94 protein-coding genes and 1 riboswitch (1 of these 95 running past the window's edge) are annotated in these 115,343 nt (G+C 71.9%); of the genes, 64 read left to right on the forward strand and 30 right to left on the reverse strand.

The annotated features are described in order from the left end of the window. The 4 genes from ACFVQG_RS30310 to glgB form a co-directional block, all read left to right on the forward strand. On the forward strand, nucleotides 1–690 hold a 690-nt coding region (locus ACFVQG_RS30310; RefSeq protein ID WP_383389445.1), incomplete at its 5' end, for a DUF3459 domain-containing protein. Next, the gene (gene treS / locus ACFVQG_RS30315; RefSeq protein WP_383389447.1) at nucleotides 687–2,387 is read left to right on the forward strand and encodes a maltose alpha-D-glucosyltransferase; all 1,701 of its coding nucleotides are present in this window, start codon (nucleotides 687–689) and stop codon (nucleotides 2,385–2,387) included. The genes ACFVQG_RS30310 and treS, both read left to right, overlap by 4 nt. An 86-nt stretch (nucleotides 2,388–2,473) precedes the next feature. Beyond that, nucleotides 2,474–3,871, forward strand: coding sequence for a phosphotransferase (locus ACFVQG_RS30320; RefSeq protein ID WP_383389449.1), 1,398 nt, complete (start codon nucleotides 2,474–2,476; stop codon nucleotides 3,869–3,871). 21 nt (nucleotides 3,872–3,892) lie between these two features. Then, nucleotides 3,893–6,613, forward strand: coding sequence for a 1,4-alpha-glucan branching enzyme (glgB, locus tag ACFVQG_RS30325; RefSeq protein WP_383389451.1), 2,721 nt, complete (start codon nucleotides 3,893–3,895; stop codon nucleotides 6,611–6,613). 6 nt (nucleotides 6,614–6,619) lie between these two features. Here glgB and ACFVQG_RS30330 read toward each other — a convergent pair whose 3' ends face one another. From ACFVQG_RS30330 to glgX, 7 genes are all read right to left on the reverse strand, one after another. After that, a complete protein-coding gene (locus ACFVQG_RS30330) occupies nucleotides 6,620–7,147 on the reverse strand; it encodes a DUF1990 domain-containing protein (protein WP_383389453.1) in 528 nt (175 codons plus the stop codon). Nucleotides 7,148–7,222: 75 nt separating this feature from the next. Further along, a complete protein-coding gene (locus ACFVQG_RS30335) occupies nucleotides 7,223–9,271 on the reverse strand; it encodes a M4 family metallopeptidase (RefSeq protein ID WP_383389455.1) in 2,049 nt (682 codons plus the stop codon). Nucleotides 9,272–9,529: 258 nt separating this feature from the next. Then, on the reverse strand, nucleotides 9,530–11,287 hold the full coding sequence (locus ACFVQG_RS30340) for an ABC transporter ATP-binding protein (RefSeq protein ID WP_383389457.1): 1,758 nt from the start codon (nucleotides 11,285–11,287) through the stop codon (nucleotides 9,530–9,532). 81 nt (nucleotides 11,288–11,368) lie between these two features. Next, entirely contained in the window at nucleotides 11,369–13,105 is a 1,737-nt protein-coding gene (locus tag ACFVQG_RS30345) for an ABC transporter transmembrane domain-containing protein (protein ID WP_383389459.1), read from the reverse strand. After that, nucleotides 13,102–14,964, reverse strand: coding sequence for an ABC transporter ATP-binding protein (locus ACFVQG_RS30350; RefSeq protein ID WP_383389461.1), 1,863 nt, complete (start codon nucleotides 14,962–14,964; stop codon nucleotides 13,102–13,104). The genes ACFVQG_RS30345 and ACFVQG_RS30350 overlap by 4 nt, the downstream gene beginning before the upstream one ends. Further along, nucleotides 14,961–16,742 (reverse strand): ABC transporter ATP-binding protein, encoded by a 1,782-nt coding sequence (locus ACFVQG_RS30355; RefSeq protein WP_383389463.1) that lies wholly within the window; start codon nucleotides 16,740–16,742, stop codon nucleotides 14,961–14,963. Before ACFVQG_RS30355 ends, ACFVQG_RS30350 begins: the two co-directional genes overlap by 4 nt. Before the next feature lie 60 nt (nucleotides 16,743–16,802). After that, nucleotides 16,803–19,064: a glycogen debranching protein GlgX gene (gene glgX / locus ACFVQG_RS30360; RefSeq protein ID WP_383389465.1), complete on the reverse strand. Its 2,262-nt coding sequence runs from the start codon at nucleotides 19,062–19,064 to the stop codon at nucleotides 16,803–16,805. Nucleotides 19,065–19,250: 186 nt separating this feature from the next. Here glgX and ACFVQG_RS30365 point away from each other — a divergent pair, with 186 nt between their 5' ends. The 5 genes from ACFVQG_RS30365 (at nucleotide 19,251) to ACFVQG_RS30385 (ending at nucleotide 24,959) form a co-directional block, all read left to right on the forward strand. After that, a complete protein-coding gene (locus tag ACFVQG_RS30365; RefSeq protein ID WP_383389467.1) occupies nucleotides 19,251–20,492 on the forward strand; it encodes an Ig-like domain-containing protein in 1,242 nt (413 codons plus the stop codon). A gap of 202 nt (nucleotides 20,493–20,694) precedes the next feature. Next, entirely contained in the window at nucleotides 20,695–21,960 is a 1,266-nt protein-coding gene (locus tag ACFVQG_RS30370; protein ID WP_383389469.1) for an Ig-like domain-containing protein, read from the forward strand. A 90-nt stretch (nucleotides 21,961–22,050) separates the two neighbouring features. Further along, entirely contained in the window at nucleotides 22,051–22,818 is a 768-nt protein-coding gene (locus ACFVQG_RS30375; RefSeq protein ID WP_383389470.1) for an enoyl-CoA hydratase/isomerase family protein, read from the forward strand. 287 nt (nucleotides 22,819–23,105) lie between these two features. Continuing rightward, nucleotides 23,106–23,609 carry an ATP-binding protein gene (locus ACFVQG_RS30380; protein WP_383389472.1) on the forward strand — a complete coding sequence of 168 codons (504 nt, stop codon included), beginning with the start codon at nucleotides 23,106–23,108 and terminating at the stop codon, nucleotides 23,607–23,609. 171 nt (nucleotides 23,610–23,780) lie between these two features. After that, on the forward strand, nucleotides 23,781–24,959 hold the full coding sequence (locus ACFVQG_RS30385; RefSeq protein WP_383389474.1) for a hypothetical protein: 1,179 nt from the start codon (nucleotides 23,781–23,783) through the stop codon (nucleotides 24,957–24,959). 13 nt (nucleotides 24,960–24,972) lie between these two features. Here the strand turns inward: ACFVQG_RS30385 and ACFVQG_RS30390 are convergent, their stop codons facing one another. Continuing rightward, the gene (locus ACFVQG_RS30390; RefSeq protein WP_383389943.1) at nucleotides 24,973–25,608 is read right to left on the reverse strand and encodes a GNAT family N-acetyltransferase; all 636 of its coding nucleotides are present in this window, start codon (nucleotides 25,606–25,608) and stop codon (nucleotides 24,973–24,975) included. Nucleotides 25,609–25,664: 56 nt separating this feature from the next. Here ACFVQG_RS30390 and ACFVQG_RS30395 point away from each other — a divergent pair, with 56 nt between their 5' ends. From ACFVQG_RS30395 to ACFVQG_RS30405, 3 genes are all read left to right on the forward strand, one after another. Then, on the forward strand, nucleotides 25,665–26,585 hold the full coding sequence (locus ACFVQG_RS30395; protein WP_383389476.1) for a MerR family transcriptional regulator: 921 nt from the start codon (nucleotides 25,665–25,667) through the stop codon (nucleotides 26,583–26,585). A gap of 69 nt (nucleotides 26,586–26,654) precedes the next feature. Beyond that, nucleotides 26,655–26,867 carry an EF-hand domain-containing protein gene (locus ACFVQG_RS30400; protein WP_383389477.1) on the forward strand — a complete coding sequence of 71 codons (213 nt, stop codon included), beginning with the start codon at nucleotides 26,655–26,657 and terminating at the stop codon, nucleotides 26,865–26,867. Nucleotides 26,868–26,912: 45 nt separating this feature from the next. Beyond that, on the forward strand, nucleotides 26,913–27,779 hold the full coding sequence (locus ACFVQG_RS30405) for an NADPH-dependent F420 reductase (protein ID WP_383389479.1): 867 nt from the start codon (nucleotides 26,913–26,915) through the stop codon (nucleotides 27,777–27,779). A gap of 43 nt (nucleotides 27,780–27,822) precedes the next feature. Here the strand turns inward: ACFVQG_RS30405 and ACFVQG_RS30410 are convergent, their stop codons facing one another. Further along, a complete protein-coding gene (locus ACFVQG_RS30410) occupies nucleotides 27,823–28,227 on the reverse strand; it encodes a CATRA system-associated protein (protein ID WP_383389481.1) in 405 nt (134 codons plus the stop codon). Between the two features lie 129 nt (nucleotides 28,228–28,356). On the opposite strand from ACFVQG_RS30410, the gene ACFVQG_RS30415 reads away from it, so the two are divergent. The 4 genes from ACFVQG_RS30415 (at nucleotide 28,357) to ACFVQG_RS30430 (ending at nucleotide 34,474) form a co-directional block, all read left to right on the forward strand. Beyond that, nucleotides 28,357–29,796: a macro domain-containing protein gene (locus ACFVQG_RS30415; protein WP_383389483.1), complete on the forward strand. Its 1,440-nt coding sequence runs from the start codon at nucleotides 28,357–28,359 to the stop codon at nucleotides 29,794–29,796. Further along, complete coding sequence (locus ACFVQG_RS30420) at nucleotides 29,793–31,520, forward strand: CATRA conflict system CASPASE/TPR repeat-associated protein (protein ID WP_383389485.1); 1,728 nt, start codon at nucleotides 29,793–29,795, stop codon at nucleotides 31,518–31,520. Before ACFVQG_RS30415 ends, ACFVQG_RS30420 begins: the two co-directional genes overlap by 4 nt. A 96-nt stretch (nucleotides 31,521–31,616) precedes the next feature. Continuing rightward, a complete protein-coding gene (locus tag ACFVQG_RS30425; protein ID WP_383389487.1) occupies nucleotides 31,617–31,940 on the forward strand; it encodes a YkvA family protein in 324 nt (107 codons plus the stop codon). Nucleotides 31,941–31,948: 8 nt separating this feature from the next. Beyond that, nucleotides 31,949–34,474 carry a CHAT domain-containing protein gene (locus ACFVQG_RS30430; protein ID WP_383389490.1) on the forward strand — a complete coding sequence of 842 codons (2,526 nt, stop codon included), beginning with the start codon at nucleotides 31,949–31,951 and terminating at the stop codon, nucleotides 34,472–34,474. A gap of 15 nt (nucleotides 34,475–34,489) precedes the next feature. Here the strand turns inward: ACFVQG_RS30430 and ACFVQG_RS30435 are convergent, their stop codons facing one another. From ACFVQG_RS30435 to gcvT, 6 genes are all read right to left on the reverse strand, one after another. Beyond that, nucleotides 34,490–35,119 (reverse strand): hypothetical protein, encoded by a 630-nt coding sequence (locus tag ACFVQG_RS30435; RefSeq protein ID WP_383389492.1) that lies wholly within the window; start codon nucleotides 35,117–35,119, stop codon nucleotides 34,490–34,492. After that, nucleotides 35,116–35,451: a hypothetical protein gene (locus tag ACFVQG_RS30440; protein ID WP_383389494.1), complete on the reverse strand. Its 336-nt coding sequence runs from the start codon at nucleotides 35,449–35,451 to the stop codon at nucleotides 35,116–35,118. Before ACFVQG_RS30440 ends, ACFVQG_RS30435 begins: the two co-directional genes overlap by 4 nt. 236 nt (nucleotides 35,452–35,687) lie before the next feature. Continuing rightward, nucleotides 35,688–37,055: an L-serine ammonia-lyase gene (locus ACFVQG_RS30445; protein ID WP_383389496.1), complete on the reverse strand. Its 1,368-nt coding sequence runs from the start codon at nucleotides 37,053–37,055 to the stop codon at nucleotides 35,688–35,690. A 70-nt stretch (nucleotides 37,056–37,125) separates the two neighbouring features. Beyond that, nucleotides 37,126–38,403, reverse strand: a complete 1,278-nt coding sequence (glyA, locus tag ACFVQG_RS30450) for a serine hydroxymethyltransferase (protein ID WP_383389500.1) — start codon at nucleotides 38,401–38,403, stop codon at nucleotides 37,126–37,128. Between the two features lie 14 nt (nucleotides 38,404–38,417). Next, complete coding sequence (gene gcvH / locus ACFVQG_RS30455; RefSeq protein ID WP_383389506.1) at nucleotides 38,418–38,795, reverse strand: glycine cleavage system protein GcvH; 378 nt, start codon at nucleotides 38,793–38,795, stop codon at nucleotides 38,418–38,420. Nucleotides 38,796–38,918: 123 nt separating this feature from the next. After that, on the reverse strand, nucleotides 38,919–40,037 hold the full coding sequence (gene gcvT, locus ACFVQG_RS30460; RefSeq protein ID WP_383389508.1) for a glycine cleavage system aminomethyltransferase GcvT: 1,119 nt from the start codon (nucleotides 40,035–40,037) through the stop codon (nucleotides 38,919–38,921). A gap of 148 nt (nucleotides 40,038–40,185) precedes the next feature. After that, nucleotides 40,186–40,281, reverse strand: a riboswitch (glycine riboswitch). A 192-nt stretch (nucleotides 40,282–40,473) separates the two neighbouring features. Here gcvT and ACFVQG_RS30465 point away from each other — a divergent pair. From ACFVQG_RS30465 to ACFVQG_RS30510, 10 genes are all read left to right on the forward strand, one after another. Next, the gene (locus tag ACFVQG_RS30465; RefSeq protein ID WP_383389510.1) at nucleotides 40,474–41,145 is read left to right on the forward strand and encodes an AAA family ATPase; all 672 of its coding nucleotides are present in this window, start codon (nucleotides 40,474–40,476) and stop codon (nucleotides 41,143–41,145) included. A 79-nt stretch (nucleotides 41,146–41,224) separates the two neighbouring features. Then, entirely contained in the window at nucleotides 41,225–41,992 is a 768-nt protein-coding gene (locus ACFVQG_RS30470) for an enhanced serine sensitivity protein SseB (protein ID WP_383389511.1), read from the forward strand. A 203-nt stretch (nucleotides 41,993–42,195) separates the two neighbouring features. Then, nucleotides 42,196–43,005: an enhanced serine sensitivity protein SseB C-terminal domain-containing protein gene (locus ACFVQG_RS30475; protein WP_383389513.1), complete on the forward strand. Its 810-nt coding sequence runs from the start codon at nucleotides 42,196–42,198 to the stop codon at nucleotides 43,003–43,005. A 248-nt stretch (nucleotides 43,006–43,253) separates the two neighbouring features. Next, the gene (locus tag ACFVQG_RS30480; RefSeq protein ID WP_383389515.1) at nucleotides 43,254–44,924 is read left to right on the forward strand and encodes an ABC transporter substrate-binding protein; all 1,671 of its coding nucleotides are present in this window, start codon (nucleotides 43,254–43,256) and stop codon (nucleotides 44,922–44,924) included. Nucleotides 44,925–45,026: 102 nt separating this feature from the next. Further along, complete coding sequence (locus tag ACFVQG_RS30485) at nucleotides 45,027–46,031, forward strand: ABC transporter permease (protein WP_383389517.1); 1,005 nt, start codon at nucleotides 45,027–45,029, stop codon at nucleotides 46,029–46,031. A 1-nt stretch (nucleotide 46,032) separates the two neighbouring features. Beyond that, complete coding sequence (locus ACFVQG_RS30490; RefSeq protein WP_383389519.1) at nucleotides 46,033–46,989, forward strand: ABC transporter permease; 957 nt, start codon at nucleotides 46,033–46,035, stop codon at nucleotides 46,987–46,989. 6 nt (nucleotides 46,990–46,995) lie between these two features. After that, complete coding sequence (locus ACFVQG_RS30495; RefSeq protein ID WP_383389521.1) at nucleotides 46,996–48,000, forward strand: ABC transporter ATP-binding protein; 1,005 nt, start codon at nucleotides 46,996–46,998, stop codon at nucleotides 47,998–48,000. Further along, nucleotides 47,997–49,370 carry an oligopeptide/dipeptide ABC transporter ATP-binding protein gene (locus ACFVQG_RS30500; protein ID WP_383389523.1) on the forward strand — a complete coding sequence of 458 codons (1,374 nt, stop codon included), beginning with the start codon at nucleotides 47,997–47,999 and terminating at the stop codon, nucleotides 49,368–49,370. Before ACFVQG_RS30495 ends, ACFVQG_RS30500 begins: the two co-directional genes overlap by 4 nt. A gap of 68 nt (nucleotides 49,371–49,438) precedes the next feature. Further along, nucleotides 49,439–50,131 (forward strand): trimeric intracellular cation channel family protein, encoded by a 693-nt coding sequence (locus tag ACFVQG_RS30505; RefSeq protein WP_383389524.1) that lies wholly within the window; start codon nucleotides 49,439–49,441, stop codon nucleotides 50,129–50,131. Between the two features lie 25 nt (nucleotides 50,132–50,156). Continuing rightward, nucleotides 50,157–51,002: a thioesterase family protein gene (locus tag ACFVQG_RS30510; RefSeq protein WP_383389525.1), complete on the forward strand. Its 846-nt coding sequence runs from the start codon at nucleotides 50,157–50,159 to the stop codon at nucleotides 51,000–51,002. An 18-nt stretch (nucleotides 51,003–51,020) separates the two neighbouring features. On the opposite strand, the gene ACFVQG_RS30515 is transcribed toward ACFVQG_RS30510, so the two are convergent. Then, complete coding sequence (locus ACFVQG_RS30515; RefSeq protein ID WP_383389527.1) at nucleotides 51,021–51,647, reverse strand: TetR family transcriptional regulator; 627 nt, start codon at nucleotides 51,645–51,647, stop codon at nucleotides 51,021–51,023. Nucleotides 51,648–51,768: 121 nt separating this feature from the next. Here ACFVQG_RS30515 and ACFVQG_RS30520 point away from each other — a divergent pair, with 121 nt between their 5' ends. The 3 genes from ACFVQG_RS30520 (at nucleotide 51,769) to ACFVQG_RS30530 (ending at nucleotide 53,508) form a co-directional block, all read left to right on the forward strand. Then, nucleotides 51,769–51,942, forward strand: coding sequence for a hypothetical protein (locus ACFVQG_RS30520; RefSeq protein WP_383389529.1), 174 nt, complete (start codon nucleotides 51,769–51,771; stop codon nucleotides 51,940–51,942). A 5-nt stretch (nucleotides 51,943–51,947) separates the two neighbouring features. After that, entirely contained in the window at nucleotides 51,948–52,214 is a 267-nt protein-coding gene (locus ACFVQG_RS30525) for a DUF4190 domain-containing protein (RefSeq protein WP_383389531.1), read from the forward strand. A 124-nt stretch (nucleotides 52,215–52,338) separates the two neighbouring features. After that, nucleotides 52,339–53,508, forward strand: a complete 1,170-nt coding sequence (locus tag ACFVQG_RS30530) for a cysteine desulfurase family protein (protein WP_383389532.1) — start codon at nucleotides 52,339–52,341, stop codon at nucleotides 53,506–53,508. Nucleotides 53,509–53,529: 21 nt separating this feature from the next. Here ACFVQG_RS30530 and ACFVQG_RS30535 read toward each other — a convergent pair whose 3' ends face one another. Beyond that, nucleotides 53,530–54,219, reverse strand: a complete 690-nt coding sequence (locus ACFVQG_RS30535; RefSeq protein ID WP_383389534.1) for an N-acetylmuramoyl-L-alanine amidase — start codon at nucleotides 54,217–54,219, stop codon at nucleotides 53,530–53,532. Between the two features lie 60 nt (nucleotides 54,220–54,279). Between ACFVQG_RS30535 and mnmA the strand changes: the two genes are divergently transcribed. Beyond that, nucleotides 54,280–55,410, forward strand: coding sequence for a tRNA 2-thiouridine(34) synthase MnmA (gene mnmA, locus ACFVQG_RS30540; RefSeq protein ID WP_383389536.1), 1,131 nt, complete (start codon nucleotides 54,280–54,282; stop codon nucleotides 55,408–55,410). Nucleotides 55,411–55,433: 23 nt separating this feature from the next. Here mnmA and ACFVQG_RS30545 read toward each other — a convergent pair whose 3' ends face one another. Continuing rightward, nucleotides 55,434–56,213: an alpha/beta fold hydrolase gene (locus ACFVQG_RS30545; RefSeq protein ID WP_383389538.1), complete on the reverse strand. Its 780-nt coding sequence runs from the start codon at nucleotides 56,211–56,213 to the stop codon at nucleotides 55,434–55,436. 37 nt (nucleotides 56,214–56,250) lie between these two features. After that, the gene (locus tag ACFVQG_RS30550) at nucleotides 56,251–56,574 is read right to left on the reverse strand and encodes a DUF427 domain-containing protein (protein ID WP_383389539.1); all 324 of its coding nucleotides are present in this window, start codon (nucleotides 56,572–56,574) and stop codon (nucleotides 56,251–56,253) included. 50 nt (nucleotides 56,575–56,624) lie between these two features. Between ACFVQG_RS30550 and ACFVQG_RS30555 the strand changes: the two genes are divergently transcribed. From ACFVQG_RS30555 to gatB, 9 genes are all read left to right on the forward strand, one after another. Then, nucleotides 56,625–57,164, forward strand: a complete 540-nt coding sequence (locus ACFVQG_RS30555) for a TIGR00730 family Rossman fold protein (RefSeq protein ID WP_383389541.1) — start codon at nucleotides 56,625–56,627, stop codon at nucleotides 57,162–57,164. Nucleotides 57,165–57,182: 18 nt separating this feature from the next. Continuing rightward, nucleotides 57,183–57,881 carry an SDR family oxidoreductase gene (locus ACFVQG_RS30560; protein ID WP_383389543.1) on the forward strand — a complete coding sequence of 233 codons (699 nt, stop codon included), beginning with the start codon at nucleotides 57,183–57,185 and terminating at the stop codon, nucleotides 57,879–57,881. 316 nt (nucleotides 57,882–58,197) lie between these two features. After that, entirely contained in the window at nucleotides 58,198–59,205 is a 1,008-nt protein-coding gene (locus tag ACFVQG_RS30565; protein WP_383389545.1) for a methionine synthase, read from the forward strand. Between the two features lie 15 nt (nucleotides 59,206–59,220). Further along, nucleotides 59,221–61,413, forward strand: a complete 2,193-nt coding sequence (ligA, locus tag ACFVQG_RS30570) for an NAD-dependent DNA ligase LigA (protein ID WP_383389547.1) — start codon at nucleotides 59,221–59,223, stop codon at nucleotides 61,411–61,413. Nucleotides 61,414–61,683: 270 nt separating this feature from the next. After that, nucleotides 61,684–64,044, forward strand: coding sequence for a putative bifunctional diguanylate cyclase/phosphodiesterase (locus tag ACFVQG_RS30575; RefSeq protein WP_383389549.1), 2,361 nt, complete (start codon nucleotides 61,684–61,686; stop codon nucleotides 64,042–64,044). A gap of 328 nt (nucleotides 64,045–64,372) precedes the next feature. Further along, on the forward strand, nucleotides 64,373–64,669 hold the full coding sequence (gene gatC / locus ACFVQG_RS30580) for an Asp-tRNA(Asn)/Glu-tRNA(Gln) amidotransferase subunit GatC (RefSeq protein WP_004925108.1): 297 nt from the start codon (nucleotides 64,373–64,375) through the stop codon (nucleotides 64,667–64,669). Nucleotides 64,670–64,675: 6 nt separating this feature from the next. After that, nucleotides 64,676–66,175: an Asp-tRNA(Asn)/Glu-tRNA(Gln) amidotransferase subunit GatA gene (gene gatA / locus ACFVQG_RS30585; RefSeq protein ID WP_383389551.1), complete on the forward strand. Its 1,500-nt coding sequence runs from the start codon at nucleotides 64,676–64,678 to the stop codon at nucleotides 66,173–66,175. Next, nucleotides 66,172–66,411 (forward strand): hypothetical protein, encoded by a 240-nt coding sequence (locus ACFVQG_RS30590; RefSeq protein ID WP_383389553.1) that lies wholly within the window; start codon nucleotides 66,172–66,174, stop codon nucleotides 66,409–66,411. Before gatA ends, ACFVQG_RS30590 begins: the two co-directional genes overlap by 4 nt. Nucleotides 66,412–66,426: 15 nt before the next feature. Continuing rightward, nucleotides 66,427–67,941 carry an Asp-tRNA(Asn)/Glu-tRNA(Gln) amidotransferase subunit GatB gene (gene gatB / locus ACFVQG_RS30595; protein WP_383389555.1) on the forward strand — a complete coding sequence of 505 codons (1,515 nt, stop codon included), beginning with the start codon at nucleotides 66,427–66,429 and terminating at the stop codon, nucleotides 67,939–67,941. 84 nt (nucleotides 67,942–68,025) lie between these two features. Here the strand turns inward: gatB and ACFVQG_RS30600 are convergent, their stop codons facing one another. After that, complete coding sequence (locus ACFVQG_RS30600) at nucleotides 68,026–68,805, reverse strand: SAM-dependent methyltransferase (RefSeq protein ID WP_383389557.1); 780 nt, start codon at nucleotides 68,803–68,805, stop codon at nucleotides 68,026–68,028. Between the two features lie 285 nt (nucleotides 68,806–69,090). Here ACFVQG_RS30600 and ACFVQG_RS30605 point away from each other — a divergent pair, with 285 nt between their 5' ends. From ACFVQG_RS30605 to ACFVQG_RS30625, 5 genes are all read left to right on the forward strand, one after another. Beyond that, entirely contained in the window at nucleotides 69,091–71,331 is a 2,241-nt protein-coding gene (locus tag ACFVQG_RS30605) for an MMPL family transporter (RefSeq protein ID WP_383389559.1), read from the forward strand. Next, nucleotides 71,306–71,881, forward strand: coding sequence for a GNAT family N-acetyltransferase (locus ACFVQG_RS30610; protein WP_383389561.1), 576 nt, complete (start codon nucleotides 71,306–71,308; stop codon nucleotides 71,879–71,881). Before ACFVQG_RS30605 ends, ACFVQG_RS30610 begins: the two co-directional genes overlap by 26 nt. A gap of 35 nt (nucleotides 71,882–71,916) precedes the next feature. Next, nucleotides 71,917–72,522, forward strand: a complete 606-nt coding sequence (locus ACFVQG_RS30615) for a hypothetical protein (RefSeq protein ID WP_383389564.1) — start codon at nucleotides 71,917–71,919, stop codon at nucleotides 72,520–72,522. 179 nt (nucleotides 72,523–72,701) lie between these two features. Next, nucleotides 72,702–72,887, forward strand: coding sequence for a hypothetical protein (locus ACFVQG_RS30620; RefSeq protein ID WP_383389567.1), 186 nt, complete (start codon nucleotides 72,702–72,704; stop codon nucleotides 72,885–72,887). Between the two features lie 62 nt (nucleotides 72,888–72,949). Next, a complete protein-coding gene (locus tag ACFVQG_RS30625) occupies nucleotides 72,950–76,000 on the forward strand; it encodes an AAA family ATPase (protein ID WP_383389569.1) in 3,051 nt (1,016 codons plus the stop codon). A 295-nt stretch (nucleotides 76,001–76,295) separates the two neighbouring features. Here ACFVQG_RS30625 and ACFVQG_RS30630 read toward each other — a convergent pair whose 3' ends face one another. Together ACFVQG_RS30630 and ACFVQG_RS30635 are read right to left on the reverse strand one after the other, a co-directional pair. Next, a complete protein-coding gene (locus ACFVQG_RS30630; protein ID WP_383389946.1) occupies nucleotides 76,296–77,471 on the reverse strand; it encodes a PQQ-dependent sugar dehydrogenase in 1,176 nt (391 codons plus the stop codon). A 206-nt stretch (nucleotides 77,472–77,677) separates the two neighbouring features. Continuing rightward, entirely contained in the window at nucleotides 77,678–78,676 is a 999-nt protein-coding gene (locus ACFVQG_RS30635) for an aldo/keto reductase (protein ID WP_383389571.1), read from the reverse strand. 76 nt (nucleotides 78,677–78,752) lie between these two features. Here ACFVQG_RS30635 and ACFVQG_RS30640 point away from each other — a divergent pair, with 76 nt between their 5' ends. The 6 genes from ACFVQG_RS30640 to serA all read left to right on the forward strand — a co-directional run bounded on the left by ACFVQG_RS30640 (nucleotide 78,753) and on the right by serA (nucleotide 88,983). Continuing rightward, complete coding sequence (locus ACFVQG_RS30640) at nucleotides 78,753–79,703, forward strand: 2-hydroxyacid dehydrogenase (RefSeq protein WP_383389573.1); 951 nt, start codon at nucleotides 78,753–78,755, stop codon at nucleotides 79,701–79,703. Nucleotides 79,704–80,171: 468 nt separating this feature from the next. Then, nucleotides 80,172–83,369 carry a putative bifunctional diguanylate cyclase/phosphodiesterase gene (locus ACFVQG_RS30645; RefSeq protein WP_383389574.1) on the forward strand — a complete coding sequence of 1,066 codons (3,198 nt, stop codon included), beginning with the start codon at nucleotides 80,172–80,174 and terminating at the stop codon, nucleotides 83,367–83,369. Nucleotides 83,370–83,612: 243 nt separating this feature from the next. Next, nucleotides 83,613–85,460 carry an acetolactate synthase large subunit gene (locus ACFVQG_RS30650; RefSeq protein ID WP_383389576.1) on the forward strand — a complete coding sequence of 616 codons (1,848 nt, stop codon included), beginning with the start codon at nucleotides 83,613–83,615 and terminating at the stop codon, nucleotides 85,458–85,460. A 21-nt stretch (nucleotides 85,461–85,481) separates the two neighbouring features. Beyond that, entirely contained in the window at nucleotides 85,482–86,006 is a 525-nt protein-coding gene (gene ilvN, locus ACFVQG_RS30655) for an acetolactate synthase small subunit (protein WP_362758534.1), read from the forward strand. Between the two features lie 118 nt (nucleotides 86,007–86,124). Continuing rightward, nucleotides 86,125–87,123: a ketol-acid reductoisomerase gene (ilvC, locus tag ACFVQG_RS30660; RefSeq protein WP_383389578.1), complete on the forward strand. Its 999-nt coding sequence runs from the start codon at nucleotides 86,125–86,127 to the stop codon at nucleotides 87,121–87,123. A gap of 270 nt (nucleotides 87,124–87,393) precedes the next feature. Further along, entirely contained in the window at nucleotides 87,394–88,983 is a 1,590-nt protein-coding gene (gene serA, locus ACFVQG_RS30665) for a phosphoglycerate dehydrogenase (protein ID WP_383389580.1), read from the forward strand. Nucleotides 88,984–88,992: 9 nt separating this feature from the next. Here serA and ACFVQG_RS30670 read toward each other — a convergent pair whose 3' ends face one another. Further along, nucleotides 88,993–90,525, reverse strand: coding sequence for an MFS transporter (locus ACFVQG_RS30670; protein ID WP_383389581.1), 1,533 nt, complete (start codon nucleotides 90,523–90,525; stop codon nucleotides 88,993–88,995). A 96-nt stretch (nucleotides 90,526–90,621) separates the two neighbouring features. Between ACFVQG_RS30670 and ACFVQG_RS30675 the strand changes: the two genes are divergently transcribed. Beyond that, on the forward strand, nucleotides 90,622–91,200 hold the full coding sequence (locus tag ACFVQG_RS30675) for a TetR/AcrR family transcriptional regulator (protein WP_383389582.1): 579 nt from the start codon (nucleotides 90,622–90,624) through the stop codon (nucleotides 91,198–91,200). Here the strand turns inward: ACFVQG_RS30675 and ACFVQG_RS30680 are convergent. Further along, the gene (locus ACFVQG_RS30680) at nucleotides 91,197–92,300 is read right to left on the reverse strand and encodes a LuxR C-terminal-related transcriptional regulator (protein ID WP_383389584.1); all 1,104 of its coding nucleotides are present in this window, start codon (nucleotides 92,298–92,300) and stop codon (nucleotides 91,197–91,199) included. The two genes, ACFVQG_RS30675 and ACFVQG_RS30680, sit on opposite strands and share 4 nt — an antisense overlap. A 159-nt stretch (nucleotides 92,301–92,459) precedes the next feature. On the opposite strand from ACFVQG_RS30680, the gene ACFVQG_RS30685 reads away from it, so the two are divergent. Continuing rightward, on the forward strand, nucleotides 92,460–93,860 hold the full coding sequence (locus ACFVQG_RS30685; protein ID WP_383389586.1) for an FAD/NAD(P)-binding protein: 1,401 nt from the start codon (nucleotides 92,460–92,462) through the stop codon (nucleotides 93,858–93,860). A 3-nt stretch (nucleotides 93,861–93,863) separates the two neighbouring features. Here the strand turns inward: ACFVQG_RS30685 and ACFVQG_RS30690 are convergent, their stop codons facing one another. Beyond that, nucleotides 93,864–95,069, reverse strand: coding sequence for a PucR family transcriptional regulator (locus ACFVQG_RS30690; protein WP_383389587.1), 1,206 nt, complete (start codon nucleotides 95,067–95,069; stop codon nucleotides 93,864–93,866). A 165-nt stretch (nucleotides 95,070–95,234) separates the two neighbouring features. On the opposite strand from ACFVQG_RS30690, the gene ACFVQG_RS30695 reads away from it, so the two are divergent. The 3 genes from ACFVQG_RS30695 (at nucleotide 95,235) to ACFVQG_RS30705 (ending at nucleotide 98,228) form a co-directional block, all read left to right on the forward strand. Beyond that, nucleotides 95,235–96,161: a proline dehydrogenase family protein gene (locus tag ACFVQG_RS30695; protein WP_383389589.1), complete on the forward strand. Its 927-nt coding sequence runs from the start codon at nucleotides 95,235–95,237 to the stop codon at nucleotides 96,159–96,161. A 40-nt stretch (nucleotides 96,162–96,201) separates the two neighbouring features. Continuing rightward, nucleotides 96,202–97,833 carry an L-glutamate gamma-semialdehyde dehydrogenase gene (pruA, locus tag ACFVQG_RS30700; RefSeq protein WP_383389591.1) on the forward strand — a complete coding sequence of 544 codons (1,632 nt, stop codon included), beginning with the start codon at nucleotides 96,202–96,204 and terminating at the stop codon, nucleotides 97,831–97,833. Nucleotides 97,834–98,096: 263 nt separating this feature from the next. Next, on the forward strand, nucleotides 98,097–98,228 hold the full coding sequence (locus ACFVQG_RS30705) for a hypothetical protein (protein ID WP_007444772.1): 132 nt from the start codon (nucleotides 98,097–98,099) through the stop codon (nucleotides 98,226–98,228). A gap of 13 nt (nucleotides 98,229–98,241) precedes the next feature. Here the strand turns inward: ACFVQG_RS30705 and ACFVQG_RS30710 are convergent, their stop codons facing one another. Then, a complete protein-coding gene (locus ACFVQG_RS30710) occupies nucleotides 98,242–99,801 on the reverse strand; it encodes a purple acid phosphatase family protein (protein ID WP_383389593.1) in 1,560 nt (519 codons plus the stop codon). A 145-nt stretch (nucleotides 99,802–99,946) separates the two neighbouring features. Between ACFVQG_RS30710 and ACFVQG_RS30715 the strand changes: the two genes are divergently transcribed. The 6 genes from ACFVQG_RS30715 (at nucleotide 99,947) to ACFVQG_RS30740 (ending at nucleotide 106,476) form a co-directional block, all read left to right on the forward strand. Further along, complete coding sequence (locus tag ACFVQG_RS30715; RefSeq protein WP_383389595.1) at nucleotides 99,947–100,990, forward strand: 3-isopropylmalate dehydrogenase; 1,044 nt, start codon at nucleotides 99,947–99,949, stop codon at nucleotides 100,988–100,990. A 254-nt stretch (nucleotides 100,991–101,244) separates the two neighbouring features. Next, nucleotides 101,245–102,333: a branched-chain amino acid aminotransferase gene (locus ACFVQG_RS30720; protein WP_383389597.1), complete on the forward strand. Its 1,089-nt coding sequence runs from the start codon at nucleotides 101,245–101,247 to the stop codon at nucleotides 102,331–102,333. 129 nt (nucleotides 102,334–102,462) lie between these two features. Continuing rightward, nucleotides 102,463–103,137 carry an urease subunit gamma gene (gene ureA, locus ACFVQG_RS30725; protein WP_383389599.1) on the forward strand — a complete coding sequence of 225 codons (675 nt, stop codon included), beginning with the start codon at nucleotides 102,463–102,465 and terminating at the stop codon, nucleotides 103,135–103,137. 1 nt (nucleotide 103,138) lies between these two features. Then, the gene (locus ACFVQG_RS30730; RefSeq protein WP_383389601.1) at nucleotides 103,139–104,809 is read left to right on the forward strand and encodes an urease subunit alpha; all 1,671 of its coding nucleotides are present in this window, start codon (nucleotides 103,139–103,141) and stop codon (nucleotides 104,807–104,809) included. Nucleotides 104,810–104,834: 25 nt separating this feature from the next. Then, on the forward strand, nucleotides 104,835–105,875 hold the full coding sequence (locus ACFVQG_RS30735; protein WP_383389603.1) for an agmatine/peptidylarginine deiminase: 1,041 nt from the start codon (nucleotides 104,835–104,837) through the stop codon (nucleotides 105,873–105,875). A 10-nt stretch (nucleotides 105,876–105,885) separates the two neighbouring features. Next, nucleotides 105,886–106,476, forward strand: a complete 591-nt coding sequence (locus tag ACFVQG_RS30740) for a TetR/AcrR family transcriptional regulator (RefSeq protein WP_383389605.1) — start codon at nucleotides 105,886–105,888, stop codon at nucleotides 106,474–106,476. Between the two features lie 9 nt (nucleotides 106,477–106,485). Here ACFVQG_RS30740 and ACFVQG_RS30745 read toward each other — a convergent pair whose 3' ends face one another. Beyond that, nucleotides 106,486–107,715, reverse strand: coding sequence for a CehA/McbA family metallohydrolase (locus ACFVQG_RS30745; protein ID WP_383389606.1), 1,230 nt, complete (start codon nucleotides 107,713–107,715; stop codon nucleotides 106,486–106,488). A 399-nt stretch (nucleotides 107,716–108,114) separates the two neighbouring features. Here ACFVQG_RS30745 and cimA point away from each other — a divergent pair, with 399 nt between their 5' ends. Continuing rightward, a complete protein-coding gene (cimA, locus tag ACFVQG_RS30750) occupies nucleotides 108,115–109,728 on the forward strand; it encodes a citramalate synthase (RefSeq protein ID WP_383389608.1) in 1,614 nt (537 codons plus the stop codon). A 285-nt stretch (nucleotides 109,729–110,013) separates the two neighbouring features. Further along, nucleotides 110,014–111,372, forward strand: a complete 1,359-nt coding sequence (locus ACFVQG_RS30755) for a hypothetical protein (RefSeq protein WP_383389610.1) — start codon at nucleotides 110,014–110,016, stop codon at nucleotides 111,370–111,372. A gap of 62 nt (nucleotides 111,373–111,434) precedes the next feature. Here ACFVQG_RS30755 and ACFVQG_RS30760 read toward each other — a convergent pair whose 3' ends face one another. Beyond that, entirely contained in the window at nucleotides 111,435–111,989 is a 555-nt protein-coding gene (locus ACFVQG_RS30760) for a YceI family protein (protein WP_383389611.1), read from the reverse strand. Between the two features lie 131 nt (nucleotides 111,990–112,120). Here ACFVQG_RS30760 and ACFVQG_RS30765 point away from each other — a divergent pair, with 131 nt between their 5' ends. Further along, nucleotides 112,121–113,401, forward strand: a complete 1,281-nt coding sequence (locus ACFVQG_RS30765) for a glycosyltransferase (RefSeq protein WP_383389613.1) — start codon at nucleotides 112,121–112,123, stop codon at nucleotides 113,399–113,401. A gap of 150 nt (nucleotides 113,402–113,551) precedes the next feature. On the opposite strand, the gene ACFVQG_RS30770 is transcribed toward ACFVQG_RS30765, so the two are convergent. After that, entirely contained in the window at nucleotides 113,552–114,478 is a 927-nt protein-coding gene (locus ACFVQG_RS30770; RefSeq protein WP_383389615.1) for a DMT family transporter, read from the reverse strand. Between the two features lie 27 nt (nucleotides 114,479–114,505). Further along, nucleotides 114,506–115,343: the 3' portion of a hopanoid C-3 methylase HpnR gene (hpnR, locus tag ACFVQG_RS30775; protein WP_383389951.1), read on the reverse strand. Its footprint extends 662 nt past the window's final position; only the last 838 of its 1,500 coding nucleotides appear in the window; the start codon falls outside the window, past its right edge; the stop codon is at nucleotides 114,506–114,508.

Here is a 115,343-nt window from a genome sequence, read left to right on the forward strand (position 1 = left end):
ACCTGGCGCAACGACAAGCGGGAGCTGACGGAGTACCTGACGGAGCTGGCGGGGGAGACGGCGGCGTACATGCGGCCGAACCTCTTCGTCAACACGCCTGACATCCTGCACGCGTACCTTCAGCAGGGCGGGCGTCCGGCGTTCGAGGTCCGCGCGGTGCTCGCGGCCACCCTGTCACCGACCTGGGGGGTGTACTCCGGCTACGAGCTGTGTGAGAACAAGCCCCTGAAGGACGGCAGCGAGGAATACCTCGACTCGGAGAAGTACCAGCTCAAACCCCGCGATTGGGCTGCCGCCGAACGCGACGGCCGTACCATCACCCCCCTGATCACCCGCCTCAACGCCATCCGCAGGCAGAACCCGGCCCTGCGGCAGCTGCGTGACATCCACTTCCACCACGCGGACCAGGAAGCGGTGATCGTCTACAGCAAGCGAGCCGGGTCGAACACGGTTCTCGTGGTCGCCAACCTCGACCCTCACCACACCCAGGAGGCCACGGTCTCGTTGGACATGCCGCAACTCGGCCTCGACTGGCACGAGTCGGTGCCGGTGCGCGACCAGCTCACCGGCGAGACCTATCACTGGGGCAGGGCCAACTATGTGCGCCTGGAGCCGGGCCAACGGCCCGCGCATGTCTTCACCGTCCTGCGACCGTCCAACCCGCAGATCGGAGGGTCACCCACAACATGATCGTCAACGAGCCCGTTCAGGACACCTTCGAGGACACTCCCGCCAAGGACCGGGACCCGGATTGGTTCAAACGCGCCGTCTTCTACGAGGTACTCGTCCGCTCCTTCCAGGACAGCAACGGCGACGGCATCGGCGACCTGAAGGGCATCACCGCCAAGCTGGACTACATCCAGTGGCTCGGCGTGGACTGCCTGTGGCTGCCGCCGTTCTTCAAGTCACCCCTGCGGGACGGCGGGTACGACGTCTCCGACTACACGGCGGTGCTGCCGGACTTCGGTGACCTCGCCGACTTCGTCGAGTTCGTCGACGCCGCCCACCAGCGCGGTATGCGGGTGATCATCGACTTCGTGATGAACCACACCAGCGACCAGCACCCGTGGTTCCAGGAGTCCAGGAGGGACCCCGACGGCCCCTACGGGGACTACTACATGTGGGCGGACGACGACAAGCAGTACCAGGACGCCCGGATCATCTTCGTCGACACCGAGGCCTCGAACTGGACCTTCGACCCGGTGCGCAAGCAGTACTTCTTCCACCGGTTCTTCTCCCACCAGCCGGACCTCAACTACGAGAACCCGGCCGTCCAGGAGGAGATCATCTCGGCGCTGCGGTTCTGGCTCGACCTGGGCATCGACGGCTTCCGCCTCGACGCGGTGCCCTACCTGTACGCGCAGGAGGGAACCAACTGCGAAAACCTTCCGGCTACCCATGAGTTCCTGAGACGGGTGCGCAAGGAGATCGACGCCCACTACCCGGACACGGTGCTGCTGGCGGAGGCCAACCAGTGGCCGGAGGACGTGGTCGACTACTTCGGCGACTACTCCTCCGGCGGCGACGAGTGCCACATGGCGTTCCACTTCCCCGTCATGCCGCGCATCTTCATGGCGGTACGCAGGGAGAGCCGGTACCCGGTCTCGGAGATCCTGGCCAAGACCCCGGCCATCCCGTCCGGCTGCCAGTGGGGCATCTTCCTGCGCAACCACGACGAGCTGACGCTCGAGATGGTCACCGACGAAGAACGCGACTACATGTACGCGGAGTACGCCAAGGACCCACGGATGCGCGCCAACATCGGCATCCGCCGCAGGCTCGCCCCGCTGCTGGACAACGACCGCAACCAGATCGAACTCTTCACGGCCCTGCTGCTGTCCCTGCCGGGCTCGCCGATCCTGTACTACGGCGACGAGATCGGCATGGGCGACAACATCTGGCTCGGCGACCGCGACGCCGTCCGCACCCCCATGCAGTGGACGCCGGACCGCAACGCGGGCTTCTCCTCCTGCGACCCGGGACGGCTCTACCTCCCGACGATCATGGACCCGGTCTACGGCTACCAGGTCACCAATGTCGAGGCGTCGATGGCGTCGCCCTCGTCGCTGCTGCACTGGACCCGCCGGATGATCGAGATCCGCAAGCAGAACCCCGCCTTCGGACTGGGCTCGTACACCGAACTCCAGTCCTCCAACCCGGCCGTGCTGGCGTTCCTGCGCGAGCACGGCGACGACCTGGTGCTCTGCGTGAACAACTTCTCCCGCTTCGCCCAGCCCACCGAGCTGGACCTGCGGGAGTTCGCCGGACGCCACCCGGTCGAGCTGATCGGCGGGGTGCGGTTCCCCGCGATCGGTGAACTGCCGTACCTGCTGACCCTGGCCGGTCACGGCTTCTACTGGTTCCGGCTCCGCAAGGAAGCCCCCTGAGACCCAGTCGCGGGGCGGTTTCCACCGTCCCGCCCTGGGCACGCATCAGTAACCCCGACCTCGCCCCCGGGGAAAGGACGCTCGCCATGTCGGACGCCGTCACCCGCCCCGTCACGACACCCAGCCCCGGCCTCCTCGCGTCGCTCGACCCCCTGCTGCGGGACTGGCTGCCACGGCAACGCTGGTTCGCGGGCAAGGGGCGCCCGGTCGCCGGATTCTCGCTGGTGGCGGCCACCGAACTCCTGCCCGCCGGGGGCAAGCTCGGCCTGTACCACCTGCTCGTCCAGGTCCATCAGCCGCTCACCCCGGCGCAGGGCGCCGCGCCCGCCCCCGGCGACTGCTACCAACTGCTGATAGGGGCGCGCGAGGCGCTGCCGCCCAGGCTCGCGCCCGCGCTGATCGGCCATGTGACCGGCGGCCCGCTCGCCGGACGCACGGTGTACGAGGCCCTGTACGACCCCCGGCCCGCCGAAGTGCTCCTGGAGGCCCTGCGCACCCGGGCCCGCATCGGCGGGCTGCGCTTCGACCGGGACGGCGGGCAGGAGATCAGGACCGGCCTGGTGCCCCGCCTGGGCACCGCCGAACAGTCCAACTCCTCGGTCGTCTACGGAGATACGTTCATCCTGAAGCTGCTTCGCCGGATCGTGCCCGGCGTCAACCCCGACCTGGAGCTGCCGCTCGCCCTGGCCCGCGAGGGCTGCCCCCGGGTGCCGCCGCCGACGGCGTGGATGTCGGCGGAGCTGGGCGGGCAGTCTTACGTCCTCGGTGTGCTCCAGCCGTACCTCCAGGGCGCGGCGGACGGCTGGGAGCTGGCGCTGCGTGAGCTGGCCAAGGGCCAGGACTTCGGCGCGGAGGCGCGGGCGCTGGGCCGGGCCACGGCCGAGGTGCACACGGCGCTGGCCCACGCGCTGCCCACCGCCACCCTGGGGGCGCCCCAGCTTGACGTGCTCATCGGGGGCATGGCCGAGCGGCTCGACGCCGCCGCGCAGGCCGTGCCCGCGCTGCGCCCGTACGCCCCCGGCCTGCGCACCGCCTTCACCGCGCTCGCCGATCTGGCCGCCGAGGGCACCACCTGGACCGCCCAGCGCATCCACGGCGACCTGCACCTGGGGCAGTGTCTGCGCTCCCCCTCCGGGCAGTGGTGGCTGATCGACTTCGAGGGCGAGCCCGCCAAGCCGCTCGCCGAGCGCCGGATGCCGCAGCCGGTGGTCCGGGACATCGCCGGAATGCTGCGCTCCTTCGACTACGCGGCCCACTCGGTCCAGCCCGGGGTGTCCGGCTGGGCGCAGACCTGCCGGGCCGCCTACTGCTCCGGGTACGCCGAGATAACCGGCCGCGACCCGCGCACCGACCCGGTGCTGCTGCGCGCCTACGAGACCGACAAGGCGGTGTACGAAGTGGTCTACGAGGCCCGGCACCGCCCGGACTGGCTCCCGGTCCCGCTGGCGGCGGTACGCCGCCTGGCCGCACCGCAACTGACCTGACCCAACTAGGAGGCTCCGTCCGTGACCCCCCGCCCCCCGTCCAGCGGTTCGAGCCCGAACACCCCGGCCGAAGAGAAGGCCGTGCAGAAGCCGACCGTGCCCGCGCAGGGCTCGGCCTCGTCTTCGGCGAAGAAGGCCGCCGCCAAGAAGGCGGCGACGAAGAAGGCCACCACGAAGAAGGCGGCGACGAAGAAGACGATCGCGAAACAGGCGACGGGGGAGAAGGCGCCCGCGAAGAAAACGGCGGGGAAGAAGGAGACCCCGGCGAAGAAGACGGCCCCGGCGAAGAAGGCACCGGCCAAGACGACGGCCGCGAAGAAGACGGCCGTGGCCAAGAAGACGGCCGTGGCCGAGAAGACGGCCGTGGCCAAGAAGACGGCCGTGGCCAAGAAGACGACCGTGGCCGAGAAGACGACCGTGGCCAAGAAGACAGCCGTGGCCAAGAAAACGACGGCCAAGCAGGCGACGGCCAAGCAGGCGACGGCCAAGCAGGCGACGGCCAAAAAGGCGGTCGCCAAGAAGGCCCCCGCGAAAGCCGCCGCCCGGACCCCCGAGGTCTCCCCCGCGATCCCCGCCGCCGACCGCGACCGTCTCCTCTCCGGCACGCACCACGACCCGCACGCGGTACTCGGTGCGCACCCCGTGCCCGGCGGGGTGGCCTTCCGGGCCTTCCGCCCGTACGCGCTGTCGGTCACGGTCCTCGCCGGGGAGCTGCGGGCAGAGCTGCACGACGACGGGGAGGGCTTCTTCTCCGGGCTGCTGCCCCTGCGGGAGGTCCCGGAGTACCGGCTGCTGGTGACGTACGAGGAAACGGTCCAGGAGACGGAGGACGCCTACCGCCTCCTGCCCGCGATCGGTGAACTGGACCTCTACCTGATCGGTGAGGGACGCCACGAGCAGCTGTGGCGGGCGCTGGGCGCGGAGCCGATGACGCACCAGGGGGTGACGGGCACCCGCTTCACGGTGTGGGCGCCTAACGCGCGCGGCGTCCGACTGGCGGGCACCTTCAACTTCTGGGACGGCACCGGCTTCCCGATGCGGTCGCTCGGCTCGTCCGGGGTGTGGGAGCTGTTCGTGCCCGCGGTCGGCGAGGGCGAGCTGTACAAGTTCGAGATCACCCGACCGGACGGCTCGAGGACCCTGCGCGCCGACCCGCTGGCCCGCCGTACCGAGAACCCGCCCGCGACCTCGTCGATCGTGTGCGCCGCGCACCACGAGTGGCGGGACGAGGAGTGGATGGCGGCACGCGCCGGGCGCCCCGCGCACGAGGCGCCGCTGTCGGTGTACGAGGTGCACCTGCCGTCCTGGCGTCCGGGCCTGACGTACCGGCAACTCGCCGAGCAGCTCCCCGCCTACGTCAAGGACCTCGGCTTCACCCATGTGGAGCTGATGCCGGTCGCCGAGCACCCCTTCGGCGGCTCCTGGGGCTACCAGGTCACCGGCTTCTACGCGCCGACGGCCCGGCTGGGCACCCCGGACGACTTCCGCTACCTGGTGGACGCGCTGCACCGCGCGGGCGTCGGGGTGCTGATGGACTGGGTGCCCGCGCACTTCCCGCGCGACGACTGGGCGCTGGCGGAGTTCGACGGCCGTCCGCTGTACGAGCACGAGGACCCGCTGCGGGCGGCGCACCCGGACTGGGGAACGCTGGAGTTCGACTACGGCCGCCGGGAGGTACGCAACTTCCTGGTCGCGAACGCGGTGTACTGGTGCGAGGAGTTCCACATCGACGGCCTGCGCGTGGACGCGGTGGCGTCGATGCTGTATCTGGACTACTCGCGCGAGCCGGGCCAGTGGGTGCCGAACGAGCACGGGGGCCGGGAGAACCTGGACGCGGTGGCGTTCCTCCAGGAGATGAACGCGACGGTGTACCGCAGGGCACCTGGTGTGGTGACGATCGCCGAGGAGTCCACGGCCTGGGACGGTGTCACCCGCGCCACCCACCACAAGGGCCCGAGCGGCTTCGGCGGCCTGGGCTTCGGCCTGAAGTGGAACATGGGCTGGATGCACGACTCACTGGAGTACGTGTCCCACGAGCCGGTGCACCGCAGGTACCACCACCACGAGATGACGTTCTCGATGGTGTACGCGTACAGCGAGAACTACGTGCTGCCCATCTCCCACGACGAGGTGGTGCACGGCAAGCGCTCCCTGGTGTCGAAGATGCCGGGCGACTGGTGGCAGCAGCGCGCCAACCACCGCGCCTACCTGGGCTTCATGTGGTCCCACCCGGGCAAGCAGCTCCTCTTCATGGGCCAGGAGTTCGCCCAGGGCGCCGAGTGGTCCGAGGCGCACGGCCCCGACTGGTGGCTCCTCGACCCGGCGTACGGCGCGGAGTCCGACCACCGGGGCGTGCGCGACCTGGTCCGCGACCTGAACTCCGGGTACCGGGAGACCCCCGCCCTCTGGGAGCGGGACACCCACCCGGACGGCTTCCAGTGGGTGGTCGGGGACGCCGCCGACGACAACGTCTTCGCCTTCCTCCGCTACGACGCCGAGGGCACCCCCCTCCTGGCGGTCTCCCACTTCTCGCCGGTCGTCCGCCACGACTACCGCCTCGGCGTCCCCGACGACGTCCCCGCCTGGCACGAGACCCTCAACACCGACGCCGCCCGCTACGGCGGCACCGACCTCACCCATCCGGACCCGCTCAAACCGGAGCCGGTGCCGTGGCACGGCCGCCCGGCGAGCATCCGGCTGACCCTGCCACCACTGGCCACGGTGTGGCTGCGTCCGGCGTAGCCCGGGTCAGGTCTCCTCGTGCGGCGCGCACAACCGCCGCAGCACCTTGCCGCAGCGGTGCGCGTACGCGTGCTGGAACCCGCGGTTGGCGGGGCCGGTCGCGCGGGTGTACCACTTGGCCGGGCGGCTGAAGGCCCGTACGGTCAGCCAGACCGTGCCGTCGCCGGTGCGGTCGACGACGAAGGCCTCCTCGCCGCACTCGGGGTGGCCGGACAGGGTGCCGTAGGCCCAGCCCGAGCGGCGGGCCTCGTCGAGGGTCCACACCACCCGGCAGGGTGCCCTCACCACCCCGGCGAGGCGGACGGTGACGTCGACGCCGGGGGCCGCGCGGTCGGCGGCGGTGTCCATGCCCACACCCATGGACCGGTGCAGCTCCCAGGTGCCCAGCGCCTCCGCCGCCCGCCGGAACACCGCCTCGCCCTCGCCGATGCGGGTGCGTACGTGCAGCCGGTGGAACCCGGGCGGACAGAAGTCCGGCTCACGGGTCGCGCCGACGTCGTCGTAGGTGAACTCCGACCCATCCGTCCCAGACATGGGACACAAGGGTACGGCGACGACCGGGGCCACGGGGACCCCGGTCGCCGCCGGTGGCGCGCGCCGGTGGGGGGTTTACGGGAACGTCAGCTTCCAGCTGTTGATGTAGCCCGTGTCGTAGCGCGCCTGGTCCTGTACCCGCAGCTGCCAGGTGCCGTTGGCGGTCTCGGAGGAGGCGTCGACGGTGTAGGTCTCCTGGACGTTGTCGGCCGAGTCGGAGGAGGAGAAGTTCTTCAGGCGGTAGGCCGTGCCGTCGGGGGCCAGCAGGTCGATCACCAGGTCACCGCGCCAGGTGTGCGCGATGTCGACGGTGACGCGGAGGGCCGAGGGCGCGTTGCCCGCGCGGCCGGTGACGGCTATCGCGGAGGTCACCGCGGCGCCGTTGTCCGGGATGGACACGTCGGCGGTGTTCTCGAAGGACGTGCCGGTCTCGCCGCCGCCACCGGAGCGGGTGCCGACGTTCACGCCCGCCCAGGCGTCCTGCACCGCCTTGTACTCGGCGCTCGTGGTGCCGTACAGCTCACCGGCGACCGCGAGGGTGCCGGTGCGGGCTCCGGCGTAGTTGGTGGTGGAGGTGAACTTGGTGGTGAGCGCCTTGAACCAGATCTGCTCCGCCTTGGCGCGGCCGATGCCGGTCACCGGCAGGCCGTCCGAGGTGGGGGAGTTGTAGGTGACACCGTTGATGGTCTTGGTGCCGCTGCCCTCGCTGAGCAGGTAGAAGAAGTGGTTCGCGGGGCCCGAGGAGTAGTGCACGTCGATCGAGCCGATCCCGGAGTACCAGCTGTCCTTGGACGAGCCGTCCTGGCTGGGCCGGTCCATGTAGCGCAGCGGGGTGCCGTTGCCGCGGATGTTGATCTCCTCGCCGATGAGGTAGTCACCGACGTCGGAGGAGTTGGCCGCGTAGAACTCGACGGCGGTGCCGAGGATGTCCGAGGTGGCCTCGTTCAGGCCGCCGGACTCGCCGCTGTAGACCAGGCCCGCGGTGTTGGAGGTCAGGCCGTGGGTCATCTCGTGCCCGGCGACGTCGATCGAGGTCAGCGGGTTGGAGTTGCTCGCGCCGTCGCCGTAGGTCATGCAGAAGCAGCTGTCGGACCAGAAGGCGTTGACGTAGTTGTTGCCGTAGTGGACCCGGGAGTAGGCGCCCACGCCGTCGCCGCGGATGCCGTTGCGGGCGTGCACGTTCTTGTAGTAGTCCCAGGTCAGCGCGGCGCCGTAGTGGGCGTCGGCGGCGGCGGACTCGGCGTTGGCGGGGGTGCCGTCGCCCCAGACGTCGTCCGAGCCGGAGAACAGGGTGCCGGTGCCGGAGGTGCCGCGGTTGAGGTTGTACGTGCGGTGGTTGCCGCGGGCGCCGTCGGTGAGGTTGTACGAGGAGCCGGACTGGGTGGTCGTCAGCGGGACGGTGCCGCTGTAGACGGTGTGGCCGGTGCCGGTCTCGATGGCCTCCCACTCGTACAGCTTCTCGCCGGTGCTCGCGTCGGTGACGACGTGCAGCTCCTGCGGGGTGCCGTCGTGCTGGAAGCCGCCGACGACGGTCTCGTAGGCGAGGACCGGCTTGCCGTCCGCCGCCCAGACCACCTTGCGGGGCTCGCGGTTGACGTCGGGGCTCTTGGCGTCCTCGGCCTTCGCCGCGTTCAGCGCCTGCCGTTCGGCGTGCGCGGTGTCGACCTCGGCCGTCAGGCTCGGCACCTTGACGGCGGCCCGGGTGGCGCGGGCGACGCGCTCGACCGCGCCGGACGCGGAGGTCTCCACGATCAGGTCACCGCCGAGCACGGGCAGACCGGCGTAGGTGCGCTCGTAGCGGGTGTGCAGGGTGCCGTCGCGGTCCTTGAGGACGTCCTTGACGACGAGCTTCTCCTTGGCACCGAGACCCAGTTCCCCGGCGGTGTCCGCGCTGCCCGTCTGCGCCTCGCGGATCAGCGCGGCGCGCTGGGCGGGGGTGAGCTTGACGGGGAGGGCGCCCGGATCGGCCTTGCCCGCCGCGGACGGTGCCTGTCCGGGGGCGGCGGTGGCGGCGCCCGACTGGACGGCGGTGGCGATCAGGGCGGCGACACCGGCCAGCGCCACGGCCGCGGCGCGGCGGCGCAGGGCGCGGGTGGGGGTGGGTCTGTGGGGGTGGCTGCTCACACTGGCTCCTTCTGCTTGGCCACGGGTCACGCGGCCATGGGGAGACCGGACGGCAGGTGGGCCGTCCGGGCAGAGCGGTGGTGCGTGGGGTGCGGGGCCGTGGGAAGCGTGGCAGGAGAGCGCGGTTTCTGTCAGGAGCGCGTCAAGAGATTGGCTGGATATCGTTCGTTGTCCGGGAGTTCACGTTCGATAAACGGAAAAGGCCCGCTGGGGCGCACGGAACGGCCCGCCGGGGCGCACGGAACGGCCCGGCGGGGCTCAGGCCGTCTCCCCGTGCCACGTCCGCCACAGCCGCGCGTACGCCCCGTCCGCCGCCACCAGCGCCTCGTGCGTGCCTAGTTCGGTCAGGCGCCCGTCCTCCATCACCGCCACCCGGTCCGCGTCGTGCGCGGTGTGCAGCCGGTGCGCGATCGCGATGACGGTACGGCCCTCCAGTACGGCGGCGAGGGCGCGCTCGGTGTGCCGGGCCGTCGTCGGGTCGAGCAGCGCCGTGGCCTCGTCGAGGATCAGCGTGTGCGGGTCGGCCAGCACCACCCGGGCCAGGGCGAGCTGTTGCGCCTGCGAACCGTCGGTGCCGTGCCCGGACGCGCCCAGCTCGGCTTCCAGGCCGCCGGGCAGCTCGCGCACCCAGGTGTCCGCGCCGACGGCGGTGAGCGCGGCCCACAACCGCTCGTCCGTGGCCGTCGGTTCGGCGATCAGGAGGTTGTCGCGGACGGTGCCGAGGAAGACGTGGTGCTCCTGGGTGACCAGCACCACCTGGCGGCGCAACTGCTCCGGGCCGAGCGCCGCCACCGGCACCCCGCCCACCGTCACCGTCCCCGCCGTCGGCGCGTCCACCCCCGCCAGCAGCCTGCTCAGCGTCGTCTTGCCCGCGCCGGACGGGCCGACCACCGCGAGCCGCTCCCCGGGCCGCACCGTGAGATCGACCCCGCGCAGCACCTCACCGCCCCGGTCGTAGGCGAACCGCGCGCCGGTCACGTCGATCAGGTCGTCCGAGGGCACGGGGGAGTCCCGGTCCACGGCCGTCCGGGGCACCGCCGCGAGCCCCTCCACGCGCGCGAAGGACGCGGAGCTGGCCTGCAACTGCTCGATGCGGATAAGGAGTTGGTCGAGCGGCTCCGTCAACTGCCGCAGATACAGCGCCGCCGCCACCACCGCGCCCAGGCTCAGCTCCCCTTCCAGGTACCGCCAGCCGCCGCACAGCAGCACCCCGGCGACCGGAAGGACGTAACTGAAGTCCACCGCGGGGAAGAACACACTGCGCAGCCACAGCGTGTGCAGCCGGGTCCGGCGCGCGGTCTCCAGCGCCTCCCGGCTCGCCACCGTCCGCTCCCGCTGGAGCCCGAACGCCTCGACCGTGCGGGCGCCCGCCGCGCTGGCCGCGAGGATCTCCGCGACATCGGAGGTGGCCGCGCCCTCGGCGAGATAGGCGGCGCGCGCCCGGCGCAGATACCAGCGCACCGCGAACCAGACGGGGGCGAGGGTGAGGACGGCGATGGCGCCCAGCAGCGGATCCAGCGCCACGACCGCGCCGAGCAGGAACAGCGCCTGTACGGAGGAGACGAGCAGTTCGGGCCCGGCGTCCCGCAGCGTGGTGCCGACCGCGGCCACGTCGGCGGTGCCCCGCGCCGTCAGGTCCCCGGTCCCGGCCCGCTCCACCACCGACGAGGGAAGCTTCAGCGCCCGCCCGACGAACCCCTCCCGGATCCGGGCCAGCGTCCGCTCCCCGAACCGGTGGCCCGCGTACCGCGCCCAGCGCGCCAACAGCAACTGCGCCAGCGCGCACCCGACGATGCCCACCGCCAGCCGGTCCACCACGGCCACCCCGGCCCCGGACCGCACCTCGTCGATGATCCGCCCCAGCAGCCAGGGCCCGGCGAGCCCGGCCCCGGCCGCCGCCGCGTTCAGCGCCAGCACACCGGCGAACGCCCGCCCGTCCGCCCGGATCAGCCGCCCGGCCGCCCGCCGCACCTCGACCCGCCCGGCGACGGGCAGTCGCCCGCGGTCCTCGGTCATGACGGGACCCCCGTACGGCCTCGCCCGCTGTCCCCGGTCATGAGGGGACCCCCGTACGGCCTCGCCCGCTGTCCCCGGTCGTCATGAAACGGCCTCCTCGGCGTCCGTGTCCCGCGCCACCAGCGCCCGGTAACCGGGATCGTCCGCCAGCAGCCGCTGATGCGTGCCGCTCGCGGACACCTTGCCGTCGACCAGGTGGTAGACCACGTCCGCCTGGTCGAGGACCAGCGGCGAGGTGGTGGTGACCACGGTCGTACGGCCCTCCCGCGCGGCCCGCAGCCGCTGGGCGACCGCCGCCTCGGTGTGGGCGTCCAGCGCGGACGTCGGCTCCACGGCGAGCAGCACCTCAGGCTCCGCGAGCAGCGCCCGCACCAGCCGCACCCGCTGCCGCTGACCGCCGGAGAGGTTGCGGCCCTGGGCGTCGACACGGGAGTCCAGGCCGTCCGGCAGGCCCTGCACGATGTCGTCGGCGACGGCGGCGTGGACCGCCCGCGCGAGCGCCGCCGCGCTGGGCCGCCGTCTGCCGCCGACCACCTCGCGCAGCGTGCCCGCGAACAGGTCGGCCTCGTGGTCCGCGACCAGGATCCGGTCCCGCAGCCGCGGCAGCGGGATCTCGTCGAGGCGCACCTCGCCCCAGACGGCGTCCGACGGGACGTACCGCCCGAGCCGGTCCACGACCTCCGACGCGTCCACGGGCCGCGCACACGCCAGCGCGGTCAGCCGTCCGGGCAGCACCCGCACGCCCGACGCCGGGTCGTACAGCGCCGCCGGTTCTGCCGGGGCGTCCCGCGCGCCGGTGTCCGCCATCGGCTCGAGGCGCAGGAACCGTACGACCCGGCGCGCCGCCACCAGACCCCGGCTGACCTGGTTGCCGAACTCCAGGAAGTACGCCACCGGCACCACGAGGACCGCCACGTACCCGTACACCGACACCAGCTCGCCCACCGTGATGTCGCCGCGCACCACCAGCCGCGCCGCCAGCCAGGTCACCACCGCCAGGAACACCGTCGGCAGCCCGAGCCCCAGCGCCTGGATCCAGCTGGTGACCGCGCCGACGCGGTAGCCCTCGGCGCGCAGCCGCCGCGAGTCCCGGCCGAACGCGTCGGCGATCAGCCGCTTGCCGCCCAGCCCGTTCAGCACCCGCAGCCCGCCCGCGAGATCGCCGATCCGCGCGGTCAGCACGCTCTGCCGCTCCCGGTACGCCGTCTCCACGCCCTGCAACCGCCCCATCAGCGGCCCGACCAGCACCCCGGTCACCGGCACCCCGAGCAGCACCACCGCCGCCAGCAGCGGCGACACGGCGAGCAGCAGCACCGCCACCACCACGTACGCGGCGACCGCGCCCACCCCCGGGCCGACCACCGTCAGCGCGGTGGCGATGGTCTGGACGTCACCGACGCCGATCGTGACGACCTCACCGGCCGCGACCTGCCGCCGCAGCGAGGCCCCCAGCCGCACCGCCTGCGCCAGCACCACCTTCACCGTGCGGAAGTTGGCGTCCATCCGCACCCGGGTCATCGTGCGGTGCCGCGTGATGTCCAGCCAGGAGATCACCATCCCCGCCACCACCAGCACGGCCACCCAGCCCGCCAGCGCCCCGGGCGAGCCCGCCTCCAGCCCGTCGTCGATCGCCCGCGCCATCAGGTACGGCACCAGCGCCGCCGCGGCCAGCGACACCGTCCCCTGCACCGCCGCGGCCACCGACCGTCCGCTCTGCGCCCGCACCAGCCACCACAGGTACCGCCCGCCGCTCCGGCAGTCCGGCGTCCCCGGGTCGCCGTGGGCGTCGACGCCCGGTGCCCATCGCTTCGCGCTCACGCCAGACTGTCCCGCCACGCCCGGTGCAGATCCGCGAACCGTCCCGTGCCGTCGATCAGTTCGGCCGGGGTGCCGTCCTCGACGACCCGGCCGTGCTCCATGACCAGCACCCGGTCGGCGATCTCGACGGTGGACAGCCGGTGGGCGATGACGACCGCCGTACGCCCCTTCAGCACCGTCGCCATCGCCCGCTGCACCGCCCGCTCCCCGGGCACGTCCAGCGAACTGGTCGCCTCGTCCAGGATCAGCACCGCCGGGTCCGCGAGCAGTGCCCGCGCGAACGCCACGAGCTGCCGCTGACCGGCCGAGATACGGCCGCCCCGCTTGCGTACGTCGGTGTCGTAGCCGTCGGGCAGGGCGGTGATGAAGTCATGCGCGCCGATGGCCTTCGCGGCCTGCTCGATCTCCTCGCGGGACGCCTCCGGGCGGCCGATGGCGATGTTCTCGGCGACCGTGCCGGAGAACAGGAACGCCTCCTGCGTCACCATCACCACCCCGCGCCGCAGCTCCGGCACCGGCAGGTCGCGCAGGTCCACGCCGTCCAGCAGGACCCGGCCCTCGGTGGGGTCGTAGAACCGGGCGACCAGCTTGGCCAGCGTCGACTTGCCCGCGCCGGTGGAGCCGACCACCGCGACCGTCTGCCCGGCCGGGAGGGTGAGGTCGAAGCGGGGCAGCACCTCGCCGCCGGTGCGGTAGGCGAACCGCACGCCGTCGAAGACGACCTCCCGCCCCGGCTGGGCCGACCTGCGCTCGGGCAGCTCGCGCGGCGTCGACGGCTCCGGCACCGACGGCGTCTGCGCCAGCAGCCCCGCGATCTTCTCCAGGGAGGCGCCCGCCGACTGGGCGGAGTTCAGGAACATGCCGAGCCGGTCGATCGGGTCGTACAGCCGCCGCAGATACAGCACCGCCGCCGCCAGCACACCGAGCGCCAGCGTGCCGTCCGCCACCCGGTAGGCGCCCCACAGCACGATCCCCGCGACGGCCGTGTTGGCGATCAGCCGGGAGCCCACCACATAGCGGGCCATCTCCAGCAGCGCGTCGCCGTTGGTGCGTTCGTGCCGCCGGTTCAGCACCCGGAAGTCGGCGTCGTTGGCGGCCTCCCGGCGGAAGGCGCGCACCGGGCGGATGCCGTTCATCGTCTCCACGAACTTCACGATCACCGCGGCGATCGCCGTCGACCGCGCCCGGTACACCCGCCGCGCCCGCCGCTGGTACAGCCGCACCATCCCGTACAGCGGCACGAACGACGCCACCGCGACCGCGCCCAGGCCCAGGTCCAGCCAGAGCAGCAGCGCCGCGATGTAGACGAAGGACAGGATGACGCTGATCAGTTCCTGGAGGCCCTCGTCCAGCAGTTCGCGCAGTGACTCGACGTCGGCGGTGGAGCGGGAGATGAGCCGTCCCGAGGTGTAGCGCTCGTGGAAGTCGATGCTCAGCGCCTGGGCGTGCCGGAAGATCCGGCCGCGCAGGTCGAGCAGTACGTCCTGGTTGACCCGCGCGGCGGACACGATGAACCCGTACTGCAGCCCGCCGGACGCCAGCGCGCACAGCAGATAGCCGACGCCGACCGCCACCAGCGGCCCCTGGTCGTGGTCGCGGAACGCCGGTACGGCGTGGTCGATGGCGTACGCCACCAGCAGCGGGCCCGCCTGCACGGCCGCCTGCTGGAGCAGCAGCAGGACCGTCGTGAACGCCACCCGTGCCCTCATCGGCGTGAGCAGGGAGCGCAGGAGCGTTCCCGTGGCGCCGGGCGGGGTGGGCAGGACGTCGCGGTCGAAGGGGTCGCCGGTGGCGTCGCCGGGCAGTTGGTCCTCGTCCACCTGCTCCTTGTCGGGGGCGGATGTCGTAGGGGCCGTCATCGGTCGTCGTCCTCCCCGGACATCAGATGGGCGTACTCGGCGTTGCTGTGCAGCAGTTCGTGGTGCGTGCCCACGGCGGTGATCCGGCCGCCGGACAGCAGCGCCACCCGGTCGGCGAGCAGGACCGTCGACGGGCGGTGCGCCACGATCAGGGCGGTGGTGTCCGCGAGCACCTGCCGCAGCGCGGCCTCCACGGCGGCCTCCGTGTGCACGTCCAGCGCGGACAGCGGGTCGTCCAGGACCAGGAACTCCGGCTGTCCGACGACCGCCCGCGCGAGCGCGAGGCGCTGGCGCTGGCCGCCGGAGAGGCTGAGGCCCTGCTCGCCGACCTGGGTGTCCGTCCCCCGCGGGAGCGCGTGCGCGAACTCGGCCTGCGCGACGGAGAGCGCGCGGTTCAGCTCGGCCGGGCCCGCCGCGCCGTCGGCCCCCATGAGGACGTTCTCACCGACGCTGGCCGAGAAGAGGGTGGGCTCCTCGAAGGCGACGGCGACCTTCTCGCGGAGTTCCTCGCGGGACATGTCCCTGATGTCGACGCCGTCGAGGGTGATGCTGCCCGAGGTCACCTCGTGCAGCCGGGGGAGCAGCGCGGTGAGGGTCGTCTTCCCGCTGCCGGTGGCCCCGACCAGGGCCATGGACTCGCCGGGGCGGATGTGCAGGTCGATGTGGTGCAGGAGGGGCGGGGAGCCGGGCGGGGCGTCGGGGTAGCGGAAGCTGACGTCGTGGAAGCGGAGCCCGGAATCGGGCGCGGGCCCGGACGGCGCGGCACCGGGACCCCTGGCCTCCTCCTCGACCTTCTCGTCCATCACCTCGAAGTACCGCTCGGTGGCCGTCGCCGCCTCCTGGCTCATCGCCAGCAGGAACCCGATGGAGTCCACCGGCCACCGCAGGGCCAGCGCCGTCGACAGGACGGCGACCAGCGTGCCCGCGGACAGCCCGCCGTCGGCCACCATCACCACGCCCACCACCAGCGCCGCCCCGATGGCCAGCTCCGGCAGCGTGATGATGACCCCCCAGATCGCCGCCAGCAGCCGCGCCTTGCGCAGCTCGGTCCCCCGCAGCGTCCGGGACAGCTCACGAAACGCCCGCGCCTGGCTGCGGTGGCGTCCGAAGCCCTTGATGATCCGGATGCCGAGGACGCTCTCCTCGACGACGGTCGTGAGGTCCCCGACCTGGTCCTGCGCCCGCCGCGCCACGACGGCGTACCGCTTCTCGAAGAGCGCGCAGGTGATCATCACCGGCACCGCGGGCACGAGGACGACCAGCCCGAGCACCCAGTCCTGCGCCAGCATGATGATCACGCCGACGAGGATGGTGACGCCGTTGACCAGCAGGAAGGTCAGCGGAAAGGCGAGGAACATCCGCAGCAGCATCAGATCGGTGGTCCCCCGGGACAGCAACTGCCCCGACGCCCACCGGTCGTGGAAGGCGACCGGCAGCCGCTGCAGCCGCCGGTACAGATCCGCCCGCATCTCCGCCTCGACCCCGGCCAGCGGCCGGGCCACCAGCCACCGCCGCAGCCCGAACAGCAGCGCCTCCGCGAAGCCGAGCAGCAGCAGGTACAGCGCCCCGAGCCACACCCCCGCGGGGTCCCGGTCGGCGACCGGACCGTCCACGATCCACTTCAGCACGAGCGGGATCACCAGCCCCGTGCAGGACGCGACGATCGCGACGAACGCGGCGGTGAACAGCCGGGCCCGCACCGGCCGGACATACGGCCACAGGCGCAGGAGGGTGCGTACGGCGTGACGGTCGCTGGGGGTGGTGGGTGTCCTGGTCATCAGGGGCGAGCCTACGGTTTGCCACTGACACTGCCCACCGAGTTTCCGGGCGCCCCCAGGTCACCCGGCCACCCTCAGCAGCAGCACGGCCCGCGCCGGTACGGACACCTCCGCCCCCGCCGCGAACTCCACGCCCGGCGCCGCCCCCTGCTCCTCCCGCGAGGTGTCCACGACCACCTCGTACCGCTCCGCCCACGGCGGCCCCGGCAGGAGGAACCGCACCGGCTGCTCCCCGGCGTGCAGCACGGCGAGGAAGCTGTCGTCGCAGACCGGCGCCCCGCGCTCGTCCCGCCCCGGGATGTCCCGCCCGGACAGGTACATCCCGAGCGTGGCCGCGGGCGCGTACCAGTCGCCCTCCGTCATCTCCGTGCCCCGCGCCGTGAACCAGGCCAGGTCCCGCAGCCCGTCCGCCGAGTGCGCCCGCCCGGAGAAGAACGCCCTGCGCCGCAGCACGGGGTGGCGGTGGCGCAGGGCGATCAGCCGGGCGGTGAGGTCGGTCAGCGCCCGCCAGCCGGGGTCGTCCAGCAGCGTCCAGTCCAGCCAGCTGATGTCGTTGTCCTGGCAGTAGGCGTTGTTGTTGCCCCGCTGGGTGCGGCCCATCTCGTCACCGGCGACCAGCATCGGCACCCCGGTCGACAGCAGCAGGGTGGTCAGCAGGTTCCGCAGTTGCCGACGCCGTAGCGCCCGTATCCGCTCGTCGTCGCTCTCGCCCTCCACGCCGCAGTTCCAGGCGCGGTTGTCGGCGGAGCCGTCCCGGTTCCCCTCGCCGTTGGCCTCGTTGTGCTTGCGCTCGTACGACACCAGGTCGCGCAGGGTGAAGCCGTCGTGCGCGGTGACGAAGTTGACGGACGCGTACGGCCGCCGCCCGCCCCAGGCGTACAGGTCGCTGGAGCCGGACAGCCGGTAGCCCATCTCCCGTACGTCGGGCAGCGCGTGCCGCCAGAAGTCGCGCACGGCGTCGCGGTAGCGGTCGTTCCACTCCGTCCACAGCGGCGGGAACGCGCCCACCTGGTAGCCGCCCGAGCCCACGTCCCAGGGCTCGGCGATCAGCTTCACCCGGCGCAGCACCGGGTCCTGGGCGATGACCGCGAGGAACGGGGAGAGCATGTCGACGTCGTGCATGGAGCGCGCCAGCGCCGCCGCGAGGTCGAAGCGGAAGCCGTCCACGCCCATCTCCGTCACCCAGTACCGCAGGGAGTCCGTGATGAGGCGCAGGACGTGCGGCTGGACGACGTGCAGGGTGTTGCCGCAGCCGGTGTAGTCGGCGTAGCGGCGGGCGTCCGGCTGGAGGCGGTAGTAGCCGCGGTTGTCGATGCCCTTCAGGGACAGCGTCGGGCCCAGCTCGCCCGCCTCCGCCGTGTGGTTGTAGACCACGTCGAGGATGACCTCGATCCCGGCCGCGTGCAGCGCGCGCACCATCCGCTTGAACTCGCCGACCTGCTGGCCCGCCGTACCGGTGGCGGCGTAGGCGGCGTGCGGGGCGAAGTAGCCGATGGAGTTGTAGCCCCAGTAGTTGCGCAGGCCGCGGCGCAGCAGGTGGTCCTCGTGGGCGAACTGGTGCACCGGCAGCAGCTCGACGGCCGTGACGCCCAGCCGCGTCAGGTGCTCTATGGCCGCCGGGTGCGCGAGCCCCGCGTAGGTGCCGCGCAGCTCCTCGGGGATGCCGGGGTGGAGCTTGGTGAAGCCGCGCACGTGCGCCTCGTAGATCACCGAGTCGGCCCACGGCGTCTTCGGGCGGCGGTCGTCGGCCCAGTCGTCGTCATCGTGGACGACGACGCCCTTGGGGACGTACGGCGCCGAGTCGCGGTCGTCGCGCACGGTGTCGGCGACGTGCTGCTGCGGCCAGTCCCGGACGTGCCCGTACACCTCCGGGGGCAGCCCGAGGGAGCCGTAGTCGCCGTCCACCGCGCGCGCGTACGGGTCGAGCAGCAGCTTCGCCGGGTTCCAGCGACCGCCGGTCCACGGGTCCCAGCGGCCGTGCACCCGGTAGCCGTAGCGCTGCCCAGGCAGCACGCCCGGCACGAAGCCGTGCCAGATCTCGTGCGTCAGCTCGGTCAGCGGCAGCCGCCGCTCGGTGCCGTCGGCGTCGAACAGGCACAGCTCGACCGCCTCCGCCCCGCCCGCCCACAGCGCGAAGTTGGTGCCCGCCACCCCGTCCGGGCCCACCCGGAAGCGGGAGCCCAGGGGCGTCGGCGCACCGGGCCACACGGGCCCGGCGGCGGACGGCGCGGTGCGCGGTGCGCCGTTCACCACGGCGGCCGGATGCCCGCCCTCCGGGGCGCGCTGTCCGGTCGCCGTCTCCTGCTCGGCTGCGCTCGACACCTGTCGGCCTCCCGCGGCTCGTGGCACGACACCGTAAGGGGCCGTCGGCGTCCCGTCCGTGGGGCACCGTCAGGGGGCTCGGCGTCCCTTCCGCGGCTCCCCGTCGCGTCGTCCTCCCACTGTTCTGCCCAGAGCGTGGCTCGCACTCACGTTTCCCCAGGGCGGGGCCCGTCGTTGGGATCGTTTGTGAGGCACGAACATGGGCGCGCGCGGCGCGCGAGGGCCGCACTGGCCGCCGTAGTGACATGGGCAGGACTGCTGGCCGGGACCGCATGCACCGCCGACGGCGGACCGCCCGGCGGCGGCGCGCTCGGTGCGCCCCCCGCCGCCGAGGACGTCATCCGCGTCACCCCCGGCGACGGTGCCAAGGACGTCGGCCCCGACGAGAAGCTGCTGGTCCGGGTCCCCAGCGGGCGCCTGGAGTCGGTGCGGGTGGTCCGCGCCCAGGACGCCCGGCGGACCCCGGTGCCGGGCCGGATCTCCGACGACGGGCTGCGCTGGGAGCCCGCCGCGGAACGGCTGTCGCTGGCCGCCGAGTACACCGTCGACGTGGTCGCCCTCGACGGTCACGGCCGCCGCTCGGCCCGCCACACCACCTTCACCACCCAGGTGCCGGACGAACGCTTCATCGGCTACGTCACCCCGGAGAACCGCGCCACCGTCGGCACCGGAATGATCGTCTCCCTGAGGTTCAACCAGAGGATCGAGAACCGCGCGGCCGTGGTACGCGCCGTCCGCGTGAGCGCGAAACCCGCCGTCGAGATCCGCCCCCACTGGTTCGGCGAGGACCGCCTCGACTTCCGCCCCAGGGACTACTGGAAACCCGGCACGCGCGTGACGGTCGACCTCCGCCTCCGGGACGTCGAGGGCGCCCCCGGCGTCTACGGCCTCCAGCAGCGGACGTTCGCCTTCACCGTCGGCCGCGACCAGGTGTCGGTCGTCGACGCGGCCAAGCACACCATGGAGGTCCGCCGCGAGGGCGAACTGCTCGGCACCGTGCCCATCACGGCGGGCGCCCCGAAGACCACCACCTACAACGGCAAGATGGTGGTCACCGAGATGCTGGAGATGACCCGGATGAACGGGGCCACGGTCGGCTTCAAGAAGAAGGACGGCAAGGGCGAGTACGACATCCCCGACGTCCCGCACGCCATGCGCCTCACCGACTCCGGCACCTTCCTGCACGGCAACTACTGGGCGCCCGAGGACGTGTTCGGCGAGTCCAACGTCAGCCACGGCTGCATCGGCCTGCGGGACGACAAGGGCGGCGGCTCGGACACTCCGGCCGGCTGGTTCTTCGACCGCAGTCTGATCGGCGACGTCGTCGAGGTCGTCGGCAGCGAGGACACCGAGGTGTCGCCCGACAACGGGCTCGGTGGCTGGAACATGGGCTGGAGGGAGTGGGTGGCGGGCAGCGCGGTGCGGTGACCGCGGCAGACGACGGGTTCCGATACTTGAACTCGGTACGGAACAGTGACAAACACGCGACGTCGACCCCTCCGACCATGTGGTTAATATGCGCAAACGCGCGACACGCGCGAGACGCGCCGCCTCAGACGGCGCTGGGGAGGAACGGGCCCGACACGGCCCGCGAGGGCCCGGACCGAGGGCCCGCGGAGGGGAGAACAACGTGAACGTGCGACCGATATCGGGGGCGTCGGTTGACGCGCGCGGGGAGCGTGGCCGGGGGAACCGCAAGGGGCCGCTGGCGCTGCTGCTCGGCACGCTGCTGCTGGCCGTCACCGCCTGCGGCGGCGGAGGGTCCGACACGGGCGGGTCGGGTGACGGTGGCGGCAAGGGCAGGAACGGGGACTCGGCCAACGCGCGGAGCGCACAGTCCGAGGCCGTCGTCTCCATAGCCCCCGAGAACGGCGCCAAGTCCGTCGACACCAGCGGCGACCTCAAGGTCACCGCGGCCAAGGGCAAGCTGACCGAGGTCGTCGTCGAGGACGCCAAGGGCAAGGAGATAGCCGGGGAGATATCCAAGGACGGCGCCACCTGGTCGCCGTCCACCCACCTGGCCGCGTCGACCGAGTACCGGGTGCACGCGGTCGCCAAGGACTCCGCGGGCCGTGAGGCCGCCGAGGACTCCTCCTTCACCACCCTGACCCCGCAGAACACCTTCATCGGCCACTTCACTCCCGAGGACGGCTCGAAGGTCGGCGTCGGCGCCACCTTCTCCCTGAACTTCACCCGGGGCATCACCAACCCCGAGGACGTCGAGAAGGCCGTCGAGATCAAGACCGAGCCCGCCGTCGACGTCGAGGGCCACTGGTTCGGCAACGACCGCCTCGACTTCCGTCCCGAGAACTACTGGAAGGCCGGGACCAAGGTCACCGTCAACCTCAACCTCGACGGCGTCGAGGGCCGCGACGGCGTCTACGGCCAGCAGTCCAAGACCATCTCCTTCACCATCGGCCGCAGCCAGGTCTCCGTCGTCGACGTCAAGAAGCTGACGATGAAGGTGATGCGCGACGGCAAGACCATCAAGACCATCCCGGTCACCACCGGCAAGGCCGGGATGGAGACCTGGAACGGCAAGATGGTCATCACCGAGCGGCTCCCCGTGACCCGGATGAACGGCGAGACGGTCGGCTACGGCGGCGAGTACGACATCAAGGACGTGCCGCACGCCATGCGCCTGACCACCTCCGGCACCTTCATCCACGGCAACTACTGGGGTGGCGGCGCCTTCGGCAACTACAACGCCAGCCACGGCTGCATCGGCCTGCGCGACGTCCGCGGCGGCTGGGACAAGAAGGCCCCGGCCGCCTGGTTCTTCGACAACTCGCTGGTCGGCGACGTGGTCGAGGTCAAGAACTCCAACGACGCCGTGGTGGCCCCCGACAACGGGCTCAACGGCTGGAACATGTCGTGGGAGAAGTGGACGGCGTAGCCCTCCGGCACCGTACGGCCCCGGCGCCCGTCCCTCGCTGTGAGGTACGGCACCGGGGCCGATGTCGTTAGTGGCCGTTAACCTGCTGGCATGACCGTACATCTCGAAGTCGCCGAAGGCGTCGGCACGATCCGCCTCGACCGCCCGCCCATGAACGCGCTGGACGTCGCCACCCAGGACCGGCTGAAGGAACTCGCCGAGGAGGCCACGCGCCGCGACGACGTGCGCGCCGTGGTGCTCTACGGCGGCGAGAAGGTGTTCGCGGCCGGTGCGGACATCAAGGAGATGCAGGCCATGGACCACACGGCGATGGTCCTGCGCGCCCGTGGCCTCCAGGACTCCTTCACCGCCGTGGCCCGGATCCCCAAGCCGGTGGTCGCGGCCGTCACGGGCTACGCCCTGGGCGGCGGCTGCGAACTGGCGCTCTGCGCGGACTACCGCATCGCCGCGGACAACGCCAAGCTGGGCCAGCCGGAGATCCTGCTCGGCCTCATCCCCGGCGCGGGCGGCACCCAGCGCCTGGCCCGGCTGATCGGCCCCTCCAGGGCCAAGGACCTGATCTTCACGGGCCGTATGGTCAGGTCCGACGAGGCGCTGACGCTGGGCCTGGTCGACCAGGTGGTCCCGGCGGCGGAGGTCTACCCGACGGCGCACGCCTGGGCGGCCCGGCTGGCCCAGGGCCCGGCGATCGCGCTGCGCGCCGCCAAGGAGGCCATCGACACCGGTCTGGAGACCGACATCGACACCGGCCTCGCGGTGGAACGCAACTGGTTCGCGGGCCTGTTCGCCACGGAGGACCGCGAGCGCGGCATGCGGAGCTTCGTCGAGGAGGGTCCCGGCAAGGCGAAGTTCCTCTGAACCCCGCCCGTTTTCCACGCTGATACCCCTTGCAATTGACGCGGTGTCTGATCCGGGGTCCCTCGAAGGGGCGGTTTATGGAAGCCTTAAGGCAGCCTTAAGCTCGCTGCGTCGAGGGAGCCTGTCCATTGCCGCCAACTGACCGTTCTCCGCAGGTCAATCGGGTTGTTTCGCCCTCCGAACTGCCGTTGGCATATGCCGAGAGGATCCCCCGGAATGTCAGCTTCCGGGGGACGTATTCGCCCGGAACGGCCACGGAGACCTCGCGCGGCGGCCATGATGGGGGCATGGCGGGGCTGGAGGGCATCGAACAGCCACGGGGACACAGCCGTGCGGCCGCCGCGCGCTGGTCGCCCGCGGCCGAGGACGAACGAGCACTCAGGGCGCTGGAGTTGTACGGCAACCCCGCCGACGCCGAGGTCCCCCTGCCGTCCCGCCCCGAATCCGCCGCCACGGCACGACGGCTGGCCCAGGTCGTGGTCCTCCGTCAGTGGGGACTCACCCCCAAGATGACCGAGGACGCCGTCCTGCTCGTCTCCGAACTCGTCGGCAACGCCGTACGCCACACCGGCGCCCGCGTCTTCGGCCTCCGTATGCGGCGCCGCCGGGGCATGATCCGCATCGAGGTCCGCGACCCGTCCCGCGGTCTGCCGTGTCTGCTGCCGGTGCAGGAGCTGGACACCACGGGCCGGGGCCTCTACCTGGTCGACAAGCTCTCGGACCGCTGGGGCGTGGACCTGTTACCGAGGGGGAAGACGACGTGGTTCGAGATGAGGGTGGCGGATCGCTGAAAGGTCCCCAGGTCCCCAGGTCCCCAGGTCCCCAGGTCCCCAGGTCCATGCGCCCATGCGCCCATGCGCCCATGCGCCCATGCGCCCATGCGCCCATGCGCCCACGGTCCACCCCACCGCCGAACGGACGAATGGCCCCCATCCCTCCACCCCGTCCCTTAAATGGTGCGGGTGATCCACCTGACAACCCCCCGCACCCTCCTCCTCGCCACCGCCCTCGCCGCCCTGGCCGCCTGCGGCACCACCCCCGAGGAGGACACCTCGACCCCCGCCGCCACCGAGGCCGCCGTCCCCGCCCCGCCCAAGAAGCCCTCCCTTGAGGGCCTCCCCGGCATGCCCCCGGTCCTCGACCCCGAGGACGTCTACGCCGCCGACCGCCCCAACAACCTCTCCCGGGCGGTGAAGGACGTCCCGTCCCGGGTCTACGTCCCCAACTCCGAGTCGGACACCGTCACCGTCATCGACCCGAAGACCTACGAGATCGTCGACACCATCCGCGTCGGCCGCCAGCCCCAGCACGTCGTCCCCTCCTGGGACCTCAAGACCCTCTGGGTGAACAACAACCGCGGCCACACCCTCACCCCCATCGACCCCAGGACGGGCAAGGCGGGCAAGCCCGTCGACGTCCACGACCCGTACAACCTCTACTTCACCCCCCACGGCAAGCACGCCGTCGTCATGGCCTCCCTGGACCGCGAACTCGTCTTCCGCGACGCGCACACCATGAAGCGCGTCAAGACGGAACCGGTCGGCTGCTACGGCGTCAACCACGCCGACTTCTCCCTCGACGGCCGCTACTTCATTGTCTCCTGCGAGTTCAGCGGCGAGCTGCTGAAGGTCGACACCGAGCGGATGAAGGTCGTCGACCAGCGGAAACTGCCCTTCGAGGGCGCGATGCCGCAGGACGTGAAGCTCTCCCCGGACGGCAAGAGGTTCTACATCGCCGACATGATGGCCGACGGCATGTGGGTGCTGGACGGCGACACCTTCGAGGAGCCGACCCTCCTGCCCACCGGCAAGGGCTGCCACGGCCTCTACGTCAGCCGCGACTCGCGCGAGATGTACGTCTCCAACCGGGGCGAAGGCACCGTCTCCGTCTTCGACTTCACCCGGAACAAGGTCACCAGGAAGTGGCACCTGCCCGACGGCGGCAGCCCCGACATGGGCGGCGTCTCCGCCGACGGCAAGGTCCTGTGGCTCTCCGGCCGCTACGACGACGAGGTGTACGCCATCGACACCCGCACCGGCACGCAACTGGCCCGCATCCCGGTGGGCAGCGCCCCGCACGGTCTCGCCGTCTACCCCCAGCCGGGCCGCTACTCGCTCGGCCACACCGGCGTCTTCCGCTGACCGAGCCCCCTGGTCAGTGCGCGACGAACAGCGCCTCGGACCCCACCGGACGGTACCCGGCCGCCTGGAACGCCCGCAGGCTGCGGGCGTTCCCCGCGGACACCTGGGCCCAGACCGGTTCGCCCCCGGTCAGGTGCCGTGCCGCCGTCGCCAGTGTCCGCCCCAGCCCCCGGTGCCGTACCGCCTCGTCCACCTCCACCGCGGCCTCCAGCCGCCCGGCTATGCCGCGCCCCAGGACCAGCACGCCGCCGTCGGCGGCCCACACGCGTACGCCGTCGCGGCGCTTGCGGGAGCTGGCCACCCGGGGGTGGTCGGGGTCCGTGATCTCCCGCAGGGGGAGCGGTGGGGTGCCCGGCCGTGCGGGGGCGACCGTCATGACGTCGATGGTGTCGGTGCGGCGCCCGGTCCGGGCCATGAAGGCCGCGAGGAACCGCGGGTTCATCGTCGCGGCGAGCGCGTCGCAGTCCAGCGCCCGCAGCGTGCCGTGCACCCACTGCGGGTCCTCGTCCGTGAAGACGACGGAGTGCGCGGTGAAGGCGAGGACGCCCGCGTCCCGGGGAGCGTGCTGGGGCACCACGGTCGTACCGCCGTCGGCGGGTGGGAAGACGCCCCGCGCCGCCGCGTCCAGAATGTCCCGCAGGCTCTCCACCGTGCCGCCCTCCACCGCTTGAGTCTCCACCCACTGGAAGGCCCAGACTCGCAGACATGATCGACGACGGCACCGGACTTCTCACCATCGGCGAGCTGGCCCGCGCCACCGGACTGACCGTCCGCACCATCCGCTACTGGTCCGACGAGGGCGTACTGCCCCCGGCGACCCGCTCCCCGGGCGGCTACCGGCTCTACGACGCCGGGTCCGCCGCCCGCCTGGAACTGATCCGCACGCTGCGCGAACTGGGCCTCGGCCTGGACGACGTACGCAAGGTGCTGGCCGGGGAGCGGACGGTCGCGGAGGTCGCGGCGGCGCATGTCGCGGCGCTGGACGCGCAGATCCGGTCGCTCAAGGTGACCCGCGCGGTGCTGTCGACCGTGGCACGACGCGGCTCGACCGCGGAGGAGATGACACTGATGAACAAGCTGGCACGGCTGTCGGCCGCCGAACGGCGGCGCATCATGGAGGAGTTCGCGGCGGAGGTGTTCCACGGGCTGGAGGACCGGGTGGACCCGGACATCGAGCACCGCCTGCGGCACACCGCAGTCGACCTGCCCGACGACCCGACCCCGCAACAGGTCGACGCCTGGGTGGAGCTGGCGGAACTGGTGGGGGACCCGGGCTTCCGGGCCCGGATGCGGCAGATGGTGGAGTTCAACGCGGGGGACAGGGACGCGGACACCCCGGCCGGGGCGTCGATGTGGTTCTTCAAGCGGCTGGTAAAGCTGGCCGGGCGGGCCCGCGAGCAGGGCATCGCGCCGGACGCCCCCGAGGCCGAGCCGTTCCTCGTCGAACTCCTCGGCCCGGACGCCGACCGGGCCGCCGTACTCGAACGCCTGGAGGCCGGGTTCCACGCCCAGGCCAACCGCTACCGCGAGCTGATCGCGCGGGTGAACGGGCGTGGGCCGCAGCCGCTGCACGCGGAGGACTTCGCATGGGTGGTCGCCGCACTGCGGTCACGGACGGGCAGCTAATCTGACCTTCGCAATCAAGGGCAGTGAGCACTGTGCACTGTGCACACGGCATGACAAAGGGGCGGATCGGTGCCGGACATCCAGGAAGCGCGCAAGCAGTTCGAGCGGATCGACACGGACGGGGACGGCTTCGTCACCCCGGCCGAGTTCAAGGCCGCGCTGGCCCAGGGAGGGGACTGGAACGTCACCGAGGCGGTCGCCGAGGCCGTCATAGCCAGCCGTGACCTCGACGGCGACAAGCTGCTGTCCTTCGACGAGTTCTGGACCCACCTGAACAAGTGAGGGACACGGAGGGGGCGCTCCTGGTCAGGGGGGCGCCCCTTCGCCGTGCCACCCGGGCGTGCGCAACGTCGCGGGCTTCGCCCCGTTGGCCGACTGCCGTGGTCTGCCGCCGGTTGGTGGTCTGGTTCGACAGCTAGCCGGGTCGCGGGCCGTTCACCCGATTGCCGTACAGCCCGGAATAGCCCGTACCGGCCCGCGGTTGATGCACCGACGAAGCATGCACGTGCATCTACTCCGGAAGGGTCAGCCATGAAGATCGGCATCATCGGCGCGGGCAACATCGGCGGCAACCTCACCCGGCGGCTCACCACCCTCGGCCACCAGGTCTCCGTGGCCAACTCACGCGGCCCGCACACCCTCACCGACCTGGCGGCCGAGACGGGCGCGACCCCGGTACGGGTCGAGGAGGCCGCGCGGGGCGCCGAGGTCGTCGTGATCACCATCCCGGTCAAGGCGGTCGCCGACCTCCCGCCCGGCCTGCTGAAGGAGGCCGCGGACGGCGTCGCGGTCCTCGACACCGGCAACTACTACCCGCGGCAGCGGGACGGGAGGATCGACGCCATCGAGGACGAGGGCCTGACCGAGAGCCGCTGGACCGAGCGGCAGATCGGCCACCCCGTGATCAAGGCCTTCAACGGCACCTACGCCCAGGACATCCTGGACCGCCCCCGCCCGGCCGGTGCCCCCGACCGCATGGCCCTCCCGGTCGCGGGCGACGACGAGGCGGCCAAGGCGAAGGCCCGCGCCCTGATCGACGAACTCGGCTTCGACACCGTCGACGCGGGCGGCCTGGACGACTCCTGGCGCCAGCAGCCCGACACCCCCGTCTACGGCCTGCGCGGCGGGGTCGAGGAGGTCACCAGGGCGCTGGCCGAGGCGTCCCCGGAGCGCAAGCCGGAGTTCCGGGGCTAGGGCCTGTCGCCGCACTCCACGGCCGCCACCGGGCGCGGGACGCTCACCGGCGGCCGGTGGGGTCGGTGTCGCGTGGCCCGTCGGCGGGGTGCGGGGCGCGGTCGGCGGTGGAGCCGTCAAGGATCTCCCGCAGCGCGTGCACCAGGTGGTTCACCCGCTCCCGGTGCCGGTCAGGCGCGGGCACCGGCGCGGTGGTGGTCACCGGCGTGATGCGGCCGGGCGTCACGAGGTCCAGCTCGACCAGCGCCCTGCGCAGTGCGGGGGCGTCGCTGTCGGCTCCCGTGGCCAGCAGCGCGTCGAGGGGCCCGTCGTCGAGCCCCTTCCACGTCTCTGCAGGCAACTCCCAGACCGTCAGCGAGCGTTCGAGAAGGGTGAGGATCCGCTTGGCGAGTGCGGCCCTGGCGTCCCCAGCGGGCGACCGGGGCGAGAAGGCGTGGGGCGGCGGCATGAACGCGAGCATATCCGGCTGATTCCGCACGCCGGGAGGGGAACGCATTTACGTACGGTGCACGCGGGAACGCTCTTGGTACGCTCGATGTCACCCCCTAGGGGGACGGGGTCGGCGATGGAGTCGTGAGTGGCGGGTATCTACCTGAGCGTCCTGGGTCCTTCCGCTCTGCGCCGCGACGGCGAGGACATCCGGCTCACCCCCCTCACCACCAGGCTGCTCCTGCGGCTCGTCACGGCCGAGGGCGAGGCCGTCCCCTGCGGTGACCTCTACACGGACCTCTGGGGCGAGCCGGTCCGCGGCAGGATCACCCGCCCCCACCGCACCGAGGTCCAGAAGCGCGTACTGGAGCTGCGGCGTGCCCTGGACCCGGCAGGAGGACGGAACGGCACCTCGGGGCCGCACACCGAACAGGGGCCGCACACCGAGCAGGTGCCGCACACCGAGCAGATGCCGCACACCGAGCAGACGCTGCTCACCGAACAGGTGCTCACCGGACAGGGCCGGGACTCGGCCTACCGCCTGGTCCTGGACCCCGACCGGATCGACGCCGTGAAGTTCACCGGCCTGTTCCACCAGGCCGCGCACGCCGCCCCGGCGACCGCGACCGCGCTGCTCACCGAGGCACTCGGACTGTGGCGGGGCAGACCCCTGCCCGAGGTGAGCGACGCGGCCTTCGCCCAGCCCCTGATACGACGGCTGACCACGACCTACGAAGCCGTCTGCGCCGAACTGATCGCCCTGCACACCGACTCCGACCGACCCGAACTGGCACTGCCGGTCGCCGAGCGGCTGGTGGCCGCGCGCCCGGACGACCTGGAGGCCCTCGCCGCCCTGCACAAGCTCCGGGCCCGACTACGCGAACGGCACGGGGCGGAACTCCTGCGGCGGGAGTTCCCCGACCTGCGTACGGCCGTGGTGGTCAAGCGGGGCGACCTCTTCGACGAGACGGACGCCAGTCTCGTCGCCGGTTTCGGCGACACCTTCGACACCGCCACCGAGCAGGACGCCATCATCAGCCGGGACAGCGTCCAGGGACAGTTGCTGCACCGCCGCTACGGAGGCGACCGGGCCCTGCTCGACCGGGAACTGCGCGGTGGGCTGCGCGCGGTGACCCCGGTCGGCCGGGAGTCCGTCCGGGACAAACCGAAGGGCAAACGGCTGCGCTACCCGGTCGGGACCGTGGTCCCCCTGACACTGCCGGACCCCGGAGGCCGGGCGTTCGCGGTCGCCTACAGCCGTCAGGGTCTCGACCTCGTCGCCCGCTCCACCCCCGAGGACCTGCGTATGTCACTGGACCGGCTGTGGGAGTCCGTGGCGGTGCACGGGCTGCTCCGGCCGGTGGCGATACCGCTCGTGGGAGCCGGACTCGCCCGCGTCGCGCTCAGTGGCGAACAGGTGATCGTCATGATCGTGGAGTCGTTCCTGCGCGCCAGCCGGAACGGGCCGGTCACCCCCGAACTGCGGATCGTCCTACGGCCCCAGGACCTGCGCGGGGTACGGCTGCCCGAGGTCGCCCGGCACGTGGAGGCGCTGCCCGGCGACGCATGCCGGGGGGAGCGAGGATGATCCTCGACCAGCAGTTCGTCGCCCACCTCCACGCGCCGACCGACGGGCCCGACGCGACCGCCGCCTACCGACGGCTCAAGGAGATCTGGCGTGGGTGCGGGCTGCTGCTGCGCCTGACGGAGCCCATCCCGGGCACCGGACTTCCCCCCGTACCACCGGAACACCTGCACGACGTCGTTCCCGAGGGCGAGGCGGCGATCGCCGCCCTGGAGCGACCGGGCGCCGACTGCCAGGCCGTCCTGCGCCGCCACCACGACCTGCTCACCCTGTCGGTGGCGCTGGCACCCCCCGAGGCCCGGCTGCCCGCCGACGGCGCGACCGGCACGCGGTGGCCGTGGTGGCGGACCCTGGACTACCAGTGGCACACCCTGGTCGCCGAACACCTGCCACTGATGATCGGCGAGACCCGGCTGTTCCTGGCACGCGTGGACGCGGCGGCCGACATCGCGGCGGCGGCCCCCGAACTCCACCGGGCACTGCACGAGTTGCTCCCCGAGAGCACGGAGGACCCGCCCGCGTCCCACCCCGGAGTCGTCCTGCCGGACGGCGCGGCGGCGCTGTGGGAACACCCCGCCGCGCCCGACGAGCGGGCGCGCCGCCGGTTCGTCCTGGCGATCCGCCCGGACGCCGACCCGGTGGCCAGCGCCTGGGTCTGGTCGAACGGCGATACGAGCATCCCGCCGCTGGCCCGCTATCTGGCGCACGCCGCCAAACTCCGCTACCAGCTCCGCGTCTGGCGACGCGACGACGAGGCACGGCAACTGCGGAACACCCTGGACCGGCTCGGCTCGGAACTGCGCGCCCTCGGGGCGGACGGCCGGGCGGAGGCGGAGCTGCTGCGGCTGCGCCGGTACGACGCCCTGCTGCTGCACACCGGCCTGCGGGACATGCACCGGACGGTCGAGATCGCCGCCGACAATCTCACCCGGGCGTTCGACCTGGAGGGCATGCTGACCCCCGGTGGACCCTTCGCCGACGACGCGGCCCTCGCCCGCTCGTTCCTGGAACGCCTCGACGACCAACTCGCCTACCTCACGGTGGCGACGGAGCGGGCCGCACTGACGTCCGCGTCCGGCACGGCCGAGGAGCGACCGGCCGCCGTCAGGCCCCCGCAGACGCCTCCCGACCCGGCGGAACCCGACGCGGCCCACAACGTCTTCGTCGTCTACGGCCGGGACGAACCGGCCCGCCGCGCGGTCTTCGACTTCCTGCGCGCCGTCGGGCTCAACCCCCTGGAGTGGGAGGAGGTGGTCAGAGAGACGGGGAAGGCCACCCCCACCCTCGGTGAGGCCGTCGCCCGCGCGATACCGCGGGCCCGCGCGGTCGTCGTCCTGCTGACCCCCGACGACGTCGTCCATCTCCATCCCGGCCTGCACGGGTCCAGGGAGCCCCGGGTGGAGCGCGAACCGGGCCTCCAGGCCCGCCCCAACGTCCTGCTGGAACTCGGCATGGCCCTCGCCTTCCAGCCCTCCCGCACCGTGTTGCTCCAGTTCGGTGAGGTGCGCCCGGTGACCGATCTCGGCGGACTCAACTACGTCACGGTGACCGACACCCCCGAATTCCGGTCGAAACTCGCCAGCAGACTCGAACTCGCCGGGTGCCGGGTCCGCCGCCAGGGGCAGGACTGGCTCACCGCCGGGGACTTCGGCGCCCTGCACACCTACGACCGGTCGCCGGTGCTCCGGCCGGAAGCGGTCCGGAAGCGAACCGGAAGCGGCGGTTGATTCCCGCGGAAGCGGCAGCGCGTGTCTCATGGCCGTCACAGGCGCATATCTCCTCCGCACGTTCGCACGGTGCGGTGAGACTCGCAGGAGGAACCGTTGAGTGAGCTGCCCACCGTCCTGCTGATCGTCATCGCGGTCGCGGTCCTGGCCATGCTGGGAGTCGTGATCGCGCTCGTGGTCAAGCTGTGGAAGGTCTCCAAGCTGCTGCGCAGCGAGGAGATGCCCTTCTCGAACAAAATCGTCTTCTACCTCTCCCTGCTCTACACCTTCAGCCCGGTCGACCTGGTCCCGGACCCCGTGTACCTGGACGACATCGGCTTGCTCGTGCTGGCGATCCGCTACGTCGAGAACACCGCGAGGAAGCTGGGCGTGCTGCCCGGCCACCGTGGGCAGGAAACCGACGCCGTGGGCATGAGGTGAGGTGACGCATGCTCGGAAGACTGCTCGACCGTTTCCGTGAGGCCCGTACGACGCTGGCGGAGCAGACCCGCGTCGCCCGGGAGGAAGCGGAGATCACGTCCCAGCTCGATCAGGCGGGCCAGGGCAGGCTGCCCGCCGACCGCCTCGACGCGCTGATCGACCACCTCGCCGGGCGGGCCGAGGGCACGACACCGGATGCCGTGCAGGCGGGACTCCACCTCCAGCACGGGCTGTTGCTGCGCTACCAGAACACCGGGTCGGCGCGGGACCTGGCGCGCCTGTCGGCCCGGTCACGGGAACTGCTCGCCCTGCTGCCCGAGGGCCACCCCGGCCACCTCGTGGCGGTCTGGCACCGGGTGACGGCCCTGTGCCTGGCATACGAGGGGGGCGGCGGCGACCCCGCACACCTCGACGAGGTGATCACACTCGGGCGACCGCTGCTCGACGGGGAGTGGCCCGACCCCCTGCTGCGGGCACTGGTGGCGCACGGTGTCGGCACAGCGCTGATCGGCCGGTTCAAGCTCATCGGCCGACGCGACGACCTGAGTGACGGCGTACGACTGCTGCGCGAGGCGTGCGACGCATTCCCCGGACGGGTTCCCGGCCGGGCGCAGCTCCTCGCGGCGCTGGGCATGGCCCTGCTGTTCCAGTACGAGATGTCCGAGGACGCCGCTCATCTGGAGGAGGCGGTACGACGGTGCCGGGAGGCCGCCCGGCGGGTCGAGCCGGAGAGCGCGGAACGGTCACTGGTCCTCTCGCACCTCGCGATCACCCTGAGCCACGCCGGTCGCCGCGCCGACGGCGACGAGGGCCTGCTGACGGAGGCGGTGGCGGCGAGCGGGGAGGCGGTGCGGACCCTCCCGGACGGGCATCCGGCCCGTGTCGACATCCTCAACCACCATGTCGCCGCCCTGATGTGGGCCGGTGAACTGCTGTCCCGGGTCGACCACCTGGACGAAGCGCTGACGACGAGCGAGACGCTGGTGGCGATGCTGCCCCGGAACCACCGCAGCCGCGGCGCGTCCCTGACCAACCGGGCCACGGCGGCCCGCATGCGGTACGACCTGACGGGGGACGCCGCTGACGCCGCGGTCGCCGTCGCCGCCTGGCGCGAGGTGACGGAGATGGACGGCGCCACCCCCTGGGTGCGGCTGGACACGGCCCAGAAGTGGGCCATGTTCGAGGCCGAGCGCGGCAGTTGGACCTCGGCGCTGGAGGCGTACCGGATCGCCGTGCACACCCTGCCGCTGCTGGCGCACCGCGGACTCGACCGGTCCGACCAGGAACTGCACCTGGCACGGCGGGCCTGGGTCGCACTGGCGTCCGACGCGGCGGCGTGCGCGCTGAACACGGGCGACCCCGGCCTGGCGGTGGAACTGCTGGAACGGGGCCGGGGGGTGATCTGGGCGCAGTCGCTCGCCGGTGCGTCAGCCGTCGCACCGGCCGAGGTGACGCTGTCCCACCTGAGGGCGCACTGGGCCGTCGACGGGGCGGCCGTACTGGTCAACTTCAGCCGCTGGCGCAGCGACGCGCTGGTGGTCTCGGCCGCTGGTGTGCGGGTGGTGCCGCTGCCCGGGATCGTCTTCGACGAGGCGGTCGACACCCTCTTCGCGCATCTGGGCGTCCTGCTCGGCGAGGTCCCGGCATCACCCGGCGAACGGAACACGCACGCGCGGGACCTGCTGGAGTGGGCCTGGGAGAAGATCGCGGAACCGGTCATGACGGCGCTCGGCCACGTCCCCCGGGCCGCCGGTGAGCCGCTGCCGCGGCTCTGGTGGTGTCCGACGAGCGTGCTGTCGCTGGTGCCGCTGCACGCCGCGGGCCAGCACGGCGCCGGGCGCACGCCGGGCGAGACCGTGATGGACCGGGTCGTCTCCTCGTACACCCCGACCCTGCACCTGCTGACCGCCTCCGAGCCGTCTCGGGCGGCGCACGCCGAACCGGCGCGGCTGCTCGTCGTCGCGATGCCGGAGACCGAGGGCCACCCCAAGCTCGGTCTGACGGAGCGGGAGGGGCTGGCCGATCTGTTCCCGGGCGAGCGGCACACCTGTCTGGAGCAGGGGGACGCCACGGTGACGCGGGTCCGCGACGCGTTGCGGGAGCACCGGTACGCCCACTTCGGCTGCCACGGCAAGCAGGACCTCGCCGAACCCTCCCAGGGCGGGCTGATACTCCATGACGGGGTGCTGACCGTGGCTCAGCTCGCGGGCGGTGGGGCGCACCCCGGTGATCTGGCCTTCCTGGCGGCGTGCGAGACGGCCAACGGGGGGCTGGTCAACATGGACGAGGCCATCAGCCTGACCGCCGCACTGCGCTTCGCGGGCTGGCGGGACGTGATCGGTTCGCTGTGGACGGCCAACGACGAGGCCATCGCCGAGGCCGCGGAGGCGGTCTTCACCGCGGTCGCCGGTCGCGCCGACCCCACCGGGGACGACGTGGCGCGGGCCCTCCACAGCGCGATGCGGGAGCTGCGGGACCTGACCGAGTCCGAGGTCGCCATCCTGTGGGCGCCCTTCGTGCACATGGGCCACTGAACACCGGTACGCCGGTCAGCGGGGCGGGCACGAGTCGACCGCGGTGATGGTGAGCACCTCCCCGAGCGGAACGCGCAGATCCGAGTCCCCGGCGCGCACGGTCATGGTGCCGTCCGCGATCAGCCGGACGGTGCCGCACGCGGTGACGTCCGGGGTGACCACCTCGACCCGGGGCTGGGCCCGCGCCGGTCCGTACCAGGTCAGACCGACGGCGGCGATCAGCAGCACCGCGTGCGCCACCACCAGCGCACTGCCCCGCCGCAGATCACGCGCGGCGGCGGTGGCCTGCGCGTGCTCGTCCGCGACCCGGCCGGGCAGCCCGGCGGCGGGCGTCACCCGGGGCATGCCGTGCGCGGCCCGCAACACCAGCCAGGCCGCCACTCCACCGGCCAGCGCGGCCAGCGCCAGCAGCACGCCCACCGCGACGCCCGGCACGGCCGACAGCTGCGTGACGTCGGAGCGGCCCTTGACCAGACCGAAGCCGATGAGCCCGGCCAGCAGCCCGCCCAGCCCGTTGCGCCAGGCGACCGCCGCCGAGCGGATGCGCTCCAGTTCGGTTCCGCTCAGCAGTTCCTCACGATGCTGTGCCCGGTGCAGATCGCCGGGTGTCGCCGGGGGACCGGGCCGCAGTACCGGGCGGCTCATGACGGGTCCGCCCGCGCCACGACGATGTTCCAGTACGCGCCGCAGCCCTCGCGGCCCTCCGGCTGCCCGGGGTGCGCGTTCCGGCACCCGCACCGCATGGTGTGGTACGGCCCGCTCGCGACCGCGCCGGACCGCCCACCGCGCACGATGTCCTCGACGAGGTGCACGGACATCGTCCCCCCGCACCGCGGACACGGTCCCTTCAGCAGGGTGACGCCCGCCAGCACCGGAAAGGGTACGAAGTCCCGCGCGGCGGCCTCCGCGTAGTCGTCGTGGCTGATCTCGTCGTAGGGAAGCTCGGTCCGTGGGCACTGCGTCTGCTGCCCGGGCATGGCTGGCGTCCTCCTCGCGCACCCGCGGCGTGCCCACCGCGCCGGGCGGACACCTTCCCGCAAGGAAACCGCCGACACCGCTGCCGGGGGGAGCCCCCTACCGCTTCCGCACCGCTTCCGGTTCGCTTCCGAAGAGGGCCGCGAAGCGCGGGGCCGCGCCCTCCCGCAGGACCGGAGGCACCCCCGGCCCCGGCCCCGTCACCGCCACCCGCTTCCTCTGGTGGCCGCCCCGGCGCCTAGCACTCGATGATGTTCACGGCGAGGCCCCCGCGCGCCGTCTCCTTGTACTTCACGCTCATGTCCGCGCCGGTGTCCTTCATGGTCTTGATGACCTTGTCGAGGGACACCTTGTGGGAGCCGTCGCCGCGCAGGGCCATGCGGGCGGCGGTGACCGCCTTGACCGCGGCCATGCCGTTGCGCTCGATGCAGGGGATCTGGACGAGGCCGCCGACCGGGTCGCAGGTCAGGCCGAGGTTGTGTTCCATGCCGATCTCGGCGGCGTTCTCGACCTGCTCGGGGGTGCCGCCCATCACCTCGGCGAGGGCGCCCGCGGCCATCGAGCAGGCGGAGCCGACCTCGCCCTGGCAGCCGACCTCGGCGCCGGAGATGGAGGCGTTCTCCTTGAAGAGCATGCCGATGGCGCCCGCGGCGAGGAGGAAGCGGACGACTCCGTCCTCGTCGGCGCCGGGGATGAAGTTGATGTAGTAGTGCAGGACCGCGGGGATGATCCCGGCGGCGCCGTTGGTGGGGGCCGTGACCACCCGGCCGCCCGCCGCGTTCTCCTCGTTCACCGCCATCGCGTAGAGGGTGATCCACTCCATGGCGTGGGCGAGCGGGTCGCCGTCGGCGCGCAGTTGGCGGGCCGTGACGGCGGCGCGGCGGCGTACCCGCAGCCCGCCCGGCAGGATGCCCTCGCGGGTCATGCCGCGGTCGACGCACGCCTGCATGACCCGCCAGATCTCCAGCAGGCCCGCGCGGATCTCGTCCTCGGTGCGCCAGGCGCGCTCGTTCTCCAGCATCAGGGAGGAGATCGACAGGCCGGTCTCCCGCGTACGGCGCAGCAGTTCGTCGCCCGTGCGGAAGGGGTACTTCAGGACCGTGTCGTCGAGCTTGATCCGGTCCGCGCCCACCGCGTCCTCGTCGACGACGAATCCGCCGCCGACCGAGTAGTAGGTCTTGGACAGCAGTTCGGCGCCGTCGGCGTCGTACGCCCAGAGCGTCATGCCGTTGGCGTGGTAGGGGAGGGCCTTGCGGCGGTGGAGCTTGAGGTCCTTGTCGAAGTCGAAGGGGATCTCGTGCTCGGCCAGCAACGTCAGCCGACCCGCGGCCCTGATCGCCTCGACCCGGTCGTCCGCCGTCTCCACGTCCACCGTGCGCGGCGAGGCGCCCTCCAGGCCGAGCAGCACCGCCTTGGGCGTGCCGTGGCCGTGGCCGGTGGCGCCGAGGGAGCCGTACAGCTCCGCGCGCACGGCGGCGACGGAGGGCAGTACGCCCTCGTTGCGCAGGCGGCGGGCGAACATGCGCGCCGCCCGCATCGGGCCCACGGTGTGGGAGCTGGACGGGCCGATGCCGATCGAGAACAGGTCGAAGACCGAGATGGCCACGGTCACTCCTCAGGGGCGGGGCGGCGGCGCACCCGGTTCCGGGTCTCGGAGCGGGCGCGCCACCTGGGACTTACTTGGTCAGGCCGGGGTACAGGGGGTGCTTGTCCGCCAGGGCCTTCACTCGGGACTTCAGTGACTCGACGTCGGCTCCCCCGAAGGGGGAAGCCGCCTTCAGCGTCTCCGCGATCACGTCCGCGACCTCGGCGAAGTCCTCGGCGGTGAAGCCGCGGGTGGCCAGGGCGGGCGTGCCGATCCGCAGACCCGAGGTGACCATGGGGGGTCGCGGGTCGTTCGGGATGGCGTTGCGGTTGACGGTGATGCCGACCTCGTGGAGACGGTCCTCGGCCTGCTGGCCGTCCAGCTCGGAGTCGCGCAGGTCCACCAGGACCAGGTGCACGTCCGTGCCGCCGGACAGCACGTCCACGCCGACCGCCCTCACGTCGTCCCGCACCAGGCGCTCGGCGAGGATACGGGCGCCTTCCAGGGTACGGCGCTGCCGCTCCTTGAAGTCCTCGCTCGCCGCGACCTTGAAGGAGACGGCCTTGGCCGCGATCACATGCTCCAGCGGGCCACCCTGCTGACCTGGGAAGACCGCGGAGTTGATCTTCTTGGCCAGCTCGGCCGTGGAGAGGATCACACCGCCGCGGGGGCCGCCCAGGGTCTTGTGGGTGGTGGTGGTGACCACGTGCGCGTGCGGCACCGGGTTGGGGTGCAGCCCGGCCGCTACGAGACCGGCGAAGTGCGCCATGTCGACCATCAGGTACGCGCCGACCTCGTCCGCGATCCGGCGGAACGCGGCGAAGTCCAGCTGCCGCGGGTAGGCCGACCAGCCCGCCACGATCAGCTTCGGCCTGCTCTCCTTGGCCAGCTTCTCGACCTCGGCCATGTCGACCCGGCCGTCCTCGCCGACGTGGTAGGCGACCACGTCGTAGAGCTTGCCGGAGAAGTTGATCTTCATGCCGTGGGTCAGGTGCCCGCCGTGCGCGAGGTTCAGGCCCATGATCGTGTCGCCGGGCTTCAGCAGCGCGAACATCGCCGCCGCGTTGGCCTGCGCGCCCGAGTGCGGCTGGACGTTGGCGTGCTCGGCGCCGAACAGCTCCTTGACGCGGTCGATGGCGATCTGCTCGACCACGTCGACGTGCTCGCAGCCACCGTAGTAGCGGCGGCCCGGGTAGCCCTCGGCGTACTTGTTGGTGAGGACCGAGCCCTGCGCCTCCATCACCGCGACCGGCGCGAAGTTCTCGGAGGCGATCATCTCCAGCGTGGCCTGCTGGCGGTGCAGCTCGGCGTCGACCGCGGCGGCGACGGCCGGGTCCAGCTCGTGCAGGGGGGTGTTCAGGACAGACATCCGGTTACGACTCCTCAGCCGGCGGTGTGGGCGGCGTACTCGTCGGCGGAGAGCAGGTCGGCGGGCTCCTCCGAGACCCGCACCTTGAACAGCCAGCCACCCTCGAAGGGGGCGGAGTTCACCAGCGACGGGTCGTTCACCACGTCCTCGTTGATCTCGGTGACCTCGCCGGACACCGGCGAGTACAGGTCGCTGACCGACTTGGTCGACTCCAGCTCGCCGCAGGTCTCACCCGCGGTCACCGTGGAGCCCACCTCGGGGAGCTGGGCGAAGACGACATCGCCGAGCGCGTTGGCCGCGAACTCGGTGATGCCGACCGTCGAGACGCCGTCCTCGGCGACCGACAGCCACTCGTGCTCCTTGCTGTAGCGCAGCTGCTGGGGGTTGCTCATGACCTGGATTCTCCTGTACGCGGGGAGGTGCTGATGACGAGGGGATATCTGAAAAGCCCGGTGAAACCGCTGGTGAGCGGCGTGCGTGTGCGCGGGGTCACGGGGGACCACCGCGTCCAGTGTCTACTTCCGCCGCTTGTAGAACGGCAGCGCCACGACCTCGTAGGGCTCGTGGCTGCCTCGGATGTCCACACCGACCCCGGCCGTGCCCGGCGCCGAGTGCGCGGCGTCGACGTACGCCATCGCGATCGGCTTGCCCAGGGTGGGGGAGGGGGCGCCGGAGGTGACCTCGCCGATCACCTGGCCGTCGGCGACGACCGGGTACCCGGCGCGCGGCACCCGGCGGCCCTCGGCGACCAGGCCGACCAGCACGCGCGGCGGGTTGGCCGCGGCCCGCTCGGCCGCCTCGGCCAGCGCCGTACGCCCGACGAAGTCGCCCTCCTTCTCGAACTTCACCACCCGGCCGAGACCGGCGTCGAAGGGCGTCAGGGAGGTGCTCAGCTCGTTCCCGTACAGCGGCATGCCCGCCTCCAGGCGCAGGGTGTCCCGGCAGGACAGCCCGCACGGCACCAGACCCGCGGCCTCGCCCGCCTTGGTCAGCGCCTGCCACAGCTCCACGGCGTGCTCCGGCTTCACGAACAGCTCGAAGCCGTCCTCGCCGGTGTAGCCGGTGCGCGCGATCAGCGCCGGGACGCCCGCGACCGTGCCGGGCAGCCCGGCGTAGTACTTCAGGCCGTCCAGGTCGGCGTCGGTGAGGGACTTCACGATCGCCGGGGACTCGGGGCCCTGCACGGCGAGCAGCGCGTAGGCGTCCCGGTCGTCGCGCACCTCGGCGTCGAAGCCCGCGGCGCGCCCGGTCAGCGCGTCCAGCACGGTCTGCGCGTTGGAGGCGTTCGCGACCACCAGGTACTCGGTCTCGGCGAGCCGGTAGACGATCAGGTCGTCCAGGATGCCGCCGTCCTGCTGGCAGATCATGGTGTAGCGGGCGCGGCCGACACCGACGGAGGCGATGTTGCCGACGAGGGCGAAGTCCAGCAGGGCCGCCGCCTGCGGGCCGGTGACCGTGATCTCGCCCATGTGGGAGAGGTCGAAGAGTCCGGCCCTGGTGCGCACGGCGTTGTGCTCGTCGCGCTCGGAGCCGTAGCGCAGGGGCATGTCCCAGCCCGCGAAGTCGGTCATCGTCGCGCCCAGCGCGCGGTGCACGGCGTCGAGCGCGGTACGGCGGGGTTCGGTGCTGCTCATCGGTCGGTCGTCTCCAGGGCATGACGGCGGGGGCGAGGTCATTCCTCCCCATCTGTCATCGGAACCTGAGAGGTTCGTCATGACCGCGTACGGCATGACTTGCACCTTGGGTGGGACCACCAGAGGGCGGCCCGCTTTTCAGATGTGCCTCGCCCGCGCGGTAACGGGGCCTGAGAGATTCAAGGGAGGGACTTGCTCCTTCGGCGCCCCAGCGGCTGGCTGGGGACTCTCCCGCGCGGATTCAAACGGCCGGTATGCAGTTGGCGGGCACATCATTGCACGCATCGACGCGGGGCGGCAGGGGGAGTCTTCGCACAGCGCTCTGTAGCGGGCTTGTTGCGGGAAGCGCACAAAAAGACGAGTCGCCCCGTATTACCTTCGCTTTACAGTCGATGGGCAGGGAAGCACGTGAACCGCCCCAGGGAGGACGATCACGGTGAACAGGACCACGGCGGCGTACGCCACCACCTCGGGTCTCGCGCTGCCCAAGCAGCCCGCCGCCCCCGCCCGCGAGGCATGCCTTCCACGGCCTTCCCCCGTCCTGCGCGACCTGCGCGAGCGCGGCGGCCGCAGTCCGCACGCCCTTCTCTTCGGACCCCGTGACCTCGTCGTGGTCACCGGACTGCCCGGCAGCGGCAAGTCCACCCTGATGCGGCGCGCGGTCCGCGCCCGGCGCATCGACTCCCAGGACAGCCGCGACCGCTGGGACAGCCGTACGCCGTCCTGGCTGCCGTACGCCGTCTACCGCCCCCTCGTCCGGTTCGCCCACTACGCGGGGCTGCGCCGCGCCCTGCGCGCGGACGAGCCCGTCGTCGTGCACGACTGCGGCACCCAGGCCTGGGTGCGCGGCTGGCTGGCCCGCGAGGCACGCCGCCGGGGCGGCGCCCTGCATCTGCTGGTCCTCGACGTCACCCCGCAGCAGGCCCTGGAGGGCCAGCGCGAACGCGGGCGCGGTGTCTCGCGGTACGCGTTCCGGCGCCACCGCGGCGCCGCCGCCCGGCTGTTGCGCCGGGTGGAGCGCGGCGACCTGCCCGACGGCTGCGGCTCGGCGGTCCTGCTCGACCGCGACGCGGCGGACACCCTGCGCCGGATCGGCTTCACGGGCTGAGCGGGGGCCGGGGGCGTCCGGGCGGCACCCGCTAGCCTTTTCAGCCACACCAGCAGTGGTACGGAGCAGGCGGTAACAGATGGACTTCCCGGCGCAGGCACACCCCCATTCGCACGGCGGATGGCCCGGCAACGAACTGGAGGAGGTGCTCTCCGCCTCCCTGGGCGTGCCCTCGGCGGGCGCCCGGATCGTCGAGGTGCTGGGCCGCAGCTTCCTGTGGGTGCCGCTGCCCAGCGGCGGCGGCCCGGACAGCGGCCCGCTCGACCTGCCCAGCCTGGAGATCGACGGCCAGGCCTACGTCCCCGTCTTCAGCTCCGAGGAACAGCTCCGCCAGGTCGCCGGTCCGCACATGTCGTACACCGTCGCCCCCGCCGTGGAGTTCGCCCGCGGGCTGCCCCCGCAGGTCGGCATCGCCGTCAACCCGGACGGCGTGGTCGGCATCCCGCTGCCGCCGCAGGCCGTGGCCGAACTCTGCCGGGCCGGGCGCACCCCGCTCGACGGCCTCGCCAGCGGCGGCCGGGTCCGCCTCTTCGAACCCGACTGGCAGGACGACCCGGTCGACTTCCTCACCGCCGCCGCCGCCGAGTTCGCGTCCACCGGCGTGGTCCGCTCGGCCCGCCGCTGTCTCGCCGCCATCGAGACCGACGAGCCGGTCATGTTCGTCGGCGTCGAACTCTCCCAGTGGGAGGGCGACCTGCGCCTCCTCCCCATGGACGCCCTCTCCCGGGCCCTGACCAAGTCCCCCGTCAAGTGGCAGGTCAACCTGCTCCTGATGGACGTAACGGACGACCCGGTGGTCACCTGGCTGAGGGAAAAGGTCCGGCCGTTCTACCAGCAGGGAACATAGGGGACCTTTCGTCGCCGGGCAGCGCGGCTTCCCCGGGGGACGCGGGGCTGTACCGATGCGCGGCGCCGCCGCGTGGGCGCGAGCAACCACGACGAACCCGCACGCGAAAGACCACGCGCGCACACCCCGACCCCGCGAGCACGCCGGAGGCTTACGCTAGGGTCACAACCGAGCAGGCGCGTTGTACGGAGGGGCGTAAAAAGGTGAGCGCTGGCACCGCCGCGGCCGGTCAGGTCGAGCACATGCTGCGCCAGGTGACGCCCGGGCGCTACGACGCCTACGAGGCCCTCCTGCGCGCGCTCGCCACCCCGTCCTCCGGCCGGATCTGGATGCTGCTCTGGCACGGCCAGTCCGGTTCCCCCGACGCCCAGTACGGCAACATGGAGATCGACGGCTTCGGCTACGCCCCCTGCGTCACCTCCGCCCAGGAGCTGTCGGCCAGTGGCTGGAACCGTTCGTACGAGGTCATCGACGGCATCGACGTGGCCCGCGCGCTCTACCCGGACCACTACGGACTCTGGCTGAATCCGCACGCCCCCGGCGGCGGCGTCGGCGTACCCTGGCTCGACCTGCGCCGGATCGCCACCGGCCTGGACCGCCAGCCCGCCGGGCCGCTCAGACTGTCCGAACCGGGCATCGAGGTCCCGCAGTTCTACGCCCTGCTCACCCAGAACGCCCACCGCACCCCGGCCGTCCGCTCGCTGCGCCGCGCCTGGGTGCAGCCCGCGCTCGGCGCGCCGTACCTCGCGATCGGGCTGGACGTGTACGACACCTCGCCGCCCGCCGTCGACTCGGTGCGCGCGATGATGCAGCAGTCCGTCAGCGCCGTACCGGACGGACTCCCCGTCTCGACGGTCGCGATGTCGGACGAACACGACCCGGTCGCGATGTGGCTGCGGGCCAACGCCCGGCCGTTCTACGACCGTGAGGCGCACGCCGCGCCGGTCAGCGGGTACGGCTACCCGCCCGTGTCCGGTCCTCAGCCCGGTGCGACCGCGCCCCATGCTTACTGAGCGCAGTCACCCCATCACCTCTGGCCTGCGCAAACGCCGTTCGCGCCGGGACGCGAACTGCTGCGTGTATCAGGCAAGTTAACTTTCGCACCCGCGATGTACCAGTAGTCTCCGATTTATTGAGTGTTCAGATCTCGACTAGGTATCACCGCTATGCGGACTGTTCTCCGCCGCCCGTTGCAGTCTGTAGTGTTCTGGCGGTCAGTAGTGCATTCCCTTTTTCCAGCGGAACCCGGAGTGTCCTCCCTATGCGCATACCCAGATCCCGTGCCGCCAGGGCGATCACGGCCGCGTTGGCGGTCGGTCTGATCGTCACAGGCTGCGCCAGTGAGCGAGACCAGGAAGACGACGGCAACGGTGCCAAGGACACGTTCGTGTTCGGCGCCCCCGGCGACCCCAGCTCGCTGGACCCGGCCCTCGCGAGTGACGGCGAGACCTTCCGCGTCACCCGCCAGGCCTTCGAGGCCCTGCTGGAGCACGAGTCGGGCGGCAGCAAGCTCGTCGGCGGCCTCGCCGAGAGCTGGGAGAGCAACGACAAGGGCACGGTCTGGACCTTCAACCTCCGCAAGGGCGTGAAGTTCCACGACGGCGAGACCTTCAACGCCGACGCCGTGTGCGCCAACTACGACCACTGGTTCAACTGGAAGGGCACGTACCAGTCCAGCGCGGTCTCCTACTACTGGCAGACCATCATGGGCGGCTTCGCGAAGAACGAGGACCCCGAGACCCCCGAGGCGAACTACAAGTCCTGCACCGCCAAGGACGAGAACACCGCCGTCATCGAGGTCAAGAAGCCCTCCGCCAACCTGCCCGGCGGCTTCTCCCTCCAGGCCCTGGCGATCCACTCGCCCAAGGCCCTCAAGGAGTACGAGAAGCAGGAGGCGACCGCCAAGGGCGACGCCATCACGTACCCCAAGTACAGCCAGGAGGCCGGCATGGTCGCCGGCACCGGCCCGTACAAGATCACGAAGTGGAACAAGGGCAACAAGGAAGTCAGCCTTGAGCGCTTCGACGACTACTGGGGCGACAAGGCCAAGGTGAAGAACCTGGTCGTCCGCACCATCGACACCGAGGACGGCCGCCGCCAGGCCCTCCAGGCCGGTGACATCGACGGCTACGACCTGGTCGCGCCCGCCGACGTCAAGACCCTCGAGGGCGAGGGCTTCCAGGTCCCGACCCGTGGCGTCTTCAACCTCTTCTACGTCGGCATGACCCAGTCGGCCAACCCGGCGCTGAAGAAGAAGGAGGTCCGCGAGGCGATCGCACACGCCCTCGACCGCGAGAACCTCGTCAAGACCCAGCTGCCCGAGGGCGGCAAGGTGGCCACGCAGTTCATGCCGGACACCGTCGCCGGTTACTCGGACAAGGTGAAGACCTACCCGTACGACACCGCCAAGGCGAAGGAGCTGCTCGCCGACGCCGGTGAGAGCAAGCTCAAGATCGAGTTCTGCTACCCGACCGAGGTCACCCGCCCGTACATGCCTGCCCCGCAGGACCTGTTCGAGCTGATGAAGGCCGACCTGGAGAAGGCTGGCATCACGGTCACCCCGAAGGCCATGAAGTGGGCCCCGGACTACCTGGACGCCACCGAGGCGGGCTCCTGCGCCCTGCACATGCTCGGCTGGACCGGTGACTTCAACGACGGCTTCAACTTCATCGGCACCTGGTTCGCCGGGTTCGACAAGCAGTGGGGCTTCAAGAACGAGAAGCTGTTCGACGCGGTGAACGCGGGCAACGAGATCGCCGACGCCGCCGACCGCACCGCCGCCTACGAGGCCGCCAACGAGGCGATCATGGACTACCTGCCGGGTGTCCCGATCTCGTCCTCCCCGCCGGCCATCGCGTTCGCCAAGAACGTCAACCCCCCGAACGTCTCGCCGCTGACGCAGGAAGTGTTCTCGGAACTCTCCTTCAAGTAAGCGACAGGCAGGCATAGGTATACGGGTCCGTCCGGCTGCTGCACCTCGGCGGCCGGACGGACCTGTTCATGACGGCACACACGTAAGAAAGGGGCATGCGGGGTGCTGCGTCTCGTCATACGAAGACTGCTCCAACTCATTCCCACCCTGCTCGGCCTGTCGGTTCTGCTGTTCCTCTGGCTCAACCGGCTGCCCGGCGGACCCGCCTCAGCGATCCTGGGGGAAAGGGCCACCGAGGCCGAAGTGGCACGGATCAACCGTGCGTTGGGGCTCGACCAGCCCCTGTACGTCCAGTACTGGCGTTTCCTGAAGCGCATCGGCGAACTCGACCTCGGCACCTCGGTGCAGACCGGGCAGCCGGTGTGGGACGAGTTCACCCTGCGCTTCCCCGCCACGGTCGAACTGTCCATCGCCGCGATGATCATCGCCATCGCGGTCGGTGTACCACTCGGTTACTTCGCCGCCCGCAAGCGGGGCGGCTGGCTGGACGTCACCGCCGTGTCCGGCTCGCTCGTCGGCATCTGCATCCCGGTCTTCTTCCTCGCCCTGATCCTCAAGGGCGTCTTCGCCGTCGAACTGGGCATCTTCCCCAGCTACGGCCGCCTGTCCACCGGGATCAACGCCACCGAGATCACCGGATTCGCCGTCCTGGACGGCGTCCTCACCGGGGAGTTGGACGCGTCCTGGGACGCGATCACCCATCTGGTGCTGCCCGCGATCACCCTGGCCTCCATCCCGCTCGCCGTCATCGTCCGCATGACCCGCGCGAGCGTGCTGGAAGTGCTGGGCGAGGACTACATCCGCACCGCCGAGTCCAAGGGCCTCAAGCGGAGCACCGTGCGCGGGCGCCACGTGCTGCGCAACGCCATGCTGCCGGTCGTCACGGCCGTCGGCCTGCTCACCGGCTCCCTGCTCTCCGGCGCCGTCCTCACCGAGTCCGTCTTCTCCTTCGGCGGCATCGGCTCCTTCATCCGGACCGCGATCGACGGCCGCGACTACCCCGTACTCGTCGGCTTCATCATGTTCATCGCGATCGTGTACGTCCTGATCAACCTGCTGGTGGACGTGGCGTACAGCCTCATCGACCCGAGAGTGCGGGTGCACTGAAGTGAGCCTCACGAAAACCGAGAAGATCGAGCGCCTCGCGCAGCTGACCGCACAGCACGAGACCACGTCCGGTGCCAGCCTGTGGCGCGAGGCGTTCCGGCGGCTGAAATCCAGCAAGATGGCGATCATCGGAGCGGGCATCATCGCCGTCTTCGTCGTCCTCGCCGTCATCGGCCCCTGGATAGCCCCGCACTCGCCCACCGCGCAGACCTGGCGCGGCGAAGTCCTCGTCAACCAGGGCAAGTTCGTCGGCCCGCGCGGCGAGAACTGGCTGGGCCTGGACCACCTCGGCCGCGACATGTTCTCCCGGATGCTGATCGGCGCCCGGCAGACCCTGCTCGTCGGTGTCGTGTCGACCCTCATCGGCCTCACCGTCGGCTTCCTCATCGGCGGCTTCTCCGGCGCCGCCGCCACGCTGGGCGGGGCGACGGGCAAGCGCATCGACTCCGTGATCATGCGTGTCACCGACATGATGCTGGCGCTGCCCTCGCTGCTGCTGGCCGTGTCCGTGGCGGCCGTCCTCGGCCAGTCGCTGACCACCGTGATGATCGCCGTCGGTGTCGTCCAGGTGCCGATCTTCGCCCGGCTGCTGCGCGGTTCGATGCTCGCCCAGGGCGGTACGGACTACGTACTGGCCGCCCGCGCCCTCGGTGTCCGCAGGAAGCGCATCGTCGTCACCCAGATCCTGCCCAACTCGCTCAGCCCGGTGATCGTCCAGGCGACGCTCTCCCTGGCCACCGCGATCATCGAGGCGGCGGCCCTGTCCTACCTGGGTCTCGGCAACCCCGACCCCGCGGTTCCCGAGTGGGGTGTCATGCTGTCCCAGGCGCAGCGCTTCTTCGACAACGCGCCGATGATGGCGGTCTATCCGGCGGTCGGCATCATCATCACCGCCCTCGGCTTCACCCTGCTCGGCGAGGCCATGCGGGAAGCCCTCGACCCGAAGCTGCGAGGCTGAACCACCATGCCACTTCTCACAGTCGACGAACTGACCGTCACCTTCGGCGGACAGCACGGCCGCAAGGAGTCCCGCGCGGTCGACGGTGTCTCGTTCTCCGTCGACCAGGGTCAGGTCGTGGGTCTTGTCGGCGAGTCCGGCTGCGGCAAGTCCGTCACCTCCCTGGCGCTGATGGGGCTGCTGCCGCGCAAGGGCGTCAAGGTCGGCGGGAGCGCCGACTTCGACGGCGCCAACCTGCTGACCATGAACCGTGGCGCCCTGCGCGACCTGCGCGGCAGCAAGATGGCCATGATCTTCCAGGACCCGCTGTCCTCCCTGAACCCGGTCGTCCCGATCGGCGTCCAGGTCACCGAGATCCTCGAGCGGCACCGGGGGCTCAAGGGCGAGGCCGCCCGCAAGGAGGCCGCCCATCTGCTGGACCGGGTCGGCATCCCCGACCCCACCCGGCGGCTCAGGGAGTACCCGCACCAGATGTCCGGCGGTATGCGCCAGCGCGCGCTGATCGCCATGGCCGTCGCCTGCGCGCCCAAGCTGCTCATCGCCGACGAGCCGACCACCGCCCTCGACGTGACCATCCAGGCCCAGATCCTGGAACTGCTCAAGGAACTGGTGGACGACGAGGGCACCGCCCTCCTGATGATCACCCACGACCTGGGCGTGGTCGCCGGGCTCTGCGACCAGGTCAACGTCCTGTACGCGGGCAAGGTCGTGGAGTCCGCAGGGCGCCGCGAGCTGTTCGCCCATCCCACCCACCCCTACGCGCACGGACTGCTGGGCTCCATCCCCCGCCTGGACGCCCCGCGCGGCGAGCCGCTCACCCCCGTGCGCGGCTCCATCAACGACCGGATCGCCTGGGCCGACGGCTGTGCCTTCGCGCCCCGCTGCGACCGCTACGAGGTGGACTGCCTGACCGGCGGCCCCGCGCTCACCGAGCCGCGCGCCGCCGGGCACCAGGTGCGCTGCGTCCACCCCGTACTCGAAGACGCCCGGGCCGAGGAGGTCCCCGCATGAGCCTGCTCGAACTGGACGGCGTGAAGGTCCACTTCCCGGTGAAGAGGGGCATCCTCTTCGACCGCACCGTGGGCCACGTCCACGCCGTCGACGGCGTCTCGCTCAAGGTCGAGGCGGGCGAGACCTACGGCCTGGTCGGTGAGTCGGGCTGTGGCAAGACCACCCTCGGCCGGGCCGTGCTGCGGCTGGTGGACATCACCGAGGGCGGGGTCGTGCTCGACGGCACCGACCTGGCGAAGCTGCCCGACGAGGAGATGCGCCGCTTCCGGCGCCGCCTCCAGATGGTCTTCCAGGACCCGCTGGGCTCGCTCAACCCCCGGCAGAACATCGAGTCGATCCTCTCCGAGGGCATGCTCGCGCACGGCATCGGCGCCACCCAGGAGGAGCGCCGGGAGAAGATCAAGGCCATCCTGGCCAAGGTCGGTCTGCCCACCAACGCCCTCTCCCGGTACCCGCACGAGTTCTCCGGCGGTCAGCGCCAGCGCATCGGCATCGCCCGCGCGCTGGTCCTGGAACCGGACGTGATCATCTGCGACGAGCCGGTGTCGGCGCTGGACGTGTCGATCCAGGCGCAGGTGATCAACCTGCTGGAGGAACTCCAGGAGGAACTGGGCCTGACCTATGTCGTCATCGCCCATGACCTCGCCGTGGTCCGGCACATCTCCGACGTGATCGGCGTGATGTACCTGGGCGCGCTGGTGGAGGAGGCCCCGAGCGACGCGCTGTACGCGGAGCCGAGGCACCCCTACACCAAGGCCCTGATGTCGGCGGTTCCGGTGCCCGACCCGGAGGTGGAGGACCGGCGCGAGCGCATCCTGCTCACCGGCGACCTGCCCTCGCCCGCCAACCCGCCCACCGGGTGCCGCTTCCACACCCGCTGCCCGTGGGTGCAGGAGACGCGGTGCGCGACCGAGCGGCCGGAGCTGACCGACGTCGGCGGCGGCCACCGGGTGGCCTGCCACTACGCCGCCGAGATCGCGGCCGGGACGCTGACGCGGACGATGGGGGACGTGGTCCCGGCGGCGCGCGAGGAGGTCGCGGACGGGCCGAAGGCGGAGTCGGAGGAGCCGGAGCCGGTCGAGACGGCGGAGCCCTCGCAGGTTGAGGACGCCGTGAAGGCCGTGAAGGCCGAGGATGCCGTGAAGGCCGAGGACGCCGTGAAGGCCGAGGACGCCGAAGAGGTCGCGAAGGTCGAGGACGCCGAGAAGGCTGAAGACGCCGTGAAGGCCGAGGACGCCGAAGAGGTCGCGAAGGTCGAGGACGCCGTGAAGGCTGAAGACGCCGTGAAGGCTGAAGACGCCGTGAAGGCCGAGGACGCCGAAGAGGTCAAGGACGCCGAAGAGGTCGCGAAGGCCGAGAAGACCGCGTAACGGTGCTTTCAAGGGGTGTGCGCCTTTCTTCGTGAGGTGCACACCCCTGCACACGTCAGAATGTTCGGGTGCTCCAGCAATTCTTCAGCCCGTCCGTCCAGCACACGCTCGACCTGATCGGCATCTTCGTCTTCGCCATCTCCGGCGCGCTGCTGGCCGTCCGCAAGAACTTCGACGTGTTCGGCATCGCCGTCCTCGCCGAGGCCACCGCGCTCGGCGGCGGGATCTTCCGGGACCTGGTCATCGGCGCCGTACCCCCGGCGGCGTTCACGGACCTCGGCTACTTCGTGACCCCGCTGCTCGCCACCCTCCTGGTCTTCTTCCTGCATCCGCAGGTCGAACGCATCCAGGTGGGCGTGAACGTCTTCGACGCGGCGGGCCTCGGCCTGTTCTGCGTCGCGGGCACGACGAAAGCGTACGAGTACGGACTCGGCCTCACCGCGTCGGCGACGCTGGGCCTGGCCACCGCGGTCGGCGGCGGTGTGGTCCGGGACATCCTCGCCAACGAGGTGCCGTCGCTGCTGCGCTGGGACCGCGACCTGTACGCCGTCCCCGCGATCGTCGGCGCCGCGGTGACCGCGCTGTGCATCGGCTACGACGCCCTCAACCCGTTGACCAGCGCGCTCGCCGCCCTCGTGGCCTTCGTCCTGCGGCTGCTCGCGATGCGGTACCACTGGCGGGCCCCGCGGGCCTGGAACCGTAGATCGACCGTGCGGGAGGAGTCCCCGGACCAGGCCACCGAGAGCAAAGCTACCGCTTAGTATTTTCTTGTTGTACGGTACCGGCATGTCTCAGGCATCCCAGGCGACCCTCGGCAACAGCGAGTTCGACCGCGACACCACGGTCACCCGCCGCGAACCCGGCGTCTACGACATCGACCTGTCCGCGGGCTGGACCATCATCAACGCCGTCAACGGCGGCTATCTGCTGGCCGTCCTGGGCCGCGCCCTGGCCGACGCGCTGCCGCACCCGGACCCCTTCACCATCTCCGCGCACTACCTCACCGCCTCCCAGCCCGGCCCGGCGGTCGTCCGCACGGAGACCATACGCACCGGCCGCACCCTCTCCACCGGCCAGGCCTCGCTCTTCCAGTACGACGAGCAGGGCGCCGAGGTCGAGCGGATCCGCGTCCTCGCCTCCTACGGCGATCTGGGCACCCTCCCGGACGACGTCCGCACCTCGGCGAAGCCGCCCGCGATCCCACCGATGGACCAGTGCTTCGGCCCCCAGGACGCCCCCGCCCCGGTCCCCGGCAGCTCCGCCATCACCGACCGCCTGATGCTCAAGCTCGACCCCGCCACCCTCGGCTGGGCGCTCGGCGCGCCCTCCGGCAAGGGGGAGATGCGGGCCTGGTTCGGCCTCGCCGACGGCCGGGACGCCGACCCCCTCTCGCTCCTCCTCGCCGTCGACGCCCTTCCGCCCACGGCCTTCGAACTGGGCCTCTCCGGCTGGGTCCCGACCGTGGAACTGACCGTTCACGTCCGCACCCGCCCGGCCCCCGGCCCCCTGCGCGTCTCGATCACCACCCGCAACCTCGCGGGCGGCTTCCTGGAGGAGGACGCGGAGGTCTGGGACAGCGCGGACCGGCTGGTGGCCCAGTCGCGGCAGCTGGCGAGGGTGCGGCTCGGCTGACGTTCTTGTCCCTCGGCCCTAGTCCAGCCAGTGGACCCGGCCGATGCTGATGAGCCGCAGGCGGCGGGTCGCGAGCTGGGCGACCCGCCGCCGCTCCGTTTCCGGGGCGTCCAGGACCTCCAGGAACTGCGAGGCCGTGACCAGCATCTGGTCGACGTAGAGGCCCGCGAGCATCGTCAGGTCGTCGTCGCTCCAGCCCTCGGCCTCCGGGTCCTCCGCCAGCTGGGCCCGCACCTCCTCGGTGAACAGGGTGAGCTGGCCCCGGATGGCCTCGCGTACCGGCTGGACCCCGCCGTGCTGTTCGCGGGCGATGAAGCGGACGTGGGCGGGGTGGGCCGTGACGTGCCGGGCGATCAACTCGACGGCGCGCACTATGCGTTCGTCGCTGTCGCCCGCCGTGGCCACGATCGTGCGGATCGTGGCGTGCAGGCTGCCGAGCGCCTCCTCGACCAGGGCCACGCCCAGGTCGGCGGTGGACTGGAAGTGCCGGTAGAAGGCGGTCGGGGCGACCCCCACGGCACGGGTGACCTCACGGAGCCCCAGGCTGCTCAGGCTCTGCTCCTCCAGCAGCTCCAGCGCCGCGTCGAGGAGCGCCTGCCGGGTCTTCCGCTTCTGGGCCTGCCGGATGCCGAGGGTGTGACTCATGCCATGCAGTTAACAACTGTTCTCTGGAATTGAGAAGGCATCACGCGCGTTAGACTGGGAAGTCAGTGAACAAGTGTAACCACAAGCGTTCACCCAACTGGAGACCTGGGGGATCGGCTCCATGCTGTTTCTCGTCGCCGCACTTCTGCTGCTCGGCGTCGTGCTGGGCACCGTCGCCCACGCACCGCTGACCTTCTCTCTCGTCATGGCCGCCGTCATCGCCGTCTGGCTCGGCGTCTTCGCCCTCCGCGAGCGCCACGGCCGCAGGCACCGCACCCCATCCACCGGGAGCTGACCACCATGCAACTGACCGCACCGGCCACCACCCACACCGGCAAGCGCGACACCGACGGCATGGCCGTCGCCTCCTTCGTCCTGGGCCTGCTCGGCCTCCTGGTCCTGAACGTCTTCCTGGGCCCGATCGCCATCACCCTGGCGGCCATCGCCCTCTGGCGAGGCACGAACCGCCCGGCCCGGGCGTACCTGGGTCTGGGTCTGGGCGTGGCCGACCTGCTGGTCCTGGTCGCCTTCATGCAGGCGGACAACACGATTTCCTGGAGCTTCTGAGGCCTCCACGGCTGTGGGCTGTCGCCGCCGCCGGTCCCGCCGGACCCGCCGCCAGCCACGGCACCTGTGCGCGGGTAAGGCGCCCCCTGCCCACATACCCCCGCGCCGTAGAATCGGCGACACCATGGCATACCTCGACCACGCCGCGACCACCCCCATGCTCCCGGAGGCGGCAGAGGCACTCACCGCCCACCTCGGCAGAACGGGCAACGCCTCCTCCCTCCACGCATCCGGCAGAGCCGCCCGCCGCACCGTCGAGGAAGCCCGCGAAACCCTCGCGGACGCGCTCGGCGCCCGCCCCAGCGAGGTCGTCTTCACCTCCGGCGGCACCGAGGCCGACAACCTCGCGGTGAAGGGCCTGTACTGGTCCCGCCGCGACGCCGACCCGGCCCGCACCCGGGTCCTCGCCAGTCCCGTCGAGCACCACGCCGTCCTGGACGCCGTCCACTGGCTCGGCGAGCACGAGGGCGCGACCGTCGAGTACCTCCCCGTCGACCAGTACGGCCGGGTCCACCCGGACGCCCTGCGGGAGGCCATCGCCCGCGACCCCGACGACGTGGCCCTGGCCACCGTCATGTGGGCGAACAACGAGATCGGCACCATCCTCCCGGTCCGTGAACTCGCCGCCGTGGCCGCCGAGTTCGGCGTCCCGCTGCACTCCGACGCGGTGCAGGCCTTCGGTCAGACCCCGGTCGACTTCGCCGACTCCGGCCTGGCCGCGATGACGGTCTCCGGCCACAAGATCGGCGGCCCCTACGGCATCGGCGCGCTGCTCCTCGGCCGTGAGTACACCCCCGTACCCGTGCTGCACGGCGGCGGCCAGGAGCGCCATGTCCGCTCCGGCACCCTGGACGTCCCCGCCATCGCCTCCTTCGCCGTCGCCGGACGGCTCGCCGCCGAGCAGCGCGAGTGGTTCGCCCGGGAGATCGGCGCGCTGCGCGACCAGTTGACCGACGCGGTCCGCAAGGCCGTGCCGGACGCGATCCTGGGCGGCGACCCGGCCCCCGGGGGCAGGCTCCCGGCCAACGCGCACTTCACCTTCCCCGGCTGCGAGGGCGACTCCCTGCTGCTCCTGCTGGACGCGCAGGGCATCGAGTGCTCCACGGGCTCCGCCTGCACCGCGGGCGTCGCCCAGCCCAGCCACGTCCTGCTCGCCACCGGCACCGACCCGGACCTGGCCCGCGGCACCCTGCGCTTCTCCCTCGGCCACACCTCCACCGAGGCCGATGTCGAGGCGGTGGCGAAGGCGATCGGCCCGGCGGTGGAACGCGCCCGCGCGGCGGGACTCACCTGAGCCAGCTGAGGGAGCCCTGAGTCAGCTCGGTGTCGGCGTCGGCGTGGACGTCGGCGCCGTGGACGCCCTCCGCACCAGCCGCATGTACCGCTCCCAGTCCCAGTGCGGCCCGGGGTCGGTGTGGTCGGTGCCCGGCACCTCCACATGGCCGATGATGTGCTCGCGGTCGACGGGTATCTCGTAGCGACGGCATATCCCGGCCGTGAGCCGCGCCGAGGCGGCGTACATGGCGTCGGTGAAGTCCTGGGGCCGGTCGACGAAACCGGCGTGCTCGATGCCCACGCTCCGTTCGTTGTAGGCGCGGTTGCCCGCGTGGAACGCCACGTCCAGCTCGCGGATCATCTGGGTGACGTGGCCGTCGTCGCGGACGATGTAGTGCGAGGCGGCGCCGTGCCCCGGGTCCTGGAAGACCTGCACCGCGCTGTCGAAGCTGCCCTGGGTGACATGGATGATCACCATGTCTATGGAGTAGTCGTCCGGCCGGTCCGCGCGCCGCCAGTTCGCCGAGGAGGCCGCCACCCAGCGCGCGCCCCGGTAGTCCACCGCGCCCTCGACCCGGGACTTCTCCACCCCGGGCACCCGCCACCACAGGCTCGCCAGCTCGTCGCGCGCCAGCACCCCGGCGGTGCCGATACCGGCGGCCGCCGCGCCGCCGATGATCAGCGAGCGCCGCCCGATGCGGCGGCCCGGGCCGCCCGTCGTCTGCTCCATGTGATCCAGAACGGATACTCGCGGGCTTCGGTTCCCGGGCGGCCGTACCCTGGATGCGTTATGACTGACACCCCGCAGCGCCCCCGCCCCCTTCGCGTCCTCGCCGCCATGTCCGGCGGGGTCGACTCCGCCGTCGCCGCCGCCCGCGCGGCCGAGGCGGGCCACGACGTGACCGGAGTCCACCTCGCGCTCTCCGCGAACCCGCAGTCGTTCCGTACGGGCGCGCGGGGCTGTTGCACCATCGAGGACTCCCGCGACGCCCGCCGCGCCGCGGACGTCATCGGCATCCCGTTCTACGTGTGGGACCTCGCCGACCGCTTCCGTGAGGACGTCGTCGAGGACTTCGTCGCCGAGTACGAGGCCGGGCGCACCCCGAACCCCTGTCTGCGCTGCAACGAGAAGATCAAGTTCGCGGCGCTGCTGGACAAGGCGCTGGCCCTCGGCTTCGACGCCGTGTGCACCGGCCACTACGCGAAGGTGATCGTCGGAGCGGACGGCACGCGCGAGCTGCACCGCGCCTCCGACCTGGCGAAGGACCAGTCGTACGTCCTCGGCGTCCTGGACGACCGCCAGCTCGCCCACGCGATGTTCCCGCTGGGCGACACGGTGACGACGAAGGACGAGATCCGCGCGGAGGCCGAGCGCCGGGGCCTCGCGGTCGCCAAGAAGCCCGACTCCCACGACATCTGCTTCATCGCCGACGGCGACACCCAGGGCTTCCTCGCCCAGCGCCTCGGCCGCGCCGAGGGCGACATCGTCGACGAGGCGGGCAACAAGCTGGGCACCCACGAGGGCGCCTACGGCTACACGATCGGCCAGCGCAAGGGCCTGAGGATCGGCACCCCCGCCCCCGACGGCAAGCCGCGCTACGTCCTGGACATCTCCCCGGTGACCAACACGGTCACGGTCGGCCCGGTCTCCGCCCTGGACGTCACCGCCCTGCGCGCCATCAAGCCCCGCTGGTGCGGCGCCGCGCCCACCGGCCCCGGCACCTACACCGCCCAGCTGCGCGCCCACGGCGACGAGACGCCGGTGACCGCCGAGGTCGTCGACGGCCACCTGGAGGTCACCTTCACCGAGCCGGTCCGCGGCGTCGCCCCCGGCCAGGCGATCGTCCTGTACGACGGCACACGCGTGGTGGGCTCGGCGACGATCGCGTCGACGGTGCGGGCGACGGCGGGCGTGGCCTGACCCAGAGGTGACGCGGCGGGCGCTCAGGCCGTGAAGAACTCCGCGAGCACCGGCGCCAGCACCGCCGGTTCCACCAGGTGGTTCTGGTCCGCAAGGACGCGGTACGCGCCCTCCGGCGCCGCCTCCGCGACCGCCCGCGCGGCCTGCCGCATCCACTCCGCGCTGGCGCCGCCCGCGAGGGCCAGCACCGGGCAGGTGACCGAGGTGAGGAGGGCGTGCGGTACGCGGCCGTCGCCCATCACCTGGTCGTCGTAGGCGAGCGTGGGCGCGATGGCCTCCATCTCGCTCCACATGGGGGACTGGCGGGCGCCCTCGATGAGCTGGGGGGCCAGCCCGGTGAGGGACAGGAACAGCGCCACCGCGTCACCGCGGCGGCCCTCCCCGAGCGCCGCCGTCAGCCTTTCGGTGTACTCGGCGCGTGCCCGCGCGTCCGCGTCCTCCAGGGCGAACGGGGCCTCGTAGACCGCCACCTGACGCACCGGCAGTCCGCTGGCCGCCGCGTGCAGGGCCAGCGCGCCGCCCGAGGAGACGCCGTACAGGGCCGCCTCGCCGCCCGCCGCCTCGATCAGCGCCGCCAGGTCCTCGACCTCACGGGCCACCTCGTAGGGCGCCGTGTCACCGCTCCCGCCGCGGCCCCGGCGGTCGTACGCCAAGACCGTGCAGTGGTCCGACAGGGCCCCGGCCAGGGGCGCCACCGTGGCCCCGGTCGACATAGCGCCGCTGACCAGGATCACGGCGGGTCCCTGCCCGGAGCGTTCGTACGCGATCGGCGTGCCGTCGCGCGACATGGTCTGCTTGTCCATGCCGTGGAGACTGCCACGCCGTGCGGAACTCAATCGCTCACAACACGTCGACGTCGTAGAAGCAGAGGTGGTCCTTGATCTCGGCGACGTCCGGCTTCGGCTCCGGGTAGGACCAGACGAGGTCGGGGGCGTCGGGGAGCGACCAGTAGGAGGCGTCGCCCTTGAAGGGGCAGTGGGTACGGGTGTCGGAGGGAGTCAGGAGGTCGAGTCGTACGTCCTCCGGAGGGATGTAGTAGCGGACGGGACAGCCCGTCTCGCGGAGGACCAGGGGGCGGTGGCTTTCCGCCAGGATCTGTCCGTCCCGGACGACCCTGACGTGCTGCGTGCCCTGCTCGACGGTGATCGTGTGTCCTTCGGCCATACCGGGACAGCGCGTCCGCGGCGGCGATTGTTCCCGACTACGGTTGCCCCATGAACATCTGCGTCTTCCTCTCCGCCGCCGACCTGCACGAGCGTTACACGCGCCCCGCGCGGGAGTTCGCGAAACTGATCGGCAAGGGCGGGCACGCGCTCGTGTGGGGCGGCTCCGACGTCGGTCTGATGAAGGTGGTGGCCGACGGCGTGCAGGAGGCGGGCGGACGGCTCATCGGCGTCTCGGTGGACTTCCTGTCCGCCAGGGCCCGGCCGGGTGCCGACGAGATGGTGGTCGCGCGGGACCTCGCCGAGCGCAAGAGGCTGCTGCTGGAGAAGGCCGACGCCGTGGTCATCATGGTCGGCGGCACCGGAACGCTGGACGAGGCCACGGACATCCTGGAGCTGAAGAAGCACGGGCACACCGGGAAGCCGGTGGTCCTGCTGAACACCGCGGGCTTCTACGACGGCCTGAAGGAGCAGTTCCGGCGGATGGAGGAGGAGGGCTTCCTGCCCCGTCCGCTGACCGACCTGGTGTTCTTCGCGGAGGAGCCGGTGGGCGCGATGGCGTACCTGGAGGAGAGCCTGGGCGTGGCCTGAGCACGCGGTGATGCGAGCATGGCGGGCATGGCTACACATGTGATCACCGGGGCCGGTTCCGGCATCGGCGCGGCCGTCGCCCGCCGTCTGCACGCGCGCGGGGACGAACTCGTGCTGCACGCGCGCGACGCGGGCCGCGCGAAGGAGCTGGCGGCCGAGTTCCCCGGCGCGCGCACCCTCGTCGGCGACCTGGCCGACCCGGACCGGCTCAGCTGGGCGTTCTCCCACCAGACCCTCCCGGACCGGATCGACTCGCTGCTGCACATCGCGGGCGTGGTCGACCTCGGCCCGGTCGGCGAGCTGACCCCGAAGACCTGGCGGCACCAGCTCAACGTCAACCTGATCGCCCCCGCCGAGCTGACCCGCCACTTCCTGCCCCAGCTGCGCACGGCCCGCGGTCACGTCCTGTTCGTCAACTCCGGCGCGGGCCTCGCCGCCCACGCGGACTGGGCGGCGTACGCGGCCTCCAAGCACGGTCTGAAGGCCCTCGCCGACTCGCTGCGCCACGAGGAGTACGGCAACGGCGTCCGCGTCACCTCGGTCTACCCGGGCCGCACCGCCAGCCCCATGCAGGCCAAGGTCCACCAGCAGGAGGGCAAGGAGTACGACCCCACCCGCTGGATCGACCCCGAGTCCGTCGCCACCACCATCCTGATGGCCCTGGACCTGCCCGCGGACGCGGAGGTCAACGACCTGACGGTGCGTCCGGGGCGGTGACACGCCGGGTGGCGGGCGCCAAGGAGGTAGGGGCCCGGCTCGACGGCGTCCGGGCGCTCACGGAGACGGCGGTGGTCCTGCGCGGCGGGACGACGCCGGGCAGGACCACCGCCGTGCCGCCCCGGCGGAGATCCACGACGACGCCCTCGCGCAGCCGCGGACGCCGACGACGTCCGGCGACTTCCCGGACGGCAGGTGCCGCTGTCTTCGGGAACAGCCTCCGCTCGGCAGACCCGGCCGGTCCGCTGGCCTTCCCGGCGAAGTGGTGCGCGCCCGGGCGGTGAAGGTCCCCGGCAGGGTTCCGTAGGCTGCTCCGGTGAGCGAAATCAGCCAGATCAGCTTCGGTGCCGCGACCGGCGTCGGGTCCATGCCGGGGACGGACGCCCGGGAGGCCGCCAAGTCCGTCACCGGTTCCTTCGAGGACTTCCCGTACCTCGCCGAGCTGCCCGCGCGGGGGCCCGGGGCCGACATGCTCGGGCGGACCGCGGGGCTGCTCGTCGAGCTGTACGCGCGCGTGGAGCCCAGTGGATGGCGGCTCGGGGACCGGCCGGGACGGGACACGCGGCGGGCCCGGTCCTGGCTCGGGGAGGATCTCGACGCGCTGGAGGAGTACACCCAGGGCTACGAGGGGCCGCTGAAGGTGCAGGCGGTGGGGCCCTGGACGCTCGCCGCCGCGCTGGAGCTGAAGAACGGCGAGGTGGTCCTCTCTGACGCGGGGGCCACCCGCGACCTCGCCGCCTCCCTCGCCGAGGGGCTGCGGCTGCACCTCGACGAGGTACGGCGCCGAGTCCCCGGCGCGCGCGTCGTCCTGCAACTCGACGAGCCGTCCCTGACCGCCGTACTGCTCGGGCAGGTGAAGTCCGCCAGCGGCTACCGCACCCACCGTGCCGTGGACCGGCAGCTCGTGGAGGCCGCGCTCCGGGACGTCATGCGGGTGCAGGAGGGCGGCCCCGTGGTCGTCCACTCGTGCGCGCCGGACGTCCCGTTCGCGCTGCTGCGCCGCGCCGGTGCGGCGGGGATCTCCTTCGACTTCTCACTTCTCACCGAGCGTGACGACGAGGCGATCGGTGAGGCCGTGGAAGCGGGCACCCGACTGCTCACCGGTGTGGTGCCGGGCACGGACGGCCCATTGTCAGACCCTGCCGGTAGCGTCATGGGTGTCAGGACGTTGTGGCGCAGGCTGGGGCTGCATCCGGACCTTCTCACGGATGCCGTCACGGTCACTCCGACGTGTGGACTCGCGGGCGCGTCCCCCGAGTACGCGCGCCGGGCCCTCGCCCACTGCGTCCGGGCGGCGAGATCCCTCGCGGACAACCCAGAGTAACGGGAGGACAACACGGTGGCCGGCGACAAGCAAGCGGAGACGACGGTGCCCGCCGAGGCACGGGACAGGCACGCGCAGCTCGCCCAGCAGATCGAGGAGCACCGCTTCCGGTACTACGTCAAGGACGCTCCCGTCATCAGCGACGCGCAGTTCGACGAGCTGATGCGTGGCCTGGAGGCGCTGGAGGAGGAGCATCCCGAGCTGCGCACGCCCGACTCGCCGACCCAGAAGGTCGCGGTGGCGTACGAGACGGACCTCGCCGAGGTCGTGCACCGCCAGCGCATGCTCTCCCTCGACAATGTCTTCGACGACGAGGGGCTCGCCGCCTGGGCCGAGCGCGTCGCCAAGGACGTCGGCACCCCCGACCACCACCTGCTGTGCGAGCTGAAGGTCGACGGCCTCGCGGTCAACCTGACCTACGAGGACGGCAGGCTGGTCCGCGCGGCCACCCGTGGTGACGGCCGGGTTGGCGAGGACATCACGCCCAACGTGATGACGATCGGTGAGATCCCGCACCGGCTGAACGGCGACCGCGTCCCCCGGCTCGTGGAGATCCGCGGTGAGGTCTACTTCCCGATGGAGGCATTCCAGGGCCTCAACGCCCGCCGGTTGGCGGCCGGTGAGAAGCCGTACGCCAACCCCCGCAACTCCGCCTCCGGTTCGCTGCGCCAGAAGGACCCCAAGGTGACCGCGACGCTGCCGCTGCACATGGTCGTCCACGGCATCGGCGCCCTGGAGGGCTTCGAGGGCCTGACCCGCCTCTCCCAGGCCTACGACCTGCTCAAGGAGTGGGGGCTGCCTACCTCCCCGCACAACCGTGTCGTCGACGACCTCGACGGCGTGCGCGAGTTCATCGCGTACTACGGCGAGAACCGGCACTCGGTGGCGCACGAGATCGACGGGGTGGTCGTCAAGCTCGACGAGATCCCCCTCCAGGGCCGCCTCGGCTCCACCTCCCGCGCCCCGCGCTGGGCCATCGCGTACAAGTACGCGCCGGAGGAGGTCAACACCAAGCTCGTCAACATCCGCGTGGGCGTCGGCCGCACCGGCCGGGTCACCCCGTACGCGCAGGTCGAGCCGGTCACGGTCGCGGGCTCCGAGGTGGAGTTCGCCACCCTGCACAACCAGGACGTCGTCAAGGCCAAGGGCGTCCTCATCGGCGACACCGTGGTGCTGCGCAAGGCCGGTGACGTGATCCCGGAGATCCTCGGCCCGGTCGTCGACCTGCGCGACGGCAGCGAGCGCGAGTTCGTGATGCCCGCCGAGTGCCCCGAGTGCGGTACGGCGCTGAAGGCCATGAAGGAGGGCGACGTCGACCTGCGCTGCCCGAACGCCCGGACCTGCCCGGCCCAGCTGCGCGAGCGGCTGTTCTACCTCGCGGGCCGCAAGGCGCTGGACATCGAGCACTTCGGCTATGTCGCCGCCGCCGCGCTCACCAAGCCGCTGGAGCCCGGGACCCCGCCGCTGACGGACGAGGGCGACCTGTTCGACCTCACCGTGGAGCAGTTGCTGCCCATCAAGGCGTACGTCCTGGACCAGAACAGCGGCCTGCCCAAGCGCGACCCCAAGACCGGCGAGGAGAAGGTCGTCACCGTCTTCGCCAACCAGGAGGGCCAGCCGAGGAAGAACGCGTTGGCGATGCTGGAGAACATCGCGGCGGCCAAGGAGCGCCCGCTCGACCGGATCCTGACCGGGCTGTCGATCCGTCATGTCGGACCGGTCGCGGCCGAGGCGCTGGCCCGGGAGTTCCGCTCAATCGACCGGATCGAGCAGGCCAGCGAGGAGGAGCTGGCGGGCACCGAAGGCGTCGGCCCGATCATCGCCGCCTCGCTGAAGGAGTGGTTCGCCGAGGAGTGGCACCAGGAGATCCTCCGCAAGTGGAAGGCCGCCGGGGTGCGGATGGAGGAGGAGGGCTCCGGGGAGGACCAGGGCCCGCGTCCGCTGGAAGGGCTTACGGTCGTCGTCACCGGCACGCTGGAGCACTTCACGCGCGACGGCGCCAAGGAGGCGCTGCAGAGCAGAGGCGCCAAGGTGACCGGTTCGGTGTCGAAGAAGACGTCATTCGTCGTTGTGGGTGACAACCCCGGATCGAAATATGACAAGGCGATGCAGCTGAAGGTGCCGGTTCTGAACGAGGACGGGTTCAACGTCCTACTCGAACAAGGCCCGGAGGCCGCCACGGAAGCCGCACTTCCGGCCGAGGAGTAGCGGTTGAAGGCCACCCGATCGGCGCATATCAGATGCATAAGGGTGGCCTGGGCGCAATCGGGCAACCACCGACGACCGCTGCCCGTGGAAGGCTTCCGCGGCCTACTGTTGAGGTGTGCGCCTGCCGTGCCCAACTGCGGTTGGGGCATCCCCGTGCTCTCGAGGAGCCTTGCAGGGCGCGGGGAAGGGTTTTCCAAACGCGGCGCCAAGGATGGTTGTCGGGCATCGGGCCGCGTGGCGTGGGCACCGCCGGCTGTGAGAGGGACGGGAATGGAACCGACCGAGAGCGCCGCCCCGGACTCACGGCTGCGCCGGATGGCCGGCGCCTGGCGGGCGGGCCGCCGCCCGCCGTGGCGGACCGGCACGGGCGGACGCGACGGCCTCGCCGCGCAGGCACCCGGACCCACGGGCCCCGGACCCACGGGACCCGGGCACGTCCGGCCGCCCGGACACGGCGGCTCCCTGCACGTCGGGTCCGCACGCCTGGGCCACGGGCACGGGCACGGGCACGGCGGGCATGTCTCCGGGCACCACGGCGTCGGGCACACCGCCGGACTGCCGGGGACCGGACCGGGCCCCGACGCCAACCAGCAGCTGTCCTGGCCCGCGCTGCCCGCGGCCGTCGTGGCCGCCGCCGCGTTCGTCCTCGGCGCCGGGTTCCTGCGGGCCTTCACCGGCAACCACGCGCTCTTCCCGTCCGGCACGGTCGGCTGGTCGCTGGCCGTCCTCACCGGCATCATCGTCGGCCACCTGGTCGCCCTCGGCCGCGCCCGCTGGTGGGGCGGCCCCGGCTCCGGCGCCGCGCTCACCCTCGCCGTACTGCTGCTGTACGGCTGGGTGCCCGCCGGGATGGTCTCCCTCACCGTCGTCGTGCTGGTCGGCATAGCCCGCCGCCACCGCTGGCGGCAGGGCGTGCTGCACGGCGCGGTGGACATCCTCGGCATAGGCGCCGGCGCCCTGGTCCTGGCCGCCTTCGGACGGGTGCCGTCCGTCGAGAAGCCCTGGCCCCCGGACACCTGGACCCTTTACACCGCCCCCGGCGTCGTGCTGGTCGCGGTCGCCTACCTCGCGGTCACCCGCACCCTGCTGTGGTACCTCCACGCGCCACCCCGCAGCCGCGGGCTGGCCACCATCGCCCGCACCGCCCTGGTCAGACAGGGCCTGGTCGCCGTCGCGCTGCTCGGTATCGCGCCCCTGGTCTGCGTGGTCGCCATCGCCGAGCCGATCCTGCTGCCGCTGTTCGCCATCCCGCTCATCGCCCTCGACTCCACCCTGTGGATGGCCCGCGCCCGTGCCGAGGAACAGTTGCGCGACCCGCTGACCGGGCTGCCCAACCGGCAGTGGCTGCTCGAACGCATCTGGACCGCGCTGGACGACGCCGAACGCATCGGTGCCCGCTCGGCGCTGATGCTGATCGACCTCGACCGTTTCCGGTCGGTCAATGACACCCTCGGTCATCTCGCCGGTGACCGGCTGCTGCTCCAGACCGCCGACCGGCTGCGGCTGGCGCTGCCGCGTGGTGCGGAGGCCGCGCGGCTCGGCGGGGACGAGTTCGCCGTCTTACTGCCCGTCGCCGACTCCACCACGTCCGCGACCCGGGTCGCCCGCGGTCTGGTCGCCGAACTCAGCGCCCCGCTCGACCTCGACGGGCTCACCCTCGTGCTGGAAGCCAGCGCGGGGGTCGCCGTCTTCCCCGACCACGCGCTGGACGCGGAGGGCATGCTGCGGCGCGCGGACGTGGCGATGTACCAGGCCAAGCGGGACCGTACGGGCGTGGAGGTCTACGAGTCCAAGCGGGACTCCAACACCCCGGACCGCCTCGGCCTCCTGGCCGACCTGCGGCGGGCACTGGACGCGCACGAGGTGCAGCTGCACTACCAGCCCAAGGTCCGTTTCGACGGGCAGGTGGCCGGGCTCGAGGCGCTGGTGCGGTGGGTGCACCCGGAGCGGGGGAAGGTGCCGCCGGACGAGTTCATAGCGATCGCCGAGTCCTCCGGGCTGATGCCGCACCTGACGGAGTACGTCCTGGATACCGCCCTCGGGCAGGTCGCCAAGTGGCGTGCGCAGGGGCTGCTGGTGCCGGTCGCGGTGAACGTCTCCCCGCGCGACGTGCACACGCCGGGCTTCGCGGGCTCGGTCGCCGCGCGCCTGGCCCGGCACGGGGTCCCCGCGGGGGCGCTGCAGCTGGAGATAACCGAGCATGTGCTGCTCGAGGACCCGCAGCGGGCCGCGGACACCCTCGCCGGGCTCACCGGGCACGGCGTGAAGATGTCCCTGGACGACTTCGGCACCGGGTACTCGTCGCTGGTGCATCTGCGGCGGCTGCCGGTGAGCGAGCTGAAGATCGACCGGTCCTTCGTGGCGCGGCTGGCCGTGGACAACGAGGACGCGGAGATCGTGCGCTGCACGGTCGATCTCGCGCATTCCCTCGGGCTGCTGGTCGTCGCGGAGGGCGTCGAGGACGACGAGACGTGGGAGCGGCTGCGGGACCTCGGCTGTGACGCCGTACAGGGGTGGCTGGTCGCCGCCGCGATGCCGCCGGACGAGACGACGGCGTGGCTGCGGGCGCGGGGGTCTCGGGGGTGGCAGCGGCCCGCGGCGGCGTTGCCCGCGGCGGCGTCCGACGAGTGAGGGGCTGATCACCGGTTCGCGGGTGCGGGTGCGTGGGCTTGAACCGCCGCTTCCCACCCGCTCGCCCGCCTGCCCGCCCGTGCGGGCCCGCTGAGGGGTGGCCCTCGCCCGTGGGGGCCGGTCGCCGGGTGCGTGGGCGGGCGCGGGCGCGTGGGGCGGGCTGCCTTTTCTCACCCGCTCGCCCTGGGCGGCTACGGGTGTGTCGCTGCCCGGGGATGCGGGCCATCGTGCCGCTGGGGTCGTCCCAACGAAACCGTTTAACGGCCAGCGCCCCCCGCCCCATAGGATTGGCCCCAAATCCAACACACTCACCCCAGAGGATCGCTGCATGCCTGGCATCACGCGCGAGGAGGTCGCCCACCTCGCCCGGCTGGCGCGTCTGGAGCTGAAGCCCGAAGAGCTTGATCACTTCGCTGGCCAGCTGGACGACATCATCGGCGCGGTCGCCCGCGTCAGCGAGGTCGCCGACCAAGACGTACCGCCGACCTCGCACCCGCTCCCGCTGACGAACGTCATGCGCCCGGACGAGGTCCGCCCGTCGCTCACCCCCGAGCAGGCGCTCTCCGGCGCCCCGGCCCAGGAGCAGCAGCGTTTCAAGGTGCCGCAGATCCTGGGGGAGGAGTAACCCGCCATGACGGACAGTTCCATCATCAAGCTCACCGCGGCCCAGACCGCCGAGAGGATCGCCTCCGGCGAGCTGACGGCCGTCGAGGTCACGGAGGCCCACCTCGCCCGTATCGAGGCCGTCGACGAGAAGGTGCACGCCTTCCTGCACGTCGACCGCGAGGGCGCCCTCGCCCAGGCCCGTGCCGTGGACGCCAAGCGTGAGCGCGGCGAGAAGCTCGGCCCGCTCGCCGGTGTCCCGCTGGCGCTGAAGGACATCTTCACCACCGAGGGCATCCCGACGACCGTCGGCTCCAAGATCCTGGAGGGGTGGATCCCGCCGTACGACGCCACCCTCACCAAGCGGCTGAAGGCGGCCGACGTCGTCATCCTCGGCAAGACCAACATGGACGAGTTCGCCATGGGGTCCTCCACCGAGAACAGCGCGTACGGGCCGACCGGGAACCCCTGGGACCTCACCCGCATCCCGGGCGGCTCCGGCGGTGGCTCCTCCGCCGCGCTCGCCGCGCACATGGCCCCGCTCGCCATCGGCACCGACACCGGCGGCTCCATCCGCCAGCCCGCCGCCGTCACCGGCACGGTCGGCGTGAAGCCGACGTACGGCGCGGTGTCGCGGTACGGCATGGTGGCGTTCTCCTCGTCCCTGGACCAGGGCGGGCCGTGCGCCCGTACGGTCCTGGACGCCGCGCTGCTGCACGAGGTGATCGCCGGGCACGACCCGATGGACTCCACCTCCATCGACGCCCCGATCCCGCCGGTCGTCGAGGCCGCCCGCAACGGCAGCGTGCAGGGCATGCGCGTCGGCGTCGTCAAGCAGTTCCGCGGCGAGGGCTACCAGGCCGGTGTCATCCAGCGCTTCGACGAGTCCGTGGCGCTGCTGAAGGAACTCGGCGCCGAGATCGTCGAGCTGGACTGCCCGTCCTTCGACCTGGCGCTCTCCGCGTACTACCTGATCGCGCCCTCCGAGTGCTCCTCCAACCTCGCCCGCTTCGACGGCCTGCGCTACGGCCTGCGGACCGGCGACGACGGCACGCACTCCGCCGAGGAGGTCACCTCCCTGACCCGCGAGGCCGGTTTCGGCCCCGAGGTCAAGCGCCGCGTCATGCTCGGCACCTACGCGCTGTCCAGCGGCTACTACGACGCCTACTACGGCAGCGCGCAGAAGGTCCGCACCCTCATCACCCGGGACTTCGAGAAGGCGTTCGAGCAGGTCGACGTGATCGTCTCGCCGACGACGCCGACCACCGCCTTCGCGATCGGCGAGCGCGCCGACGACCCGATGGCGATGTACCTCGCGGACCTGTGCACCATCCCGACCAACCTGGCGGGCAACGCCGCGATGTCCCTGCCCTGCGGTCTCGCGCCGGAGGACAACCTTCCGGTGGGCCTCCAGATCATCGCCCCCGCGATGCAGGACGACCGTCTGTACAAGGTCGGCGCCGCGGTCGAGGCCGCCTTCGTGGAAAAGTGGGGGCACCCGCTCCTGGAGGAGGCTCCGTCGCTGTGAGTGCACTGAACAAGGCCAAGGACTTCAAGAAGTCCAAGTCCGGTCTGTACATCTCCATGGCCACGTCGGCGTTCGGCGCCGTCGGGGTCTACAAGCAGATCAAGAAGGCCCGTGGCGAGAGCGACACGCTGCGGCTGCTGGACGCCGCGCTGACCGGCGCCGCCGTCGTGACCAACCTCGCCCTTCTCTACCGCGAGCTGAAGCGGCTGGGCGACGACGACGTCCTGATGGGCTGAGAGGGAAGTTTCACCGTGACCACCACGACCGACCTGGTGTCGTACGAGGACGCGCTGGCGTCGTACGACCCCGTCATGGGCCTTGAGGTCCATGTCGAACTCGGCACCGCCACCAAGATGTTCTGCGGCTGCTCGACATCCCTCGGCGCCGACCCGAACACCCAGACCTGCCCGGTCTGCCTCGGCCTGCCCGGCGCGCTCCCGGCCGTCAACGCGACCGGCGTCGAGTCCGCGATCAAGATCGGTCTCGCGTTGAACTGCGAGATCGCCGAATGGTGCCGTTTCGCCCGGAAGAACTACTTCTATCCGGACATGCCGAAGAACTTCCAGACCTCCCAGTACGACGAGCCGATCGCCTTCAACGGCTACCTCGACGTACAGCTGGAGGACGGCGAGACCTTCCGCGTGGAGATCGAGCGCGCCCACATGGAGGAGGACACCGGCAAGTCGACGCACGTCGGCGGTGCCACGGGCCGTATCCATGGCGCCTCGCACTCGCTGCTGGACTACAACCGCGCGGGCATCCCGCTCATCGAGATCGTCACCAAGCCGATCACCGGTGCCGGGGAGCGCGCTCCGGAGGTCGCGCGGGCGTACGTGCGTGAGCTGCGCGAGCTGATCCGTGCGCTCGGCGTCTCCGAGGCCCGTATGGAGATGGGCCAGATGCGCTGCGACGTGAACCTGTCGCTGATGCCGAAGGACGCCGACAAGTTCGGCACCCGCTCCGAGACGAAGAACGTGAACTCGCTGCGGTCCGTGGAGCGCGCGGCCCGCTACGAGATCCAGCGGCACGCCGCCGTGCTCTCCTCCGGCGGCACGATCGTCCAGGAGACCCGGCACTTCCACGAGGACACCGGGTCGACCACCTCGGGCCGGGTGAAGGAGGAGGCCGAGGACTACCGGTACTTCCCGGAGCCCGACCTCGTCCCGGTCGCCCCGTCGCGCGAGTGGGTCGAGGAGCTGCGCGCCACGCTCCCCGAGCTGCCGCTGGTGCGCCGCAACCGGCTCCGTGAGGAGTGGGGGATCTCCGGCACCGACATGCAGGCGATCCTCAACGCCGGTGCGCTGGACCCGATCGTCGCCACCATCGACGCCGGGGCCGACGCCGCGTCCGCCCGCAAGTGGTGGATGGGCGAACTGGCCCGCAGCGCCAACGAGTCCGGCCGGTCGCTGGACGAGCTGGCGATCACCCCGCAGCAGGTGGCCCGCGTCACCGAGCTGGTGGCCTCCGGCGACCTCAACGACAAGCTGGCCCGCCAGGTCATCGAGGGCGTCCTCGCGGGCGAGGGCACGCCGGACGAGGTCGTCGACAAGCGCGGTCTGAAGGTCGTCTCCGACGAGGGTGCCCTCGGCACCGCCGTGGACGAGGCCATCGCCGGGAACCCGGCCATCGCGGACAAGATCCGCGGCGGCAAGGTGGCCGCGGCCGGTGCGCTGGTCGGCGCGGTGATGAAGGCGACCCGCGGCCAGGCCGACGCGGCCCGTGTGAAGGAGCTGATCCTTCAGAAGCTGGGCGTCAGCGAGGGCTGACGGGCGTACGTACGGAGGGGGCCGCACCGGCATCGGTGCGGCCCCCTCCGCCTGTGCTCAGACGCGGCGTCCTGTCGCCTGTGCTCAGACGCGGCGTCCCACGACCCGCGCGAAGCCCAGGTTCTCGCCCTGGTCGACATGCAGCATCTTCGCCGACTCGCGCGCCATCCCGGCCATGAACTCGCTCGCACTCTCCTCGGCGCACACCTCGCTCCACAGCAGCCAGTCGCGCCAGCCGTCGGTCAGCCAGTCGGCCGCCTCGACCTCGACCGCGCCGCTGCGGGTCCAGTGCCGCCGCCACCAGGCGGGGGAGTGGAAGCACCAGAAGGCGGGCTCCCAGAAGGGCTTCAGCGGCTCGGGCGGCTCGGTGCCGTCGATCTCCTCGCGCAGCGCGGGGACGACCACCCCGATCCGCCCGCCGGGCTTGAGCAGCCGGGTCAGCGTGGGCAGATAGAGGTCGTCGGTGCCGAAGTACTGGTAGGCGTCGACGGAGACGATCGCGTCGAAGGTGCCCTCGCCGAAGGGCAGGTCGTGTGCCTCGACGGACACGGGCAGCACCCGGTCGGCGACCCCGGCCTCGGCGAGGCGTACGGCGTTGTCGTCGGGCTTGATCCACAGGTCGGCGGCGGTGACCTGGACGCCGTACTCCCTGGCCAGGAAGACGGAGGTCATGGCGCGTCCGCAGCCCAGGTCGAGCACCCGGGCGCCGGGGGGCAGGGTGTCGAGGCCGAGCGCCGGGGCCAGCCACTCCAGCTGCCAGAGCGCGTGCGGGCCCATCTGGTTCTCGATGGTCCAGCGGATGTCGTAGGTGTTGCTGCGGGGGTAGTGGGGATGGGTCAGGCGGTGGGTGAGATCGTCGGGCACGCGCGGACCGTAACAGGCGTCCAGTCGCCCCCGCACTCGGATTTCCGGGGTGGCCGATCGGTTCGATTGACCTACAAAGTTCACCTGATTGTCCTGTGAACTGCCTCCCACTCTTGTGAATCGGCCCACGAAAGACACAAACGATCATTTCCGGCTGCAAGAGTGGCAGGGCATTGCTCAAGCGTTCTTTGCGGGCTTTCAGTACATGCAGTACATGCTGCGCATGCACGACTGTTCGGCTGTTCCCGGTCAAAGATCCACAAGAGTCACCTTGGGAGCTGGCACGTGGCAGTCCTCGCACGCTGGTGTGTAAGGCACCGTATGGTCGCCATTCTGCTGTGGCTGCTCGCCTTCGGCGGAGTGACCGCCGCCGCCTCCGTCGCGGGATCGGCGTACTCCAACGACTACAAGGTGCCCGGCACCGAGTCCGGTCGCGCGGGCGAACTGCTCCAGCACGGCTTCCCGGGACTCGGCGGCGACAGCGACCACGTGGTCTGGCACACCGGCTCCGGCACCGTGCGTGCCCCCGACGTCGAACAGACGATGACCCGCACCCTGGACCGGATCGCCGACCTGCCCGGCGTCGCCGAGGTCGTCAGCCCCTACGACGACCAGGGCGCGGGCCAGATCAGCAGGGACGGCCACACCGCCTACGCCACGGTCACCTTCGAGGCCCCGGCCAAGGACATCGACGCGGGCCAGGCGCAGCAGGTGGTCGACACCGCGGAGGCCGCCCGGACCGACGGACTCCAGGTGGAGCTGGGCGGCAGCGCCATAGGGCTCACCATCTCCTCGGGCGGGCATCTCGCCGAGGTGGTCGGCGTGGTCGTCGCGGCCGTCGTGCTGTTCCTGGCCTTCGGCTCGCTCGCGGCCTCCCTGCTGCCCATCGCGACCGCGCTGGTCAGCGTCGGTACGGCGTACGCCGGGATAGTGCTCCTCGGGCACTTCATGACCGTCGCCGACTTCGCGCCCATGCTCGGCATGCTGATCGGGCTCGGCGTGGGCATCGACTACGCGCTGTTCATCGTCACCCGGCACAGACGCGGTCTGAAGCGCGGTCTGGACGTCGCGGAGTCGGTCACCAGCGCCGTCGCGACCACCGGACGCGCGGTGGTGTTCGCGGGTGCGACGGTGTGCATCGCCCTGCTGGGCATGCTGATACTGCGGCTGAGCTTCCTCAACGGGGTCGCCATCGCCGCCTCGCTGACCGTGATCCTCACCGTCGCGGCCTCCGTGACCCTGCTGCCCGCACTGCTGTCGGCCATCGGCATGCGGGCGCTCAGCCGCCGCGAACGCCGTCGGCTCGCCGAACACGGCCCGGAACCGGAGCTTCCCACCGGGTTCGCCGCCCGCTGGTCCGCCTTCGTCGAACGACACCCCAAGAAGCTCGGCGCCCTCGCGCTCGTCGTGATGGCACTGCTCGCGCTGCCCACCCTCTCGCTCCACCTGGGCACCTCCGACCAGGGCAACAACCCCGAGACCTCGACCACCCGGCAGGCCTACGACCTCCTCGCCGACGGCTTCGGACCCGGCGTGAACGGCCCGCTCACCCTCGTCACCGAGGTGCACGGCGGCTCCGACCGGCTCGCCCTCGACAACCTCGACCGCACCCTGCGCGCCACCGAGGGCGTCGCGTCGGTGACCCCGGTCACATACAACTCCGCCGGGGACACCGCGTACCTGACCGTCGTACCGGAGTCCTCCCCGCAGTCGAAGCAGACCAGCGATCTCGTCGAGCGGCTGCGCGAGGAAGTGCTGCCGCGTGCCGAGTCGGGCACCTCGCTCGACCTGCAGGTGGGCGGTGTGACGGCGGGCTACGACGACTTCGCGGATGTGATCGTCGGCAAGCTGCCGCTGTTCGTGGGGGTCGTCATCGGCCTCGGCTGTCTGCTGCTCCTGCTCGCCTTCCGGTCGGTCGGCATCCCGCTCAAGGCCGCCGCGATGAACGTCGCCGCCGTCGCCGCCGCCTTCGGGGTCGTCGTGGCGATCTTCCAGTGGGGCTGGGGCAGCGACCTGCTCGGCCTCGGCCGCGCGGGCCCCATCGAGCCCTTCCTGCCCGTGATCATGGTGTCGGTCCTCTTCGGGCTCTCCATGGACTACCAGGTCTTCCTGGTCAGCCGGATGTACGAGGAGTGGCTGGAGACCGGCGACAACCGGCGCGCGGTCCGCATCGGCCTCGCCGAGACCAGCCGGGTGATCAACTCCGCCGCCGTCATCATGATCTCCGTCTTCCTGGCCTTCGTGCTCAGCGGTGACCGGGTGATCGCGATGTTCGGCATCGCACTGGCCGCCGCCGTCGCCCTCGACGCCTTCGTGCTGCGCACCCTGCTGGTGCCCGCCCTGATGCACCTGCTGGGCGGCGCCAACTGGTGGCTGCCGGGCTGGCTGGACCGGCGGCTGCCGCGGATCAGCATCGAGCCGCCCGAGTGCCGTCCCGCCCTCGCCGATCATGAGAGGCTCACGGACGTCGTGGACGTACTCGAGAAGGAGCGGCAGCCGGATGTACGCGATATCCCTGGGCGCTGACGGAGCCGAACTGCGCCCGTTGGAGCCCTGGCACGCGGAGGAGTTCCTGGCCCACCTCGACCGTGGCCGGGAGTTCATCAACCAGCACATCCCGTTCGGGGCGAAGGCCACCGACGTCGACTCCGCGCGGGAGGTGATCAAGGCCTACGCCGACAAGCGCGCCGCCGACCGTGGCTCCATCCACGGGGTGTGGCTGGACGGCAAGCTCGTGGGCGGTGTCCTCTTCGTCTCCTTCGACGCCACCACCGGCAACTGCGAGATCGGCTGCTGGCTGGAGCCCTCGGCGGCCGGGCGGGGGCTCATCACGCGCGCGTCCCGCGTGCTGATCGACTGGGCCTTCGACGAGCGCGGGCTGCACCGCGTGGAGTGGCACGCCGCCTCCGAGAACACCCCCAGCATCAATGTCGCGCGGCGGCTCGGCATGACCCGGGAGGGCGTCCTGCGGCAGAGCTATCCGTGGCGCGACGGCCGTCAGGACTACGAGATCTGGGCCGTCCTCGCGCCCGAGTGGCACGACGCACGCGCGCGTGCCGCTCACAGGGATCATTAAGACACCTCTCAGACAGCGTCCGTACCGTGCGGGGCATGGGTACCAAGACTGAGGACCAGACCGGCACCGAGGACCAGACCGGCGCCGGGACGAACGCCACTGAGGAGGCGACCAGCGAGTCCACGGGCAGCACGGCGGCCGAGGAGACCGCAGCGGAGGAGACGGTCACGCAGGACGCGACCACCGGGGACGATGCGACGGAAGCCGTCGACGAGGAGGGCCCTGCCGCCCCCGCCGCCCCCGCCGCCTCCGGTGTCGGGCAGGGCGCGGGTGCCGTCGTCTCCGCCGCGCTCGGCATCGTCTCGCTCACCGGCGGCTGGATCGGCACCGTGGCCTCCGCCCGCCAGTCCCTCATCGGCCAGCTGGAGACCTCGCAGTCGTCCGACGTCGCCGAGATGGTCCAGCGGGGCTACGGCGACGCCTGGGCCGCCAACGCCCTGTGGGCGGGGCTGTTCGCGCTGGCCGCGCTGGTCGTCGGCGTCGTGGTCCTCGCCCGGCCCGCGTTCGGCGCGCCCAGCGCACCGCAGGCGCCGTGGATCAAGTCGGTCGCCTGGGCGGGCGTCGCGCTCGGCGTCATCGGCCTGCTGCTGGCCGTACTGAAGTACACCGACGTCCTGCTCGGACTGCCCGCCACCGGCTGAGCCACCCACCACCTCCTGAGGGGTCTTAGGTCCACGACCTGAGACCCCTCACCGCATCTAAGGCCCCACCCCCACCCAAGATGCGGAACTCTCCCGATGTGGCGCACCCACCTTGGAGACGAAGGTTGAGGCATCGCGGAACCGCGAAACCGAAACCGCCCTCCAGACCGGGAGAAGTCATGCACGAGTACGACCTCCATCACCTCCGCGCCGCCGAACTGCTCCGCCGCGCCGAGCAGGAGCGGCTGGCCCGCGAGGTCATCCGCGGCCGTCGCGCCCTGCGCCGCGAAGCCCTGCGACGCACCGCCGAGAGCGAGAGCCATACCGGCCGGACGAGACGCCTCCGCTTCCCGCGGGCTGCATGACCTCCGGCGGCGGCACACCGCGCCCGGGGAAAACCGGTGCCGCGTTGTCAGACCCCCGTGCGATGCTCTCGGCTGTGGAGACCAGGTCAGTCAGCCCCGTGTTCGTCGGACGCACCGCAGAGCTGAACACCTTGCAGGACGCGCTCGCCCGTGCCACCGCGGGCGAGCCGCAGGCATTGCTGGTCGGCGGTGAGGCGGGCGTCGGCAAGTCCCGGCTGATCGAGGAGTTCGCGGCCGCCGCCGCCCGCGAGGGCGCCGTCGTCGCGATCGGGGGCTGTGTCGAGATCGGCGCCGACGGGCTGCCGTTCGCCCCGTTCTCCACCGCGCTGCGCGCCCTGCGGCGGGAACTGCCCGCCGAGCTGGCAGCCGCGGCCGACGGCCAGGAAGGGGAGCTGTCCCGGCTGCTCCCGGAGCTGGGCGAGGCCCCCTCGGGACGCCATGACGAGGAGGGCATGGCCCGCCTCTTCGAACTGACCGCGCGACTGCTGGAGCGGGTCGCCGCCGACCGCACCGTCGTCGTCGCCCTGGAGGACCTGCACTGGGCCGACACCTCCACCCGCCACCTCCTCGCCTACCTCTTCCGCACCCTGCACACCGGCCGCCTCGTCGTCCTCGCCAGCTACCGCTCCGACGACATCCACCGCCGCCACCCGCTGCGCCCCCTCCTCGCCGAACTGGACCGGGTGCGCACGGTCCGCCGCATCGAACTCGCCCGCTTCAACCGTGCGGAAGTCGCCCGCCAGATCGCCGGGATCCTCGCGACGGAACCCGACCCCGCGCAGGTCGACGACATCTTCGAACGCTCCGACGGCAACGCCTTCTTCGTCGAGGAACTCGCCGTCGCCGCCCACGAGGGCTGCTGCACCGGCCTCACCGACTCCCTGCGCGACCTGCTGCTCGTCCGGGTGGAGGCGCTGCCCGAGAGCGCCCAGCGGGTCGCCCGCATCGTCGCCGAGGGCGGCTCCACCGTCGAGTACCGGCTGCTCGCCGCCGTCGCCCGGCTCGCCGAGGACGACCTCATCGAGGCGCTGCGGGCCGCCGTGGGCGCCAATCTGCTGCTCGCCGCGCCCGGCGGCGACGGCTACCGCTTCCGGCACTCACTGGTCCGCGAGGCGGTCAGCGACGACCTGCTGCCCGGCGAGCGCTCCCGCCTCAACCGGCGGTACGCCGAAGCGCTGGAGGCCGACCCCACGCTCGTCCCCGCCGACGAGCGCGTCATGCGCCTGGCCAGCTACTGGTACCACGCCCATGACCCCGCCAAGGCCCTCCCCGCCGTCCTGGACGCCTCCGCCGCCGCCCGCCGCCGCCACGCCTACGCCGAGCAACTCGGGCTCCTGGAACGCGCGATGGAGCTGTGGGACAGCACCCCCGAGGACGTCCGCGCCACCCTGCGCCCCGCCGACTACACCGAGGGCTACCCCCCGTGCGGCTGCGACCCGGCGACCACCCCGCTGCGCCATCTCGACCTGCTGGCGGAGGCCGCCGTCGCCGGACGGCTGTGCGGCGAACGGGAACGCGCCCTGAAGATCACCAAGCGCGCGCTACGGCTCCTGGAGGACGACGCCGACCCGCTGCGCGCCGCCTGGTTCTGGACCCAGCGCTCCCGGCTGGTGCAGGCACTGGCCCGCGGCGACGGCTGGCGCGAACTGGGCATCGCCCAGGACCTGGTGCGCGGCCTGCCGCCCTCCGAGGTGCACGCCGGTGTCCTCACCCTCGCCGCCAACTGGTCGATGCTGCACGAACCCGGCCCCGACGCCCTCGCCGCCGCCGAACGCGCCGTGGAGTACGCCCGGATGGTCGGCGCCCGTGAGATCGAGCTGAACGCCCGCGTCACCCTCGGCGGCCTCGTCGTCGACTCCGGCGACCACGAAGCCGGGCTCACCCAGACCCGGGAGGCGATGGACGAGGCCTTGGCCGAAGGCGTCACCCAGGTCGCGGGCCGCGCCTATGTGAACCTCCCCTCCGAACTCGAATCGGTCGGCCGCTCCAGGGAGGCCGTGGCGCTCCTGCGCGAAGGCGTCGCCTACACCCGCAAGTACGGCCAGCTGGACGCCGAGGCCTGGATCTGGGGCAACCTCTCCGACTCGCTGTACGCCCTGGGCGACTGGGAGGAGTCCGCCGAGGCCGCGGCGAACGCGCTGCGCCGGGGACAGAGCGCCAAGGCCCAGGGCATGGGCGCCATGTGTCTCGCCCATGTCGCCCTGTCCCGGGGGGACGTGGCCGAGGCGCACCGGCAACTGCGCGCCGCCCACGCCTACTTCGGCTCCCATGACCCGGTGGCCCAGGAGCGCCTCCCGCTCGCCCGCATCGCCGTGGGCGTCGCCGCCGCCGAGGGCCGCATCCTCGACCTGCGGGAGCAGGTCATCGAAGCGCTGGACGCGGGCGTGCCGCTCGGCACCCACCGCTACGGCTGGCCCCTGCTGCTGGCCGCCGCCACCGCCGAGGCCGACGCCCGCACCCTGCCCGCCGCCGCGCCCGGCCGCGAGGAGTTCCTCGAGCGCCTCTTCACCACGGTCAGGACACTCACCACCGACGCCCCCATCTGGCTCGCCCATGAACAGTGGGTCCGGGCCGAACTCCACCGCGCCGAGGGCACGGCCACCGCGGACACCTGGTCCCCGGTGGTCACCGCCTTCGAACAACTGGAGCGGCCCTACGACCTCGCCCGCGTCCGCCACCGCCTGGCCGAGGCCCTGCTCTGGGCCACCCCCGGCACCGACGACGACCGCGACCGCGCCACCGAGCTGCTGCGCCTGGCCCACGCCGTCGCCGAACACCTCGGCGCCCGCCCGCTCGCCGACGCCACCACCCGGCTCGCCCAGCGCGCCCGCCTCACCCTGCGCCACACCTCCGACCCCGCCCCGGCCCCCACCGACCCCGCCACCGCCCTCGGCCTCACCACCCGCGAACGCGACGTCCTGCGCCTGGTCTCCGCGGGCCGCACCAACCGCCAGATAGCCGAGGAACTCTTCATCTCCCCCAAGACCGCCAGCGTCCACGTCTCCAACATCCTCGCCAAGCTCAGCGTCTCGGGCCGGGGGGAGGCGGCGGCGGTGGCGCATCGGCTGGGGTTGTTCGCTTCGGGGTCGGACGGCCGGATGGCCACGCGCTAACGGGCTTTGGCAGTGGCGGAGGAGCCGTGTTGTCTTCAGGTCGCATGCACCGAGCGCGCCGCGGCTCAGCGTGACGCGCTTCCCGAGGACCGGCGCGAGCTTCTGGAGCGAGGGCCGCTGAAGCTCGCCGAAGATCCCTTCACGCCGGTGTCCCAGGCCGTCAGCGGTGAGGACATCCGCATGGTGTCGGTCGCGCCTGGACTGACCGCCGACCACATGAGTCACCGGGCCTTCCCGATCCTCCTCTCCGTGGCGATTCCCGACCAGTCGCTCATGACGACCAGGAGCAGCCGCCCTAGCTCACCCGCACCTCCAGAATCCGGTCGTCCCCGCCCTCCGGGGACCCCCGGCCGTCCGTCTCGCTGGTGATCAGCCACAGCTTGTCGCCGCCCGCGGAGGCCACCGTGCGCAGGCGGCCGTGGTCACCCTCCAGGAAGGACTGGGGGTCGGCGGAGGCCTCCGTGCCCTTCAGGGGGATGCGCCACAGGCGTTCGCCGCGCAGGCCCGCCATCCAGACGGAGCCCTCGGCGTAGGCGATGCCGCTGGGGGAGGCCTCGTCGGTGGACCACTGGGCTAGGGGGTTGTGGAAACCGGCCTCGTCGGATGTGCCCTCGGCCTCGGGCCAGCCGTAGTTGTCGCCCGGCTTGATCGCGTTCAGCTCGTCCCAGGTGTCCTGGCCGAACTCCGCGGCGAACAGGCGCTGTCTGGAATCCCAGGCGAGGCCCTGGACATTGCGGTGGCCGTACGAGTACACCGCGGAGTCGCCGAACGGGTTGCCCGGTGCCGGGTCGCCCTCCGGGGTCAGACGGAGGATCTTGCCACCCAGGGACTCCCTGTCCTGGGAGAGGCCCTCCTCGCCGCTCTCGCCCGTGCCCGCGTAGAGCATCTTGTCGGGGCCGAAGGCGATCCGGCCGCCGTTGTGGATGAAGCCCTTGGGGATGCCCCGGAATATCGTGTCCGGGGCGCCGAGCTGCTCGCCGGAGGGCTTGCCCGTGTCGTACAGCATCCGGACGATGCGGTTGTCCGAGGCCGAGGTGAAGTAGGCGTAGACCATCTGGTCCGAGGCGTAGTCGGGGGAGAGGGCCAGGCCCATCAGACCGCCCTCACCGGCCGGGGACACTCCCGGCACCTCGCCCACCTCGGTCTTCTTGCCGGTCTCGGTGTCGATCCGGGTGATCGTCCCCTCGTCGCGGGAGGAGACCAGGAGATCGCCGTCGGGCAGCGCCGCGAGGCCCCACGGCGTGTTCAGGCCCTCGGCGACGGTCCGCACGACCTTCGCCGAGCCCTTCGCGGGCGGCGTCTCCTCGGCCGCGGCCCCGCCGGACGGGGACGCCTCCGTCGCCGTACGGCTCGGGGCCGTGCTCTCACCGCCGGACGCTTCCCCTCCCTCGTCGCCACCGGAGCAGCCTGCCGTGAGCAGGAGAGAGGTCACGGCCACCGCGGCCGGTACAACTCGACGTAGCACGATCATGGTCCCTTCGACGCGGGCATCCAGCGGCAGGTTCTCCTTGTCATACACCGCCCGCGCCTCCCAGGTTCCCGATCACCACCATCCGAATCAGCGCAGGGGTCGCGCGGCGGCTGTCCGACGGGCCTGGGAACCCGGCGTCACGTGGATTCTGGGCTTTCGGTCTTGGGTGGTCGGGCGTCCCTGCTGCCTTGAGTGGTCGGGCGCCCCTACTCCCAAGACCCCTGCGCGCCCGGCAACTCCCCCACCACCGCCAACTCCTCGGGTGACAGCCGTACCCCCACCGCCCCCGCGTTCTCCGTCACCCAGCGCTCCCGCTTCGTCCCCGGCACCGGGACCACGTGGGAGCCCTGGGCCAGCACCCACGCCAGCGCCACCTGTGCCGGGGTGACGCCTTCGCCGTGCCGGGCGGCGATCCGGCGGAGTCCGGCCACTATCGGCTGGTTCGCGGCCATCATCTCGGCGGTGAAGCGGGGGTGACGGGCGCGCATGTCGTCCGGTTCGAAGCCCTCGCCCGGGGTCAGCGTGCCGGTCAGGAAGCCGTTGCCGAGGGGCATCGCGGCCAGGAAGCCGATGCCGCGGGCCGTGCACCACGGGAGCAGTGACTCCAGGGCCTCGGGTGACCAGACGGACAGCTCCGCCTGGACCGCGCTCACCGGGAAGACCTGCTGCACTCGCTCCAGTTGACGGATGGTCGTGTCGTACAGGCGCGCGCCGGAGCGCCGCCCGCCCCGGGCGCCGACCGCGCACAGGCCCAACGACCGTACCTTTCCGGCCTGTACCAGCTCCGCCATCGCGCCCCAGGTCTCCTCCACGGGTATCTCGGGGTCGGCGCGGTGCAGTTGGTAGAGGTCGATGACGTCGGTCTGGAGCCGTCGCAGGGACGCGTCGCAGGCCCGTTTCACGTACCCGGGGCGGCCGTTGGCGACGATGTGCTGCTCGCCCACCAGCAGCCCGACCTTCGTGGACACGAACGCGTCCTCGCGCCGCTCCTTCAACACCCGCCCCACCAGTAGCTCATTGGTGAAGGGGCCGTACATGTCGGCGGTGTCCAGCAGGCTCACGCCCAGGTCGAGGGCGCGGTGCACCGCGCGGAGCGACTCGTCGCCCCGCTGCCGTGACGTGCTGTACGCCCAGCTCATCGGCATGCACCCGAGTCCGACGGCCCCCACCGAGAGCGCCGCCGCGCCGATCGTCCTGCGCTCCACCTGGCCGTAACCCTCCCTCTGCTGGCCCCCCAACCTAACCTCTGCGCCCGCGCGGGCCTGACATAGCCTCCTGACCATGACTGCTGACGTGTGGCTGCCCATTCCGCCGGAGGACATCGAGGGGCTTCCGCAAGGGCCGAACTACCTGTTCTGGAACGGCGCCGAGGAGTTCCCCGGGGACCCCGCCGACTGCGTCTTCTACGTCGTGCCGTACATGAAGCCCGCCGGGGTCGGCGTACGGCCGTTGCCGGACATGCGCTCCGTCCAGGTCGTGCAGACGCTGTCCGCGGGGATCGACCATGTGCTGCCGGGGCTGAGGCACCTGGGCCCCGGGGTACGGCTGTGCAACGCGCGCGGGGTGCACGAGGCCAGCACCGCCGAGCTGACCCTGGCGCTGATCCTCGCCTCGCTGCGCGGCATCCCGGACTTCGTGCGGGCACAGGACCGCGGGGAGTGGCTAGGCGGTTTCCGGCCCGCGCTCGCGGACAAGAACGTCCTCATCGTGGGATACGGCTCCATCGGCGCCGCGATCGAGGACCGGCTCGCGCCCTTCGAACTCGCGCGGGTGGCGCGCGTGGCGCGCTCCGAGCGCACCACGGCGCGCGGTCCGGTGCATCCGCTCACCGATCTGTCCGGCCTGCTGCCCGAGGCGGACGTCGTCGTGCTCTCCACGCCGCTCACCGAGACCACCCGCCACCTCGTCGACGCCGACTTCCTGGCCCGGATGAAGGACGGAGCGCTGCTGGTCAACGTGGCCCGGGGCGCGGTCGTGGACACCAAGGCGCTGCTCGCCGAGCTGGAGACCGGGCGCCTCAGCGCCGCCCTGGACGTCACCGACCCCGAGCCGCTGCCCGCCGACCATCCGCTCTGGCGTGCGCCGGGCGCGCTGATCAGCCCGCATGTCGGAGGGCCCACGTCCGCGTTCCTGCCGCGCGCCGAGCGGCTCCTGGTGAATCAGTTGAGGCGTTTTCTGAACCGGGAGCCGCTGGGCAACGTGATCCTTACGACGGGCGCAACGGACGGCTGACCCACCGGCCGGGGCGTCGCGCCATCCGCTTCGGGCACGGTCCGCAACCCTTCGGGTGCGGTCCGTACTCGTATTCCCGCTGGTGGTCACGGAGCGTAGAGAAGCTATGTCCCTGAGTGACGAGACTGGTGTATCGTCCCGACAGGGGTTGCGCCGTGACCCGTTCGGCGCCGGGGATGGACATTTCAGACTGCGAGGGGGGCGACGGGCGATGCACGGCCTATGGACCAACGATCCGACGCGGCAGGACCGCCGACGGCGACCCTGGCGCACGGCCGCGAGCAGACGCGGCCCGCATCCGGCCCCCGGCGGCCTCCATGGCCTCCACCGGTACGGCCTGCACCACCACATCCACCACACCCAGCACCACAGCCAGCAGCACCGCGGACACGGTTGCCGCAGGAGGCACGCGCGCCCGGCCCGCCGGGACCAGCGCGACCGGACAGCGGTGCGGACCGGGAGGCCCCGGTGAACTCGCCGCCGACCGCCGTCACCCTGGACACGACACCACGCGCGCACCCGCACTCCGGCGCCCCGCTGCTGCGCCGTCCGACCGCCTCCAGCGCGGTGGGCGGCCGGACCGGCGACCGCACGAGAAGCGGGTCGAGCATGATCCACCAACTGCTGCTGGCCCTGGTCTGCGCGGGATACGCCGTCGGTTCCGCGCTCGGCTGGGGGTCCAGACAACTCGCGCTGATCATGGGCGACTTCGGGCTGAGCGCCGCCGCGGCCACCGCCGCGGTGTCCTGCCTGCTGTACGCCCGCAGCCGCCGGGTCCCCTTCCGCACCGCCTGGCTGCTGTTCGCCCTCTCCTCGGCGATGGCCGCCCTGGGCAACGCGGTCTGGGGCTGGTACGAGGTCGTGCTGGGCCGTGACATGCCCAGCCCGAGCTACGCCGACCTGTTCTTCCTGTGCTTCGCGCCGCCCGCCATCGTCGGCCTGCTGGTGCTCGCCAAACGGCCGGTGAGCAGGGCGGGCTGGGTCTGCCTGGCGCTGGACTCCTGGCTGATCGGCGGCTCGCTGCTGACCCTGTCCTGGAGCCTCGCGCTGGCCCAGGCGGCCCAGGTGGAGGGCGCCAGCGTCTCGCACGCCGCGCTGTCGCTGGCGTACCCGCTGCTGGACATCGCCCTGGTCAGCATGGTGCTCGCGCTGCACTTCCGGCGTTCCGGCACCAACCGCTCCGCCGTCAACACCGCCATCGGCGCCCTCGCCCTGACCGTGATGTGCGACGCCCTGTTCACCTCACCGCTGCTGCACGACACCTACAGCTCCGGCCAGTTGCTGGACGCGGGCTGGTTCGCCGGGTCCCTGCTGCTGGCGTACGCCCCCTGGGTCGCGCCCCGGCACGGCCACGGCGCGGACGAGGGGCACACGCGCGTGGTGCACGAGCACCTCCCGGGACAGCGCTCGGGTCACCCGGCGCACCACGGGACACCACCGCACCACGGGACGCCACCGCACCACGGGACGCCACCGCCACCGCCCCCGCCGGGCTCCGGGCAGGGCGAGCACAGCCGCTATCCGGCCAACCGGCCCCTCACCGGCTCCCTGGCCGCCCTCACGCCGTACCTCGCCGCGGCCGTCTGCACCCTGGGGATCCTCTACAACGTCCTCAACGGCCGCAGCGTCGACCGCGTGGTCCTCTTCACCGGCGGCACCGTCGTGCTGGCGCTCGTCGTCCGGCAGGGCATCATGCTGCTCGACAACATCACCCTCACCCAGGAACTGGCCCAGAAGGAGAACCACTTCCGCTCCCTGGTGCAGGGCTCCAGCGACGTCATCATGATCGCCGCCCCCAACGGCATCCTCCGGTACGTCTCCCCGGCCGCCGCCGGGGTCTACGGCCGCCCCGCGGAGGATCTGGTCGGCACCGAACTGGCCGATCTCATCCACCCGGAGGACCTGGGCTGTGTGGTGCACGAGGTGCGCCGCTTCCTCGCCGCCAGCCCACTGGAGGAGGCCACCACCCGTATCGAGTGCCGCTTCCGCTCCGGCGGTGGGGGCACCTCCCGCTCGGGCGAGGCCGAGAGCGGGGGAGGCTGGCTGAACGTCGAGTCCACCGTCAGTCGCCACCACGGTGGGCTGATCTTCAACAGCCGGGACGTCACCGAGAGAGTGCGCCTCCAGGCGCAGCTCCAGCACAACGCCGAGCACGATCCGCTCACCGACCTGCCCAACCGCGCCCTGTTCACCAAGCGGGTGCAGCAGGCGCTGTCCGGCCGTCGCGCCACCGACCGAGGGGCCGCCCTGCGCGGCACGGCGGTGCTTTTCATCGACCTGGACGGCTTCAAGGCGGTCAACGACACCATCGGGCACCAGGCCGGGGACGAACTCCTCGTGCACGCCGCCCGACGGCTCCAGGAGGCGGTCCGGCAGGGCGACACCGCCGCCCGGCTCGGCGGCGACGAGTTCGCGGCCCTGATCGTCTCGGACGGCGCCCGCGACCGCGCGGCCCGCGAACGGCACATCCTGGAACTGGCCGACCGCCTCCGGGTCACGCTGTCCCAGCCGTACGCCATCGGCGGCAACGATGTCCGTGTGGCCGCCTCCATCGGTGTCGCCTTCGCCGAACCCGGCCTCGGCGCGGGCGAACTGCTGCGCAACGCCGACCTGGCGATGTACCGCGCGAAATCGGCCGGAAAGGGCCGGGTCGAGCTGTACAAGCCGCAGATGCAACAGGACGTCGTACGCAAGGCGGAACTGGCCACCCGGCTGCGGGCCGCACTGCACGACGGCGAGTTCACGCTGCTGCACCAGCCGGTGGTGTCCCTCGCGGACGGCCGGATCACCTCGGTCGCCGCGCAGGCGCGCTGGCGGTCGTCCCAAGGGGTGCTGTTCACGCCCGCGGAGTTCCTGCGGGTCGCCGAGGACAGCGACAAGACCGCCGAACTGGGCCGCTGGCTGCTCCAGGAGGCCGTGGAACAGGCCGCGGAACGCACCGCGACCGGTCTCGCCGTACCCGTGGTGGTGCGGATGAGCGCCCGCCGCCTGCTGGACCGCTCCATGCCGCTCAGTTCCGTCGAGGCGCTGCTCACCCGGCACGGGCTGCCGTCGGGGTCACTCGTCATAGAGCTGTCCGACATCGACCCCCGGGTCAGCCTGGACGACCTGGAGCGCCGGTTGAGCGGCCTCCGGCGGCTCGGGGTGCGGATCGCGCTGGACGGCTTCGGCGGCGGCTGCGCGGTCCTCACGGCGCTGCGCAGGCTCCCCGTCGACGTGCTGAAGCTCGACCGCTCACTGGTCGAGGGCGTCGTCGAGTCCGCCCGGCTGCACAAGATCACCGCCGGACTGCTGCGGATCGCCGCCGACCTCGGACTCACCTCCGTGGCCGAGGGCGTGGACCTCCCCGAGCAGGTGGCCGTCCTGCGCGCGATGGGCTGCACGCACGGACAGGGCATGGCGTTCTCCGCCCCGCTGGACGAGTACCGGCTGCGCCGGGCGCTCACTTCCGGCCACTGCCCGGTCCCGCACGAACCGGCCGAACCCGCGTTCGCGGGAAGCGGTACGGGCGTGTACGGCAGCGGGATGAACGGAGGCATCAACAGCGGCATGAACGGAGGCATCAGCGGCTCCATGAGCGGCGGCATGACCAGCGTGCTCAGCGCCGGTCCGCCCCTGAGCGCACCCCTTCGTTCACATAATGAGACTCCCGTCCCACCCACTTGACAGTCGGTGCGTGCCGGGGGGAGGGTCTGTGCCATGCGCACCCGAATTCTCGTACTTGGAAAGCGCGTCGGCTGAAGCTGGTGACGTCCGGGCCGACCCGGAACTCCCAGCGACCTCTCCCGGCGCGCTCCCCTCGCTTGCCTTACGGCACGAGGGGTTTTTTGTTGCACAGGCACCTGCCGTGCGACAGCCGCAGACCGTACAAAACTCGCACAAACCCTCAGCATCGAGAAGAGAATGCCGATGACCGAGCAGGCCACCGCGGCTAATCATCCGCAGCCGCGGCCCCGATCCGGAGGACACCAGTCCGCCCCCGAGCGCGTCACGGGTGCGCAGTCCCTCATCCGCTCTCTCGAGGAGGTCGGCGCCGACACGGTATTCGGCATTCCAGGCGGTGCGATCCTTCCGGCGTACGACCCGCTGATGGACTCCACCCGCGTCCGCCACGTCCTGGTCCGGCACGAGCAGGGCGCCGGACACGCCGCCACCGGCTACGCCCAGGCCACCGGCAAGGTCGGCGTCTGCATGGCGACCTCGGGACCCGGCGCCACCAACCTGGTCACCCCGATCGCGGACGCCCACATGGACTCCGTGCCGCTGGTCGCGATCACCGGCCAGGTCGCCTCCCGGGCGATCGGCACCGACGCCTTCCAGGAGGCGGACATCGTCGGCATCACCATGCCGATCACCAAGCACAACTTCCTCGTCACCAAGGCCGAGGACATCCCGCGCGTCATCGCGCAGGCGTTCCACATCGCGTCCACCGGCCGCCCCGGCCCGGTGCTGGTCGACATCGCCAAGGACGCCCTCCAGGCGCAGACCACCTTCTCCTGGCCGCCCACCATGGACCTGCCCGGCTACCGGCCCGTCACCAAGCCGCACGCCAAGCAGATCCGCGAGGCCGCCAAGCTGATCACCGCCGCCCGCCGCCCGGTCCTCTACGTCGGCGGCGGCGTCCTCAAGGCGGGCGCCACCGCCGAGCTGAAGGTGCTCGCCGAACTCACCGGAGCGCCCGTCACCACCACCCTGATGGCGCTCGGCGCGTTCCCGGACAGCCACCCGCTGCACCTGGGAATGCCGGGCATGCACGGTTCGGTCGCCGCCGTCACCGCGCTGCAGAAGGCCGACCTGATCGTCGCCCTCGGCGCCCGCTTCGACGACCGCGTCACCGGCAAGCTGGACAGCTTCGCCCCGTACGCCAAGATCGTGCACGCCGACATCGACCCCGCCGAGATCGGCAAGAACCGGGCCGCGGACGTGCCGATCGTGGGCGACGCCCGCGAGGTCATCGCCGACCTGATCCAGGCCGTGCAGAAGGAGCACAGCGAGGGCCACCAGGGCGACTACAGCGCCTGGTGGAACGACCTGAGCCGCTGGCGCGAGACCTACCCGCTCGGCTACGACCAGCCCGACGACGGGTCGCTCTCCCCGCAGCAGGTCATCGAACGCGTCGGGCAGCTCGCCCCCGAGGGCACGATCTTCGCGGCGGGCGTCGGCCAGCACCAGATGTGGGCGGCGCACTTCATCCAGTACGAGAAGCCCGCGACCTGGCTCAACTCCGGTGGTGCCGGGACGATGGGCTACGCGGTCCCGGCCGCGATGGGCGCCAAGGCCGGGGCGCCGGAGCGCACGGTGTGGGCGATCGACGGCGACGGCTGCTTCCAGATGACCAACCAGGAGCTGACCACCTGCGCCCTGAACAACATCCCGATCAAGGTCGCCATCATCAACAACGGCGCCCTCGGGATGGTCCGCCAGTGGCAGACCCTGTTCTACAACCAGCGCTACTCCAACACCGTGCTGCACTCCGGCCCCCACGACGTCAACCCGGAGGCGCGCGGCACCCGGGTCCCCGACTTCGTGAAGCTGTCGGAGGCCATGGGCTGCTACGCGATCCGCTGCGAGGACCCGGCCGACCTCGACAAGGTCATCGAAGAGGCGAACTCGATCAACGACCGCCCCGTGGTCGTCGACTTCGTCGTCCACGAGGACGCCATGGTGTGGCCGATGGTCGCCGCCGGCACCTCCAACGACGAGATCATGGCCGCCCGTGACGTCCGCCCCGACTTCGGCGACAACGAAGACGACTGAGCGAGAGAGACGCAAAGAGACATGTCCAAGCACACGCTCTCCGTCCTGGTGGAGAACACCCCCGGCATCCTCGCCCGGATCGCCGCCCTGTTCTCCCGGCGCGGCTTCAACATCGACTCCCTCGCCGTCGGTGTCACCGAGCACCCCGACATCTCCCGCATCACCATCGTGGTGGGCGTCGAGGACCTGCCGCTGGAGCAGGTGACCAAGCAGCTCAACAAGCTCGTCAACGTGCTGAAGATCGTCGAGCTGGAACCCGGCTCGGCCGTGCAGCGCGAACTCGTTCTGGTGAAGGTGCGCGCCGACAACGAGACGCGCTCCCAGATCGTCGAGATCGTCCAGCTGTTCCGCGCCAAGACCGTCGACGTCTCCCCGGAGGCCGTGACCATCGAGGCCACCGGTTCCAGCGACAAGCTGGAGGCCATGCTGAAGATGCTGGAGCCGTTCGGCATCAAGGAGCTGGTCCAGTCCGGCACGATCGCGATCGGCCGCGGCGCCCGCTCGATCACCGACCGATCACTGCGCGCTCTCGACCGGTCGGCTTAACGCCAAGAACGGGCGGTCGCCCGTCTGCGACCGCCCGTATGCCGAGACCCCCGAACTTCCCCTCACCCCACCGTCATACGGTGGGACGCAACACCTGCACTCAAGGAGAGAACCCAAAGTGGCCGAGCTGTTCTACGACGCCGACGCCGACCTGTCCATCATCCAGGGCCGCAAGGTCGCGGTCATCGGCTACGGCAGCCAGGGCCACGCCCACGCCCTGTCGCTGCGCGACTCCGGCGTCGACGTGCGCGTGGGTCTGCACGAGGGCTCCAAGTCCAAGGCGAAGGCCGAGGAGCAGGGTCTGCGCGTGGTGAGCCCGGCGGAGGCCGCCGCCGAGGCCGACGTCATCATGATCCTGGTCCCGGACCCCATCCAGGCCCAGGTCTACGAGGAGCACATCGCCCCGAACCTGAAGGACGGCGACGCGCTGTTCTTCGGCCACGGCCTGAACATCCGCTACGGCTTCATCAAGCCCCCGGCCGGTGTGGACGTCTGCATGGTCGCCCCGAAGGGCCCGGGCCACCTGGTGCGCCGCCAGTACGAGGAAGGCCGCGGCGTGCCCTGCATCGCCGCCGTGGAGCAGGACGCCACGGGCAACGGCTTCGCGCTGGCCCTGTCGTACGCGAAGGGCATCGGCGGCACCCGCGCGGGCGTCATCAAGACCACCTTCACCGAGGAGACCGAGACCGACCTGTTCGGCGAGCAGGCCGTGCTGTGCGGCGGTACGGCCGCTCTCGTGAAGGCGGGCTTCGAGACGCTGACCGAGGCCGGTTACCAGCCGGAGATCGCCTACTTCGAGTGCCTGCACGAGCTGAAGCTGATCGTGGACCTGATGTACGAGGGCGGCCTGGAGAAGATGCGCTGGTCGATCTCCGAGACCGCCGAGTGGGGCGACTACGTCACCGGCCCGCGGATCATCACCGACGCCACCAAGGCGGAGATGAAGAAGGTCCTCGCCGAGATCCAGGACGGTTCGTTCGCGCAGGCGTGGATGGACGAGTACCACGGCGGTCTGAAGAAGTACAACGAGTACAAGAAGCAGGACTCCGAGCACCTGCTCGAGACCACCGGCAAGGAGCTGCGCAAGCTCATGAGCTGGGTCAACGAGGAGGCGTAGGCCTCACCGCGAGGGGCTGTCGCCGAGGGCGGCAGCCCCTTCGGGCAACCTGGGCAGCGCATGGTGAGGGGGGCGTTGTCCATCCCGTCCAGCCACGGACGGGTGATCCTTCCGCACAGGCGCATAACGCCCTACGCCGCGCCACTACACTGCCGTACTACATACGCGTCAGGCCCACAGCGTCGTGCGTCTTCCACGCGGCTAGCCAACCTCCTCCGCCTGCGGCCGTCGGGACGGCCGTCCGCATGCTTTGGACTTGTGAGGACTCACGTGAGCTCGAAACCTGTCGTACTCATCGCTGAAGAGCTGTCGCCCGCGACCGTGGACGCGCTTGGCCCGGACTTCGAGATCCGGCACTGCAACGGCGCGGACCGAGCCGAGCTGCTCCCCGCCATCGCCGACGTCGACGCCATCCTGATCCGCTCCGCCACCAAGGTGGACGCCGAGGCGATCGCCGCCGCGAACAAGCTGAAGGTCGTCGCACGCGCCGGCGTCGGCCTGGACAACGTGGACGTCTCCGCCGCCACCAAGGCCGGTGTGATGGTCGTCAACGCCCCCACCTCCAACATCGTGACCGCCGCCGAGCTGGCCTGCGGTCTGATCCTCGCCACCGCCCGCAACATCCCGCAGGCCAACGCCGCGCTGAAGAACGGCGAGTGGAAGCGCAGCAAGTACACCGGCGTCGAGCTGGCCGAGAAGACCCTCGGCGTCGTCGGCCTCGGCCGCATCGGCGCGCTGGTCGCCCAGCGGATGTCCGCCTTCGGCATGAAGGTCGTCGCCTACGACCCGTACGTGCAGCCCGCGCGGGCCGCGCAGATGGGCGTCAAGGTGCTGTCGCTGGACGAGCTGCTCGAGGTCTCCGACTTCATCACCGTCCACCTGCCCAAGACCCCCGAGACGGTCGGCCTGATCGGCGACGAGGCGCTGCGCAAGGTCAAGCCGAGCGTGCGGATCGTCAACGCCGCGCGCGGCGGCATCGTCGACGAGGAGGCGCTGTACTCCGCCCTCAAGGAGGGCCGGGTCGCCGGTGCCGGTCTCGACGTGTACGCGAAGGAGCCCTGCACGGACTCCCCGCTGTTCGAGTTCGACCAGGTCGTGGCCACCCCGCACCTCGGCGCCTCCACCGACGAGGCGCAGGAGAAGGCCGGTATCGCCGTCGCCCGCTCGGTCCGTCTCGCCCTCGCCGGTGAGCTGGTCCCGGACGCGGTGAACGTCCAGGGCGGTGTCATCGCCGAGGACGTCAAGCCGGGTCTGCCGCTCGCCGAGCGCCTCGGCCGCATCTTCACCGCGCTCGCCGGTGAGGTGGCCGTCCGTCTCGACGTCGAGGTGTACGGCGAGATCACCCAGCACGACGTGAAGGTGCTGGAGCTGAGCGCCCTCAAGGGTGTCTTCGAGGACGTCGTCGACGAGACGGTCTCGTACGTCAATGCCCCCCTGTTCGCCCAGGAGCGCGGTGTCGAGGTGCGGCTGACCACCAGCTCCGAGTCGGCCGACCACCGCAATGTCGTCACCGTGCGCGGCACCCTCGCGGGCGGCGAGGAGGTCTCGGTCTCCGGCACGCTGGCGGGTCCCAAGCACGTCCAGAAGATCGTCGCCGTCGGTGAGTACGACGTCGACCTCGCCCTCGCCGACCACATGGCCGTCCTGCGCTACGAGGACCGGCCGGGCGTCGTCGGCACCGTCGGCCGGGTCTTCGGCGAGGCGGGCATCAACATCGCCGGGATGCAGGTGTCCCGCGCGGTCGCCGGTGGCGAGGCCCTCGCCGTGCTGACCGTCGACGACACGGTGCCCGCCGGGGTGCTGGCCGAGGTCGCCGCCGAGATCGGCGCGACGTCGGCCCGCTCGGTCAACCTGGTCTGACGCTCCTTCTCAGGCGCCGGACGAGCTGAGTTCCCTCAGCTCGTCCGGCGCTTTGACGTGCGCCCGGCGCAGTGCCGCCGCCGCCAGCACCGCGGCGGCCAGCAGGACGGCGGCCCCGGCGACGGCCGCCAGCTGCATCCCGCTGGTGAACGCCTCCCGGGCCGCCGTCGCCAGGGCGTCTCCCGCGCGCCCCGGCAGCCGTTCGGCCACCGCCAGGGCGCCGCCGAGGGTCTCGCGGGCCGTGTCGGACGCCGTGTCCGGCATTTCCCGGCGGTAGACGGCCGTACCGACCGCCCCCAGGCCCGCCATGCTCAGCGCGCCGCCGAACTCCGTGGACGTCTCCATCAGCGAGGAGGCGGTGCCCGCGTTCCGCACCGGAGCCGCGCTGAGGGCCAGATCGGTCAGTTGGGACATGGCGGCGACGATCCCGGCGGCCATGACCCCGCAGGCCGCCAGCACCAGCCACAGCGAGTCCGTCCCCGCCGCCGACAGCAGCCCGTAGCCGAGCGCCGAGGTGAGGAACCCGGCCGCGACGACGTACGCGCGCGGGACGCCCCGCTGCACCAGCGTCACCGCGACCGGTCCCGCGACGCCGATCAGCACCGAGGGCGCCAGCGCCCACAGCGCGGCCTGGAGGGCGCTCTTGTCGAGGACGGACTGCAGGTACTGGGTGGTGAAGTAGGCCGAGCCCATCATCCCGAACGCGGCGAGCAGGTTGAGGACGACGGCCGGGGTGAAGCCGGGGGCGCGCAAGAGGTGGGGCGGGATCATGGGGGAGGCCGTGGTGCGCTGCCGGTGCACGAGGAGCGCGGCGAAGAGCAGGCCGACGGTCACGGACACCACGTACCCCACGTTCCAGCCGTCGGCGGCGATCTCCTTCAGGCCGTAGACGACCGGGAGTACGGCGGCCATCGACAGCGGCACGCTCAGCAGGTCGAAGCGGCCGGGTGCGGGGTGTTTCGCCTCGGGCAGCAGGACCGGCCCGAGGAGCAGCAGCAGGGCCATCGCGGGCAGGTTGACCAGGAAGACCGAGCCCCACCAGAAGTGTTCGACCAGCACGCCGCTGAGCACCGAGCCGAGGGCGACGCCCGCCGTCATCACACCGGACCACAGCCCGATCGCCTTGGCCCGCTGACCGGGGTCGGTGAACATCGTGCGGACCAGCCCGAGCGTCGACGGCATCAGGGTGGCCCCGCCGATGCCGAGGACCGCGCGGGCGGCGATGAGCGTCTCGGCGCTGGTGGCGTACGCAGCCACCAGGGAGGCGGCACCGAAGGCGGCGGCGCCGACCAGCAGCAGCCTGCGGCGGCCGACGCGGTCGCCGAGGGCGCCCATGGTCATCAGCAGCCCGGCGAGGACGAAGCCGTAGATGTCGAAGATCCACAGCTGCTGGGTGCCGGTCGGGGCCAGGTCGGCGCTGATCGCCGGGATGGCGAAGTAGAGCACCGAGACGTCCATCGAGACCAGCAGCAGCGGCAGCATCAGCACGCCGAGCGCGGTCCATTCACGGCGCCCCGCGGACGGGGGCGGGTTGGTTGTCATGCCGAGGACTGTACGAGCGTCTTATACGGTTGTCTAGAACGAGTGTGTAAGACGTGCGTCTGATACATGCGTATGGAACGGCGCTAAGGTGGCCCCATGGGACACCGCGAGGATCTGCTCGAAGGCGCCAAGCGCTGCCTGCTGCAGAAGGGCTTCGCGCGCACCACCGCGCGCGACATCGTCAGGGAGTCGGGGACCAACCTCGCCTCGATCGGCTACCACTACGGCTCGAAGGACGCCCTGCTCGCGCAGGCCTACGTGGCGCTGGTGGCGGGAATGGGCGACCGGTTCGAGGGCGACGGAAGCAGCACCACCGAGCCCGGTTCCGTCGAGCGGTTCCGGGAGGTGTGGTCGAACATCATCGAGACCATGCGCGAGCCCGGCTCCGTCTGGCGGCTGAGCATGGAGGTCCTCACCATGGGCGACCGCATGCCCGAGGTGCGCGACCATCTGGCACGCGCCCAGCGGGAGGCCGGGCGCGGTCTGGTGCCGCTGCTCATGGGCGGGCGCGAGGAGGACGTCACCGACGAGACGGCGGACACCCTCGGCGTGTTCTACGTGACCCTGATGACCGGCCTCATCGCCCAGTGGACGTTCGACCCCAAGAGCGCCCCCGAGGCCGGGCAGCTCGCGGAGGGACTGCGCCGGGTGATCGAGGGCGTCAAGGAGATCTAAGGAGAGCTGACGTCCGGCTCCGCTCGGGCCGCCGTGCCCATGAAGTGCTCGGTGAACAGCCGGGCGACCAGCTCCCCGCGGCTGGAGACGCGGGTCTTGGCGAAGACGCTCTTGAGGTGGTCGCGGACCGTGTGCGGGGAGATGACCAGGGTGGCGGCGATCCCCGCGGTCGGCATCCCGCGCGCCACGAGCCGGGTGATCTGCACTTCCCGCGCGGTGAGCCCGTACGCCTCGGCGACCAGGACCGCGAGGTCGGCGGGTGTCGCGGGCTCGATGACGAGGGCGACCGGGCCGGGACGGCCACCGGGGCCGGTGAGACCGGAGGCGTGGCAGACCAGCCAGCGGCCCCCGGTGGTCCGGATGCGTACCCGGGCGCTGCCGTGGTCGCGCCCGTCGGCGACGGCCCGCGCCCGCAGGGCCGTGCCGATCACCCAGATGGGCAGCCGCAGCCCCAGCGGTGACGGGACGGACGGTCCCTCGGGCAGCGAGGCGAGGTGCTGGCGGGCCTCGTCGTTGAGCGACACGGCGGTGCCGGACTCGTCGAAGAGGAGCAGGCCGGGCGCGGGCGAGTCCGTGCGGGGCGCCGATCCGGGCGGCCGGGCGAACCGGCGCAACCGCACGGCCAGCGGCTGGGACAGTGCCGCGAGCAGCGCGATCTCGTCCGGGCGGAAGGCGCCCGCGGTACGGAAGAGGCTCACCAGGCCCCAGGGGCGGTCACCGATCCGCAGGACGGCGCGCAACTCGTCGTGCACGCCCTGGCCGAGCAACAGGCGCCGGAACCGGGCGCTGCGGGCGGGCAGATCACCGGTGGCCGCGCGCAGACCGGCCACCGGCACGGGCGCGCGGGCCAGTTCGCGGAACGGGGCGACGTTCTCCTCCAGGAACTCGCTCTGCCAGTAGGCGCCGCAGTCCTCGCCGGAGCCGAGGTTCTCCACCAGCATCGGCGCCGTGATCAGACCGGTCTGCGGATCGGCGGCCGTCCACACGGCCGCGTGGAACGGCACCAGCCGTCGCAGCCCGGCCGAGGCCCGGCTGAACAACTCGGCCGCGTCGCCCGCCCGTTCGGCGGCCGACAGCACGCGCTCGTGCGGGTCGGTCATGTGCGTCCCCCTTCGCCGCTCAGCCTGCCGGTCCCTCCGCCCGGCACCAACCCCCCGTTTGAGGGGCCTGTTCCCCGTCGGGTCCCCATGCCCGGGGGATGGAGGGTCACCGCCAGGTGGGCGAGGGTCGAGGGCACCTGACGACCGGAGAGGAAGACCATGGACCTGGCGATCGTGGGCGCAGGCGCCGCAGCCGTCGCTCTGCTGGACGCGCTGGCCACCGGGCAGGACGCGGGCGGCACCGGCACGATCAGCGTCTTCGAGCCGTCCCCGAGGCTCTGGCGGGGACGGCCGTACGGCCCGGACCTGGAGGTGGTCCGGGTGAACGCGCCGCCCGCCCTGATGTCCGTCCGCCACGGCGACTTCGGCCACTACGCGAACTGGCTGGGAGGCCAGGGGGCCGGGCACCTGGACACGCTCCTCGGCCAACCGCTCGTCCCCCGCGCGCTGTACGGCGAGTACCTGGCGCACACCGCCGAGAAGGCGATGGCGGCGCTGGCCGAACGGGGCCGCCCGGTCCGCGTCGTGACCGCCCGCGTCACCGAGGCCGCCCGCGCGGGAGACCGGCTCGTCCTGCGCACCCACGACGGGCGAGCGCACGAGGCCACCCATGTGGCGCTGTGCGTGGGCGGCGGCACACCTCCCGACCCCTACGGCCTCACGGGCGCGCCGGGCTGCACGCCCGACCCCTATCCGCTGGCCGAGACGCTCGGACAGGTGCCGGTCGGCGGTGACGTGGCGGTCATCGGCAGCGGCCTGACCGCCGTGGACGTCGTCGTGGCGCTCGCCGCGCGCGGGCACCGAGGGCGGATCACGCTGCTGTCCCGGAGCGGAGTGCTGCCGTATGTCTGGCAGCGCCACGTCGCCCGGCGCCCGCGCCATGTGACGGCCGAGCGGGTGGCGTCGGGGCATGTCACGCTGGACGGCCTCGCCGGGCTGCTGCGCGCCGAACTGGCCGAGGCGGGCGAGGACTTCGACGCGCTCATGACGGAGTTGCTGGCGGCCGAGGACCCGGTGCGGCGGCTCCGGCGGCAGCTCGCCGCCGTCGAGGACCCCCGGATCGGCCGTCGTGTGGTGCAGGAGACGGCGCACACCGTCGGCCCGTACGCCTGGCCGCTGCTGCCCGAGTCCGACCGGGACCGGCTACGGCGCCACCAGCGCACGGCCGTCAGTGTGGCCTCGCCGATGGTCCCGGTGAACGCGGCCGTCCTGCTGCGGCTCCTGGACCGCGGGCAGCTCAGCCTCGTCTCCGGCGTGCGCGCCGTCGAGGCGGTGAACGGGCGGTTCCGGGTGCGGGCGGACGACGGTGAGCGCACCGCCGGAATCGTCGTCAACGCCGTGAACCCGGCGCCCCGGGCGGTCCCGTCCGCGGCCCGGCAACTGGCCGACTCCCTCACCGGCAGCGGCCTCACGGCGCTCCATCCGGCGGGCGGGCTGGTCCCCGCCGACCCGCGCGTGCACGTCGTCGGCGACCTGAGCGGCGGGGGTTCCTTCCTGACGTCCAGCATCCCCGGCACCGCCGCGGCGGCAGCCCGCGCCGCCCGCGCGCTCGGCGCCTGAGGGTCACAACCGCGCCCCCTTCAGCGCCATGTGCAGCAGCAGGCGGTCCTCGCCATCGTCCAGGTCGAGGCCGGTGAGCTGTTCCACGCGGGACAGGCGGTAGTAGAGGGTCTGGCGGTGGATGCCCAGTTCGGCGGCGGTGCGGGTGGCCTGGCCCGCACAGTCCAGGTAGGTCTCGGCGGTGCGGGCCAGCTCGCGGTGGGCGGGGGAGAGCAGCGACCGTACGACGGGGTCGTGGGCGACCTCCGGGGGCAGCGCGGTCAGCAGCCGGAACGGGCCGATGGACGCCCACTCGGCGACCGGTCCGAGCCGGGGCTCGGCCAGCGCGGCCCGGGCCGCCGCCGACGCCTCCCGCCAGGCCGCCCCCAGCTCCGCGAGCCCGCCACGGGCCGGGGCGATCCCGACGGCGGAGGGAGCCGCCCCGGGCGCGAGGCGTCGCGCCCGCTCCAGCAGCCGCCCCGCCGCCGCGGTCGCCGGGGTCGGTACGTCCGCCGAGCGCAGCCGGATCAGCAGGGCCAGCGCGGTGCCCGCCGCCCCCCACGGCACCGTGCACAGCGCCGTCGCCCCCGGCACCGTACGCACCGAGGGCGCGTCGTCCGGGTCGGCGGACGGCCAGGGGGCCACGCACACCACCGTGTGGGTGGCGTCGGCACGGGCGCCGAGGGCGCTGCGCAGCTCGGCGACGGCCATGTCCTGCTGCCAGCCGCGCTCCGCGCCGAGCACCGCCCGCAGCTCCCGGCTGAGGTCGGCCCCGTGCTGGGCCTCGTCGGCGAGCAGGGCGCCGATCCGGACCGTCACCTCCATCGCCGCCGCGAGCTGCGGCCCGGTCGGGCCCGGGTCGCTGTCCAGCAGCCAGACGTAGCCGAGGACGACGCCCCGGTGGCGGACCGGCAGACAGATCCGGCCCCGGTGCACGCCCGCCTCCGGGGTGCGCGGGATGCGGACCGGGCCGGTCGCGCGGGTGATGCCGAACCCCTCGAACCACGCGCGGACGGCGGCCGTGGAGCGCCGGGTGAGGATCGAGCGGGTGCGCACCGGGTCCAGGGCCGACGGATCGAGGTCGCCCTCACTGTCGTAGGCGCCGAAGGCGATCAGCTCGAAGTCGCGGTTCTCCAGGGTCGCCGGGGCGCCCAGCAGCTCGGAGATCTCGTCGACCAGCTCCTGGTAGTCAGCCCTGAAATCCGACGTCACCCGGGCATTCTCCCCCATGGAACGGCGGCCTTCATACATCTGTCTGAGATCCGTGGCACGGATGCGTGACAGCTGTCGATGGCCGACGATCGGAGTCATCCTTAGGTTTCACGGTGGTTCTCCGTGCCGTACCCGATTCGTGGGGAAACGGCCTTTTCGTGCCTGTGTAAGTGGAGGTGCCCCGTGCTGGGTCCCGTGATTCTCGCCGCCTCGCGCAGCGACCGGATGCGACGCCTGATCTCGGCGGCCCCGGGGACCAAGCAGGTCGTCGACCGCTTCATCCCCGGTGAGACGGTCGACGAGATCCTGCCGGTCGTCCAGGACCTCACCGGCGAGGGCCTGGAGCTGACGCTGGACGTCGTCGGTGAGGACATCACCACCCCCGCGCAGGCGGAGGCCGCCCGGGACGCCTATCTGGAGCTGATCGACCGGCTGAAGCCGCTGGACCTCGGCACCCGCGCCGAGATGTCGGTGAAGCTGTCCATGTTCGGGCAGGCACTGGACGGCGGCCACGAGCTGGCGCTGAACAACGTCCGCCCGGTCGTCGAGGCCGCCGCCGAGATCGGCACCACGGTCACCCTGGACGCCGAGGACCACACCACCCTCGACTCGATGTTCGCCATCCACGACGAGCTGCGCCGGGACGTCCCGCAGACCGGCTGCGTCATCCAGGCCTACCTCTTCCGCACCGAGGCCGACGCCCGCCGCCTGGCCGACAGCGGCAGCCGGGTGCGGCTGGTGAAGGGCGCGTACAAGGAGCCCGCCTCCGTCGCCTACCAGCAGAAGCACGAGATCGACAAGGCGTACGTCCGCGTGCTGAAGATCCTGATGGAGGGCGAGGGCTACCCGATGATCGGGTCCCACGACCCGCGCCTGATCTCCATCACCCAGGAACTGGCCCGGCGCGCCGGGCGCAAACTGGACGAGTACGAGTTCCAGATGCTGTACGGCATCCGCGGCGACGAGCACCTGCGGCTGGCCGCCGAGGGCCACCGCATGCGCGTCTACACCGCCTACGGAACCGACTGGTACGGCTACTTCATGCGCCGTCTCGCGGAGAAGCCCGCGAACCTGCGGTTCTTCGTCCGCTCGATGGTCAGCACCGGCTGAGCCCGCCCCACCCGCTCACGTACAAGGAGTTACGGATCTCATGGACGCTGTGACCCAGGTCCCCACCCCCGTCAACGAGCCGGTGCACGGCTACGCCCCCGGCTCGCCCGAGCGCGCCCGGCTGGAGGCCAAGCTGAAGGAGCTGGCCGACAACCCGATCGACCTGCCCTGCACCATCGGCGGTGAGAGGCGGATGGGCGGCGGCGAGCGGTTCGACGTCGTGCAGCCGCACAACCACAAGGCCCGCCTCGGCACCTACGCCAACGCCACCCAGCAGGACGCGCGGGACGCCGTCGACGCGGCGCTCGCCGCCGCCCCGGCCTGGCGCGCGATGTCCTTCGACGACCGCGCCGCGATCATCCTGCGCGCCGCCGAGCTGCTGTCCGGCCCGTGGCGCGAGACGCTGGCCGCCTCCACCATGCTCGGCCAGTCCAAGACCGTCCAGCAGGCCGAGATCGACACGCCCTGCGAGCTGGTCGACTTCTGGCGCTTCAACGTCGCCTACGCCCGCAAGATCCTCGCCGAGCAGCCCCCGGCCAACTCCCCGGGTGTGTGGAACCGCCTCGACCACCGCCCGCTGGAGGGCTTCGTCTACGCGATCACGCCGTTCAACTTCACGGCCATCGCGGGCAACCTGCCCACCGCCCCCGCCCTCATGGGCAACGTCGTGGTGTGGAAGCCGTCCCCGACGCAGACCCACGCCGCCGTGCTGCTGATGCGGCTGCTGGAGGAGGCCGGGCTGCCCAAGGGCGTCATCAACCTGGTCACCGGTGACGGCATCGAGGTCTCCAAGGTCGCCCTGGAGCACCGGGACCTCGCGGGCATCCACTTCACCGGCTCGACCAAGACCTTCCAGTACCTGTGGAAGACGGTCGGCACCAACATCGAGAAGTACCGCACCTACCCGCGCCTGGTCGGCGAGACCGGCGGCAAGGACTTCGTCGTCGCCCACCCGTCGGCCGACCGCGCGGTGCTGAAGACCGCGCTGACCCGCGGTGCCTTCGAGTACCAGGGCCAGAAGTGCTCCGCGACCTCCCGCGCGTACCTCCCCGCCTCGATCTGGAACTCCGGCTTCAAGGAGGAGTTCGCCGCCGAGGTCGACTACCTGACCATGGGTGACGTCACCGACCTGTCGAACTTCATCGGCGCCGTCATCGACGAGCGCGCGTTCGCCAAGAACAAGGCCGCCATCGACCGCGCCAAGGAGGACCCGACCTGCACGATCGTCGCGGGCGGCTCCTACGACGACTCGGTGGGCTACTTCGTCCGCCCGACCGTCGTCGAGTGCACCGACCCGGAGAACGAGGTCTTCACCACCGAGTACTTCGGCCCGTTCCTCGCCGTGTACGTCTACGACGACGAGAAGTACGACGAGATGCTGACGCAGATGGAGTCGGTGTCCGACTACGCGCTGACCGGCTCGGTCATCTCCGGTGACCGCGCGGCGGCGGCGTACACGATGGAGAAGCTGCGCTACGCCGCGGGCAACTTCTACATCAACGACAAGTCGACCGGCGCCGTCGTCGGCCAGCAGCCCTTCGGCGGCGGCCGTGCCTCCGGCACCAACGACAAGGCCGGTGCCCCGCAGAACCTCCTGCGCTGGACCCTGACCCGGGCCATCAAGGAGACCCTGGTCGCGCCGACCGACTACACCTACCCGCACATGGGCTGACCCCCTGGTGAGAGGGCCGGATCCCCCGGGATCCGGCCCTTTCGCATGCCCGCCGTCTCAGATAGTAGGAAGTCCGAGTAATTGTGGAGACAGACGCTCCGCACTCACTTACTTTTGTAGGAGCCGAACGTCTCGCTCGACCAAGCGAAGGGCGGTCGTGAGCCGGGCCCGTGCAGGCAACCCCTGTGGCCCCGTGGCTCCCCGCCCACTTCCGGCGTCTCGCACACCGCCTTTTCCCGGTTCCTCGAAGGAGTCGATTTCCCATGGCCGAGACGACCGTCCGCCGCCGAGTCCGCCACCTCTCCCGCACGAGCGACTCCGACCGCAAGAACGCCGCAGCGGCCCTCCAGCGAGCGCTGGACCGCCGTGACAACGGTGGGGCCACGGGGCACTAGCCGCCGCCGGGGTCTAGCCGCGCACCTCGAAGTAGTCGACCCGCTCCCCGCTCTGCGCCAGCGCCGACACCTTCAGCCGGGGTGACGTACCGGCCTCCGCCTCCACCGCGAGGAAGGAGAAGCCCCGGTAGCGCACCCGGGACCAGGCGACCGTCTCGTCCTTCCGGTGCCGTGACTTCGTCCAGCGGAAGGACGCGACCGGCTCGTCCCGCTCGGTGACGTGGCCCTCGTAGCTCTCCGGTACGCCCTCGGGGAAGCCGTAGAGCGACTTGCCGCCGCCGCCCGCGGTGACGTAGACGATGCCGTCGCGTGCCGGGTCGGTCGACGCGCCGATGGGTACGGGCCTGCCGACCTCGCTGTTCTTGATGGCGTCGGTGCGCTCGTAGACGTGGTTGTGGCCGTTGATCACCAGGTCCACCCGGTGCTGGGCGAACAGCGGCACCCACTCCGCGCGCACCCCGCCGTCGGAGGCGTGGGTGGAGGTCGAGTAGGCGCAGTGGTGGAAGAAGACGACGACGAAGTCCACCTCCGGCGCCGCGCGCAGTTCCCTCAGCTTGCGGTCCAGCCAGGCCGTCTGCCTGCCGTCGGTGTAGCCGTAGTTGGCGGGGATCTCGTACGACACGTCGTTGGCGTCCAGCGCGACGAAGCCGACGTTGCCGTAGGTGAAGGCGTACACGCCCGGCGCCCGGCGGGCGTCGAAGCCGCTGTCCGGCAGGGACCAGCGGGCGGCCTGGCCGCCGTAGCCGTCGGGGGAGTACCAGGCCTCCATGTCGTGGTTGCCGGTCGTCACCATCCAGGGCACGGACCGGGCGACGGGCTCGGTCTGCTTCAGGAACAGGTCCCAGGACGTGGGCTCGTAGGCGTCCGAGTCCCTGCCCCGCCCGCTCGGGTTGGCGTAGCAGATGTCGCCCGCGTGCAGATGGAAGGCCGGGTTCTGGCGGCGCAGGACACGGTCGTTGGCCTGCGCGTCCGCGCCCAGGCCCTGGTCGCCGAAGGCCGTGAAGACGAAGCTCTCCGGGCGGGCCGGTGCCGTGCGGAAGGACGTGACGGTGGCGCGGTGCGGTGCGGCGGCCGGGTCGAAGCCCTCGTGGCCGACGCCGTAGTAGTACGTCGTGCCCGGCAGCAGGTCGTCCAGGGCCGCGTGGACGTAGTACTGGTCGGCCGCGAAGCGCACCCCCGCCACGCCCGGGGTGTGCAGATGGCGCACCTCCGCCTCGATCCGCTCGCCCAGCGCGTCGGGACGGGCGCCGATACGGATGTACGGCCCGCGGACCACCGCCGGGACCTGCCAGGAGATCCGCATCTGGGTGCGCGGATCGGCGCCGAAGGCGAGATGGCGGCCGAAGGGGGTGACGGAGGAAGGGGCACGGGAGGTCGCGGGTGTGGTGCTCCTCGTCGGGGACGTGGCCGGTGCCGACGTATCCGAACAGCCCGTCAGCAGGCCGCCCGCCACCGCTCCCGCCGTCACCAGGGTGCGGCGCCGGGTGAGTTTCGCGCGCAGGTACTCGTGCTGCTCCGCCATGCTCATCCGGCGCGCGAGCCGCGGCGGGATGCCGAAGTCGGGGAGGTCCATGGCGGTGAACTTCCCACCGCGCCCCAACAGCGGCGCCACACAAGGGTGAACGGGTGGTGACGGGTTGACGCCGCGGGACACGGGTGCTGTCCGCATCGCGGACGGTGCGTGTCATCCCATGGGACGGGGGAGTAGGGTGCCCGTCATGTCTCGCAGCATCAATCTCGCAGTGATCCCCGGTGACGGCATCGGCCAGGAGGTCGTGACCGAAGGCCTCAAGGTCCTCTCCGCCGTCCTCCCGCAGGATGTGAAGCTGGAGACCCAGGAGTACGACTTCGGCGCCCGGCGCTACCACGCCACCGGTGAGACCCTCACCGACGCCGACCTCGACGCCCTCAAGCGGCACGACGCCATCCTGCTGGGCGCCATCGGCGACCCGGGCGTGCCCTCCGGCGTCCTGGAGCGCGGCTTCCTGCTCAAGCTCCGCTTCGCCTTCGACCACCACGTCAACCTGCGGCCGAGCAAGCTCCTCCCGGGTGTCGAGACGCCCCTGAAGGGCCAGCCGGAGATCGACTTCGTGGTGGTCCGCGAGGGCACCGAGGGCCCGTACACCGGCAACGGCGGCACCATCCGCAAGGGCACCGAGCACGAGGTCGCCACCGAGGTGTCCGTCAACACCGCCTTCGGCGTCGAGCGCGTCGTCCGGGACGCGTTCGCCCGCGCCCAGGCCCGCCCGCGCAAGAAGCTCACGCTGGTCCACAAGAACAACGTGCTGACCTTCGCGGGTCACCTGTGGACGAACATCTTCCACCAGGTGGCCGCCGAGTACCCCGAGGTCACCACCGAGTACATCCACGTCGACGCGGCGACGATCTACCTCGTCACCCAGCCCGAGCGGTTCGACGTCATCGTCACCGACAACCTCTTCGGCGACATCATCACCGACCTCGCCGCGGCCGTCTCCGGCGGCATCGGCGTCGCCGCGAGCGGGAACATCAACCCCTCCGGCGCGTTCCCGTCCATGTTCGAGCCCGTGCACGGCTCGGCCCCGGACATCGCCGGTCAGGGCAAGGCCGACCCCACGGCCACCGTCCTGTCCGTCGCCCTGCTCCTGCGCCACCTCGGCCTCGACGCCGAGGCGACCCGGATCGAGGACGCGGTCGCGGCCGACCTCGCCGAGCGCGTCGGCGGGCCCGCCCGCTCCACCGCCGAGATCGGCGACGCGCTCGCCGTACGAGTAACCGGCTGACCCGTCGGTTCCTCCTCAAGCCGCCGGGTCGCATCCGCACCCGGCGGCTTCCGCATGTCCCCGCCGGGTGCCACCATCAACCCCTGGGCCGCATTCACCCCCATTTCTTCCGTGTTTCTTCCACGGCGGGCCGCGCGCGATAATCGAACGCGGAGCCGCGGAATGAGGGAATGCTCGGACGTCCTAGCACTGGCCACTGGCAGTAACGGGCGTGAGCGCGGCCCGTCACTACAACCGGTGAAGGACAACCACTCATGACGACGCCCACGATCGAGCTGAAGCCCTCCGCGCACCCCCTCTCGGACGCCGAGCGGGAGGCCATACTGGCCAGTCCGGGGTTCGGCCGCCACTTCACCGACCACATGGTGACGATCAAGTGGACCGAGGGCCGCGGCTGGCACGAGGGCCAGCTCGTCCCGTACGCGCCGATCCCCCTCGACCCGGCCACCAACGTCCTGCACTACGCGCAGGAGATCTTCGAGGGCCTGAAGGCTTACCGCCGCCCGGACGGCTCGGTCGCCACCTTCCGCCCCGACCAGAACGCCCTGCGCTTCCAGCGCTCCGCCCGGCGCCTGGCGATGCCGGAGCTGCCGGTCGAGACGTTCATCGAGGCCTGTGACGCGCTGGTCCGCCAGGACCAGGCCTGGGTCCCGGCGCACGGCGGCGAGGAGTCCCTCTACCTGCGCCCCTTCATGATCGCCACCGAGGTCGGTCTCGGGGTGAAGCCCGCCAACGAGTACCTGTTCCTCGTCATCGCCTCCCCGGCGGGCGCCTACTTCCCCGGTGGCGTCAAGCCGGTCTCCATCTGGCTCTCCGAGGACCGCGTCCGCGCCGTCCCCGGCGGCATGGGCGACGCCAAGACCGGCGGCAACTACGCCGCCTCCCTGCTCGCCCAGGCCGAGGCCGCCGCCAAGGGCTGCGACCAGGTCTGCTACCTCGACGCGGTCGAGCACAAGTGGGTCGAGGAACTCGGCGGCATGAACCTGTACTTCGTGTACGGCAACAAGATCGTCACCCCCACCCTCACCGGCTCCATCCTGGAGGGCGTCACCCGCGACAGCCTCCTCACCGTCGCCCGCGACCTCGGCTACGAGGCCGAGGAGGGCCGCGTCTCCATCGACGACTGGCAGCGCGACGCCGAGAACGGCACCCTCACCGAGGTCTTCGCCTGCGGCACCGCCGCGGTGATCACGCCGGTGGGCACGGTCAAGCGCACGGGTGCGGAGTGGCAGCACTCGGGCGGTGAGCCGGGCGAGGCGACGATGCGGTTGCGCTCCGCGCTCCTTGACATCCAGCGGGGTACGGCCAAGGACACGCACGGCTGGATGCACCAGCTGGGCTGATCCCCGTCGGTCCCCTACGAGGCCCGCACCCGGTTCCGGGTGCGGGCCTCGGCGTTGTGCGCACCGGTTTTAGAGCGGCGTTCAAACCGGTTAGAGTGCTGCTCTAACACCGGAGGAGGTGCCCCCCTCATGCGACTGACCCCCACCGAACGCGACCGGCTGCTGCTGTTCGGCGCCGCCGAGCTGGCCCGCGCCCGCCGCGCCCGGGGACTGCGGCTGAACGTCCCCGAGGCCACCGCACTCATCGCGGACACCGTGTGCGAGGCCGCCCGGGACGGCAGACGGCTGGCCGAGGCCGTCGAGGCCGCCCGGTCGGTGCTCGGGCCCGACGACGTGCTGCCCGGCGTGGCGGACGTGGTCACCGAGGTGCACGTCGAGGCCGTCTTCGACGACGGCTCCCGGCTCGCGGTCGTCTCCGACCCCATCGGCGGCGGACAGGGCACCGACGCGCCGGGCGCCCTGCTGCCGGGGCCCGCGCACGAGGAGCCGGTGGCGGCGGTACGGCTCACGGTCACCAACACCGCGACCGTGCCGGTCTCCGTCACCTCCCACTTCCACTTCTTCGAGGCCAACCCGCGCCTGGACTTCGTGCGCGAACGCGCCTACGGGATGCGGCTGGCGGTGCCCGCCGGGTCCTCGGTGCGGTTCGGGCCGGGGGAGAGCGCCGAGGTCGGGCTCGTGCCCCTCGGGGGCGCGCGGGTCGCCATCGGGTTCGCCGGGCTCGTCGACGGGCCGCTGGACGCGCCCGGCGCCCGGCAGGAGGCCCTGCGCCGGGCCGCCGCCTGCGGATATCTGGGGGCCTGACATGGACCCGTACGAGTACGCGTCGGTGCACGGGCCGCGCGCCGGGGACCGGATCCGGCTGGGCGACTCCGGGCTGGTGATCCGCGTCGAGTCCGACGCGCAGCGCTACGGCGACGAGTTCCTGGCCGGTTTCGGCAAGACCGCCCGCGACGGACTGCACCTCAAGGCCGCCGCCGTGCGCGACACCTGTGACGTCGTCATCAGCAACGTCGTCGTGATCGACGCCGTGCAGGGCATCCGCAAGGTGTCCATCGGCATCCGCGAGGGGCGGATCCACGCGATCGGCCGGGCCGGGAACCCCGACACCCTCGACGGCGTGGACGTCGTGGTCGGCACCGGCACCTCCATCGTGTCCGGCGAGGGGCTCATCGCCACCGCCGGGGCGGTCGACACCCATGTCCACCTGCTGTCGCCGCGGATCATGGAGGCCTCGCTGGCGTCCGGGGTGACCACGATCATCGGGCAGGAGTTCGGTCCCGTCTGGGGCGTCGGCGTCAACTCGCCCTGGGCGCTGCGGCACGCGTTCAACGCCTTCGACGCCTGGCCGGTCAACATCGGCTTCCTGGGCCGGGGTTCGTCGTCCGACCCGGCGCCCCTGGTGGAGGCGCTGGCCGAGGGCGGCGCGTCCGGGTTCAAGGTGCACGAGGACATGGGCGCCCACACGCGCGCCCTGGACACCGCGCTGCGCGTCGCCGAGGAGCACGACGTCCAGGTGGCCCTGCACAGCGACGGCCTGAACGAGTGCCTGTCGGTGGAGGACACCCTGCGCGTCCTGGAGGGCCGCACCATCCACGCCTTCCACATCGAGGGCTGCGGCGGCGGACACGTCCCGAACGTGCTGAAGATGGCGGGCGTCCCCCACGTCATCGGCTCCTCCACCAACCCCACCCTGCCCTTCGGCCGGGACGCGGTCGCCGAGCACTACGGCATGATCGTCTCCGTCCACGACCTGAAGACCGACCTGCCGGGCGACGCCGCCATGGCCCGCGACCGCATCCGCGCCGGGACCATGGGCGCCGAGGACGTGCTGCACGACCTGGGCGCGATCGGCATCACCTCGTCCGACGCGCAGGGCATGGGCCGGGCGGGGGAGACCGTCCGCCGTACGTTCGCCATGGCCGGGAAGATGAAGGCCGAGTTCGGTGCCCCCGGCGACCACGACAACGATCGCGTCCTGCGCTACATCGCCAAGCTGACCGTCAACCCGGCCCTCGCGCACGGGCTCTCCCACGAGGTGGGGTCGATCGAGGTCGGCAAGCTCGCCGACATCGTGCTGTGGCGGCCGGAGTACTTCGGCGCCAAGCCGCAGCTGGTGCTGAAGGCGGGCTTCCCGGCGTACGGCGTGGTCGGCGACCCCAACGCCGCCACCGACACCTGCGAACCCCTCGTCCTGGGCCCGCAGTTCGGAGCGCACGGCGCCGCCGCGGCGGACCTCTCCGTCGCCTTCGTGGCGCGGGCCGCCCTCGACCAGGGCCACGACACCATGCCGACCCGCCGCCGCCGGGTCGCCGTGCGCGGCACGCGGGGCATCGGACCTGCCGACCTGCGGCTGAACTCCCGTACCGGCTCCGTCGACGTGGACCAGCGCACCGGTCTGGTCACCCTCGACGGTGAGCCACTGCGCTCCGGGCCCGCCGACACGGTCTCCCTCAACCGCCTGTACTTCCTCTGAAGACCCGAAACTCCAAGGACCCGAGATGTCTGCTGCCTCCGACGGCTTCCGCATGCCCGCCGAGTGGGCCCCGCACGAACGCACCTGGATGGCCTGGCCGGGTGCCAACCCGACCTTCGACGACCCGCGGGAGCTGGCGGACGCCCGGGCCGCCTGGGCCTCGGTCGCCCGTGCCGTCCGCCGCTTCGAACCGGTGACGGTGGTGTGCGGGCCCGGTCAGTCGGCCGACGCCCGCGCGCTCCTCGGCGACGGCGTCGACACCGTCGAGCGGGAACTCGACGACGCCTGGATGCGGGACATCGGACCCACCTTCCTCACCGACGGCAAGGGACGACTGGCCGCCGTCGACTGGACGTTCAACGGCTGGGGCGCCCAGAGCTGGGCCCGCTGGGAGCACGACGCGAAGATCGCCGCGTACGTCTCCGACCTGGCCGGTTCCTCGCGGACGTACGCCTCCCGGCTCGTCAACGAGGGCGGGGCGATCCATGTCGACGGGGAGGGCACGGTCCTGCTCACGGAGACCGTGCAGCTCGGCCCGGAGCGCAATCCGCGCTGGACGCGCGAGGAGGTCGAGGCGGAGATCCACGGCATGCTGGGCACCCGCAAGGCGATCTGGCTGCCGCGCGGCCTCACCGCCGACTACCCCCCGTACGGCTACGGCACCCTCGGCCATGTCGACATCGTCGCCGCCTTCGCCCGCCCCGGTGTGGTCGTCGCCCACCACCAGCCGGACCCGGCGCACCCCGACCACGAGGTGACGCGGGAGGTCATCGGCCTGCTGCGGTCGCAGACCGACGCGCGGGGCCGCCGCATCGAGGTCGTCGAGGTGCCCGCCCCGACCGTCCTGGAGGCCGACGGCCACTGGGCCGACTACTCCTACATCAACCACTACCTCTGCAACGGCGGGGTCGTGCTGTGCGGCTTCGACGACCCGCGCGACGAGATCGCCGCGGGCGTCTTCCGGCGGCTGTTCCCCGAACGGACCGTGACCCTCGTCGACGCGCGTACGATCTTCGCCGGTGGAGGGGGCATCCACTGCGTCACCCAGCAGCAGCCGAGGAGCTAGGAGCCGTTCGATGGCCGGTGCCCAGCGCAGGCCCGCGCCGCCGCGCGAGGACGTCCTCGCCGCCGCCATGCAGATGATCGCCGAGCGCGGCCTGGAGAAGCTCACCATGGCGGCGCTCGGCCGCGAGGTGGGGATGAGCAGCGGCCACCTCCTGTACTACTTCCGCTCCAAGGACGAGTTGCTGCTGCGCACCCTGGAGTGGAGCGAGGGACGGCTCGGCGAGGAGCGCGGACGGCTGCTGGCCCGGACCGCGCCCGCCCGCGAACGGCTCGACGCCTACGTGGACCTGTACGTGCCCGACGGTCACCGCGATCCGCACTGGACGCTGTGGCTGGAGGTCTGGAACCGCTCGCAGAACGCCGACGACGCCGCCCGCGAGCGCCAGGCCGCCATCGAGGGGGCCTGGCACCGCGATCTGGTGGCGCTGCTCACCGAGGGCGTCTCGCGCGGCGAGTTCCGCCCGGTCGACCCCGACCGCTTCGCCGCCCGGCTGCGCGCCCTCCTCGACGGCTTCTCCATCCATGTCGCGATCGGGCTGCGGGGGACGGACCGGGGGCAGATCCTCTGGCATGTGCGGGAGTTCCTGGACGAAGGGCTGTGAGCGCCTGTCCTAACCCTGGAGCCACCACGGGCTGGAGTAGGCCACGCCCCAGTCGTTGCAGGGGTGGCCGTCCGGGCCCGGGGTGCCGTTGGCCTGGCTCGGGTCGGAGACGCGCAGGACGACCCAGTTCCCGTCGGCGGTGTTCAGCGGGACCGTGAACTCGGTGATCCGGCCGGACGTCGTCGGGATCACGTCGACGACCTCGGGCGCCCGGCTGCCCGGCCGCAGCACCTGGATGTGCAGCGGCTTGCCCACCCACTCCGCGCCCCGGTCCAGGTCGACCCGGAAGCGCACGTCACCGGCGGTGAAGGGCAGTTGCCCGCCCATCCGCACCCCGGCCGCGGTGGCGTCCAGGCGCAGCCCGGAGACCCGGGTGGCGAAGAAGCGGCGGGCGCGCATGGCCTCCAGCACCCCGGCCCGGGTGTTCTCCGTGACCCACAGCCCGCTGCGGCCCTTGCCCTCGGGGAAGCCCCAGTCGGTGCCGTGCTCGTCGGTCACGCCGGTCAGGCCGGTGCGCCAGCCCGCGTTCAGGCAGGCCACCAGCGGGGAGGTGGTGCCGGACGACCAGCCCTCGAAGAGGTAGTCGTCGGTGCGGTTGAACATCTCCAGGCTGACCATGCGGTCCCGGGCGGCGGCGTTGAAGCCGAAGTCGTTGAACCGCAGCGCCTCCCGGCCCGGGTGGTTGAAACCGGCCACCGCGTCCCGGGCGGTCAGCCAGCTGAAGAAGGCGCTCATGCCGGGCGCGGCGACGAGGTCCACGAAGCTGTCCGAGAACCAGACGTTGGCGTGGCCGAGCAGCGAGTGCGACCACTCGAAGCCGCGCAGGGCGGTGTAGACGCCGGGGACGTTGGCGGCGTCGGCGAGTTCGGCCGTGCGGCGCCACTCGGAGGAACTGAGGCCCTCGATGGCGAAGACGGTGCTGTGGTCGGTGAGCGCGGCGACGTCCAGGCCCGCGTTCCGCATGGAGCCGTAGGCCAGCGCCGGGTCGCCGTCGCCGTCCGACATCGCGGTGTGGTTGTGCAGGTCGGCGTGGACCAGGGTGGTGCCCTGGGTGATCAGCGAGGCACGGTCGGCGCCGGTGCGGGCGGCGACCGCGGTGCCGTCGAGGGCGGTACGGGTGGTGGCGGCCTGGGCGGTGCCGGGGGCGGCGGCGAGGAACAGCAGGCCCCCGGCGGCGGCGCCGAGCACGGTACGACGGCTGGGGGAGTGGTCGTGGTCGTGTGCGTGTCTGTCTGCCATGCCACCAGGGCACCGCGTTGGCAGGAACATGTCGAGACCATGGGCCGTGCCGGAGGTGAACTGCGCATGAGCACACCCGCATGCGACGTAAACGTGGGATTCCCGCCCGAATCCTGAGACAGCGGTGAACGCCGGTGACCGTCTGTGCCAGACTGCCCCCGTGCTCTCGTTCGCCATGATTATTGGCAGCAGGCGCGCCGGTCCGCAGTGACCGCCACGTACGACCAGGTACGGGCGGACACCGTCGTCCTCGACCCGCGCGCAGACCTCTCGCACCCGCGAGGGGTTTTTCTTTTGCCCGGACCATCCCATACCGGGCAAGGAGCGTAAGGGACCATAAGGGGGACGGTGGAGCCGGTCATTCCGGTAGACCGAGATCAACTCAGGAGCCTTCAGACCATGACCGAGACGGCAACCAGCGAGCTGGACGACTCATTCCACGTCTTCGACACCACCCTGCGCGACGGCGCGCAGCGGGAGGGCATCAACCTCACCGTCGCGGACAAGCTGACCATCGCACGGCACCTGGACGACTTCGGCGTGGGCTTCATCGAGGGCGGCTGGCCCGGCGCCAACCCGCGAGACACCGAGTTCTTCGCCCGCGCCCAGCAGGAGATCGAGTTCCGGCACGCCCAGCTCGTCGCCTTCGGCGCGACCCGCCGCGCGGGCGCCAAGGCATCCGAGGACCCGCAGGTCAGGGCGTTGCTGGAGTCCGGCGCCCCGGTGATCACGCTGGTCGCCAAGTCCCACGACCGGCATGTGGAGCTGGCCCTGCGCACCACCCTCGACGAGAACCTGGCGATGGTCCGCGACACCGTCTCCCACCTGAAGGAGCAGGGCCGCCGCGTCTTCGTCGACTGCGAGCACTTCTTCGACGGCTACCGCGCGAACCCCGAGTACGCCAAGGCGGTCGTGCGTACGGCGTCGCAGGCGGGCGCCGACGTGGTCGTCCTGTGCGACACCAACGGCGGCATGCTCCCGGCGCAGGTGCAGGCCGTCGTAGCGACGGTCCTGGCCGACACCGGCGCCCGGCTCGGCATCCACGCCCAGGACGACACCGGCTGCGCGGTCGCCAACACCCTCGCCGCGGTGGACGCGGGCGCCACGCACGTGCAGTGCACGGCCAACGGCTACGGCGAGCGCGTCGGCAACGCCAACCTCTTCCCGGTCGTCGCCGCCCTGGAGCTGAAGTACGGCAAGAAGGTCCTCCCCGAGGGCCGCCTGCGCGAGATGACCCGCATCTCGCACGCCATCGCCGAGGTCGTCAACCTCACCCCCTCCACCCACCAGCCCTACGTCGGCGTCTCCGCCTTCGCCCACAAGGCGGGCCTGCACGCCTCCGCCATCAAGGTCGACCCCGACCTCTACCAGCACATCGACCCCGAACAGGTCGGCAACACCATGCGGATGCTGGTCTCCGACATGGCGGGCCGCGCTTCCGTCGAGCTGAAGGGCAAGGAACTCGGCATCGACCTGGGCGGCGACCGGGAACTGGTCGGCCGGGTCGTCGAGCGGGTCAAGGAACGCGAACTCAAGGGCTACACCTACGAGGCCGCCGACGCCAGCTTCGAACTCCTGCTGCGCGCCGAGGCACAGGGCGGCAGTCCGCTGCGCTACTTCGCGTGCGAATCCTGGCGCGCCATCGTCGAGGACCGCCCCGACGGCACCCACGCCAACGAGGCCACCGTCAAGCTCTGGGCCAAGGGCGAGCGCATCGTCGCCACCGCCGAGGGCAACGGCCCGGTCAACGCCCTCGACCGCGCCCTGCGCGTCGCCCTGGAGAAGATCTACCCCCAGCTCGCCAAGCTGGACCTCGTCGACTACAAGGTCCGCATCCTCGAAGGCGTCCACGGCACCCAGTCCACCACCCGCGTCCTGATCTCCACGACCGACGGCACCGGCGAGTGGTCCACGGTGGGCGTCGCCGAGAACGTCATCGCCGCGTCCTGGCAGGCCCTGGAGGACGCGTACACCTACGGCTTGCTGAGGGCGGGGGTACAGCCCGCGGAGTAACCGGGGAACCGGCGGCAGGGCATCGCCTTGAGGGGCGCGGGGAACCGGCGGTAGGGCATCGCCCTGAGGGGCGCGGGGAACCGGCGGTAGGGCATCGCCTTGAGGGGCGCGGGGGACCGGTGGCAGGGCATCGCCCTGAGGGGCGCGGGGAACTGCGCGACCGGCCCCCACCACCCGCACCCGGCCACGGACCCCAAGCCCCCGGGACGGCCCCCGGCGCGAAGCGCAAAAACCCGCGCCGGGGCGCACACCCGTTTCCTGCCGAATTCGGGTAGCTTCGAAGATATGAAGGCCACCTTGGTGCGCACTTCCGCACGCTTGCTGCTCGTGCCCATCGCCGCCACCCTGGCGATACTGATGGCCGGCGCGCCGGCCACCCACGCCGCCACCGACCTCTCCACCGTCGCCGCGGCCCTCCGTGAGAGTCCGGTGTACGTCGACCCGGCCGCCTCCGACCTGCTCTCGGAGGCGGACGCCGAGGCGCTGGCCGACAAGATCGAGGACGCGGACAAGCCCGTCTTCGTGGCGGTCCTCCCCGGCGGCTTCCCCACCCAGAACCTCTTCCAGAACCTGCGCACCGAGACCGGGATCACCGGCCTGTACGGCGTCAGGCTGGGCGACGAGTTCGACGCCCGCGCCGACAGCGCCGTGATGAGCAACCAGGGCGTGTCCAACCTGGTCACCTCGGTGCAGGGCGCGGGAGACCCCAAGGCCCAGCTGAACGACTTCGTCGACGGCGCCCTGCGCAACGTCGGCGGCTCGGCGCCGAGCAGTTGGAGCGAGGGCGGCTCCGACGGCGTGTCCACGGGCGCGCTGATCACGGTCGGCACGGTGCTGGTGGCCGGTGGCGCGGGCGCGTACACGCTGGTCCGCCGCAACCGCCGCAGGCACGAGGAGGAGCAGCGGGCCGCGCTGGAGAAGCTGCGGGTGGTGGTCGACGAGGACATCACCGCCTTCGGCGAGGAGCTGGAGCGCCTCGACTTCCACCCCGGCGAGTCCGGCGCCACCGACGCGATGCGCGAGGACTACGAACGCGCCCTCGACGCCTACGACAAGGCGAAGACGCACATGGCGACCGCGGCGAAACCGGAGGATGTGCGCCCGGTCACCCAGTGCCTGGACGACGGCCGCTTCTTCCTGGCCCAGCTCGCCGCCCGCCGCGAGAGCCGCCCGCTGCCGCAGCGCCGCTCGCCCTGCTTCTTCGACCCCCGGCACGGCCTGTCGGTCGCGGACGCCGAGTGGGCCCCGGAGGGCGGCGCGCCGCGTGACGTCCCGGTGTGCGCGGCCGACCGCGCCCGGCTCGCCGAGGGCCGCGACCCGATGGTCCGCGAGGTCGCCACCGACTCCGGCGCCCGCCGCCCGTACTGGGAAGCGGGCCCCGCGTACGGCCCCTGGGCGGGCGGCTACTTCGGCGGCGGCCTGCTCCCGGCCCTGCTCGTCGGCACCCTGCTCGGCAACATGATGGCCACCTCGGCCTACGCCGCCGACTACGGCTCCGGTTACGGCGACTTCGGCGGCGCCGGGTACGAGGGCGGCGATGTCTCCGGCGCCGACTTCAGCGGCGGTGACTTCGGCGGTGACTTCGGCGGTGGCGGGGACTGGGGCGGCGGCCTCGGGGGCGGTGACTTCGGCGGCGGCTTCTGAGGCAGGGCTTGGACGGCGACGCGCCCGGCCTCCTGGTGGGAGGCCGGGCGCGTCGTCGGGTGTCAGGCGTTCTTGATCGCCGAGATGTCGAAGTTCAGCTTGATCTTGTCCGAGACCAGGAACCCGCCGGTCTCCAGCGTCGCGTTCCAGGTCAGGCCCCACTCGGAGCGCAGGATCGTGGCCTTGCCCTCGAAGCCGACGCGCTCGTTGCCGAACGGGTCCTTCGCGATGCCGTTGAACTCCAGGTCGATGGTGATCGGCTTGGTGACACCGAGCAGCGACAGGTCGCCGGTGATGCGGTAGTCGTCGCCGCCCAGCGCTTCGGCCGAGGTGGACCGGAAGGTCATGGTCGGGAACTCGTCGGTCTTGAAGAAGTCGGCGCTCTTGAGATGACCGTCGCGGTCGGCGTTGCCGGTGTCGATGCTGTCCATCTTCACGTCGAGGGACGCGGTGGATTTGCTCGGGTCCGTGCCGTCCAGGTGCAGCGAGCCGCTGAAGTCGAGGAACTTGCCCTTGACGTTGGTCACCATGGCGTGCCGGGCGACGAAGCCCAGGGTCGTGTGGGCCGGGTCGATGGTGTAGTCGCCGGTCAGCGCGGCAAGGTTCTGGTCGCTCATGACGCCCTCCTCTGTAAGTTGAATGTTCAACGAGTCCAACACGGTCGACGGTAGACCTATTCCTTTCAGGTTTCAACGTCAACGGAGGTGTGTCGTGATTGGGCCACCCGGCGCGGTGGTACCCAGTGATCGTGAACTCGGTCGCTGTTCTGGTCGAGCTGACGCGGAACCCCATGTCGGGCGGCCAGGTCAAGTGCTGGGAGCGGTTCGCGGAGGCAGCCGCGCGGCTCCCGGAGGAACTGCCGGACGGCCCGGTTCCGGACCTCACCGTGTACTTCCTGGGGGAGCGGGACCGGGTCGAGACCCTCTCACCGCACGTCCGGTTCGTCATGCTGCGGCCGGTGCTCAGCACCGCCGCGCTGATGTCGGCCGACGGGGCGGCGGACGCCTCCGACCTCGCGCCGTACCACCACCGGCTCGCCACGTTGCTGCCCCGGCACGACGTCTGGCACCTCACGCACAGCTTCGCCTACGCCACCACCGCCGTACGGCTGGCCCGCGCCGCGGCCCGCAGGGGCCCCCGGGTGCCGCGCCTGGTGGCCTCCGTGCACACCGACGTCCCCAAGCTGACCTCGGTCTACACCCGCTACTTCGCCGACCGCGGGCTGCCGCTGCCCGGCGACCTCCTCGCGGACCGCACGGAGCGCTGGCTGCGCCGCCGCCGCGACCGGCTGCTGAACGCCTGCGAACGCGTCCTCGTCCCCACCCCCGCCGGGCGGGCGGAGTTCGCCCCGCTGCTCGGCCCGCACCGGGTCTCCCTGCTGCGCCGCGGCACCGACCACGACCGCTTCCACCCCGACCCCACCGCCCGCGCCCGGCTGGCCCGGCGCTACGGCCTCCCGACCGACCGCCCGCTGGTGCTGTTCGCGGGCCGCCTCGACGCCTCCAAGGGACTGCCGCTGCTGGCGCGGAGCCTACGGCTGCTGCACGCCCGGGGCGGGCGCGCGCACCTCGTCATGGCGGGCTCGGGCGCGGAGGCCGACGCCGTCCACCGGCTGCTCGGCACCGACGCCACCCTGCTCGGCCCGCTCCCGCAGGAACGGCTCGCCCCGGTCTACGCGGGCTGCGACGTCTTCGCCTTCCCGTCCCGCACCGAGACCTGCGGCAACGTCGTCGCCGAGGCGATGGCCAGCGGCCTCGCCGTGCTGCTCCCGGAGGGCGCCGCGACCACCCAGTGGCTCACGGCCCCCGGCCGGGACGGCATCGTCGTCCCCGACGACGACCCGCACACCTGGGCCGACGCCCTCTCCACCCTCGTATCGCACCCCGGTCACCTGGCCACGGTCCGCACCCACGCGGCAGCCACGGCCCGCCACCATCACCCCACCTGGGACCGCGTCCTCACCGAGGATCTGCTGCCCCACTGGACACCCGTCAGCGCTTACGGCACGACCCACGTCCGCGCGGCGTGAGCGACGGGTCCCGGCCGACCCGCGTCGGCTGGAGCGTCGCGCGGTCGGTGTCCGGTCGCCGTGGGCCCGCCCTCGAACCTCCGCCGATACCGAGTCCCCGGTGCCCGGGCCGCAAGGCAGCCCGCCGGAGCGGCTGCGCACGCGGGACCGTCACGCCCGGCCCCCCGACTCACCCCCGTCCCTCGGCTCCCTCCCCGGCCGCCGCCCGTGCAGCGCCGCGATGAGCGGCGACGTGTCCAGGCTGACGATCCCCGCGCCCACGCACACCAGCCCCGCCACCGTGACCGCCGTGACCGGCCACCCCGCGCTCACCGTCTCGCCGAACAGCGTCGTGCCCACGGTGACGGCGACCACCGGCTCGGTCGCGTCGATGACCGTCACGCTCGCCGCCAGCGGCCCCTGCTGGAACGCGCTCTGGATCAGCAGCAGCCCGCCGACGCTGGCGATCACCAGCACATACGTCTGCCAGGCGGCGAGCGCCGAGAGCAGCCCATGACGAAGCCGGTCCACGGTCGCGGCCAGCAGGACCGACTGGGTGCCCATCACCGCCCCCGCCGCCAGCGCGGTCGCCGACGCCCGCCACGGTCCCGTCAGCACCCGCCCCACGGCGAGCGCGGCGCACACCAGCGCCGCGGTGGCGCCGAGGACCAGCAGCCAGGACCCCAGCCCGGCCGCCTCCGGACGACCACCCCGGGGCCGCGCCGAGGCCAGAGCCAGCCCCAGCCCCACGGCCACCGCCAGCGTGCCGAACCACTCCCGCCGCCCCAGCCGCATCCGGTACAGCCGCGCCGACAACGGCACCGCGAACACCAACTCCGCCACGATCAACGGCTGTACGAGGCTCAGCGGCCCGAACGCGAGAGCCAGCGACTGGAAGCCGTACGCGAGCACCGCGAGAGCGATGCCGCACAGCCAGAGCCGGTCCCGCGCCAGATGGCGCAGGAGCCGCAGGGAGAGCGCCTCGGTGTCCGGGCGGGAGGCGGCGGCCCACTGCTGCAGCACCCCCGCGACGGCGAAGCAGCCGCCCGCGGCGAGCGAGGCCGGGACGGCGATCGCCAGGACGCTTCCGTCCGCCACGGCACACCGCCCCCGCGCCCGGCGGCGCTACTCGGCGACCCGGCGGGTCGGCGCGCCCTGCGTCGCCCCGCGCGTGTGGACGTACAGCTGCCGCCGGTCGCCGACGTCGAGGCGCTTGGGCAGGGGCAGCTCGTAGCGGACCGGCATGCGGTGGTCGGCGAGCTGGCGCTCGGGGTTGTAGACCTTGTTGAACTTCCACAGCATGCGGGCGAAGTTGGTCTGCCCGTGCAGCAGGTTGCGGCCGAGGATCCGCGCCGCGCCGAAGGCGGTGCGCAGGCCCAGGTGCTTGCGGTTGATCACCGCCTGGGTGCGCACGAGTTCCTCGTAGAAGCGCTCCAGCGGGAGCGTCGTGGGGACCACGGCGTGCTGGATGTCGAAGAGGCGGTAGTCGCGGGTGGTCAGGCGGCGCGACTCGGTGTGCCAGATCTCGGTGCCGGGGTACGGCGTCATCACCGTGAAGTGCACGATCTCCGGTACGGCCAGCGCGAACTCCCGTACGACACGGAACTGTTCCTCGTCCCAGGCCGGGTCGACGATGAGGTTGATCGCCACGGTGATGCCGATCTTGCGGGCCGTCTCCAGGGCCCGGATGTTGTCGTCGGGGCTGACGCGCTTGCGGTACAGGTCCAGGCCCTCGGCGTCGATCGCCTCCATGCCGAGGAACATGTAGCGCAGCCCCAGGCGGGCCCAGCGTTCGAAGACCTCCGGGTGGCGCAGCAGCACATCGCTACGGGTCTCCAGGTAGTAGTGCTTGCGGATCCGGCGCCGCTCCACCTCGGCGGCGATGGCGTCCCCGTGCTCGGGCCGGATGAACGCCACGTCGTCGACGATGAACACGTTCGGCTCCCGGATGCTCGCCAGCTCG

The organism is Streptomyces sp. NPDC057877, from assembly GCF_042796855.1.
Classification (GTDB): domain Bacteria; phylum Actinomycetota; class Actinomycetes; order Streptomycetales; family Streptomycetaceae; genus Streptomyces.

Bases quoted from the DNA above. Each gene is read 5' to 3' on its own strand.
- ACFVQG_RS30330 (WP_383389453.1), bottom strand. From the start codon at position 7,147: ATGTCTGGGACGGATGGGTCGGAGTTCACCTACGACGACGTCGGCGCG.
- ACFVQG_RS30350 (WP_383389461.1), bottom strand. From the start codon at position 14,964: ATGACGGCCCCTACGACATCCGCCCCCGACAAGGAGCAGGTGGACGAG.
- ACFVQG_RS30510 (WP_383389525.1), top strand. From the start codon at position 50,157: ATGTCTCAGGCATCCCAGGCGACCCTCGGCAACAGCGAGTTCGACCGC.
- gatA (WP_383389551.1), top strand. From the start codon at position 64,676: ATGACGGACAGTTCCATCATCAAGCTCACCGCGGCCCAGACCGCCGAG.
- ACFVQG_RS30535 (WP_383389534.1), bottom strand. From the start codon at position 54,219: ATGGAGCAGACGACGGGCGGCCCGGGCCGCCGCATCGGGCGGCGCTCG.
- ACFVQG_RS30685 (WP_383389586.1), top strand. From the start codon at position 92,460: ATGGACCTGGCGATCGTGGGCGCAGGCGCCGCAGCCGTCGCTCTGCTG.
- ACFVQG_RS30430 (WP_383389490.1), top strand. From the start codon at position 31,949: ATGCTCGGAAGACTGCTCGACCGTTTCCGTGAGGCCCGTACGACGCTG.
- ACFVQG_RS30620 (WP_383389567.1), top strand. From the start codon at position 72,702: ATGCACGAGTACGACCTCCATCACCTCCGCGCCGCCGAACTGCTCCGC.
- glyA (WP_383389500.1), bottom strand. From the start codon at position 38,403: ATGTCTGTCCTGAACACCCCCCTGCACGAGCTGGACCCGGCCGTCGCC.
- ACFVQG_RS30435 (WP_383389492.1), bottom strand. From the start codon at position 35,119: ATGAGCCGCCCGGTACTGCGGCCCGGTCCCCCGGCGACACCCGGCGAT.
- ACFVQG_RS30420 (WP_383389485.1), top strand. From the start codon at position 29,793: ATGATCCTCGACCAGCAGTTCGTCGCCCACCTCCACGCGCCGACCGAC.
- ACFVQG_RS30530 (WP_383389532.1), top strand. From the start codon at position 52,339: ATGGCATACCTCGACCACGCCGCGACCACCCCCATGCTCCCGGAGGCG.
- ACFVQG_RS30680 (WP_383389584.1), bottom strand. From the start codon at position 92,300: ATGACCGACCCGCACGAGCGCGTGCTGTCGGCCGCCGAACGGGCGGGC.
- ACFVQG_RS30395 (WP_383389476.1), top strand. From the start codon at position 25,665: ATGATCGACGACGGCACCGGACTTCTCACCATCGGCGAGCTGGCCCGC.
- ACFVQG_RS30715 (WP_383389595.1), top strand. From the start codon at position 99,947: ATGTCTCGCAGCATCAATCTCGCAGTGATCCCCGGTGACGGCATCGGC.
- ACFVQG_RS30625 (WP_383389569.1), top strand. From the start codon at position 72,950: ATGCTCTCGGCTGTGGAGACCAGGTCAGTCAGCCCCGTGTTCGTCGGA.
- treS (WP_383389447.1), top strand. From the start codon at position 687: ATGATCGTCAACGAGCCCGTTCAGGACACCTTCGAGGACACTCCCGCC.
- ACFVQG_RS30740 (WP_383389605.1), top strand. From the start codon at position 105,886: ATGGCCGGTGCCCAGCGCAGGCCCGCGCCGCCGCGCGAGGACGTCCTC.
- ACFVQG_RS30615 (WP_383389564.1), top strand. From the start codon at position 71,917: ATGGGTACCAAGACTGAGGACCAGACCGGCACCGAGGACCAGACCGGC.
- ACFVQG_RS30355 (WP_383389463.1), bottom strand. From the start codon at position 16,742: ATGACCAGGACACCCACCACCCCCAGCGACCGTCACGCCGTACGCACC.
- ACFVQG_RS30670 (WP_383389581.1), bottom strand. From the start codon at position 90,525: ATGACAACCAACCCGCCCCCGTCCGCGGGGCGCCGTGAATGGACCGCG.
- gcvT (WP_383389508.1), bottom strand. From the start codon at position 40,037: ATGAGCAGCACCGAACCCCGCCGTACCGCGCTCGACGCCGTGCACCGC.
- ACFVQG_RS30745 (WP_383389606.1), bottom strand. From the start codon at position 107,715: ATGGCAGACAGACACGCACACGACCACGACCACTCCCCCAGCCGTCGT.
- ACFVQG_RS30520 (WP_383389529.1), top strand. From the start codon at position 51,769: ATGCTGTTTCTCGTCGCCGCACTTCTGCTGCTCGGCGTCGTGCTGGGC.
- gcvH (WP_383389506.1), bottom strand. From the start codon at position 38,795: ATGAGCAACCCCCAGCAGCTGCGCTACAGCAAGGAGCACGAGTGGCTG.
- ACFVQG_RS30515 (WP_383389527.1), bottom strand. From the start codon at position 51,647: ATGAGTCACACCCTCGGCATCCGGCAGGCCCAGAAGCGGAAGACCCGG.
- ACFVQG_RS30760 (WP_383389611.1), bottom strand. From the start codon at position 111,989: ATGAGCGACCAGAACCTTGCCGCGCTGACCGGCGACTACACCATCGAC.
- ACFVQG_RS30720 (WP_383389597.1), top strand. From the start codon at position 101,245: ATGACGACGCCCACGATCGAGCTGAAGCCCTCCGCGCACCCCCTCTCG.
- ACFVQG_RS30755 (WP_383389610.1), top strand. From the start codon at position 110,014: ATGAAGGCCACCTTGGTGCGCACTTCCGCACGCTTGCTGCTCGTGCCC.
- cimA (WP_383389608.1), top strand. From the start codon at position 108,115: ATGACCGAGACGGCAACCAGCGAGCTGGACGACTCATTCCACGTCTTC.
- ureA (WP_383389599.1), top strand. From the start codon at position 102,463: ATGCGACTGACCCCCACCGAACGCGACCGGCTGCTGCTGTTCGGCGCC.
- ACFVQG_RS30500 (WP_383389523.1), top strand. From the start codon at position 47,997: ATGAGCCTGCTCGAACTGGACGGCGTGAAGGTCCACTTCCCGGTGAAG.
- ACFVQG_RS30560 (WP_383389543.1), top strand. From the start codon at position 57,183: ATGGCGGGCATGGCTACACATGTGATCACCGGGGCCGGTTCCGGCATC.
- ACFVQG_RS30675 (WP_383389582.1), top strand. From the start codon at position 90,622: ATGGGACACCGCGAGGATCTGCTCGAAGGCGCCAAGCGCTGCCTGCTG.
- ACFVQG_RS30575 (WP_383389549.1), top strand. From the start codon at position 61,684: ATGGAACCGACCGAGAGCGCCGCCCCGGACTCACGGCTGCGCCGGATG.
- ACFVQG_RS30705 (WP_007444772.1), top strand. From the start codon at position 98,097: ATGGCCGAGACGACCGTCCGCCGCCGAGTCCGCCACCTCTCCCGCACG.
- ilvN (WP_362758534.1), top strand. From the start codon at position 85,482: ATGTCCAAGCACACGCTCTCCGTCCTGGTGGAGAACACCCCCGGCATC.
- ACFVQG_RS30340 (WP_383389457.1), bottom strand. From the start codon at position 11,287: ATGACCGAGGACCGCGGGCGACTGCCCGTCGCCGGGCGGGTCGAGGTG.
- ACFVQG_RS30710 (WP_383389593.1), bottom strand. From the start codon at position 99,801: ATGGACCTCCCCGACTTCGGCATCCCGCCGCGGCTCGCGCGCCGGATG.
- ACFVQG_RS30610 (WP_383389561.1), top strand. From the start codon at position 71,306: ATGTACGCGATATCCCTGGGCGCTGACGGAGCCGAACTGCGCCCGTTG.
- ACFVQG_RS30480 (WP_383389515.1), top strand. From the start codon at position 43,254: ATGCGCATACCCAGATCCCGTGCCGCCAGGGCGATCACGGCCGCGTTG.
- ACFVQG_RS30640 (WP_383389573.1), top strand. From the start codon at position 78,753: ATGACTGCTGACGTGTGGCTGCCCATTCCGCCGGAGGACATCGAGGGG.
- gatC (WP_004925108.1), top strand. From the start codon at position 64,373: ATGCCTGGCATCACGCGCGAGGAGGTCGCCCACCTCGCCCGGCTGGCG.
- ACFVQG_RS30410 (WP_383389481.1), bottom strand. From the start codon at position 28,227: ATGCCGCCGCCCCACGCCTTCTCGCCCCGGTCGCCCGCTGGGGACGCC.
- ACFVQG_RS30495 (WP_383389521.1), top strand. From the start codon at position 46,996: ATGCCACTTCTCACAGTCGACGAACTGACCGTCACCTTCGGCGGACAG.
- ACFVQG_RS30555 (WP_383389541.1), top strand. From the start codon at position 56,625: ATGAACATCTGCGTCTTCCTCTCCGCCGCCGACCTGCACGAGCGTTAC.
- pruA (WP_383389591.1), top strand. From the start codon at position 96,202: ATGGACGCTGTGACCCAGGTCCCCACCCCCGTCAACGAGCCGGTGCAC.
- ACFVQG_RS30630 (WP_383389946.1), bottom strand. From the start codon at position 77,471: ATGATCGTGCTACGTCGAGTTGTACCGGCCGCGGTGGCCGTGACCTCT.
- ACFVQG_RS30730 (WP_383389601.1), top strand. From the start codon at position 103,139: ATGGACCCGTACGAGTACGCGTCGGTGCACGGGCCGCGCGCCGGGGAC.
- ACFVQG_RS30525 (WP_383389531.1), top strand. From the start codon at position 51,948: ATGCAACTGACCGCACCGGCCACCACCCACACCGGCAAGCGCGACACC.
- ACFVQG_RS30375 (WP_383389470.1), top strand. From the start codon at position 22,051: ATGACCGTACATCTCGAAGTCGCCGAAGGCGTCGGCACGATCCGCCTC.
- ACFVQG_RS30650 (WP_383389576.1), top strand. From the start codon at position 83,613: ATGACCGAGCAGGCCACCGCGGCTAATCATCCGCAGCCGCGGCCCCGA.
- ACFVQG_RS30470 (WP_383389511.1), top strand. From the start codon at position 41,225: ATGGACTTCCCGGCGCAGGCACACCCCCATTCGCACGGCGGATGGCCC.
- ACFVQG_RS30545 (WP_383389538.1), bottom strand. From the start codon at position 56,213: ATGGACAAGCAGACCATGTCGCGCGACGGCACGCCGATCGCGTACGAA.
- ACFVQG_RS30380 (WP_383389472.1), top strand. From the start codon at position 23,106: ATGGCGGGGCTGGAGGGCATCGAACAGCCACGGGGACACAGCCGTGCG.
- ACFVQG_RS30735 (WP_383389603.1), top strand. From the start codon at position 104,835: ATGTCTGCTGCCTCCGACGGCTTCCGCATGCCCGCCGAGTGGGCCCCG.
- ACFVQG_RS30690 (WP_383389587.1), bottom strand. From the start codon at position 95,069: ATGGGGGAGAATGCCCGGGTGACGTCGGATTTCAGGGCTGACTACCAG.
- mnmA (WP_383389536.1), top strand. From the start codon at position 54,280: ATGACTGACACCCCGCAGCGCCCCCGCCCCCTTCGCGTCCTCGCCGCC.
- ACFVQG_RS30320 (WP_383389449.1), top strand. From the start codon at position 2,474: ATGTCGGACGCCGTCACCCGCCCCGTCACGACACCCAGCCCCGGCCTC.
- ACFVQG_RS30550 (WP_383389539.1), bottom strand. From the start codon at position 56,574: ATGGCCGAAGGACACACGATCACCGTCGAGCAGGGCACGCAGCACGTC.
- ACFVQG_RS30440 (WP_383389494.1), bottom strand. From the start codon at position 35,451: ATGCCCGGGCAGCAGACGCAGTGCCCACGGACCGAGCTTCCCTACGAC.